The organism is Asticcacaulis sp. AC466, from assembly GCF_000495815.1.
Lineage (GTDB): Bacteria > Pseudomonadota > Alphaproteobacteria > Caulobacterales > Caulobacteraceae > Asticcacaulis.
Genome location: NZ_AWGE01000012.1, coordinates 115,344 through 220,794 on the forward strand (window position 1 = coordinate 115,344; position 105,451 = coordinate 220,794).

88 protein-coding genes, 1 other RNA gene and 1 pseudogene (1 of these 90 running past the window's edge) are annotated in these 105,451 nt (G+C 60.4%); 46 read left to right on the forward strand and 44 right to left on the reverse strand.

The window, feature by feature from the left end; all coding sequences use genetic code 11:
* The 8 genes from AEAC466_RS35085 to ligA all read left to right on the forward strand — a co-directional run.
* Nucleotides 1–482, forward strand: partial view of a cell division protein FtsQ/DivIB gene (locus AEAC466_RS35085; protein WP_023458540.1) — the 3' portion only. Its footprint begins 427 nt before the window's first position; the window shows 482 of its 909 coding nt (coding positions 428–909); the start codon falls outside the window, past its left edge; the stop codon is at nt 480–482.
* A gap of 63 nt (nt 483–545) precedes the next feature.
* Entirely contained in the window at nt 546–1,928 is a 1,383-nt protein-coding gene (gene ftsA, locus AEAC466_RS35090) for a cell division protein FtsA (protein WP_023458541.1), read from the forward strand.
* Between the two features lie 380 nt (nt 1,929–2,308).
* Entirely contained in the window at nt 2,309–3,976 is a 1,668-nt protein-coding gene (gene ftsZ / locus AEAC466_RS35095) for a cell division protein FtsZ (RefSeq protein WP_023458542.1), read from the forward strand.
* A 304-nt stretch (nt 3,977–4,280) separates the two neighbouring features.
* Nucleotides 4,281–5,174, forward strand: a complete 894-nt coding sequence (lpxC, locus tag AEAC466_RS35100) for a UDP-3-O-acyl-N-acetylglucosamine deacetylase (RefSeq protein WP_023458543.1) — start codon at nt 4,281–4,283, stop codon at nt 5,172–5,174.
* 98 nt (nt 5,175–5,272) lie between these two features.
* Entirely contained in the window at nt 5,273–6,154 is an 882-nt protein-coding gene (locus tag AEAC466_RS35105; protein WP_031238909.1) for an outer membrane protein assembly factor BamD, read from the forward strand.
* A 101-nt stretch (nt 6,155–6,255) separates the two neighbouring features.
* Nucleotides 6,256–7,986 (forward strand): DNA repair protein RecN, encoded by a 1,731-nt coding sequence (locus tag AEAC466_RS35110; RefSeq protein WP_023458545.1) that lies wholly within the window; start codon nt 6,256–6,258, stop codon nt 7,984–7,986.
* A 30-nt stretch (nt 7,987–8,016) separates the two neighbouring features.
* Nucleotides 8,017–8,286, forward strand: a complete 270-nt coding sequence (locus AEAC466_RS35115; protein WP_023458546.1) for a hypothetical protein — start codon at nt 8,017–8,019, stop codon at nt 8,284–8,286.
* Between the two features lie 37 nt (nt 8,287–8,323).
* Nucleotides 8,324–10,402, forward strand: a complete 2,079-nt coding sequence (ligA, locus tag AEAC466_RS35120) for an NAD-dependent DNA ligase LigA (protein ID WP_023458547.1) — start codon at nt 8,324–8,326, stop codon at nt 10,400–10,402.
* Between the two features lie 6 nt (nt 10,403–10,408).
* On the opposite strand, the gene AEAC466_RS35125 is transcribed toward ligA, so the two are convergent.
* The 3 genes from AEAC466_RS35125 to AEAC466_RS35135 all read right to left on the reverse strand — a co-directional run bounded on the left by AEAC466_RS35125 (nt 10,409) and on the right by AEAC466_RS35135 (nt 14,278).
* Nucleotides 10,409–11,203 carry a class I SAM-dependent methyltransferase gene (locus AEAC466_RS35125; RefSeq protein WP_162148954.1) on the reverse strand — a complete coding sequence of 265 codons (795 nt, stop codon included), beginning with the start codon at nt 11,201–11,203 and terminating at the stop codon, nt 10,409–10,411.
* Nucleotides 11,204–11,396: 193 nt separating this feature from the next.
* Entirely contained in the window at nt 11,397–13,226 is a 1,830-nt protein-coding gene (locus AEAC466_RS35130; RefSeq protein WP_023458549.1) for an aminopeptidase P family protein, read from the reverse strand.
* A gap of 185 nt (nt 13,227–13,411) precedes the next feature.
* Complete coding sequence (locus AEAC466_RS35135) at nt 13,412–14,278, reverse strand: 50S ribosomal protein L11 methyltransferase (RefSeq protein WP_023458550.1); 867 nt, start codon at nt 14,276–14,278, stop codon at nt 13,412–13,414.
* Nucleotides 14,279–14,485: 207 nt separating this feature from the next.
* Between AEAC466_RS35135 and AEAC466_RS43775 the strand changes: the two genes are divergently transcribed.
* The 3 genes from AEAC466_RS43775 (at nt 14,486) to fumC (ending at nt 18,801) form a co-directional block, all read left to right on the forward strand.
* Complete coding sequence (locus AEAC466_RS43775; protein WP_155913664.1) at nt 14,486–15,184, forward strand: histone; 699 nt, start codon at nt 14,486–14,488, stop codon at nt 15,182–15,184.
* Between the two features lie 87 nt (nt 15,185–15,271).
* Nucleotides 15,272–17,146, forward strand: a complete 1,875-nt coding sequence (locus AEAC466_RS35145) for an ABC transporter ATP-binding protein (protein ID WP_031238912.1) — start codon at nt 15,272–15,274, stop codon at nt 17,144–17,146.
* Between the two features lie 257 nt (nt 17,147–17,403).
* Nucleotides 17,404–18,801: a class II fumarate hydratase gene (fumC, locus tag AEAC466_RS35150; RefSeq protein WP_031238914.1), complete on the forward strand. Its 1,398-nt coding sequence runs from the start codon at nt 17,404–17,406 to the stop codon at nt 18,799–18,801.
* Between the two features lie 808 nt (nt 18,802–19,609).
* Here fumC and AEAC466_RS35155 read toward each other — a convergent pair.
* From AEAC466_RS35155 to AEAC466_RS35165, 3 genes are all read right to left on the reverse strand, one after another.
* The gene (locus AEAC466_RS35155; protein ID WP_023458555.1) at nt 19,610–20,458 is read right to left on the reverse strand and encodes a slipin family protein; all 849 of its coding nucleotides are present in this window, start codon (nt 20,456–20,458) and stop codon (nt 19,610–19,612) included.
* Nucleotides 20,459–20,534: 76 nt separating this feature from the next.
* Entirely contained in the window at nt 20,535–21,605 is a 1,071-nt protein-coding gene (locus AEAC466_RS35160; RefSeq protein WP_023458556.1) for a GIN domain-containing protein, read from the reverse strand.
* Between the two features lie 234 nt (nt 21,606–21,839).
* The gene (locus AEAC466_RS35165) at nt 21,840–22,880 is read right to left on the reverse strand and encodes a sigma-54-dependent Fis family transcriptional regulator (RefSeq protein WP_023458557.1); all 1,041 of its coding nucleotides are present in this window, start codon (nt 22,878–22,880) and stop codon (nt 21,840–21,842) included.
* Between the two features lie 274 nt (nt 22,881–23,154).
* On the opposite strand from AEAC466_RS35165, the gene exaC reads away from it, so the two are divergent.
* On the forward strand, nt 23,155–24,672 hold the full coding sequence (gene exaC / locus AEAC466_RS35175) for an acetaldehyde dehydrogenase ExaC (protein WP_023458559.1): 1,518 nt from the start codon (nt 23,155–23,157) through the stop codon (nt 24,670–24,672).
* Nucleotides 24,673–24,847: 175 nt separating this feature from the next.
* Here exaC and AEAC466_RS0122470 read toward each other — a convergent pair whose 3' ends face one another.
* Nucleotides 24,848–25,447 (reverse strand): DUF4142 domain-containing protein, encoded by a 600-nt coding sequence (locus tag AEAC466_RS0122470; protein WP_023458560.1) that lies wholly within the window; start codon nt 25,445–25,447, stop codon nt 24,848–24,850.
* A gap of 110 nt (nt 25,448–25,557) precedes the next feature.
* Between AEAC466_RS0122470 and ssrA the strand changes: the two genes are divergently transcribed.
* The 4 genes and pseudogenes from ssrA (at nt 25,558) to AEAC466_RS45215 (ending at nt 30,108) form a co-directional block, all read left to right on the forward strand.
* Nucleotides 25,558–25,914, forward strand: a transfer-messenger RNA (tmRNA) gene (gene ssrA / locus AEAC466_RS44155).
* Nucleotides 25,915–26,161: 247 nt separating this feature from the next.
* Nucleotides 26,162–26,707 carry an SspB family protein gene (locus AEAC466_RS35180; protein WP_031238920.1) on the forward strand — a complete coding sequence of 182 codons (546 nt, stop codon included), beginning with the start codon at nt 26,162–26,164 and terminating at the stop codon, nt 26,705–26,707.
* 98 nt (nt 26,708–26,805) lie between these two features.
* Nucleotides 26,806–29,202, forward strand: a complete 2,397-nt coding sequence (locus tag AEAC466_RS35185) for a serine hydrolase domain-containing protein (protein ID WP_023458563.1) — start codon at nt 26,806–26,808, stop codon at nt 29,200–29,202.
* A 260-nt stretch (nt 29,203–29,462) separates the two neighbouring features.
* Nucleotides 29,463–30,108 (forward strand): annotated as a pseudogene (locus AEAC466_RS45215) (DUF72 domain-containing protein).
* Here the strand turns inward: AEAC466_RS45215 and AEAC466_RS35195 are convergent.
* From AEAC466_RS35195 to AEAC466_RS0122480, 6 genes are all read right to left on the reverse strand, one after another.
* Nucleotides 30,090–30,383 (reverse strand): RusA family crossover junction endodeoxyribonuclease, encoded by a 294-nt coding sequence (locus AEAC466_RS35195; RefSeq protein WP_235074297.1) that lies wholly within the window; start codon nt 30,381–30,383, stop codon nt 30,090–30,092. The pseudogene AEAC466_RS45215 and the gene AEAC466_RS35195 overlap by 19 nt on opposite strands.
* 71 nt (nt 30,384–30,454) lie before the next feature.
* The gene (locus AEAC466_RS35200; RefSeq protein WP_023458567.1) at nt 30,455–31,303 is read right to left on the reverse strand and encodes a peptidylprolyl isomerase; all 849 of its coding nucleotides are present in this window, start codon (nt 31,301–31,303) and stop codon (nt 30,455–30,457) included.
* Nucleotides 31,304–31,314: 11 nt separating this feature from the next.
* The gene (locus AEAC466_RS35205; protein WP_023458568.1) at nt 31,315–32,562 is read right to left on the reverse strand and encodes a cytochrome P450; all 1,248 of its coding nucleotides are present in this window, start codon (nt 32,560–32,562) and stop codon (nt 31,315–31,317) included.
* Between the two features lie 56 nt (nt 32,563–32,618).
* A complete protein-coding gene (locus tag AEAC466_RS35210) occupies nt 32,619–34,919 on the reverse strand; it encodes an ATP-dependent helicase (protein ID WP_235074287.1) in 2,301 nt (766 codons plus the stop codon).
* A gap of 246 nt (nt 34,920–35,165) precedes the next feature.
* Nucleotides 35,166–35,405: a ribbon-helix-helix domain-containing protein gene (locus AEAC466_RS35215; protein WP_023458570.1), complete on the reverse strand. Its 240-nt coding sequence runs from the start codon at nt 35,403–35,405 to the stop codon at nt 35,166–35,168.
* 159 nt (nt 35,406–35,564) lie between these two features.
* Nucleotides 35,565–35,843, reverse strand: coding sequence for a DUF4169 family protein (locus tag AEAC466_RS0122480; protein WP_023458571.1), 279 nt, complete (start codon nt 35,841–35,843; stop codon nt 35,565–35,567).
* A gap of 268 nt (nt 35,844–36,111) precedes the next feature.
* On the opposite strand from AEAC466_RS0122480, the gene AEAC466_RS35220 reads away from it, so the two are divergent.
* Nucleotides 36,112–36,510, forward strand: a complete 399-nt coding sequence (locus tag AEAC466_RS35220; protein WP_023458572.1) for a YccF domain-containing protein — start codon at nt 36,112–36,114, stop codon at nt 36,508–36,510.
* A 113-nt stretch (nt 36,511–36,623) separates the two neighbouring features.
* Here AEAC466_RS35220 and AEAC466_RS35225 read toward each other — a convergent pair whose 3' ends face one another.
* The 3 genes from AEAC466_RS35225 to AEAC466_RS35235 form a co-directional block, all read right to left on the reverse strand.
* Nucleotides 36,624–37,466 (reverse strand): MCP four helix bundle domain-containing protein, encoded by an 843-nt coding sequence (locus AEAC466_RS35225; RefSeq protein ID WP_023458573.1) that lies wholly within the window; start codon nt 37,464–37,466, stop codon nt 36,624–36,626.
* 116 nt (nt 37,467–37,582) lie between these two features.
* Nucleotides 37,583–38,938, reverse strand: coding sequence for an MFS transporter (locus AEAC466_RS35230; protein WP_023458574.1), 1,356 nt, complete (start codon nt 38,936–38,938; stop codon nt 37,583–37,585).
* A gap of 111 nt (nt 38,939–39,049) precedes the next feature.
* The gene (locus AEAC466_RS35235; RefSeq protein ID WP_235074289.1) at nt 39,050–39,952 is read right to left on the reverse strand and encodes a LysR family transcriptional regulator; all 903 of its coding nucleotides are present in this window, start codon (nt 39,950–39,952) and stop codon (nt 39,050–39,052) included.
* Between the two features lie 92 nt (nt 39,953–40,044).
* Between AEAC466_RS35235 and AEAC466_RS35240 the strand changes: the two genes are divergently transcribed.
* Nucleotides 40,045–41,208, forward strand: coding sequence for an MFS transporter (locus AEAC466_RS35240; protein ID WP_031238927.1), 1,164 nt, complete (start codon nt 40,045–40,047; stop codon nt 41,206–41,208).
* A 66-nt stretch (nt 41,209–41,274) separates the two neighbouring features.
* Here the strand turns inward: AEAC466_RS35240 and AEAC466_RS35245 are convergent, their stop codons facing one another.
* From AEAC466_RS35245 to AEAC466_RS35255, 3 genes are all read right to left on the reverse strand, one after another.
* On the reverse strand, nt 41,275–43,086 hold the full coding sequence (locus AEAC466_RS35245; protein WP_023458577.1) for an IlvD/Edd family dehydratase: 1,812 nt from the start codon (nt 43,084–43,086) through the stop codon (nt 41,275–41,277).
* An 8-nt stretch (nt 43,087–43,094) separates the two neighbouring features.
* The gene (locus AEAC466_RS35250; protein WP_023458578.1) at nt 43,095–44,282 is read right to left on the reverse strand and encodes an aldose epimerase family protein; all 1,188 of its coding nucleotides are present in this window, start codon (nt 44,280–44,282) and stop codon (nt 43,095–43,097) included.
* Nucleotides 44,283–44,540: 258 nt separating this feature from the next.
* Complete coding sequence (locus AEAC466_RS35255; RefSeq protein ID WP_031238931.1) at nt 44,541–45,362, reverse strand: FadR/GntR family transcriptional regulator; 822 nt, start codon at nt 45,360–45,362, stop codon at nt 44,541–44,543.
* Nucleotides 45,363–45,486: 124 nt separating this feature from the next.
* Here AEAC466_RS35255 and araD1 point away from each other — a divergent pair, with 124 nt between their 5' ends.
* Nucleotides 45,487–46,482, forward strand: a complete 996-nt coding sequence (gene araD1, locus AEAC466_RS35260; protein ID WP_023458580.1) for an AraD1 family protein — start codon at nt 45,487–45,489, stop codon at nt 46,480–46,482.
* 176 nt (nt 46,483–46,658) lie between these two features.
* Here araD1 and AEAC466_RS35265 read toward each other — a convergent pair whose 3' ends face one another.
* The 4 genes from AEAC466_RS35265 to miaA all read right to left on the reverse strand — a co-directional run bounded on the left by AEAC466_RS35265 (nt 46,659) and on the right by miaA (nt 53,733).
* Complete coding sequence (locus tag AEAC466_RS35265) at nt 46,659–48,638, reverse strand: alpha/beta hydrolase family protein (RefSeq protein ID WP_023458581.1); 1,980 nt, start codon at nt 48,636–48,638, stop codon at nt 46,659–46,661.
* Between the two features lie 101 nt (nt 48,639–48,739).
* Entirely contained in the window at nt 48,740–50,755 is a 2,016-nt protein-coding gene (locus tag AEAC466_RS35270; RefSeq protein WP_023458582.1) for an alpha/beta hydrolase family protein, read from the reverse strand.
* A gap of 53 nt (nt 50,756–50,808) precedes the next feature.
* On the reverse strand, nt 50,809–52,779 hold the full coding sequence (locus AEAC466_RS35275) for an alpha/beta hydrolase family protein (protein WP_023458583.1): 1,971 nt from the start codon (nt 52,777–52,779) through the stop codon (nt 50,809–50,811).
* Nucleotides 52,780–52,875: 96 nt separating this feature from the next.
* Complete coding sequence (miaA, locus tag AEAC466_RS35280; RefSeq protein ID WP_023458584.1) at nt 52,876–53,733, reverse strand: tRNA (adenosine(37)-N6)-dimethylallyltransferase MiaA; 858 nt, start codon at nt 53,731–53,733, stop codon at nt 52,876–52,878.
* A 64-nt stretch (nt 53,734–53,797) separates the two neighbouring features.
* Between miaA and AEAC466_RS35285 the strand changes: the two genes are divergently transcribed.
* Nucleotides 53,798–54,901 carry an Mrp/NBP35 family ATP-binding protein gene (locus AEAC466_RS35285; protein WP_023458585.1) on the forward strand — a complete coding sequence of 368 codons (1,104 nt, stop codon included), beginning with the start codon at nt 53,798–53,800 and terminating at the stop codon, nt 54,899–54,901.
* A gap of 91 nt (nt 54,902–54,992) precedes the next feature.
* Nucleotides 54,993–56,087, forward strand: a complete 1,095-nt coding sequence (locus AEAC466_RS35290) for an NADH:flavin oxidoreductase (protein ID WP_023458586.1) — start codon at nt 54,993–54,995, stop codon at nt 56,085–56,087.
* Nucleotides 56,088–56,177: 90 nt separating this feature from the next.
* Here AEAC466_RS35290 and AEAC466_RS35295 read toward each other — a convergent pair whose 3' ends face one another.
* Both AEAC466_RS35295 and AEAC466_RS35300 read right to left on the reverse strand, forming a co-directional pair.
* Nucleotides 56,178–56,696 carry a dihydrofolate reductase gene (locus tag AEAC466_RS35295; RefSeq protein WP_031238933.1) on the reverse strand — a complete coding sequence of 173 codons (519 nt, stop codon included), beginning with the start codon at nt 56,694–56,696 and terminating at the stop codon, nt 56,178–56,180.
* The gene (locus tag AEAC466_RS35300; RefSeq protein WP_023458588.1) at nt 56,696–57,517 is read right to left on the reverse strand and encodes a thymidylate synthase; all 822 of its coding nucleotides are present in this window, start codon (nt 57,515–57,517) and stop codon (nt 56,696–56,698) included. The genes AEAC466_RS35295 and AEAC466_RS35300 overlap by 1 nt, the downstream gene beginning before the upstream one ends.
* 52 nt (nt 57,518–57,569) lie before the next feature.
* Here AEAC466_RS35300 and ilvC point away from each other — a divergent pair, with 52 nt between their 5' ends.
* Both ilvC and AEAC466_RS35310 read left to right on the forward strand, forming a co-directional pair.
* Entirely contained in the window at nt 57,570–58,571 is a 1,002-nt protein-coding gene (gene ilvC, locus AEAC466_RS35305; RefSeq protein ID WP_023458589.1) for a ketol-acid reductoisomerase, read from the forward strand.
* 101 nt (nt 58,572–58,672) lie between these two features.
* Nucleotides 58,673–60,535, forward strand: a complete 1,863-nt coding sequence (locus AEAC466_RS35310; protein WP_023458590.1) for an acyltransferase family protein — start codon at nt 58,673–58,675, stop codon at nt 60,533–60,535.
* On the opposite strand, the gene AEAC466_RS35315 is transcribed toward AEAC466_RS35310, so the two are convergent.
* Nucleotides 60,501–61,262 (reverse strand): tRNA1(Val) (adenine(37)-N6)-methyltransferase, encoded by a 762-nt coding sequence (locus AEAC466_RS35315; RefSeq protein ID WP_052025139.1) that lies wholly within the window; start codon nt 61,260–61,262, stop codon nt 60,501–60,503. The two genes, AEAC466_RS35310 and AEAC466_RS35315, sit on opposite strands and share 35 nt — an antisense overlap.
* Nucleotides 61,263–61,471: 209 nt before the next feature.
* Here AEAC466_RS35315 and AEAC466_RS35320 point away from each other — a divergent pair, with 209 nt between their 5' ends.
* The 3 genes from AEAC466_RS35320 to AEAC466_RS35330 are packed head-to-tail and all read left to right on the forward strand — an operon-like array spanning nt 61,472 to nt 65,273.
* A complete protein-coding gene (locus tag AEAC466_RS35320) occupies nt 61,472–62,509 on the forward strand; it encodes a polyprenyl synthetase family protein (protein WP_023458592.1) in 1,038 nt (345 codons plus the stop codon).
* Between the two features lie 15 nt (nt 62,510–62,524).
* Entirely contained in the window at nt 62,525–63,715 is a 1,191-nt protein-coding gene (locus tag AEAC466_RS35325) for an acyltransferase family protein (RefSeq protein ID WP_052025132.1), read from the forward strand.
* A 34-nt stretch (nt 63,716–63,749) separates the two neighbouring features.
* Nucleotides 63,750–65,273, forward strand: a complete 1,524-nt coding sequence (locus tag AEAC466_RS35330; RefSeq protein WP_023458594.1) for a helicase HerA-like domain-containing protein — start codon at nt 63,750–63,752, stop codon at nt 65,271–65,273.
* Between the two features lie 7 nt (nt 65,274–65,280).
* Here AEAC466_RS35330 and AEAC466_RS35335 read toward each other — a convergent pair whose 3' ends face one another.
* Nucleotides 65,281–66,033 carry an SDR family oxidoreductase gene (locus AEAC466_RS35335; protein ID WP_023458595.1) on the reverse strand — a complete coding sequence of 251 codons (753 nt, stop codon included), beginning with the start codon at nt 66,031–66,033 and terminating at the stop codon, nt 65,281–65,283.
* Nucleotides 66,034–66,243: 210 nt separating this feature from the next.
* Here AEAC466_RS35335 and AEAC466_RS35340 point away from each other — a divergent pair, with 210 nt between their 5' ends.
* Nucleotides 66,244–66,717, forward strand: coding sequence for an NUDIX domain-containing protein (locus AEAC466_RS35340; RefSeq protein WP_023458597.1), 474 nt, complete (start codon nt 66,244–66,246; stop codon nt 66,715–66,717).
* A 22-nt stretch (nt 66,718–66,739) separates the two neighbouring features.
* On the opposite strand, the gene AEAC466_RS35345 is transcribed toward AEAC466_RS35340, so the two are convergent.
* Complete coding sequence (locus AEAC466_RS35345; RefSeq protein ID WP_023458598.1) at nt 66,740–67,927, reverse strand: acyltransferase family protein; 1,188 nt, start codon at nt 67,925–67,927, stop codon at nt 66,740–66,742.
* A 249-nt stretch (nt 67,928–68,176) separates the two neighbouring features.
* On the opposite strand from AEAC466_RS35345, the gene uvrC reads away from it, so the two are divergent.
* The 6 genes from uvrC to AEAC466_RS35375 all read left to right on the forward strand — a co-directional run bounded on the left by uvrC (nt 68,177) and on the right by AEAC466_RS35375 (nt 75,065).
* Nucleotides 68,177–70,099 (forward strand): excinuclease ABC subunit UvrC, encoded by a 1,923-nt coding sequence (uvrC, locus tag AEAC466_RS35350; RefSeq protein WP_023458599.1) that lies wholly within the window; start codon nt 68,177–68,179, stop codon nt 70,097–70,099.
* A 115-nt stretch (nt 70,100–70,214) separates the two neighbouring features.
* The gene (gene pgsA / locus AEAC466_RS35355; RefSeq protein ID WP_023458600.1) at nt 70,215–70,835 is read left to right on the forward strand and encodes a CDP-diacylglycerol--glycerol-3-phosphate 3-phosphatidyltransferase; all 621 of its coding nucleotides are present in this window, start codon (nt 70,215–70,217) and stop codon (nt 70,833–70,835) included.
* 183 nt (nt 70,836–71,018) lie between these two features.
* Nucleotides 71,019–72,155 carry an ABC transporter permease gene (locus tag AEAC466_RS35360; protein ID WP_023458601.1) on the forward strand — a complete coding sequence of 379 codons (1,137 nt, stop codon included), beginning with the start codon at nt 71,019–71,021 and terminating at the stop codon, nt 72,153–72,155.
* Nucleotides 72,152–72,868, forward strand: a complete 717-nt coding sequence (locus AEAC466_RS35365; RefSeq protein WP_023458602.1) for an ABC transporter ATP-binding protein — start codon at nt 72,152–72,154, stop codon at nt 72,866–72,868. The genes AEAC466_RS35360 and AEAC466_RS35365 overlap by 4 nt, the downstream gene beginning before the upstream one ends.
* 22 nt (nt 72,869–72,890) lie before the next feature.
* Complete coding sequence (locus AEAC466_RS35370) at nt 72,891–73,877, forward strand: HlyD family secretion protein (protein ID WP_023458603.1); 987 nt, start codon at nt 72,891–72,893, stop codon at nt 73,875–73,877.
* 63 nt (nt 73,878–73,940) lie between these two features.
* Nucleotides 73,941–75,065, forward strand: coding sequence for an acyltransferase family protein (locus AEAC466_RS35375; protein ID WP_023458604.1), 1,125 nt, complete (start codon nt 73,941–73,943; stop codon nt 75,063–75,065).
* Between the two features lie 6 nt (nt 75,066–75,071).
* On the opposite strand, the gene nadC is transcribed toward AEAC466_RS35375, so the two are convergent.
* The 3 genes from nadC to nadA are packed head-to-tail and all read right to left on the reverse strand — an operon-like array spanning nt 75,072 to nt 78,611.
* A complete protein-coding gene (nadC, locus tag AEAC466_RS35380; RefSeq protein WP_023458605.1) occupies nt 75,072–75,935 on the reverse strand; it encodes a carboxylating nicotinate-nucleotide diphosphorylase in 864 nt (287 codons plus the stop codon).
* Nucleotides 75,905–77,473: an L-aspartate oxidase gene (locus AEAC466_RS35385; protein WP_023458606.1), complete on the reverse strand. Its 1,569-nt coding sequence runs from the start codon at nt 77,471–77,473 to the stop codon at nt 75,905–75,907. Before AEAC466_RS35385 ends, nadC begins: the two co-directional genes overlap by 31 nt.
* Before the next feature lie 34 nt (nt 77,474–77,507).
* The gene (gene nadA, locus AEAC466_RS35390; protein WP_369794517.1) at nt 77,508–78,611 is read right to left on the reverse strand and encodes a quinolinate synthase NadA; all 1,104 of its coding nucleotides are present in this window, start codon (nt 78,609–78,611) and stop codon (nt 77,508–77,510) included.
* Between the two features lie 282 nt (nt 78,612–78,893).
* On the opposite strand from nadA, the gene AEAC466_RS35395 reads away from it, so the two are divergent.
* The 4 genes from AEAC466_RS35395 to AEAC466_RS35410 all read left to right on the forward strand — a co-directional run bounded on the left by AEAC466_RS35395 (nt 78,894) and on the right by AEAC466_RS35410 (nt 81,147).
* Nucleotides 78,894–79,355 carry a Dps family protein gene (locus AEAC466_RS35395; protein WP_023458608.1) on the forward strand — a complete coding sequence of 154 codons (462 nt, stop codon included), beginning with the start codon at nt 78,894–78,896 and terminating at the stop codon, nt 79,353–79,355.
* Between the two features lie 84 nt (nt 79,356–79,439).
* On the forward strand, nt 79,440–80,144 hold the full coding sequence (locus AEAC466_RS35400; protein ID WP_023458609.1) for a DUF2459 domain-containing protein: 705 nt from the start codon (nt 79,440–79,442) through the stop codon (nt 80,142–80,144).
* A gap of 63 nt (nt 80,145–80,207) precedes the next feature.
* Nucleotides 80,208–80,639 (forward strand): alternative ribosome rescue aminoacyl-tRNA hydrolase ArfB, encoded by a 432-nt coding sequence (arfB, locus tag AEAC466_RS35405; protein ID WP_023458610.1) that lies wholly within the window; start codon nt 80,208–80,210, stop codon nt 80,637–80,639.
* Nucleotides 80,629–81,147, forward strand: coding sequence for a GNAT family N-acetyltransferase (locus tag AEAC466_RS35410; RefSeq protein ID WP_031238938.1), 519 nt, complete (start codon nt 80,629–80,631; stop codon nt 81,145–81,147). The genes arfB and AEAC466_RS35410 overlap by 11 nt, the downstream gene beginning before the upstream one ends.
* Here the strand turns inward: AEAC466_RS35410 and AEAC466_RS35415 are convergent.
* Together AEAC466_RS35415 and AEAC466_RS35420 are read right to left on the reverse strand one after the other, a co-directional pair.
* Nucleotides 81,126–82,265, reverse strand: coding sequence for a glycosyltransferase family 4 protein (locus tag AEAC466_RS35415; protein ID WP_023458612.1), 1,140 nt, complete (start codon nt 82,263–82,265; stop codon nt 81,126–81,128). The two genes, AEAC466_RS35410 and AEAC466_RS35415, sit on opposite strands and share 22 nt — an antisense overlap.
* A 160-nt stretch (nt 82,266–82,425) precedes the next feature.
* Nucleotides 82,426–83,634, reverse strand: a complete 1,209-nt coding sequence (locus tag AEAC466_RS35420) for a pyridoxal phosphate-dependent aminotransferase (protein WP_023458613.1) — start codon at nt 83,632–83,634, stop codon at nt 82,426–82,428.
* A 294-nt stretch (nt 83,635–83,928) separates the two neighbouring features.
* On the opposite strand from AEAC466_RS35420, the gene AEAC466_RS35425 reads away from it, so the two are divergent.
* From AEAC466_RS35425 to AEAC466_RS35460, 8 genes are all read left to right on the forward strand, one after another.
* A complete protein-coding gene (locus AEAC466_RS35425) occupies nt 83,929–84,618 on the forward strand; it encodes a TVP38/TMEM64 family protein (protein WP_023458614.1) in 690 nt (229 codons plus the stop codon).
* A 308-nt stretch (nt 84,619–84,926) separates the two neighbouring features.
* Nucleotides 84,927–85,970 (forward strand): rod shape-determining protein, encoded by a 1,044-nt coding sequence (locus AEAC466_RS35430; protein ID WP_023458615.1) that lies wholly within the window; start codon nt 84,927–84,929, stop codon nt 85,968–85,970.
* Between the two features lie 77 nt (nt 85,971–86,047).
* Nucleotides 86,048–87,235, forward strand: coding sequence for a rod shape-determining protein MreC (mreC, locus tag AEAC466_RS35435; protein WP_023458616.1), 1,188 nt, complete (start codon nt 86,048–86,050; stop codon nt 87,233–87,235).
* Entirely contained in the window at nt 87,235–87,819 is a 585-nt protein-coding gene (locus AEAC466_RS35440; RefSeq protein WP_023458617.1) for a hypothetical protein, read from the forward strand. Before mreC ends, AEAC466_RS35440 begins: the two co-directional genes overlap by 1 nt.
* Nucleotides 87,820–87,827: 8 nt before the next feature.
* Nucleotides 87,828–89,819 (forward strand): penicillin-binding protein 2, encoded by a 1,992-nt coding sequence (gene mrdA, locus AEAC466_RS35445; protein ID WP_023458618.1) that lies wholly within the window; start codon nt 87,828–87,830, stop codon nt 89,817–89,819.
* 1 nt (nt 89,820) lies between these two features.
* Nucleotides 89,821–91,824 (forward strand): penicillin-binding protein 2, encoded by a 2,004-nt coding sequence (gene mrdA, locus AEAC466_RS35450; RefSeq protein ID WP_023458619.1) that lies wholly within the window; start codon nt 89,821–89,823, stop codon nt 91,822–91,824.
* 8 nt (nt 91,825–91,832) lie between these two features.
* On the forward strand, nt 91,833–92,996 hold the full coding sequence (gene rodA / locus AEAC466_RS35455) for a rod shape-determining protein RodA (protein ID WP_023458620.1): 1,164 nt from the start codon (nt 91,833–91,835) through the stop codon (nt 92,994–92,996).
* A 66-nt stretch (nt 92,997–93,062) separates the two neighbouring features.
* A complete protein-coding gene (locus AEAC466_RS35460) occupies nt 93,063–93,281 on the forward strand; it encodes a hypothetical protein (protein WP_023458621.1) in 219 nt (72 codons plus the stop codon).
* 12 nt (nt 93,282–93,293) lie between these two features.
* Here AEAC466_RS35460 and pip read toward each other — a convergent pair whose 3' ends face one another.
* Nucleotides 93,294–94,298 carry a prolyl aminopeptidase gene (gene pip, locus AEAC466_RS35465; protein WP_031238942.1) on the reverse strand — a complete coding sequence of 335 codons (1,005 nt, stop codon included), beginning with the start codon at nt 94,296–94,298 and terminating at the stop codon, nt 93,294–93,296.
* Nucleotides 94,299–94,348: 50 nt separating this feature from the next.
* Between pip and AEAC466_RS35470 the strand changes: the two genes are divergently transcribed.
* Complete coding sequence (locus tag AEAC466_RS35470; protein ID WP_023458623.1) at nt 94,349–95,593, forward strand: MFS transporter; 1,245 nt, start codon at nt 94,349–94,351, stop codon at nt 95,591–95,593.
* On the opposite strand, the gene dgcA is transcribed toward AEAC466_RS35470, so the two are convergent.
* From dgcA to hisB, 10 genes are all read right to left on the reverse strand, one after another.
* Complete coding sequence (dgcA, locus tag AEAC466_RS35475) at nt 95,556–96,533, reverse strand: N-acetyl-D-Glu racemase DgcA (protein ID WP_023458624.1); 978 nt, start codon at nt 96,531–96,533, stop codon at nt 95,556–95,558. The genes AEAC466_RS35470 and dgcA overlap by 38 nt on opposite strands.
* A gap of 118 nt (nt 96,534–96,651) precedes the next feature.
* Nucleotides 96,652–99,417, reverse strand: coding sequence for a hypothetical protein (locus tag AEAC466_RS35480; protein ID WP_023458625.1), 2,766 nt, complete (start codon nt 99,415–99,417; stop codon nt 96,652–96,654).
* A gap of 137 nt (nt 99,418–99,554) precedes the next feature.
* Entirely contained in the window at nt 99,555–99,818 is a 264-nt protein-coding gene (locus tag AEAC466_RS35485; protein WP_023458626.1) for a hypothetical protein, read from the reverse strand.
* A gap of 29 nt (nt 99,819–99,847) precedes the next feature.
* On the reverse strand, nt 99,848–100,312 hold the full coding sequence (locus tag AEAC466_RS35490; RefSeq protein ID WP_023458627.1) for a DUF805 domain-containing protein: 465 nt from the start codon (nt 100,310–100,312) through the stop codon (nt 99,848–99,850).
* 94 nt (nt 100,313–100,406) lie between these two features.
* On the reverse strand, nt 100,407–100,925 hold the full coding sequence (locus AEAC466_RS35495; RefSeq protein WP_023458628.1) for a DUF805 domain-containing protein: 519 nt from the start codon (nt 100,923–100,925) through the stop codon (nt 100,407–100,409).
* Nucleotides 100,926–100,984: 59 nt separating this feature from the next.
* The gene (gene hisIE, locus AEAC466_RS35500; RefSeq protein WP_023458629.1) at nt 100,985–101,629 is read right to left on the reverse strand and encodes a bifunctional phosphoribosyl-AMP cyclohydrolase/phosphoribosyl-ATP diphosphatase HisIE; all 645 of its coding nucleotides are present in this window, start codon (nt 101,627–101,629) and stop codon (nt 100,985–100,987) included.
* Between the two features lie 87 nt (nt 101,630–101,716).
* Nucleotides 101,717–102,484, reverse strand: a complete 768-nt coding sequence (gene hisF / locus AEAC466_RS35505) for an imidazole glycerol phosphate synthase subunit HisF (protein WP_023458630.1) — start codon at nt 102,482–102,484, stop codon at nt 101,717–101,719.
* 26 nt (nt 102,485–102,510) lie between these two features.
* Nucleotides 102,511–103,242, reverse strand: a complete 732-nt coding sequence (gene hisA, locus AEAC466_RS35510) for a 1-(5-phosphoribosyl)-5-[(5-phosphoribosylamino)methylideneamino]imidazole-4-carboxamide isomerase (protein WP_023458631.1) — start codon at nt 103,240–103,242, stop codon at nt 102,511–102,513.
* Between the two features lie 40 nt (nt 103,243–103,282).
* Nucleotides 103,283–103,870 (reverse strand): imidazole glycerol phosphate synthase subunit HisH, encoded by a 588-nt coding sequence (gene hisH, locus AEAC466_RS35515; RefSeq protein WP_023458632.1) that lies wholly within the window; start codon nt 103,868–103,870, stop codon nt 103,283–103,285.
* Nucleotides 103,867–105,351 carry an imidazoleglycerol-phosphate dehydratase HisB gene (gene hisB, locus AEAC466_RS35520; RefSeq protein ID WP_023458633.1) on the reverse strand — a complete coding sequence of 495 codons (1,485 nt, stop codon included), beginning with the start codon at nt 105,349–105,351 and terminating at the stop codon, nt 103,867–103,869. Before hisB ends, hisH begins: the two co-directional genes overlap by 4 nt.
* Between the last annotated feature and the right edge of the window lie 100 nt (nt 105,352–105,451).

Below are 105,451 nucleotides of genomic sequence, written 5' to 3' on the forward strand. Positions count from 1 at the left end.
TGGGCTGGGTGAAGTCGGCAACCGTTCGCCGCCAGTTTCCCGGTGTGCTCATCATCGATGTCGTTGAGCGTCCGCGCCTGGCCGTCTGGCAGTATCAGGGCAAGAACACCGTCATCGACGATCAGGGCAATATCATCCCCGAAGCCATATCGACGCGCTTCCCCAATCTGCCGTATGTGGTGGGAGAGGGGGCCAACGAAGCCGCGCCCGACATCATCGAGCTGATGCGCCAGCGTCCGGCCCTGATGCAGAAGACCTATGCCTTGCAACGGGTCGACACGCGCCGCTGGAATATCCTGCTCAAGAATACGGCGGTTATCAAGCTGCCGGCCCTGAACCAGGAACAGGCTCTGGGGAAACTCGACGCTCTTATGGCCCAGCAACGCGTGCTGGACCAGGGTTTCGCCTCCATCGACCTGCTCGACCCCGACGCGTTGGTGGTGGTCCCGATCGAAGCCCACCCCAAGCCGCCCGCCGCCTGATCCGAAAACCGTCCCGCAGTTAAAACAACTGGCAACAAGCAGAATCTCTCAGACCTACAGCCCATGTCCCGATTTGAAGACCGCCAAGCTGCCAAACACTTTTCCGCCACCCATGTGCAGACAAAGGGTGCGCGTCCTGCTGCCGGTGAAACCCCGGCCCGCCCGCCCGCAGCGTCTGGGCTGATTGCCTCGCTCGACCTCGGTGCGTCAAAAATCGGCTGCTTCATCATGCGTCCGGATGGCGCGCGTCAGGCGGACCAGTCGATCCGCGTGGCCGGTGTCGGCTATGTCCAGTCAAAAGGTATCCGCGCCGGTTCGGTGATCGACATGGAGGCCGCATCTCAGGCCATCGCCCAGGCGGTCGAACGCGCCGAAGCCATGGCCAATGTCTCGATCCAGGGCGTGCGTGTCACCATTCCCGGCGCGCAGACCGCATCGCACAAGGTATCGGCCCAGGTCTCGCTCGGCCTGAAACCTATTTCCGATCTCGATCTCAACCGTGCGATTGCGTCCGCCCTGGCTCAGGTCCGTTTTCCCAACCGCCGCGCCATCCACCTGCTGCCGGTGTCGTGGAGCGTGGACGATCAGCCGGGCGTGCGCGATCCGCGCAACCTGACCGGTCGCGCCCTCGGTCTTGAACTGCTTGTCGTCACCATCGACGAAAACGTCTTCAACAATATTATCCAGTGCGTTTCGCTGGCGCACCTCGAAGTCCAGGCCATCGTCTGCGCGCCGCTGGCCGCTGCCGTCGCGGCTCTGGAAGAGGACGAAAAGGAACTGGGCTGCATCTGCATCGACATGGGGGCGTCATCGACGACCGCCGCCATTTTCGCCAACGGCACATTGGTGCACGTCGATTGCCTGAATGTTGGTGGCGCCCACGTGACCGCCGATATCGCGCGCGGCCTGTCGACCACCCTGGCCGGTGCCGAGCGTATCAAGACGCTGCATGGGTCGGCCATCGCTTCCGCCAATGAAGACCGCGAAACCGTTGAAGCCCCGCCGCGCGGTGATGATCGCGGTGGCGCGCCGATCACCGTGCCGCGCTCCATTCTAAAGGGCATCATTGCCCCGCGCGTCGAGGAAACCTTTGAGCTTCTGCGTGAAAAGATCAAGGCGTCCGGCGTCCAGATCGAACCGGGAGCGGGCATCGTTCTGACCGGCGGCGCATCGCAGCTGGCGGGCGTGCGTGAGCTGGCCATCCGCGTCTTTGACCGCCCGTGCCGTCTGGGTAAGCCGATGCGCGTGCCGCATCTGGGCGACGCCGCCGCCGGCCCGTCCTTCGCCGCCACCGCCGGCGTTATCTTGCGCACCCTCTATGGGCCGCGCGATGTCGTGCCGGTCAAGAAGATCATGGCGGCCAAGATTGGGCCAAAAGACGCTCCTTCTGGGGGCACCGGAAACATCATTGCCCGCGTCGTCGATTGGTTAAAGACCAACCTCTGATCGCCACCGCTGAACTGAATCAACCGAGCCCGGCATCCCTCAGGTGTGCCGGGCTCGGTTGCGTTTGAATACCCATAAGCGTTAACAGTGTACCGGGCGCAACAGGTCAAATTAACCTTCCCGAAACCTTTGCTCACTCGATAAGGGAAAAAGACAACCTCAGTGACTCCTTCCTGACTCAATGTCCTGGTAAAAAGTCACACTTTGGTAATCTCTGTTAAAAAATCTTACTAAAACAGCTTCATTTTTATCCGACTCAAGTTAACGGGTAACCAATCGTTAAGTATATTGGTTGTCTCATGGTCTCCCGAGCATCTGGGGTCCGATAGCGTTAATCGCATCCCCTGAAGGGAGAGATTGTGAAAGGTTGGCAAGATAACATGGCAATTCATCTTTCTGCGCCTCGCGCGACTGAACTGAAGCCGCGTATCGTTGTATTTGGTGTCGGTGGTGCCGGGGGCAACGCCGTAAATAACATGATCGAAGCCGGCCTTGAGGGCGTGGAATTCGTCGTTGCAAATACCGATGCGCAGCAACTCCAGTTTTCACGCACGGACGCCCGCATCCAGCTGGGTGTCGGCATTACGCAAGGCCTGGGCGCTGGCGCCCATCCTGAAGTCGGCATGACTGCGGCCGAAGAATCGAATGATGTGATCTCCGAGCACCTCGAAGGCGCTCACATGGTGTTCATCACCGCTGGCATGGGCGGCGGCACCGGCACCGGCGCGGCCCCGATCATCGCCAAATGCGCGCGTGAGCGTGGCATTCTGACGGTTGGTGTTGTCACCAAGCCCTTCACCTTCGAAGGCCGCCACCGCATGCGCTTGGCCGACGCGGGCATCTCCGAACTGCAACGCTATGTCGATACCCTGATCGTCATTCCGAACCAGAATCTATTCCGCATCGCCAACGAACGCACAACCTTTGCCGAAGCCTTCGGCATGGCCGACCAGGTCCTTCACGCCGGTGTGCGTTCCATCACCGACCTGATGGTTCTGCCTGGCCTGATCAACCTCGATTTCGCCGACGTCCGTTCGGTCATGTCCGACATGGGCAAGGCGATGATGGGCACGGGCGAAGCTTCGGGCGAAGACCGCGCGCTGCTGGCGGCTCAAAACGCCATCCAGAACCCGCTGCTCGACGAAACCTCGCTCAAGGGCGCCAAGGCTGTTCTGGTCAATGTGACCGGCGGTCTTGATATGACCCTCCACGAAGTCGACGAAGCGGCCAATGCCATTTCGTCGGAAGTCGATCCGGAAGCCAATATCATCTTCGGCGCCGCCTTCGATCCGAACCTGGAAGGCAAGCTGCGCGTTTCAGTGGTCGCCACCGGTATGGACGGCGTGGCCCTCCAAACGCCGCTGGCTACACCGGCCCGCACAGCGGCACCAGCGCCGACCTTTGGCCTGGGGTATGGCTCGCGCAATGATGCGCCTGCTGCACCCGCTCCGGCCCCGGTACACACACCTGTCGCTGCCGCACCTGTCACCCATCATGCAACGCCCGCGCCGCAACCGGCACCCGCACCCGCGCGGTCCAGCCTGTTCAACGACGCACCGGCTGCTCCGTCTCCGGTGGCTCAGGCGCCTGCTCCGGCGGCGGAAGAACCGCGCATCGTTGCCCGGATCGTTGATCCGTCGGTCGCGGACGAAGATTTCGCCTTGCCCAGCCCGGCGACCGTTGCGCCACAACCGGCTCCGGCCCGCCCGGCCGTGACCCCGCAAATCCAGCGTCCGTCGCCCTACGCCCATACGGCGGCCCCGCGCCCCAGCCAACCGGCACCGGCTCCGCGCCTGAACACCGAAGATGAGGGACGCGAATCCTTCTGGCGTGGCCTGTTCCCGCAGCGTAGCGCTGCGCCGGCGCCTGCCGCTCCGGTGGCTCCGGCCCAGCCCCAAGTCGACGAAGCCGACCGCTATACGCCGGGCGCGGCCTCATCGGCCGGCAAATCGAGCCTCAACCCGGCCGCCCGTGCCGAAGTTCAGCCATCGATGGAAGCCGAGGACGACCTTGAGATCCCGTCTTTCTTAAGGCGCCTCGCTAACTGATCCGGGGCCTGAGGGTTTCGGCTCCGTTGAGATCAGACCGGTCTTAGGGCGCTCAACTAAATTCTAAGCAAATGGAAATCCAGGTCCGCCCCGCGGGCCTGGATTTTTCATATGATATTCCTATATCCTGGCCCAAACCCACCGGGTGATTTTTACAGCAAAATGATGTTAAATCCCTGTTAAGCAAGGCGTTACAAACGGAAATACAAGTTCGTTTGTTATCCTGGCCCCGAAATGAGATGTTTAATGCGGGCCAGAAGCCCGCTTTTTTATTGCACGCTGGGGCGGCAAGTAGGTGAGCGTTATGTTACCTGATCAGAACGAACAGACCTTGGCCCACGCGGCCATCATTGCCGGCCTTGGCCTGCATACCGGCGTGCCCGTGCGCATGCTTGTCCGTCCGGCGCCTGCGGGTACCGGCGTAGTCTTCGTTCGCGGCGACATCAAGGATCGCGACAACAAGGTCGCCGCCATCGCCACCAATGTCACCCAAACGCGCCTGGGCACCGTCATCACCAACGCCGCCGGCGTCTCGGTCTCCACGATCGAACACGTCATGGCCGCCTTTGCTGCGCTCAGCATTGACAATGTCTATGTCGAACTGGACGGTCCCGAAGTGCCGATCATGGACGGTTCGGCCCTTCCGTTCGTCCAACTGCTCGATCAGGCCGGTTTCCGTTGCCAGGCGACGCCGCAGTGCGCCATTGAAATCCTTAAGCCGATCGAAGTCGTCGAAGACGACAAGCGCGCCTCGCTTGTGCCCGCCGATCAGTTCGAAGTCCGTTTCGAAATCGATTTCCCCGGCACGCCGATTGGTCATCAGGTCTGCGATCTGGCCATTACCGAGCAGTCGTTCCGTGAAGAACTGGCGGCGGCCCGGACTTTTGGTTTCCTGGATGGCGTCGAAGCCCTGCGCAAGGCCGGTCTGGCGCGCGGCGGTTCGCTCGACAACGCCATCGTCATCGACGGCGATGTGATCCTCAACGAAGGTGGCTTGCGCTTCACCGACGAATTCGTCCGTCACAAGGCGCTGGACGCTATCGGCGATCTGTACGTTCTGGGCATGCCGATTGTTGGCAGGTTTGAAGGAATCCGTGCCGGTCACGGCCTTAATAATGCCCTTGTTCGTGAATTACTGTCCCGCCCGGATGCCTACCGCATCGTCACGCGTGGCGCTGCCCTGGCCGATGTTGGCTAAGGGTTAATTCTCCGGTTGGCGCGCGCCGTGCGCTCGTGTAGATGTATCCCCAAGAGAGATTCAAGAGGCGGCGTGGCCGCTGAGAAGAGGGTTTTTACGTGAGCGTTGTGGGGCTTCTGAAGAAATCGGCCATCGTTCTTTTGCTGGCCAGCGCATCCGTCGCGGGACTTTCCGGGTGTGCGAACAAGAACAAGCAGCAGCACCTCGTTTACGAAGAACGGCCGGTGGAGCTTCTGTACCAGACCGGTATGGAAAGCCTGGACCAGAAATCCTGGACCGACGCCGTGACCTACTTCGAAGAAGTTCAGCGTCAGCACCCCTATTCGGAATGGTCGCGCCGCGCCATCGTCATGATCATCTACGCCCAGTATCAGGCCGATCATTATGTTGAAGCGACGGCCGCCGCTGATCAGTTCATCAAGCTGTATCCGGGCTCCGACCTGACGCCCTACGCCTATTACATGAAGGCGATCTGCTCGTTCGAGCAAATCGTCGATGTCGGCCGCGATCAGGCCTACACGGACAGTGCCCGCGGTCTGCTGACCGACGTCGTCCGCCGTTATCCGAACAGCGAATACGCCAAGGATGCGCGCGTCAAGCTCGACATGGTTCAGGACCAGTTGGCAGGTAAGGAAATGGATGTCGGTCGCTGGTATCTTAACGACAACCAGCCCCTGGCCGCCATCGGCCGTTTCAAGACGGTCGCCAGCGATTACCAGACGACCAGCCACACCCCGGAAGCGCTCTATCGTCTGGTCGAAGCCAATGAGATGATGGGCCTGCACGAAGAAGCGACGCGGGATGCCGCCGTGCTTGGCTACAACTATCCGGGTGACCGCTGGTATGCGCGCGCCTACAAGCTGATGAAGGAAAAGGGCGAAAAGCCGGCGATTGCGCCTGATCCGAACGGCAAGAAGGGCCCCGAAGCGCCCGATACGAAAAAGAAGAAGAGCTGGCTTAGCTTCATGAAATTCAGCTAAAGCGAGCTTGTTCGCGAAACGTTCTTGGCGAAGTGCCGAAAATGAGGTTTAATGGGGGCGGCTGCCGATGAATCGGCGGTCGCCCTTTGGTTTGGTGCGATATGCTGACACGCCTGACGATTTGCGATGTGGTTCTGGTCGATCGCCTGGAGCTGGATATCCAGCCGGGCCTAAGCGTCCTGACGGGTGAAACCGGCGCCGGTAAATCCATCCTGCTCGATAGCCTAGGCCTCGCGACTGGCGCGCGTGCCGATACCGGTCTGATTCGCGCTGGTGCACCACAGGCCTCAGTGACGGCGGAATTCGAGATCGCCGTCGAGCATCCGCTTTATGACTTTCTGGAAGACAAGGGCCTGGCTCTGGAACCGGGCGAAGCGCTTATGCTGCGCCGCGTCGTCAGCCGTGACGGGCGTTCGAAAGCTTTCGTCAATGATCAGCCCGTCAGCGTCGCCGTGCTCAAAGCCATGGGCGATACCCTGCTGGAAGTGCATGGCCAGCATGAAACGGTCGGCCTTCTCGATGCGCGCTCACATCTGGGCATGCTGGACGCCTATGGCCGCAATGCTGACGATCTGGCGCGCGTGTCGGATAGCTGGAAGGCGCTCAAGGCCATACGCGACGAGCATCGCGACCTAATCAAGCGGGCCAGCGCCGACAAGGCGGAACTCGAGACCCTGACCCTGCGCCTCCAGGAACTGGATCGCCTCAATCCGCAGCATGACGAAGAAGCCGCGCTGGCGTCGGAACGGGCGCTTCTGGGGGCCGGTGAGCGGGCGCTGGAAGACATTACCGAGGCGCGTAACGCGGTTGGCGGGGACCAGTTGTCGCAACGGCTGGTCAAGGCCTTCCGCTCGCTCGATCACGCCCGCACGCGTGCCATGCAGGCGGGTGCGACGGGCGATGATGAGGTTCTCAAACGCTTAAGCGCCGCCGCCGATGCCCTCGACCGCACCCTGATCGCTGCCGACGAAGCCCTGGCGCTTATGGACCAGGCCGCCGACAGCCTGGATGTCGAACCCGGCCAGCTGGATCGCGTCGAAGAACGCCTGTTCGCCATCCGCGCCATGGCGCGCAAGCTGGGCGTACTGGTCGAAGACCTGCCTAAGGAACGCATTCGCATTGCCGCGTCCTTGAACCAGATCGAAGATCTGGACGCGCATCTCGGCCGTCTGACCATCGCCATGCACGCCGCCCAGAAAACCTTCTATGCCGCCGTCGAAGCCCTGCGGGCGCGGCGTATCCAGGCGGGCGAGGCGCTCGCCACCGCCGTCATGAACGAACTGGCGCCGCTGAAGCTCGACAAGGCGCGTTTCCGTGTCGCCGTAACGGCGCTGGAACCGGAACGCTATGGCGCGACCGGCGGCGATACGGTGGAATTCGAGGTCAAGACCAATCCCGGCGCCGATTGGGGCGGCCTTGGTGTCATCGCCTCTGGCGGCGAACTGGCGCGCTTTGCCCTGGCGCTGAAAGCCGCACTGGCGTCGCGTGGCGAAGACGCCGACACGCCAGACGTGTCACGGCCGGTCATGATTTTTGATGAAGTCGATCAAGGCGTTGGCGGCGCGGTCGCCGATGCGGTCGGCCTGCGTCTCAAACGTCTGGCGACTCATTCCCAGGTCATCGTGGTGACGCACTCGCCCCAGGTCGCGGCGCGCGGCGATCAGCACCTCAAGGTGTCGAAGGCGGAGCATAATGATACGGTGCGGTCTACCGTGACGCGCCTTGATCCCGACGCGGCGCTGGAAGAACTGGCGCGCATGTTGTCGGGCGCTGAAATCACTCCCGAAGCCCGCGCGGCGGCGATTAGACTTAAGGCGGCGGAAGTTGTATAATGGCGTCAGGGCCAAGGAGGTCCTGACGCGATGTCGATTGTTCGCCGCATTGTCTTTTTCATACTTCAGTTCGCAATCGTTACGGCGCTAATTACAGGTCTTTGCGCTGGCGTGACCCTGCATACCTTTGGCTGGCAGTATCACCAGACGGCGGAATTTGCCGAAAAGCTCCACACCTATTTCAAGTTCGGCCTGGCGGTGGCCGTGCTCTATTGCCTGGTTCTGGTCTGCTATGGCCTGACGCGCAAAAGCCTTGAAGGGCCGGATGACGCGACATGGATTAATCCTGACAATATCTGAGATTTGTGGCAGGTAGGATCGGCAAAAAGAGGCCCCTATGACGATCGATGATGCCCGCGCCGCCCACACCGAACTGGCAGCGCAGATCCAGTACCACCGCGAACTCTATTATAATCAGGAAACCCCGGAGCTGACCGACGCGGAATACGACGCGCTGGAAGCCCAGTTGCGGGCGCTTGAGGCTGAATTTCCGGAGCTAAAGACGCCGGACAGCCCGACTCAGACGGTCGGCGGCCTGGTGTCCGCCAAGTTTTCGCCGGTCGAACACGGCGTTCCCATGCTGTCGCTCGACAACGCCTTCGCCGCCGAAGACGTGACGGACTTCGAAGACCGTATCCGCCGATTTTTGCGTTTGCCGGAGACGGAGGTCGTGGCTTTCGCCGCCGAACCCAAGATCGACGGCGTCTCGTGCAGCCTCTTGTACGTCAAGGGTGAACTGGTCCGCGCCGCGACGCGGGGCGATGGCCGTACGGGTGAGGACATCACTGAAAATGCCCGCACCATAGCCGACATCCCGCATCGTCTGAGCGGCACCGGTTTCCCGGATCGCATAGAGGTGCGCGGTGAGGTTTACATGCCGCTCAAGGCATTCGCCGACATGAACGCCAAGGCGCTGGCCGAGGGCAGCAAGGTCTTTGCCAATCCGCGCAATTCGGCTTCCGGGGCGCTTCGGCAACTGGATGCCGCTGTTACGGCGTCACGGCCTCTGCATTTTTTCGCCTATGCCTGGGGCGAGGTCAGCAACGATCAGTTCGTCGCGACCCAATCGGAGGCCCTGGCGAAGTTCCGCGATTGGGGGTTCCAGGTCAATCCGAATTCGCAGCGGGTCGAAGGCGCCAAAGGCCTGCTCGATGTCTACGACCATATCGGCCGTGAACGCTCCAGCCTGGGCTACGATATCGACGGCGTGGTCTACAAGGTTGACCGCCTCGACTGGCAACGCCGCCTGGGGTTCGTATCGCGCTCGCCGCGCTGGGCCATCGCGCATAAATTTCCGGCGCAGCAGGCGCTGACGCGTCTGACCGCCGTCGATATCCAGGTGGGCCGCATGGGGACACTGACGCCCGTGGCGCGGCTGGAACCGATCAATGTCGGTGGTGTGGTGGTGACAAATGTCACCTTGCATAATGCCGACGAAATCGCGCGCAAGGATATCCATATCGGTGATATGGTCCGCATTCAGCGCGCCGGCGACGTCATCCCGCAAATCGTCGCGGTCGAACTGACGGAGCGCCCCGCCGATGCCGTGCCGTACCGCTTCCCGACGGTGTGCCCATGCCCGTTGAAAACCGAAGTGGTGCGCGAAAGCAATGCCAAGGGCGAGGAGGGGGTCGCCCGCAAATGCTCCGGCGATCAGGCCTGTCCCCATCAGCGCGTCGAATATCTTAAATATGTCGTGTCGCGCCGGGTGCTTGATATCGAAGGCCTGGGCGAGAAGCAACTGACGCGCTTCTACGAAGAAGGCCTGATCAAGGAGCCGGCCGATATCTTTACCCTGGAAGCGCGCGATACGGCCTCGCTGACCAAGCTCAAGAACCGGGAGGGCATGGGCGATCTCAGCGTGAAGAACCTGTTTGCCGCCATCGAAAGCCGCCGCGACCTGCCGCTGGACCGCTTTATCGCGGCGTTGGGCATCAAGCATGTCGGCGAAACCACGGCCCGCCTGCTGGCGCGCGCCTATGGCACGGAGCGGCATTTTCATGAGGTGATGGTGGCGGCGGCCAAAGGCGACGAAGCGGCGCGCGACGGCATTTCGCATCAAGACCAGATCGGCCCGGTCGTCGCCAACGCTTTGATCAGCTATTTCGCCCACCCCTATCAGCGCGGGATCTATGAACGCCTGCTGGAACAGGTGCGCGTGCGCGATGCCGAAGCGGTGGCGGGCGACCATGCCGTAAGCGGCAAGACGGTCGTCTTCACCGGCTCGCTGGAAAAATTTACGCGCGACGAAGCCAAGGCCCAGGCCGAACGGCTGGGGGCCAAGGTGGCCGGATCGGTGTCGGCCAAGACGGACTATGTCGTGGCCGGGCCTGGCGCGGGCTCGAAGCTTAAAAAAGCCGCGGAACTGGGCGTCGCGGTTTTGACCGAGGACGAATGGCTGGCGATGATCGGCTGATCTCGCCTATGCAGCGGATCGGGTTGCGACGATCAGCAGGCTTTGGCCGAACAGGCCTGTCTTTTCGACGAACAGATTCGGCAGCGGGTAAACCAGGTATCGTTTGGCCCATGTCAGTGCCTGTATCAATACGCGGGACAGGGCGTTGCGCCCCAGTCGCGCCCCCACGCTGCGCCGCCAGCCGAAGCTGATTGCCACGCCGTAGGGCGGTGGAGAACCAATATAGAGGACGTCGAAGCCGGCGTCTTCGAAAGTGCGCCTGAGGGTCTGGGTGGTGAATTGATTGACGTGTTCGGGGAAGATCAACGCCTTGGACCGAGGCCCCAGCCACATCCGCTCCAGGCTGTTGTAGTTCGGAACCCCGACGACGCAGGCTGCATTGTCTTTCAGCCGTGTCCGGGCCAGTTCGAGGAAGGCCTTGGGCTCGGTCAGATGCTCCAGAACATCGAACAGACTGAGAAAACTCAGGCTGTTTTCGGCCATGGCGTTGAGGTCGCCATCCTGCATGGTCACGCCGAACACGCTCTGGGCGGCGGTGCGGGCCCGTGCGCTGATCTCGATGCCAAGGGCGTCGAAGCCGAGCCGTTCCAATGCCTTGACCGTCGTCCCGTTGCCCGCGCCGAAATCCACCGCCTGGCCGTCTGTCAAAAGACGGGGAAACCGCGCCATGAACCGGCCAATGAGGGAGGTTTTGTCGGATACGACGCCTTCGTAATCTGACGGAGTATCCGAGGTGAGATCATATACCGGCGCGCTATTGTAGTAAGCGTTGAGATAGTCGGCGGTGGGGCGCGGCCACAAAAAAACGAATGCGCAGGTGTCGCACCGCCGCGTTTCATGGCCTTCCGGCAATGTGTACAGTTTGGTTGCCCTTTGCGAAGCGCATAACGGACAGACCATGATCACCTCAAAACCTTTGGACAGACGACGGCGTCCACTACCCTAGAGGGAAGTCGCGGCAAAGGGAAACGTGATTTCGCGTGATGGCGGCTGGCTATAGCGGCGCACATACCTGGGCCAGCCAGTCGCGCACAGTGTCCGGGACGCGGGGACCGACGAGTTCAAGCACCCGGGCGTGATACCCGTCCATGTAGGCGCGCTCCGCAGGCGTCAGCAGCGCAACATCGATGAGGCGGCGGTCGATCGGCGCCCAGGTCAGGTTTTCGAACCGGTACATAGGTCGCTCACCGCCCGCCGGCACCTTGGCCCTGGTGACGAATTGCAGGTTTTCGATGCGGATGCCGAAGTCGTTTTCCTTGTAATAGCCGGGCTCATTGGACACGATCATGCCGGCCTGCAAAGCGTACTTATTGAGCGCCTTGGAGATACGCTGCGGCCCTTCGTGCACCCCAAGATAGACGCCGACGCCGTGGCCCGTGCCATGGTCGTAATCGAAGCCTTCGGCCCACAGGAACTGGCGCGCCAGGACATCGAGATGGGTTCCGGTGGTCCCGGCGGGAAATTTCACCGTGGCCAGCGCGATATGCCCCTTGAGCACAAGGGTGAACATGCGCCGGTGTTCGGCGGACGGTTCGCCAATGGCCATGGTACGGGTCACATCGGTGGTCCCGTCCATATATTGCGCGCCGGAATCGACGAGCAGCAGATTGCCCGGCGCGGTCCTGAGGTCGCTCTGCACGGTCACCTTATAATGGGGCAGGGCGCCGTGTGGCCCAAAGCCGGAAATGGTGTCGAAGCTGAGATCCTTGACGTCCCCAGCCGTTCGGCGAATCTCTTCCAGCTTTTGCGCCACCTCGATTTCCGTCGGCAGGGTCTCCTGGGCTTCGGTCGCCACCCAATGCAGGAAGGTGGACAGCAGCGCGCCGTCGCGAATGTGCGCGGCCTGGGTGCCGGCGATCTCGACGTCGTTCTTGCAGGCGCGCGGCAGCAGGCAGGGATCGTCAGCGGCGATCGGTGTCGCGCCGGCGGCCTTGATGGCTTCCAGCCAGTAGGCCGACGACAGGTTGGCGTCGATCAGCACGGCCTGGCCAGCAAAGGCCGTCAGGCGTTCGGTCACATCCTGCGGCCCGGCGACGCTGACTTCGTTACCCAGCCATTCCAGCAGGCCGTCGCTGATCTTGGCAGGCTCTATGAACAGCTCGGCGGTGCCGTCGGCCTTGAGTATGGCCTGGCCGAGCGGCAGCGGCGAGCGGATGACATCGCCGCCCCGGATATTGAACAGCCAGGCCAGCGACGACGGCGCGGTGATCAGGGCGGCGGCGGCGTTGCTGCTTTTCAAGCCGTTGGCCAGATGCCGGCGCTTATCCGCCGAAGCGACGCCGGAAAATTCAAGGGGCTGCGGCACGATCAAGGCCATGGGCTGGGCGGGACGCTCAGGCCCCCAGGCCAGGTCGATCGGGTTGGGCGACACGGACTTCAGGATGACGCCCGCGCCAACGGCAGCGCTTTCCAGCGTGGCCAGGCTTGACGGGCTGATCAGGGCGGCATCGTAACCGATGACGGTCCCCTTGGCGGCGCCGGCCACGGTATCGGCCAGGGACGTGGCGTGGAAGTCCTGGACCTCGAAGACCGAGCGGTCGGTCTGCTCGCGCGATTGCAAGGTGTAGCGGCCGTCGGCGAACAGAATGGCGCGGTCGAGAAAGATGATCGCCGCCCCGGCCGAGCCGGTGAAGCCGGATACCCACGCCAGGCGCTCATTGGCGTCAGGCAGGTATTCGTTCTGATGCTCGTCCTCGTGCGGCACGATAAAGCCGTCCAGGCCGAGCTTACGCATTTCCGCCCGCAACGCCGCGACATGTGTCACGCCCTGCGATGGCTGGGTGGTGACATCGAAATGCTGGAAGTGCGCGGTATCGGCGGTCATGGTCGAACTCGGAAATAGGGAATGTTTCGGACGCTACTATAGGCGCAGGACATGGGGTTTCAATGGCCATCCGAGACAGCCACTGAAATCCAAAGGTCGGAGGGCCTTTGGCAAGGCCGACTGGCCGCCGCGCACGTTTGCGCGTAAGCCATGCGGCGTCTGAGCTCTATAAATGCAAAAAATCCTTAGACTTTTTGCATAACGAGGGTGCACCAGGCATCGCGGTGGATGCGGCGAACGGTGCGGAAGCCCTTGCTGAGATAGGCCGCCTTGACGAAGCGCTCTTGGGTGCGCAGCAGGCCGGACAGGATGACCAGGCCCTGGGGCTTCAGAGCGCCGCGAATGGCCATGGACAAACCGACGAGCGGGCGGGCCAGGATGTTGGCGAACACGAGGTCATAGGGCGCGTCTTGGCGCACCAGACGATGGTCCAGCCCGTTGGCGTAGACGAAGCGGGCATTGGCCTTGTTCAGGGTCGCGTTTTCGTTCGAAATACGGACGCTGACCGGATCGATGTCCGTGCCGACCGCGATGCGGGTGCCGGTCTTGGCGGCGGCGATGGCCAGCACGCCCGTGCCGGCGCCGACATCGAGAACGCGGTTGAAGCGCTTGGATTTCAGCAGGTCGCTATAGGCGATCAGGCAGCCGACCGTGGTGCCGTGATGGCCGGTGCCGAAGGCCGCGCCGGCTTCGATGCGCAGGTTCACGGTATTGTCGGGCGCCTTGCCGCGATCGTGGATGCCATAGACGAAGAAGCGCCCGGCGCGCACGGGCGGCAGGCCGGACAGGGCCATGGCCAGCCAGTCGGCGTCGGCCAGTTGATCAACCGTGACGGTGAGCTCCGGATAGCCGTTCAGGACCTCTTGCAGGCGCAGGTCTTCTTCCTCGGTTGTGGGGAAGGCATCGATGCGCCAGACGTCGTGGTCTTCGTCTTCTTCGAGGATGGAATAGGTCGTTCCTTCCAGCACGTCATCCGCGTCAATGGCCTCTGCGGCGGTTTCGGAAATCTTGCGCGGGCCACGGGCGATAATCTGTTGCGGATTGTAGGTCATGATCTCTATACTGGATAAGGGATACGTAATTGATATTGGCTACCGATTCGGGTAGTTTCATATTTTTCAGGGCAAATCCGCGGTCATTCCACGATATTTGGCGCGCTGATAATGGGCACTTAAGGACAGACGATGGCGAGAGCTACCACAAAATCAAATTCAGGCGATAAAAAAACCGCAGCTTCGGAAATTCCGGCGGATGCGGGCGTGAAGAAGACTTTGTCACGTAAGGCTCCGGCGGCCGCGCCCGAGAAGGCTGCGACCGCAGTCAAGGCAGCCCCGGCCAAGGCAGCCGCCGCAACGAAAACAGCCGCCAAATCGACCGCTGCCGCCGCTAAGGCTGCGCCGAAGAAGGCCACCACGGCGTCCAAGGCGCTTGTGAACGATGTCAAGCCGGCTGTGCTGGAAGCCACCACCAAGGTCAAAAAGGCGCCCGCCAAGGCCGCCGCTGCTGTCAAGACTGCCGCGAAGCCGGCGGCCACAGCGGCAAAATCCACGGCGAAAACAGTCGGCAAGCTGCCCGCCAAGGCCGTGACCGCCGCCAAGGTTTCGGCCAAGCCGGCCGCCAGGAAGACAGCGGACAAGGTCGCCGAGGCGCTCGACACCGCCAAAGAAAAGATTGAGGAGGCCAAGGACCTGGCCGCCGACAAGATCGCCGATCTGAAGGCCGCCGCCGAACCGGCGCTCAAGGAGGCCGGCATCAAGGCTGAGGCCGCCATCGACGCCGCTAAGGACAAGATCGACGACGCCGTTAAGGCCGCCCAGCCCGTGATGGAAGATGTCGGCAAAAAGGTCGATGATTTTTCGAGCAGCATCGTTGACAGGGCGCACGAAGTCACCGGCAAGGCCGCCGAAGCGACCAAAAAGAAGCCCGGTTTCTGGGCTCGCCTGTTCGGCGCCAAGTAAGACCTTTAAGTTCATACAGTATAAGGAAACCCCGTTGGTACGCGCCGACGGGGTTTCTTTTTGTTCGCGCGGGGCTATAAGCGGCCCATGGCCCTGCTCGACAGACTTTATGCACGCTTCGAACGGATTATAGATCCGTTCGGGACCAATGGCGACATCGTACCGCCCGATCGCCTGCTGCCGTTCTACTGGAATTTCCTGCGCCAGGTCTGGCCGCTGTTTGTCGCTCTGCTGGTGGCGGGGTTTCTGTTCACCATCACCGAAGTCGCTGTATTTCGTTATCTGTCGGAAATCATCGACTACCTGACCCATACGCGCCCGGCTGACCTGTGGCACGCACACGGTTCCGATTTCATCCGCATGGCGCTGGTGCTTGGCATTGCCTGGCCTTTGCTTGGTTTCATCCATTCCCTGCTGCTGCGTCAGGCGGTAACGAGCAACTTCCCCAACCTCATCCGCTGGCAATCGCACCGCCACGTCGTTCGCCAGTCGATAGCCTATTTCACCAACGATTTCGCCGGGCGGGTCGCGTCGAAAGTGGTCGATACGGCATCGGCCCTGCGCAATACCCTGACCACCCTGTGCGACACACTTTTGTACGTCGTCATCTATTTCGGTAGCGCCATCGTCCTATTCTTCCAGGCCGATTACCGCCTTATCCTGCCCCTTCTGGTGTGGAGCGCGGCCTATGTCGCCATCTGCCTATGGTTCGTGCCGCGGCTGGCCAAGGCGGCGGACGAGGGCGCGGAGGCGCGGTCGGCCCTGGTTGGTCGTATCGTCGACACCTATACCAATATCCAGACCGTCAAGCTGTTCGCCAGCACCCAACACGAAGACAAATATGTCCGTGAGGGGCTGGCAACCAACAGCCGCAAATGGCAGGTCCAGGAACGCCTGGTCACCGGACTTGATACCACGACCAGCTTCCTCAACTCTGCCCTGCTGCTCAGCATGGGGGCTTTGGCCATCTGGTTGTGGACGCGGGGCGACATTACGGTCGGCGCCATTGCCCTGGTCGGGGCCCTGACCCAACGGCTACTCAATATGTCGAGCTGGGTGATGTTCCAGGTGACCAGCCTGTTCGAAAACATTGGCTCGGTGCAGAACGGCATGGAAACCATCGCCCGGCCGCATACGGTCGTCGATAGCGACGATGCGCCCGCCTTGACCGTCCGTGCGGGGGAAATCCGCTTCGACCATGTCAGCTTCGACTACGGCATCACGAAGAGCGACAGCGACACCCATAAACCGGCCATCCAGAATTTCGACCTGACCATCCGTCCGGGTGAAAAGATCGGTCTGGTTGGCCCCTCCGGCGCCGGAAAATCGACCCTCGTCAATCTGTTCCTGCGCCTGTACGATCTGACGTCCGGACGTATTCTGATCGACGGTCAGGATATCGCCGCCGTCAACCAGGAATCCTTGCGTGCCCACATCGCCATGGTGACGCAGGATACGTCTCTGCTGCACCGGTCGATCCGCGATAATATCGCCTATGGCTCATCTTGGGCCACGGAGGCGGACATCGCCCAAGCGGCCGAACGCGCCCATGCGGCGGGCTTCATTCCCGGCCTGACCGACAGCCAGGGGCGGACCGGCTATGACGCCCACGTCGGCGAACGCGGCGTCAAGCTGTCGGGCGGTCAACGCCAACGCATTGCCATCGCCCGCGTGCTGCTCAAGAACGCGCCCATCCTGGTTCTGGATGAGGCGACCTCGGCGCTCGATTCCGAAGTCGAGGCTGCCATTCAGGATAGCCTGCTCGATCTCATGCGCGGCAAGACGGTGATCGCCATCGCGCACCGGCTATCGACCATCGCCCGCATGGACCGGCTGGTGGTGGTTGAGGGCGGGCGGATTATCGAGGTCGGCAGCCATGAGGATCTGATCGCCCGGGGCGGGCTCTACGCCCGGCTGTGGGCCCGCCAGACGGGCGGATTCCTGGCTGAGACGGTGGCGTGACGCTGCGTCACGGGCAAAAATACGCTCTGGGCGGATAAAGTCATTGCGCTTTCAGGCCTGTGGACATAACGAAGACGCGCAAGTTTTATGGTGAGGAGGGCGTTATGGGCCTGTTGGACTGGCTGTCGGGATCGAAAAAGAAACGTCGCATCACGGCCACCGATTTCACCGTCCAGACAGAACCGCCCGTAACGACCGAGCTGACCCCGCCGCGGTCCGGCCCTTCCGATCCCATTCTTCCCCCGGAGACCCCAAAGATGACCACCAAGACCACACGCACCGAAACCGATACCTTTGGCCCGATCGAGGTCGATAACTCGAAATACTGGGGCGCCCAGGCGCAGCGCTCGCTCGGCAATTTCAAGATCGGCTGGGAAAAGCAGCCCCTGCCCATCGTGCGGGCTTTGGGCATTGTCAAGCGCGCCGCCGCCGAAACCAATATGGCGCTGGGCAAGCTCGACCCCACCATCGGCAACGCCATCATACAGGCCGCCAACGAAGTGATTGAAGGCAAGCTCGACGATCATTTCCCGTTGGTCGTGTGGCAAACCGGCTCAGGCACGCAATCGAACATGAACGCCAACGAGGTCATTTCCAACCGCGCCATCGAAATTCTGGGCGGCGAAAAGGGCACGAAAAAGCCGGTTCACCCGAACGATCACGTCAACATGTCGCAATCGTCGAACGACACCTATCCGACGGCCATGCATGTCGCCTGCGCCGAAGAAATCGTTCACCGCCTGCTGCCCGCCCTGCAAACCCTGCGCAATGCCCTCAACGACAAGGCCGAAGCGTGGAAGGCCATCATCAAGATCGGCCGCACCCATACCCAGGACGCCACGCCGCTGACCCTGGGCCAGGAGTTTTCGGGCTATACCCAGCAATTGACCAACGGCATCGAGCGTATTCAGCAGACCCTGCCTAAGCTGATGCAACTGGCTCAGGGCGGCACCGCCGTCGGCACCGGCCTCAATGCCCCGATCGGTTTTGCCGAAGGCGTGGCGGAAAAGATCGCCGCGATCACCGGCATGGGCTTCACCACGGCGCCGAACAAGTTCGAAGCCCTGGCCGCCCACGATGCCATGGTATTCAGCCACGGCGCCATCAACACGGTGGCCGCATCGTTGTTCAAGATCGCCAACGACATCCGCTTCCTCGGTTCAGGTCCGCGCTCCGGCCTGGGTGAACTGGCCCTGCCGGAAAACGAGCCGGGCTCGTCCATCATGCCGGGCAAGGTCAATCCGACCCAGTGCGAAGCCATGACGCAGGTCTGCGTGCAAGTCTTCGGCAACCACGCCGCCTTGACCTTCGCCGGCAGCCAGGGCCATTTCGAATTGAACGTCTTCAATCCGGTCATGGCCTATAACTTCCTGCAAAGCGTGCGCCTGATGGCGGACGCGGCTGTGTCCTTCACCGACAACTGCGTGACGGGCATCGAGCCGCGCCTCGACAATATCAAGCGTGGCCTGGAAAATTCGCTGATGCTGGTCACCGCGCTCAATGGCCGCCTCGGCTACGACGCCTGCGCCAAGATCGCCAAGACCGCTCACAAGAACGGCACGACCCTGCGTGAGGAAGCCGTCGGTGGCGGCTATCTGACCAATGAGGAGTTCGACCAGTTCGTACGTCCGGAAAACATGGTCCATCCGGGCTAGAGCCTCATGCCGAAAAGTGGCCCCCACTTTTCGGAAAAACATGAGGCGTTACACAAAATGAGAGCCATTAGGCGACGCAACTGAGCCGACAAATGCTTTAATTGGCACGCCGGCAACAAGACAAAGAAATAGGCGCGGGAGCCAAGCTCTCCGCGCCTTATTTTTTACGCGTGTACGAGACAGGTGTCAGAGCGTGACGAGGGCCACGACCATGAAGAGCGTGAAGGCGGCAAGCGCGGTGGCGGTTTGAATCTGGAGGGTCATTGTGTGAAGCCTTTTTAAGAGGTGCGGATTACATGCCGACGGTGACGAGAGAGACCAGCATGAAAATGGTCAGGCCGAATAGGGCGGCAACGGTGGCGATCGGAGCGATGGATTGAGTCATTTCAGATGTCCTTTTCTTGGGTTGATGCGGTATTAAATTACATGCCGACAGTGGCCAGGGCGATGACCATGAACAGGGTGATGGCGGCCAGGGCGGAAGCGGAATAAAGCGAAGCAGTCATTGTTTAATCTCCATTGGGTTGGTGTCGATGGAGACGATATGCGCCTTCGCCGTGCATAGTTCAAATTAATACGATGTCATGAATCAGATGTAATAATTGAATAGATTCAACGTGTTATTCTTACGGTTTTGTAATGTTGACGGTTTTTTGTGCGCTGCAACTAAAGTGTGGCGTGTGCCTTAAAATCTTTGGAAAATTTCCGAAAATCGCGGTCTGTTTTCGGATGAAATGCGCGCGACAGGGTGTCGCAGGCCGTCGGAAGCGGCCCGCTTACGGCGGTAAATCTCGAATATGACGAGCGTTTATTTTTCGGTGGGGGCGGCCAAGGCGGCGGGCACCAGTTGTGGATTGGTGATTTCGACCAGCTTGGCGGCCGCCCGTGTCATTTCCATCGGCAGGGCCAGCACAATGGTGCTGTTGTGCTCCGTGCCGATTTCGCTCAGGGTTTGCAGGCGCCGCAGCTCCAGGGCCGCCGGAACGCTTTCAATCATGCGCGCCGCTTCCACAAGGGTGGCGGAAGCGGCAGCTTCGCCTTGCGCCTTGATAAGGCGGGCCTTGGCTTCTCGGGTGGCTTCGGCCTCGCGGGCGAGGGCGCGTTGCATCTGCTCGGGAATATCCAGGTCGCGCATTTCCACGGCGTCGATGTGTACGCCCCATTTCGCGGCGGACCGTTCCAGCAGGTCCATCAGCTTGGCATTGACCATGTCGCGATGCTTGAGCAGCTCATCGAGCCCGTGCTGGCCTATGGTGTCGCGCAATGCCGTCTCTGAGGCCTGCAGGACCGCCAGATAGGGGTCGGTGACGGCATTGAGCGCCTTGGCCGGATCGATCACCTTGTACCACACCACGGCATTGACCCGTACGGCCACGCCGTCGCGGCTAAGCGTTTCCTGTGTTTCCAGCTTGACGGTAAGGATGCGCACATCGACGCGCTTGACGTATTCGATACCGGCCATGATCCAATATAGGCCGGGGCCGCGTGTCGAGGCATAGCGACCGAGAAAATAGACGACGCCGCGCTCCCATTCCTGATTGATGCGCAATCCGGAAAATATAAAGGCGCCGATCCCGAACAGTAGGGGTATGGCCAGTGCGCCGAGGCTGAAAACAAAGGCCTGCACCGCGTGCACTATCGGCGTGATCTGGTCCATGAAAAAGCCCCCTCGCTATTCCCTAAAAAAGGTTAACGCAGAGAGGGCCTGTTTGTAAAGGTGCGCAGATGCCGGTTCAGTGGCCGATATGCATTTCGCCCGAGCCTACCACCTTGGTGACGACCGCCCCGGTGGCCTTCATGATGCTGACGTCGCCGGACCCATTTGTATCGACATTAACGGTGTGGGTGACGCCACCGTAGTAGACATCGCCCGAGCCGGAGCCCTTGAGCATGAAGGCGGGCGTCTGGCCTTCTGAAATGGACACGTCGCCCGACCCGGACAGGTCCAGCGTGACCGGTCCCATGACCCGGCCGACATTGATGTCGCTGGAGCCATTATTGACGACGGTCAGGGGGCCCATGACCGCGCCGAGGGACAGGTCGCCCGAGCCGTTGAGCTGTACCTTAAGCCCGGCGGTACGCGTCAGGGTCACGTCCCCTGAGCCCTGGTTTTGCAGGACGGTTTCGGCGGCCTGATTGACGGCGAAATTGCCGGAGCCGGTCAGCACCGCCTTCAGATTGCGGACGGTGCCAATATTGATGTCACCTGCACCCATATTGTCGACGATGCTGTCGCCGGCGCTGGTGACATTGATCGTCCCCGACCCGCTATTGATGATGTTAAGCTGGCCACTGACCGCATCGATGGCCCATTCGCCGCCGCCATTCATGATGAGATCGAGGTTTTTTGCCGCTCCGACGCGGCCGAACGTATAGGCCGAATCCTTGACGATGGCGTTGGCCGGGACGCGCACGAAGACCAGAGGCAGGTCGGAAACATTGACCATGCCGATACCGCTGATATTGACCCGTCCGCCATTCACCGACACCTGGTCGTCATCATGGATATTGATGCGGAAATTGAAACCGGATGCCCGATCGGGATTACTCAGGTGACCATTGAGGACGGTGACATTGCCGCGTTGCGACACCATCAGGGTCGGCACCTTGACCTTGCCGTAACGAACCCGGATATCGACATCGCTGCGGTCTTCGGGCGTGACGACGACACGGGCGACCATGTCGCGAAATTCGACCTGAGGACCATCGGACAGATACCGCAACTGGGCGAGGGCGGGGGACGCCGCGACGAACGCGGCGGCGCTTATAGTGCTCAGTATAGGCAGAATGACAGAATAACGCATACTAAACCTCCAAAATCGACGGCCGGAACGTTCCTGCGTCAGGCTTTGAGTCACGTCGCGTTTTGGGGAGAATGCGCCAGACTAAGCCCGGTGCGTCACCGGAAGCCGAATTCTCGATCTGTATAGATCGAACTTGACGTTAAAGTGAAGCAAGGCGGCGGCGAAATCAAATTAAAAGGGGTTCATAATGTAACAGCGGTTTCGCCGGTTACAGCATAAGGGATTCCCTCGCCTTCACGCGTTGGGAATGCGGCGATAAATAGTGCTGCGGTGGATGCCGAGATGACGGGCGGCGGCGCTGACATTGCCGCTATGCGCGGCCAGGGCCTGACGGATCGTCGACAGTTCGATGTCTTCCAGGCTCTGTTGTGGGCCGACCGGCAGGGCCTGACCTGTCTCTTCGCCATCGACCTGGGCAAAGAAGTCACGGCCATCCAGGGCCTTGAGGCGGCCCGAAGCCAGGTGTCCAGGATGGATATCGAACACCTCTTCGACGTGGAGCTCATCCAGCCGGTCCCAGGTCCGCCCGATCAAGGACAGCCCCCGGCGATTGGCGGCGACGATAATGCCGTTCCTGACCACCAATATGCCTTCGCGGGCGACGCCGAGCAGATTGGGGTCGGTTTGGAAGCGCAAGGTCTGGCAGCCGTCGAAACCGCCGCGAAACAGCCGGTGTTCAATCTGTTCCACCGCCATGCGGACAAGGCCGATGGTGTGACCGTTTTCACGGCTGGCCGGCGCGGAAATATCCAGAACACCTATAATGGCGCCGCGCGGATCGATGATCGGCGTGGCGGCGCAAGTCAGGACCTGGTGGCTCTGGAAATAGTGTTCGGCGCCGTTGACCACGACGGCGCGGCGTTCAGCCAGGGCAGTGCCAATGGCGTTGGTGCCCGTGCCGTCTTCGCTCCACAGGGCGCCCGGTCGCAGGGCGACCTGTGCGGCCTTGTCGGCAAAGGTGGGGTCACCGACGGCATCGAGAATTTCTCCCTTGGCATTGGTCAGGATGACTATGCCCGAAATTTCGCGCGCTTCGGTGTAGAGGGCATCCAGTTCCGGACGCGATATGCGCCGCAGGGCTTCGTGTTTTTCATGCAGAAGGCGGATTTCAGAGGCCGTCGGTGCGCTGACCGGCGGCACGGTTTGCGCATCCAGGCCCATATCCGCGCAGCGTATCCAAGAACGCAGTATGGAATGGCCGATCTGATCGACCGGCAAACCCTTGTGTGCAAAAAAAACGTCGCGAGCTTTTTGTATTTGCGATGGATCGGTCATCGGCAAGGCATTTCCTCAACTTTCGCATATTGGACGGCATGTTGCGCTGCGTGCGCAACAACAAACGACATTTTCACGATAGTTTTGATAAAAAATGCATTCCAAGTGTCGCAATCTGCGACAGCGGCGACAGGGGCGTCGTAAGTCGCGACAAACACTGTTTTTACTGACAGATTCGGCATCAAAACCGGTGCGGTTTTCCTCAGCAAGGCTTGTCGGTCCGATATGGCGGGCGCACGTTCACGCCAAGCAAAAAACCTTGCAGGAGGACACCATGACTAAATTCGAACGAAACATCGATGCTGCCACGCCGTTCAAGACACGATACGGCAATTTCATAGGCGGCCAGTGGATCGAACCGGTCCACGGCAAGTATATGGACAATACCTCACCCGTAAATGGCCGCAAGCTGTGCGAAGTGCCGCGCTCTACCGCCGAAGACGTCGAACTGGCGCTTGATGCCGCGCACGCCGCCAAGACCAAGTGGGGCCGGACGTCGGTTACCGAACGCTCCAACATCCTGCTGGCCATCGCCCAGCGTATTCAGGACAATCTGGCCGTCATCGCCGAGGCGGAAACCTGGGACAATGGCAAACCGCTGCGTGAAACCACCAATGCCGATATTCCCCTGGCCGTCGACCATTTCCGTTATTTCGCCGGCTGCATTCGCGCCCAGGAAGGCTCCATCGGCGAGCTGGATCACGACACGGTCGCCTATCATTTCCATGAACCGCTGGGCGTTGTCGGCCAGATTATTCCGTGGAACTTTCCGATCCTGATGGCCGCCTGGAAGCTGGCGCCCGCCTTGGCCGCCGGCAACTGTATCGTCCTGAAACCCGCTGAACAGACGCCGGCCTCCATATTGGTCGTTGCCGAACTGATCCAGGATCTCCTGCCGCCGGGTGTCCTCAATATCGTCTCGGGCACGGGTATCGAAGCCGGCAAACCGCTGGCGCAAAGCCCGCGTATCGCCAAGATCGCCTTCACCGGATCGACCGCTGTCGGCAAGGCGATTATGGGATATGCCTCGAACAATGTGACCAACATCACTCTGGAGCTGGGCGGCAAGTCGCCGAACGTCTTCTTTGCCGACGTTATGGCCGAAGACGATGCCTTCCTCGACAAGGCCCTGGAAGGGTTCGCCTTCTTCGCCCTCAATCAGGGTGAGGTCTGTACCTGTCCGTCGCGGGCCCTGGTTCAGGAATCGATCTATGACCGGTTCATGGAGCGCGCCATCAAGCGCGTCGAGGCCATCACTCAGGGCGATCCGCTCGACAGCAGCACAATGATCGGGGCCCAGGCGTCGCAGGAACAGCTCGATAAGATCCTGAAATATCTCGAAATCGGCAAGAACGAAGGCGCGAAGGTTCTGACCGGCGGTGACCGTAATATTTTGTCAGGCGATCTGAAGGACGGCTTTTACATCAAGCCGACCATCTTCGAAGGCCATAACAAGATGCGCGTGTTCCAGGAGGAAATCTTTGGACCGGTCGTGTCGGTGACCCGTTTCAAGACCGTGGAAGAGGCCATCGAAATCGCCAATGACACGGTGTACGGGCTGGGCGCCGGTGTCTGGTCGCGTGACATGAACGTCGCCTACCGCGCCGGTCGCGGCATCGAAGCGGGCCGTGTCTGGACCAACTGCTACCATCAATATCCGGCCCACGCGGCATTTGGCGGTTACAAGCAGTCCGGCATCGGCCGTGAGAACCACAAGATGATGTTGGACCACTATCAGCAGACCAAGAACCTGCTGGTGTCCTACGCGCCAGCAAAGGTTGGTTTCTTCTAAAGCGCTTTCCGAAAAGTGTGACGCACTTTTCGGAAAGCGCGTAAAAGCAAGAAATGAGAGCGCCGATCTGATGCCGTCAGATCGGCGCTCTAAACCGCCAATAAAGCGGACAGAACAAAAAACGCCCGCCTCCGAAAGGGGGCGGGCGAAGTTCGTCCAGGGGAGACGGTAAAGCTTACGGATTGAGGGTCTTCACCTTTTCCTGATGCGCCTTCAGCGTCGGCAGGGTGTCGGTGGCGAAGGTTTGCAAGGCGGTGTCCTTGCCGTTCTTGGAATAGTCTTCGAACAGGCTGACGGCATCGTCATGCGCGCTCTTTTGCAGATCGGCATATTTTTTATCGAAGTCGCTACCGGTAAGTTTGGCCAGATCGTCGTACTTCTTTTGATGATCGTCATCCAGGGCAGCAGGGGCAGTTACGCCCGAACCAACGACAGCGGTTTCGAACTTTTTACCGGCGGCCGTATGATCCTTGACCATCATCTTGGCAAAGGTCAGGACCTCAGCATTCTTGGATGTCTTGACGGCCAGTTCGCTGGTCTTGACTTCGAACAAATTGGCGACGGCGGCCTTCTTTACGAAGTCTTCCGTCTTGTTGGCTTCCATGTCGGCACCGATGCTGCTGACGGCGGATGACGCGTCGGATACGACGTTCGCGGTTGCATCTTCAACCTTGTCCGTGGTGGTTTTGGAGCAGGCGGCGATACCGCCGAGACCGGCGACCATGACCAAACCAGAGAAGATGGCGGCGGTGCGGTGTTGTTTGTAAGTCGGCATATGGAGGTTTCCTCAGAGATCTGTTGATGCCAGTACGCTAAGCCGCGATGCATAAGTTTGCCCCGTGTGTCGGTGTCTCTCCCGCAAAAAAACGATAAAGACACTGTCGCGGCCTTTCCCTTTGCCGCAGACCCGCCTATATTGGTGAGGTCGGGTTTCGGCCTGACTATGGGGATAAACGCCCACGTAATAAGCGAACTGGACCCGGGTGCGATTCCCGGCGGCTCCACCATTCCCTTCGCAAGAGGGCTTTTTATGGGGCCGATCAGCATCGACAGGCGTGTAAAGGTGAAGCTTTCCCTCAGTGTGAGCCTCTGTGATCGGCTCATTTTATAACTGCGAACGATAACTTCGCTTCGGATCAAGCTCTTGCTGCGTAATGCGGCGGAGTTAATCCACCTAAACTCCTAGGAATTAAGCCTCCTAGGCGGGGCCCGGAAGCCGCCTTGCAACAGAAGGCTTCCACTTCTTTTCTCATTTCTGATATGTGCCGGCAGTTGCTCCCAGAAGCGCAGCGCGCCGTGAGCGGATTACTGTTTACAGCGCCCGACCGGGCGTCGGCGGTTATCTGCCGCCCTCGCGGAGGCGCTACGCGCCGTGAGCGGATTAATGCAGATTCTTGCCGTCTCACGGCAATTTGCTGTTTCGTTTCACGGCGACCATGCTAAGTCTGCGCGAACGCACACCAGATTCACCGTAAAGGTTCGCCTGCCGATGTCCGAAGATCAAATGATCATCGACCAAATGGATTACGCCACCCTGACCCAGAACGCCCTGCGTGGCGTTATCCGCCAGGGGCTGACACGCGCGGCCTCACCGGAAGGGCTTCCGGGTGAACACCATTTTTATATAACTTTTCTGACGCGGGCGCCTGGCGTATCGATCCCGGCCGATTTGCTGGCGCGCTATCCTTACGAAATCACCATCGTGTTGCAGCATCAGTTTCGCGACCTGCGTGTCACGGATGACTTCTTTCGCGTCACCTTGACGTTTGGCGGGGCGCCCAAAATCCTCACTGTGCCCTATGCCGCGATTACGCGCTTCCACGATCCGCACGCCCAGTTCATGCTTGAATTTGAAGTCGACGATCCCGCCGCCCTGACTCAGGATCTGGATGAAGACGGCGAAGATGACGGCGATACAGTGACCGAACTGACCCCTGCGCCGCGTTCGGAAACCGCCCCCAAACCTAACGAAGACGGTGGCGACGGTGACGATGCGCCGAAGATCGTATCACTCGATCAATTCCGCAAAAAATAATCTGTAGAAAATAGGGCTGGTCGCTCACAATATCGATACGACCGGTGCGAGAATCGACTAGGTTCGCGGAGGCAATAAAACCCTTTCGGAATTGGTGGATGGATTTCAGTCGGCTCAGGTTCGCCCCTCGCATCAAGGCCCGTTTCGCGGGCTTGGGTGGCTGTGCGTTACTGCTGGCAGTCTTCGGTCTGGCGGCACCGGCTGTTCCGCAGGCAACCGATCCCGTCGCCGCGCCGATTCAGGCTGTTTCCGCAAATGCCCAGCCTTCGGATCCCAAGCCCTCCGATCTGAAGCCGTATGTGCCGACGGCAAGTTCTGCCGCAAGTCCCGTCACTGTCGCCAAAAAGCCGCGGCCCCATCCCAAACCTGCGACAGAAAGCGTTGTCCGCCCCCCCGTTGTCGCGCCCGGCGATCCGATTATTTACCAGATGCCGTCAAAGCCCGCCACGCCGATGGTGTCTCCGTCGTCCCCGCGCCCGCCGGTTATTGCGGCGCCTGGCGTAGGTGTGCCCAGAACCCTGCCGGCTTCGTCGTCTATTGTGCATGGCGTTGCGCCGGCGACCAGCACCCCCATCAGTCCTGAGGATATCGAAACCTTCACCGACTCAGTGGTGCGTACCCTGATGCAGCGCGATCATGTCTTGGGCGTCAGCGTCGCCGTCGTTCAGGGCAATACGCCCCTGCTGCTCAAGGGCTATGGCTATGACCGCCTGTCCCCCTTGCGCCGGGTTGACCCCAATACATCGATTTTCCGCATCGGATCCATTTCCAAGGCGTTCACCTGGATTGTGGCGCGTCAGGAAATTGAGGCCGGACGTATAAAGCTGGATGCGCCGATTGCCGGCTATCTGCCGACCGATGTCTTCACCGAGGACCGCCGGTACAAGCCGCTGACTTTGCGAAGCCTGATGGACCACACCTCGGGCTATGAAGATACCAGCCTGGGCCACCTGTTCCAGCTGAACGGCGCGCACCTGGCAGGGCCTGACAGCTATTTTCGGGTGCACAAGCCCAAGCGCGTGCGTGAACCGGACGAATTCGCCTCCTATTCCAACTTCGGCGCCGGTCTGGCGGCGCGCGCCCTGCAACAGACCGCCAAGGCGCGCGACGTTCCCACCCTTATGGAATCACGCATCTTCCAGCCATTGGCCATGAAGCACACGTCCTTGCGTGAACCCTACACGATCGGCGTCGGCAATCTCGAAAACCTGCCTGATCCGCTGTCGCCGGAGCTGACGCGCGACCTGTCCGATGGCTTCATATGGGACGGCGCCACCTACGAAGCGCAACCCTTCGATCATGCTATTCCTCTGGCGGGCGCCTTGGGCGCGTCCTCCACAGCCCAAGATATGGCGCAGGTTATGGCCGTGATGCTGGGCAACGGCCAGATCGACGGCATTCAATTGTTCAACGCCGATTCCGCCACCGCCTTCCGCACGCCGATGCTGAAAATGCCGGAAGGCTATAATGGCTGGCCCTCCGGTTTGATGATGCGGGAGACACCGTCCGGATATAAGGCCTATGGTCATTCCGGGGCGACCCTGTGGTTCAATTCGAACATGGTCCTTATTCCCGAACTGAACCTCGGCATCTTCATCAGCACCAATACCCAGACCGGCGGTGCCCTGGCGGCCAGCTTCCCGAATCTGCTGCTTGACCACCTGACCGGCGATCTGGTCCGGCCGCCGCTGATGCCGACCGCCAATAATGCCTATGCCCAGCATAAGGCCTATTATCAAGCGATCGAAGGCCAATATGTGTCGACACGCCGCGCCTATGGCGGCCTGGAAGGCGCGATTACCCGCCTGATCAATACAGTGACTGTCAGTGTCGATGCGGATGGCCGGTTGATCCTTACAACCCAGAACGGCCTGTCAGCGTTCGTCCCGGCTTCGGCGGCGGGCTTCTTTACCCAGCAGGATGCCGAAGACCCGGGGCCGGCGCAGCAGACCGGCGGCCTGCACTTCCTGTTCAATGCCGATGGCACTCAGGTGAATGCCTTTGAGACTGCCACCAATGTCGCGCGCTATGAACGCATTGGCTGGTGGCATAGTCCGATGACGCTGAATGTCATGACCCTGCTCATGATTGCCACCTGTATCTTTGTCTGGCTGTCGCTGGCCAAGGGACCGGCGCGGCACGAACACCCGACCGAATGGCAGAGCCGCGCCACCCTGATTTCGATCTGTCTGTCGGTGTTGTGGCTGGCCGCCATTTTCGTCTTCCATAGCTGGCGGGCGCAATTGGCGGAAGACCCCGGCAGCCTCTTCACGCGTTGGCCTAGCGGCCAGGTGCGACTGGCCTCTGGCCTGGCCCTCATCGCGTCACTGGGGACGATTTACCAGGTCGCCACCTATTACTTCGTCTATAGCACCCGTGGCCGCGATGGCTGGCCGATGTGGCAGAAACTGGCTCACGCTGTGTTGTTGGCCTATTGGCTGCTCTATGTGCTGCTTCTGACTGTATGGGGCGCATTGGAGTGGTGGAGCTGGTAAGGCTTCGGATCGAAATCTGATTTTTTCCCCGGCATCCTTCTGGGATGGACGGATCGCCCCCAGATAAAGCCAAACCGAAGCAAACGCCGACCGAGCGCCGGGCCAGGCAGCGCGCGGCCAATACGGGCCGGGCGGAAAAGATGCATATTGCGCGCATAGCCGACACGGCGGCATTGCCCTCAGCCGAACCGCCGCGCCTGAATATCGGCTGTTCCGGCTGGTTCTACTGGGACTGGAAAGGCGGCTTCTACCCGACCCAGATGCCGACGAACCAGTGGTTCGCGCACTACGCCGATCATTTCGACACGGTGGAAATTAATGCGTCCTTCTATAGCTGGCCGACAGTTGCGGCTGTCCGGAAGTGGGCGGAGCCGGTGCGCGACCGCGATTTTCGCTTTACGGTCAAAGTCAGCGAACTGATCACGCACGTCAGGCGGTTCGACGACGTGCGTGAGTTGATCCTGGATTTCGGTTACATCGCCGACCTACTGGGACCGCATATGGGCTGTTTCCTGTTCCAGCTTCCGGCCAGTTTCACCTACAGCCCGCAACGTCTCGACGCCATCGTCCGTCGATGCCCGGCGACGTAATGTCGTGGAATTTCGCCATGCCTCATGGTGGAACGACACGGTCCGTGCCACCTTTCGCGACGCCGGGATTATCTTTTGCACCGTATCCGCACCCAACCTGCCCGACGAGCTGATGGTCACGGGCGATGAGGTTTACCTGCGTTTCCACGGGGCGGAAAACTGGTACAGGGACGACTATGGCGACGCTGTCCTCGCCGATTGGGCGGATCGGATCGGCCAGTCCGGGGCAAAGCGTGTCTGGGCCTATTTCAACAACACCATGCGCGGCCACGCCATCCATAATGCCCAGGATTTGCGTCAGCGCTTAAGCGCGTAGACTCGGATATGAATCTGCTCGCGGTCGCCCGGATGCCGTTCGACTAAAAGGCGGGCGACCTGGCTGTCGTCATGGAACACAAAGCCCTTGATGGCGTCCAGCAATGCCTTGGCCAGGTTATCGAGATCCATCCACGGCGGATCGCCGATATGTTCCATGCGAATTTCCACGGCATAGTCACCCCAGGCGGCCCGGCTGCCGCGCCATTCCTTGCGGAAAAACTCATAGACCAAGGGTTTGTAATATTTGGCCTGGGTGGTCAGGCCATCGATCATGATTTCGATGCCATCGGCGGTTTCGCGCGCCCGGACCTTGCCCGCCAGGGTCCATTCGCCCAGTCCGTCCGTCACGGGATCACACGGGCCGGAACGGTGATGTCACAGATCGAAAAGTCCGCGCCTTTTTCCGCCCGGACGCGGGTCACCTGCGCTGCGAAGGCGGCGCTTTGCGTGTCCATGATTTCAAGCTTGGGCGCCGCAGTCATATCGGCCAGAACCTGCACCCGGCGCATGGCGTCCGGGTGTGCGGGCGGCTCGCCTGCGTTCAGCGCCTGCAGAACTTCTCCGCCGGCGACGACCTGACCGAATAGGGTGTATTCATGGTCCAGCCGCTGGGTTGGGGCCAGCATGAAATAGATTTCCGAATTGGCGGAATCGACCGGCGTGTCATCCCGGCCCATGCCCATCGTGCCTGTGCAATGGCTGGCCCAGGCGTGAACGGCATGGTCTTGATTGACGGCCATGCGGCCTTCGTCGACCGAAACATAGGGCAGGGCGCCCATGAAGCCTTCGTTGAGCCCGGCCGGACGCGCCACGACGGTATGCGCCATGCCGGCGTTCAGCCGGAAGCGGAATTCCGGTGCGAGGTTCGCCAATTCCGTCTTGCCGCCATCGTGGTTGTTGGGATTGCCGGTCTGGGCGACGAAGCCCGGAATGACGCGATGAAACAGCAGGCCGTCATAGCTGCCGCGACGGGCCAGAAGCTTGACCCGCTCGACGGCGTGTGGCGCCATTTCGGCATGCAGCTCGACAAAGACGCGGCCTTTATCGGTATCGATCACTAGAACATTCTGCGGGTCGGCGACGCGCCAGTCGGACGCGGCTGCGGGCGCCGCACCGATAATGGTGGCCGTTGCTGCCAAGGCGGCCGAAACGGCGGCAGGCAAAAGGAACCACCGGTGGAGGCTGTGTTGCATCGGACTGTGTCCTATACCGTCACGTCCAGCCGCACCAGCCCGCGCACGCCGGGGACGGCGCGCCATTCGGACGATGTGCCGTCCGCGCGGCGCAGGTTCGGGAATCGTTCGAACAGTTTGAGGAGCGCAATTTGCCCTTCCTGGCGCGCCAGAGGGGCGCCGACGCAAATATGCGCCCCCGCGCCGAACGCCATGTGCGGGTTGGGGCGTCGGTTTATGTCAAACGCATGGGGCGCGTCGAAACGGTCCGGGTCACGATTGGTGGCGATCAGGCTGACCACCAGGGCATCGCCGGCATGGTACGGGCAGCGCGACACTTTCCCGTCCTCTTTGGGAAAGCGCGCAGTGAACGAAATCGGCGGTTCATAACGCAGGATTTCCTCGACGGCTGGCTGGATGAGGGCGGGCGTAGCGAGGATGGCATCGCGCGCGTCAGGGTGATCGAGCAGCAAGGAGACGCCGTTGGCGATCAGGTCGGACGTGGTCAGATGACCCGCCACCAATACGGCAAACAGGTTATGCAGGATTTCATTGTCATCGATGGGGGCGCCGGCAGCCTGGGCGGCCAGCAGGTCGCTGACCAGGTCGTCTTGCGGGTCTGCGCGGCGCGCCGCCATCAGGGTCTGAAAGTGGCCGAGAATGCCACGCCGGCCGTCCAGCGCCATTTCTTCCTGCTCTGCCGATTTTGTCGGGTCGAAGGCGACTTGCCCCGCTTCCGTCCAGCGTTTCAGGTCTTCGAGGCTGTCGTCCGGGCAGCCCATGAGAGCGCCCAGGACACGCAGGGGAATCTGGGCGGCATAATCGGCCACCACGTCAAAGCTGTCGCGACCTGATAAGGCGTCGAGGCGGGCGTCGATGATCTGCGACACCCGGGCCTGCATGGCGGCGGCGCGTTTGAGGAAGGCTTCGGCGATGATGTTGCGGACACGGGTATGATCTTCGCCGTCCAGGATGACAATCGAGTCATGTCGGCCAAATTCGGCCTCTACGGCGGCATTCAGCCGTCGCACATTGGCGATGACCGGATTGTTCGGCGCGGCATTATTGAAATTACGCGACAGGCCCGGGTCGCGAAGGGTTTCACGTCCGTCGGCGTAGGATGTAATGAGCATGGCAGGCAACATGCCATCATGTTCGACCGGACGGTCTGCCCGCTGAGGGTCAAGCAAGGCGTGCGGATTGTCGCGGAAATTCGGGTTTAGTTCGGAATATTCAAAGAGCAGAAAACGTGGTGGGCTAGGGCTCGACGCGTCAGGCATGCAGACTTCTCCAGAGCGGCGCGCCTCGTGTGCGCCGCTGTTCGCAGGTGCAAACCTTAGGCCCGATCCACAAAGCTGTCGATAACCTTCTTATCGCCGGAGGTCTCGAAATTGACGACAAGCTTGTTGCCTTCAATTTCGACGATTTCGCCATAGCCGAATTTCATATGGAAGACACGTTCCCCAAGCTTGAAATTCTTGGCGGACGGCTTGGGCGGTGGGGACGGGCGATGCGGCGTTGACTTCGGCGCCAGACGCGACATGTCTATGCCGCTCAGATTGCCGCCGAAATCGCTGGATGCCGCCTTTTTGGTATAGTTGGGTTCATAACCCGCGCGGTCCCACCGGCTCTGCTGCGATTGCCAGCCCTGACCGGCATAGCCGGTCTGCGATGTCGCCTCGACATTTTCGATCGGCAACTCATCGACGAAACGTGACGGAATCTGGTTGGTCCAGCGGCCATAGACCTGACGATTGGCGACGAAGGAAATCTTGGCTTCCTGACGTGCGCGGGTAATGCCGACATAGGCCAGACGGCGTTCTTCTTCCAGGGCGCGCAGCCCATTTTCATCCATTGATCGTTGCGACGGGAAGATACCTTCTTCCCAGCCCGGCAGATAGACCACTGGAAATTCCAGCCCCTTGGCGGCGTGCAGCGTCATCAGACGGACGCTGTCGCCGCCATTGTCACGTTCCAGGTCCATGACGAGCGAGACGTGTTCCAGAAAGGCTTCGAGATTATCGAAGGCCTGCATGGAATCGCCGAGTTCCTTCAGGTTGTCCAAGCGCGTCGCGCCGGAGGTTTTGTCGGCGCGTTGCATGTCGTAATAGCCGGTGTCGGTCAGGACCGTATCGAGCAGGACATCGGCCTGGGTGTCTTTGCTCAGGTCCAGCCAGCGCTGGAAGTCGCGCAGGAAGCCGATCAGCGGCGTCTTGGTGCGGGATGGCAGTTCGTCCGTCTGCACCAGGTCGCGCACGGCGGTCATGACACTCACCCCGGCCAGACGGGCCTGCTGCAACAGTTTCTGCACGGTCGCATCGCCTATGCCGCGCTTCGGGACATTGATGATGCGTTCAAAGGCCAGATCGTCATCAGGCGATTGGATCAAGCGCAGATAGGCGATGGCGTCACGAATTTCGGCCCGTTCGAAGAAGCGCGGCCCGCCTACCACGACATACGGTATCTGCAACATGACGAAACGTTCTTCGAACGCCCGCATCTGGAAGGAGGCCCGCACCAATATGGCCATGTCCGACCATTTGCGCGGCGATGTATCGCGCGTGCCCTTGTGCAGCCGTTCCATGTCCTCGGCCACGAACTGCGCCTCGGCGGCGCCGTCCCATAGCCCCTGGACCTGGACCTTGTCGCCGCCGACCTGATCGGTGAACAGAGTCTTGCCAAGGCGGGCCGTATTGGCCTTGATCAGGCCGGCGGCGGCGCCCAGAATATGCTGGGTGGAGCGGTAGTTGCGTTCCAGCCGGATAATCTTTGCGCCGGGATAGTCCCGCTCGAATTTGAGGATATTGTCGACTTCGGCGCCGCGCCAGCCATAGATCGATTGGTCGTCGTCGCCGACGCAGCACAGGTTGCGATCGGCATTGGTCAGGATGCGCAGCCACAGATATTGCGCGATGTTGGTGTCCTGATATTCGTCGACCAGCACATATTTGAAGCGTTTATGATAGTGCTCCAGAATGTCGGCGTGCTTGGTCAGGATCTCCAGATTGTGCAGCAGCAGATCGCCGAAATCGCAGGCATTGAGGATGCGCAGGCGGTCTTGGTACATCTGGTACAGTTTGATGCCCTTATTGCCGCCGAATTCGGCGCCATCGCCCCCCTTGACCTTGTCCGGCGTGAGCCCTTTGTTTTTCCACTGGTCGATCTGCCACGCGAAGGATTTCGGCGTGTACCGCTTTTGGTCGATATTCTCCTGCTCGAAAATGGCTTTCAGCAGGCGTACCTGATCGTCATCGTCAAGAATGGTGAAGCTGGACTTCAGTCCGACGAGTTCGGCATGCCGTCGCAGAATCTGGGCGGCAATGGAATGGAAGGTGCCGAGATGGCTGAGGCCCTCGGCCGACGCCCCGACCAGCTTTTGCGTCCGCTCGCGCATTTCACGCGCGGCCTTGTTGGTAAAGGTGACGCACAGGATTTCCCAGGGCCGCGCCAGCCCTTGCGCCAGGATATGGGCGATGCGGGTAGTGAGCACGCGGGTTTTACCCGTACCTGCCCCGGCAAGCACGAGGACGGGGCCTTGCGTAGTACGCACGGCGGCTTCCTGCTCGGCATTCAAGCCGGCAAAAAAATCGGATTTAACGGCAGCCATCTGGCTGATTGACGGGGAGCTGGATTCCATACGCCTCAGTTAATCCCTGTTCGCCCGCCCGCCAAGAGGCAAATGCCGGCGAAAGCGCAAATCAGCACAAAAAGTGAACAGCGCCTCGTATCGTCGCAATTCGGTTATTACCCGGCTAGATCGGCATCTGGCCGGGCATAACAATCTGACGCCGTGGAATAACATTGTTATTCTGTGGGCTTTAAAAAATCCCGCTGCAACTTTCACGCGCCAGTTTAGCGCATGACAAAGGCGTGCGGGATCCGGTCAGGCTTTCTTACGTTTGGCGCCAGGACTTTTGCTTTGTGTATAAGCTAGTGCCGACAGGCGGCAGAAGGACGCCAACAGGCTTTCGCCGCGGTTGGAATCAAGTTCTGCAATCAAGGCGGCGAGGCTGATTCGACGATCTTTGGACATGGTTTCAAGAACCGCCCAAAATTCGGGTTCTAATGCGACTGATGTGGCGTGACCTGCCAGGTTGACGGAACGTTTTTTTAGACCAGGCATTACTTTTCTCCCATTTCATGAAGCCTTGCCCTTATGCAACCCGGTACAGACGAGGGTCCGTCGCGCGCGATCGGGAGAAGATTATTCATGGTGACCTCTGGTATTATTTAACCTTGTGTTGTTATTGAAAGATAATCTGTGGTCTTTTATTGTAAGTCGTCAACCGTTTTTATTGTCGGGCCCAGATTTCAGACGGTGGGCGTCGACTTTTTCGGCGTCCCTCTTTTGCTTTGTCTTTTCGATTTTTCTAACATGGGTTGAAATGCCGTACAGGATGCGGTTTTCCGCCGCCTGCGCGGATTTCTCGCTTTTTGCCTTGGCTTTCCGGGCTTTATTGAGATTGATTAGCTCAGCCATCCGTGTCTTATCCTCTATTTCGCCTTTTAGTGCGTCGTCATAGTATACGGTAACCTCTTCCGTTCGCTTCATAACATCCATGATCGTTCGCTTGCGCTTTCAAGTAAATGGTTCGTCACATTCGGGCTGTGGACTGGCCAAATTGGGTTGATTTCAAGCAAAAATAAAGCTGTTTTAAGCATGGTGAAGACGGTTTTAAGTATACTCTTTCGCTTCGGATGAGTCCACAGGTCAGGCGGTTCCCCCCGTGTATCAGCCTACCGCATGTCAATCTCGTCCCATATAACCGAAATTTAACATGATCGCGGTGCCGAAACGACTATAGTGATAACGGATGAAAGGACTCCGCATGACACTTGTGCTCAATATTCTTTGGTTCATTTTGGGTGGTTTTGTCACTGGCTGCCTGTGGCTGCTGGGCGGTGCCGTCCTGGCCTGTACCATTGTCGGCCTGCCTTGGGCGTTCTCGGCGTGGCGCATTGCCGGCTTTGTGTTCTGGCCGTTCGGTAAGCAGATCGTTGATCGCGAAGGCTATACGGGCGAAGCGGATATCGGCACCGGATGTCTCGGAGTTGTGCTGAATGTCATCTGGTTCGTATTTGCCGGCTGGTACATCGCCTTGGCGCACGTCCTGGCCGCCATAGCCGAAGCGGTGACGATCGTAGGTATTCCCTTTGCATTCAAAGACATCCAACTGGCGCAACTCGCCTTGGCGCCCGTGGGCAAGATGGTCGTCGATAAACCGTAGCAGATGTCGGTAGACAGCGTGGTATTTCGCTCTGACTCAATCGAATCGGCGCTCTATTTCCTTTGTTTTAAGGGCTTTTGTCCGAAAAGTGCGTCAACCTTTGTGGAAAAGCTTTAATCGAGCAATATTTCCCGCAACTTCATCTCTTCGCGTTGTTCAGCCTCGCGTTGCGCGGCGGCCAGACGTTCTGCCTCAATGGCGCGCGTCTTCAGCACGGCTAGGGCACGCCACACGGACGCCACCTCATCTTCCGAATCAGGCACTACGAAAGCGTGCTCATACTCGCCTTTCGATGTTTTGATTATGGCCGATGCCAGGTCGCGCAGGGGTGTTGTAATGAAGTGCGATACCATCCACACCGACAGGCCCATTATTATAGCTATGGCGAACAGAGCCGTGATCAGGAATTCACCGGAGCGGCGTTTGCTGTAGGCCTCTGCGGTTCCCTTGACCGTAGTCAACTCCTGTCGCGTGGATTGCTCAAGGCTTTCGACCTGAGCTTGAAAGGCGATGCGGTGGGAACGGTTGCCGATGCTGAGCTTTTGCGCTGCGGCCAAGTCACCGGCGGCGGCCAATTGAGCCACGCGGCGGCGCAGAGCCACAAATGTGTCTGCCTGAGCCGCCAGAGCTTTGAGCCGCGGTTGCTCGGCGGGCAGGGCGACGGCTTGCCAGTCCGTGAGCAAAATTTGCATCTCGTCGAGACTGCGGTTCAGACCGGCCACAAAGCCGGCGTTTTGGTCGGGGTCTTCGGCATTGTACAGGCCGCGCGTTTCCATGACCACATTGCTTATAAGGTGATTGAAGCGCTCGCCTCGCCAGGCCGCATCATAGGCATGATCATAGGTTTTTATCATGCGGTTATAGTCGGCTATGGTCATCAGACCCAGACCCGTGAGACCGATTGCCATGAGAGCAAAACAGCCCACCAGAATCAAAATACGTGCGCGGATCGACATTGCGACCTCCCCAGTTGGAAGACAGCATAAAGCGAAAGGTTAAGAAATCCGTGAAAGAAAAAACCCGGATCGAGAGATCCGGGTTGAAATAGAGAGACAAGGCGGGCGCGCAGAGGTTATGCGACGCCGTCCAGCTTCGTGGTGCGTTCCAGCTTCGGGCTGATCAGGTGAATAACGATCAGGGCAATCAGGTAGGCTGAGCCGGCCATCCAGAAGATGGTTTTGTAAGAGCCGGTCGTTTCCAGGATGAACCCGACATTCTTCGACATCAACATGCCGCCAATGGCGCCGCACATGCCGCCAAAGCCAATGACGGAGGCGACGGCCTTTCGCGGCACGGTGTCGGTCGGCAAGGTATAGACGTTGGCCGAAAAGGCCTGGTGTGCGGCGGTGGCGATACCGATAATGAGCACGGCCGTCCAAAGGTCCTTTACGCCATTGAGGAAGAAGACCGGCATCACGAGAAGGGCAAAGACGAGCAGGGTGATCTTGCGTGACCAGTTGACGCTGACGCCCGATTTGATCAGCTTACCCGACAGCCAGCCGCCGGCCACCGAGCCCACGTCCGACATCAGATAGATGGCGATAATCGGCAGACCGAAGCTTGACAGGTCGAGGCCGTAATTTTTCTTCAGCATACCCGGCAGCCAGAACAGCCAGACCCACCAGATCGGATCGATCAGGAATTTGGCGATGGCGAACAGCCAGGTTTCCTTGACGGCGATGATTTTCAGCCAGGGAATCTTGGCGCCGGTATCGGCCGGATCGCTTTCGATGATGGCCAGCTCCGCGGCGTTGACCTTCGGATGTTCACGCGGACTACGGTACATGATCCACCAGGCGACGACCCAGACCATGCTGAGCAATCCGGTGACGAAGAAGCAGGCGCGCCAGCCCCAGCCAAGGCCAGTCATGCTCAGGTGATACTCGCCGAAGGCCATGTTGACGAAAGGCAGGGTGATCAGGGGGATGGCGAACGGGGCGATGATGGCGCCCAGGTTCGAACCGGCATTGAAGATGCCAACGGCCAGTGCCCGTTCCTTTTGCGGGAACCACTCGGCAATAGCCTTCAGGCTGGCTGGGAAGGCGCCGGACTCGCCGATCCCGAGGGCAAAGCGAGCCATCATGAACTGGGTGGCGTTGCCGACGAAGCCGGTCAGGGTATGGGAAATGGTCCAGATAACGAAGGCGATGGTGTAGCCGGTGCGGGCGCCGAAGCGGTCAATAATACCGCCGAACGTGATGTAGCCGATGGCGTAGGCGCATTGGAACCAGAAAACGATGTCGGCATAGGTCTGTTCGGTCCAGCCCTGTTCAGCGCCGACCGTATCCTTCAACAACGCGAAGGTCTGGCGGTGAGTGTAGTTGATGACCATGGCCACCAGCAGCATGATGCAGATGACCCACCGGTATTTACTGGCCTTGCCGGCCGCCGTGTTTATGACGGCATCAGGGCTTTGATCCTGTGACATTACGTTTCCCTAGGCATTTATTCTTATAGAGTCGTTGACATTTAGCTCAGAACAGGCGGCGATACTAGGCAAGAAATGACACCGGTGACAAGGTTGAATTTCGCTCTAAATCTAGCCCATGCGGACATGTTCACCAAGAAAGTCGAGAAATGCACGAATCCGGCCGGGCATGTGACCACCCTGACCCAGATAAACGGCGTGCAATTCCTCAATGTCTCCTGGATTGTACGCCTCCAGGACGGGCACGAGCCGTCCCTGCGCGACATCTTCGGCCGTCATGTAACGTGCCAGACGCGCCAGGCCAAGGCCGTCGAGGCACAGGCGGTGGACGCTGTCGCCGTCGCCAACCTTGACAGGTCCGGGGACAGTGAAAATGTCCGTTCGTCCGTCGATCACCAAAGGCCATCCATCCATCATCCGGCTGTAGCCGAAGCCAACGGAGCGATGGTGGACCAGATCGCCGGGGGTACGCGGCGTACTGTATCTGGCCAAGTAGGCGGGGCTGGCGACGATATCCAGCCGTGTTTCGCCCAGTTTACGCGCCATCAGGCCTGAACTCTTCATCGGTCCCGATCGCAGGGCAACATCGGTGCGCTGTTCGTAAAGATCGACAACCAGGTCGGTCATGGAAATGTCGAGCTCGACTTCCGGGTACAGGGCCAGGAAGTGTGGCACCAAAGGCAGCAGAATGCGACGCCCGACGGGAACATTGACGCTGACCCTAAGGCGGCCGCGTGGTGTGCGATGGGCCCCGATGCTGCGCTCCGTGTCATCAAGGTCGGCCAGGAGGCGTACGCTGCGCTCGAAAAACAGTTCGCCTTCGGGCGTCAGCAGCAGCTTGCGGGTTGAGCGGTTGATCAGGCGTGAGCCGAGTCGCGCCTCAAGCCGGCTGATCAACTTGCTGACCGCCGACGGCGTTAGCCCCAGATCGCGCGCCGCCGGCGAAAATCCGCCCAGATCGACGACCCGGACAAAGGCTTCCATATCTCCGAACCGATTGCTGTCTTGGCGCATAATGAAATCAACTCACAAATGATATTCTACCACGCACTCTAATTCATCCGGGGCGAAGCGTCTATCTGATGCGCTCGAAATGGAGTTTTCTCATGCCCCTCGCACTCTACGCCTTAACGATCGGCGCCTTTGGCATAGGCGTCACCGAATTTGTCATCATGGGCCTGTTGCTCGATGTCGGTCACGATTTCCATGTCACGGTCTCCAGGGCGGGCCTGTTGATCAGCGGCTATGCGCTTGGCGTGGTGGCCGGCGCCCCCTTGCTGACCGGATGGATGTCGCGCTGGCCGCAAAAGACGGCATTGATCGTCCTGATGCTCATCTTCACCATCGGCAATATCGCCTGCGCCCTGGCGCCGAACTATGGAATGCTCATGACCGCCCGGGTGATTACGGCATTGGCGCACGGCACCTTCTTCGGCATCGGTTCGGTACTGGCGACCTCCCTTGTGCCGACGGAGCGCCGGGCGTCGGCCGTGGCGCTTATGTTCACTGGCCTGACGGTCGCAAATGTGCTGGGCGTGCCGTTCGGCACCTGGTTGGGCCAGCATTATGGCTGGCGCGCTACCTTCTGGGCCGTCGGCCTGATCGGCGTGGCCGCAATGGTGGTGCTGGCGGCCTTCGTCCCGCATACCGAAGCGCCGAAAGAGGTCGAAAGCTGGAAAAGCGATTTCCGCATCTTCACGCGCCGCCCGGTGCTTCTGGGATTGCTGACGACGGTGCTGGGCTTTGCCGGGGTTTTCGCGGTCTTTACCTATATCGCCCCGTTACTGACCACCCTCACCAGGTTCAGTGAAGGCGCGGTTGCGCCGATCCTGCTGGTTTTCGGCGGCGGGCTGGTCATCGGCAATCTGCTGGGCGGGCGTCTGGCCGACAGAAACCTGGTCGGTGCCTTGCTGGGCGCGATTATCGCCCTGTTTGCGGTCCTGGTGTTCGGCGCCTTCGCCTTGCACGATAAGGTCGGGGCCGTCCTGTTCGTCTTCGGTTTGGGCGTCACGGGCTTTGCCACGGTGCCGCCGTTGCAGATCTGGGTGCTCGGCAAGGCGGAAGGGTCCGGTCAGAGCCTGGCTTCCAGCTTTAACATCGCGGCCTTCAATCTTGGCAACGCCATCGGCGCGTGGATCGGGGGCGCGGTCATTGCCGGCTATGCTCACGGGCTCAACCTCCTGCCCTGGGTGGCGGCGATCCTGCCGGTGTCCGCCTTCGCGGTAGCGTGGCTGGCCATTCGCCTGGAGCGCAAACCGCAACTGGCCTAAGGCATATAATAAAAAAGCCGCCCGGTTTGATCCGGGCGGCTTTTCTTAGTGAGTACGGCAGATGACCTAGTGGTTGTCGCGTGGCAGGCCGCGCATCTGGGCGATGTGCTGGAACTCGATGGCGTCTTCCAGGCAGGCGCCGGTGCCCATCTGACCCACCGTGCGGCGTTGCATGGCTTGCCATGGCGTCTGGCTGGCGGGGTACTTGTAGCCGCCTTCGGCTTCCAGCTTTTCGCGGCGGGTTTTCAGTTCCTCGTCAGAGATCAGTACGTTGACCGTACCGGCCTTGAGGTCGACGCGAACCTGGTCGCCCGTCTTGAGCAGGGCCAGATTGCCGCCGGCTGCAGCTTCGGGCGAGGCGTTGAGAATGGACGGTGAGCCCGAAGTGCCGGACTGGCGGCCGTCACCGATACAGGCCAGCGAATGGATGCCGCGCTTGATCAGATAGGTCGGCGCACGCATGTTGACCACTTCGGCCGCGCCGGGATAGCCGATCGGACCCGCGCCGCGCATGAACAGGATGCAGTGCTCGTCGATGCCAAGCGACTCGTCGTCGATGCGGTGGTGATAGTCTTCCGGGCCGTCGAACACGATGGCGCGACCGACGAAGGCTTCCGGATCGGCGGGGTTCGACAGATACCGTTCGCGGAATTCCGGCGAAATGACGGAAACCTTCATCACGGCCGAATCGAACAAATTGCCGGTCAGTACACGGAAACCGGCCCGCGTTTTCAGCGGCTTGTCATAGGTCTTGATGACGTTTTCGTCTTCGATCGCCGCATTGCCGCAGTTTTCGCCGATCGTCTTGCCGTTGACGGTCAGGGCGTCCTCGTGGATCAGACCTTGGGTCATCAACTGCTTGACGACGGCGGGCACGCCGCCGGCATGGTGGTAGTCTTCACCCAGATATTCACCGGCCGGCATCAGGTTGACGAGCAGGGACACGTCTTCGCCGTAAGTCTGCCATTCTTCCACCGACAGATCGACACCGATATGACGGGCCAGAGCATTCAGGTGGATGGGGGCATTGGTCGAGCCGCCGATGGCGGAGTTGACGCGGATAGCGTTGACGAAGGCCTCCTTGGTCAGGATGTCCGATGGCTTGAGGTCTTCATGCACCATGTCGACGATGCGTTTGCCGGTCAGGTAGGCCGTTTCCTGGCGGTCGCGGTGCGGTGCGGGGATGGCGGCGGAATAGGGCAATTGCATGCCGAGTGCTTCGGCCAGCGAGTTCATTGTCGTCGCGGTGCCCATGGTGTTGCAATAGCCAGTGGACGGCGCGGAGGACGCGACGAGCTTGATGAAGCCTTGATAGTCGATTTCGCCGGCGGCCAGCAGTTCACGTGCCTTCCAGACGATGGTGCCGGAACCGGTGCGCTGACCCTTGTACCAGCCATTGAGCATCGGGCCGACCGATAGGGCGATGGCAGGGATATTGACCGTCGCCGCCGCCATCAGACAAGCCGGCGTCGTCTTATCACACCCGATCGTCAGAACGACGCCGTCGAGCGGATAGCCGTACAGCACCTCGACCAGGCCGATATAGGCCAGGTTGCGGTCCAGACCCGCCGTCGGGCGCTTGCCCGTTTCCTGGATGGGGTGAACCGGAAATTCCAGCGCAATGCCGCCGGCTTCCCGGATGCCTTCACGGATCCGGTCGGCCAGGACAAGGTGGTGGCGGTTGCAGGGAGAGAGGTCCGACCCCGTCTGGGCGATGCCAATGATGGGCTTGCCGGATTGCAGTTCTTCGAGCGAAAGCCCGAAGTTCATGTAGCGCTCGAGGTAAAGCGCCGTCATGTCCGGGTTCGACGGATTGTCGAACCAGGCACGGGAACGCAGCTTGGTCGCCTTGACGGAAGGATCAGTGGAGTCGGACATCTGTACTCTTATTTCACAACATAGAAGTGATGGACGGTCGTCTGGGTGTAGGTTTGACCCGGATCGAGGCGTGTGGTGGGGAAGTCGGGGTGGTTCGGGCTATCCGGATAGCGCTGAGCTTCGAAGGCGATGGCCTGATACTTGACCAGCTTCTGGCCGCCCTTGCCCGCAACGGTGCCGTCGAGGAAGTTGCCGGTATACATCTGGATACCCGGTTCGGTGGTCGAGATGGTCATGCCGCGGCCGGACGTCTTGTCTTCCAGAGTTACCGCCAGTTTCGGCGTCGGTGTCACACCGCCACGGATGACGTAATTGTGGTCGATGCCGCCGTTGCCGATGACAATCTGCGGGTCCTTAGAGGTCACGCGCTCGCTGACCAGGGCCGGGGTAGTGAAGTCGAAGGGCGTACCTTTGACCGGCATTTCCTTGCCCGTCGGGATCAGAGTCTTATCGACCGGCAGAATGGCGTCGGACTGGATGGTCAGCATGGCGTCGGTGGCGGGGCGCGTCGCCGGAATGCCGCCGAGATTGAACAGGCCGTGATTGGTCATGTTGATCACGGTCGGCTTGTCGGTGGTCGCCTTGTAGCTGACGGTCAGGTCATTGTTTTCATTAAGCGAATAGGTCACCTCGGCCACGACCTTGCCGGGATAGCCCTGATCGCCGTCCGGCGAGGTCAGGGTGAAGGTCACCGACGAGGTGTCGCCACCGGACTTCACGTCCTTGATGGTCCAGTTGTTCTTGTCCCAGCCCTTGGTGCCGCCATGCAGCGAATTCGGCGCATTATTGATCGGCAGGGTGTAGGTCTTGCCATCCAGGGTGAACTTGCCCTTGGCGATGCGATTGGCGTAACGGCCGACCGTGACATTGGTATAGTTCGGGGTCTTTTCGTAGCCTTCGATGTTGTCGTAGCCGATGACAATATCGGCCGCCTTGCCGTCGCGGTCGGGGACCATCAAGCTCTGGATCGCAGCGCCGTAGGTGATGAGGCGGGCGGTGACGCCTTTTGAATTCTTGAGTTCAACCATCTCGACCTGGGTGCCGTCGGACAAGGCGCCGAAGGGCAGGCGGGTCGCCGTGGTGGCGCCGGCTGTTGCGGAAGCGGTTTCCGCCTTTTCCGCGGGCTTACTGCAGGCCCCAAGGGCCATCAGCACGCTTAGCCCCGCGACAAGCGCAATTCTCTTCGAATTCAGCATATTACATCCTCTCTGAGATCAACCGTACCGTCATTGGGCGGCCGGCCTCCAACCTGTGTTGCACCCCTGATGAGACTCCGGGCGCGTAATTATGAGTCACCATCTCCGTCATACCGCGCGGGCATTAGTCAGACAATAAAAAAAGTATATATCGTACAAAATAAAACAGAAAACGGATCAAATAATCGCGTTCAGATGCATGGCAGACCGTGGCCCATCCCAGGCCTGTTTCCCGTCACTATACAGAGGCACTGATTCTTAGGGATGGAAGGTCTTCTGCGTGTCTTCGTGGGCCATGCGGATCAGCGATTCCATGCACCACCGCGCCCCGCCAGCATCGCGGCGTTCGATCGCTTCGAAGACACGCTCATGGTCCGGCACCGGATCGCGGGTCAGGGCGTTGTGACGAGCCTTGTAACGCGTGGTCCATGACACGGCGGCTTCAATGGAACTGGACAGCGAGGCCAAGGCCTCGTTGCCAGTCGCCTGGATCAGCGCATGGTGGAAGTCGAGATCGGCGCGGCGGCCGGTTTCCGTCTGTAAGGTGTCGCGCTTCATGATGTCCAGGGCGGCGCGCATCTGTTCCACCTGATCGTCACTGCGGCGCGTAGCCGCCAGCTCGGCAGCGGCGGGCTCGGTGATCAGCCGCAGCTCGAAGAGAGACTTGATGAAGTCCTGACTTGGCTCCGTTTCGAACATCCAGCCCAGAACTTCCGGGTCGAGCAGGTTCCAGCGTTCGCGTTCGGTGACGCGCGTGCCGGTTTTCGGCCGGCTTTCGACCATGCCCTTGGCGGCCAGGATGCGGATCGCTTCGCGATAGGCGGAGCGCGAGATGTCGAGCTTCGAACTTGATTCAATTTCATTGGGCAGGATCTCGCCCGATTTGAACGTGCCTTTGAGAATGTCTACGCCCAGACGATGGGCGAGGGCGCCGTGCAAACGGCCCTGATACATGCTGTGGCCGTGTATGGCGGCATTGTGCTGGCCGTCCGTTCGCAACGGGCGTCCACCATTCATTTTCAGACGGGTGCCGGTCGGACGTAATTCGGTAGTGGGGGGCGGGGCGACGGGTTTTCTCATGCCTTAACACATGACATTGAATTGTCTGTTTGACAAAGTGAATTTACAAGCTAAAGAGCTTGGGTTAAATCCATTTGTCTGAGTAAATAGCGCGGCGGACTGCCGAAAAAAGTGAGGAAATACCATGTCCCTACGTCTCATCCAGATTGTTACGCCGGAAGGTGAGCGCCGTGTCCTGGCGGCTCAGGCGGACGGATCTGCGCATGTTATTTCCGGCGTGAATTCGACCTATGAATTGGCTCGCAAGGCGATTGCCGCCGGCAAATCCCTCTCGGATCAAGTGGCCGCGCTCGGGACCGGCGAGGCGGTCGATGTCGCCGTTGCCCTGGCCGAAGGCCGTGTCCTGGCGCCGATCGATCACCCCGATGCTGCCCACCTGCATGTGACGGGCACCGGATTGACCCATCTCGGCTCCGCCGAGGGCCGCGACAAGATGCACAAGGCCGCTGCCGCTGCGGAAACCCAGACCGATTCGATGCGCATGTTCCTGATGGGCGTGAAGGGCGGCAAGCCTGAGGCAGGCACTGTCGGCGCCCAGCCGGAGTGGTTTTACAAGGGCAATGGCTCGACCCTGGTCGGTCCCGGCGCCGAGTTGCAATCGCCCGCCTTCGCCGAAGATGGCGGCGAAGAGCCGGAAATGGCCGGTATCTATGTTATCGGCGATGACGGCGCGCCCTACCGGATCGGTTACGCCCTGGCCAACGAATTTTCCGATCATGTCACCGAGAAGCAAAACTACCTGTGGCTGGCCCATTCCAAGCTGCGCCCCGCATCGCTCGGTGTCGAAATCCTGACCGGTGACCTGCCCCGCGACGTGCGCGGCACCTCGCGCATCTGGCGCGGCAATGAAATCATCTGGGAAAAGCCATTTATTTCGGGTGAGGACAACATGTCCCATTCGCTGGACAACCTGGAACATCACCATTTCAAATATGACCTGTTCCGCCAGCCCGGCGACGTCCATGTCCATTGTTTCGGCACGGCCACGGCATCCTTTGCCGACGGCATCCAGACCAAGGATGGCGATGTTTTCGAAATCATCGCCGAGCCCTATGTCTACGGCCTGCGCAACCCGCTCAAGACCAATGCCGAGCAGACGGTGGCCGTAAAGGCGCTCTGATAGGCCAGTCTCTCACTGAAAAAGCTCTCACTGAAAAAGCTCTGGGCGCCTGTCCGGAGCTTTTGTGTTCGGGAAGCGTTTAGAGCGCCGATCTGACTGAATCAGATCGGCGCTCTAATTTTTGTTTTTACGCGCTTTTTGATCCGAAAAGTGCGTCACACTTTTCGGAAAGCGCTTTATCGCGGTGGATTGTGCTTTTCGATAAAGGCGACGATAGCATCGTACATGTCCGCACGCGCCGCTTCGTTGGTTTCCCAATGGTCGGTATGGTCGTATTGAATGAAGGTGACATCCTTCTTGGCTGTCTTCAGGGCATTGACCATAGCCAGGCTCTGACTGAAGGGGACGACGGTGTCGTCCTTGCCGTGAACGATGAGTATGGGGATGTTCATCTTGGCGGCGTGGAACACCGGCGACACCTCGGCATAGGTCGTCGGATCACCGAGGAGGCGCTTTTCCCCCCGATAGGTGGTCGATTCAGTGGTGGCGTCATAGCCGCGAATGCTTTCCAGGAAATCGCTCAGGTCGGTCACGCCGGCGACATCAACGGCGCAGCGATACATACCCGGATCGAAGGCCGCACCGGCCAGGGCGGCGTATCCGCCATAGGAGGTGCCGACGATACAGACGCGCTTGGGATCGACCGTTCCGGCCTTGACCAGATGACGCACGCCGTCCGACAGATCGGTTTGCATCTTGCGGCCCCATTGACCGTAACCGGCTTCAACGAAATCCTCGCCGTAACCGCTTGATCCGCGGAAATTGGGTTGTAACACGGCATATCCGCGCGAGGCGTATGCCTGAGACTCGGAGTCGAATTCCTGCCCGTCCCGCGCCACCGGACCGCCGTGCGGGAGCACCACCAGCGGCAGGTTTTTGGCGTCCCGATTGGGTGGCAGGCTGAGATAGGCTTCGATCTCAAGTCCATCGGCCGCCGTATAGGTGATCACGGTTTTTGTGGTGATCCACTCGGGTGGGATATGCGGATATTCGGCGCCGATGGTCAGGCTGGTTCCGGCCTTCAAATCCAGGAAGTAGTAGGTGCCGGCATCGTCTTCGCCTTCGGAAGAGATAATCATCTGGCGCGGATCATCGGCGAGGTCGATGATGCTCATGCGGTAGCCTTCGACCGATGCCCTGGCTTTCTCCACCAGGGCATTCATGGCCGGATCGAAATAGTGTTCCTGGGTCCAGCCGTCATAGGTCGTATATCCGCTGAGCCGGAAGGTCTTTGGATCGAAAATCGGTTCCGCCGTCAGGCCCTTGATCGGCAGCGGCGATGAAAACACCCCATCGGCAGACACTTCGTAATAGTGCCCCTTCGTTTCGCCAGAATTCATGAAGACCACGACCGATTGGCCGTCACGGCCCAGCCCGACCAGGTTCGGATAATCCAGTTCCGCATGCTGGCTGAAAATAGTCTTCCAGAGGCCCCGGTCATAATGTTGCAACTCCCAGATCTTTGTCTTCGGGGAGTAGGTGGCGCGCGCCAGCATTTCGCCTTCCGGCGTCAGTATCCAGTTCTCGGTGTGCCATGGCGCGCGGTCCATGACCGTGGCGTTGGCCGACCGGTCGAGATCGAAGCGGTAAAGATAGCGCGCCTCGTCGTAATTGATGGGAAAGGACGAAGCCGTGAGCTGGCGCTTGCCATTTTGACGGATGATCCGAACGCCGCCGCTAACGAAGCTTTTGAACCCTTCGATCTGGCTGAACAGGGTGTTGATGGTCCGCGCCTGCAGGTTATAGACGCTGACGATGTAGTAGGTATCGCGTCCGCCGGAAAAGGCTTCGAACTTGTCCGTCGCCATCGATGTGACCGCCAGATGGCCGTCGTCGATCCACCAGATCGAGGCGATCTTGGCTGTCCCCAGATCGTAGATCTGGAAGGCCTTGGTGGCGATGACGTATTCATAAAGGTATTTGCGGCCGTTCTCTTCGCGCATATAGGCGATGTGGGTACCGCCCGGAGACAGGCAGACGAAGCGAAGGGCAGGCGATTTCGCCCAGTCGCGCGGTGTCGGTTGCGGCGGCAAGTCCGCGGCCATGGCTGCCTTACCCAGTCCGATAGTCCCCAGTCCGATAGTCAAAGCGCTGGTGCCGGAAAGTCGCAACAGGGCGCGGCGATTTAGGGTGCGGCGATTTTGGGCATGGGGCATCAGCGGTCTCAAATGGCGGTTCCCCACGCTATGTTGCGCCGCGCGGCAATTCAAGCGCGCGGTTACCAAACGTAAGGACGCGTTACGGGCGGTCCGGCGTGTTAGGCGGGCGGGTTGTGTTTTTCGAGGAACGCGACAGCGGCCTTCATCATCTCTATACTGGCAGATCCAATGGTTTCCCAGTGATCCTGCCCCTTATAGGTAATAAATTCGACGGGTTTCCCGGCGGCTTTGAGGGCGCTTTCCATGCGACGGCTTTGGTCGATGGGAACGACGGTGTCGTCGGTGCCGTGAATGAGTAAAATTGGACAGGAGGCCTTTGCCGCCTGTCTAGCGGGCGATATGTCGCCGTAGTGCGCCGGATCGCCCATGAAGCGCTTCCAATAGCGCACCCTCGTCGAGTCGATGACACCATTATTGGCGGTTTCCCAGTCGAGCATGGCCTGAAGGTCGGACACGCCCGCTATGGCGACAGCGCAGGTGTAGACGCCCGGATCGAGCGTCGGACCGGCCATGGCGGCATAACCGCCGTAGGATGCCCCCATGATGGCCACGCGCTTGGGATCGACCACGCCTTTCGCGACCAGATGGCGAACGCCGTCTGACAGATCGGTCTGCATTTTGCGCCCCCACTCGCCGTAGCCGGCCTGCGTGAAGCTTTCGCCATAACCGCTCGACCCGCGGAAATTCGGTTGCAGAACCGCATAGCCGCGTGAGGCCAAGGCCTGGGCCTGCCAGTCGAAATTGATATAGTCGCGTAACTCTGGCCCGCCGTGTGGAAGGACGACGAGCGACAGGTTATTCGCCGCTTTGAACGGTGGCAAAGTCAGATAGGCATGAATATTCAGTCCGTCCGTCGCCTTGTAATCTATGGCTGTCTTGTTTGAAATCCATTCTTCCGGCAGGTCCGGATAGACGGCGGCGACGGGTTGCGCCTGTCCGGTTGTAAAGTCGATATGGTAATAGGTCCCGGCATCGTCCGGTCCTTCGGTCTTGACGACCATTTGGCGCGGATCTTCGGCATAATCCGCGATCTCATAGCGGTACCCATCGCCAACCATCTTGGGCAGGGCTTCGTACAGTTTTTTCAGCAGCGGATCGAAATAGTCAGGATGGAATGACTCGTCATAGCGACCAAAACCGACCAGCCTACGCGTTGTCGGATGGAAAAGAGGGAAGTATTCACCGGTCTTGCCTTCCGGATAAAGTGCGGGGCCCAGTACGCCGTCCGCCGACACTTCGTGGTATTCCGGCGTCTTGCCATCATCTGTATAAATATAGATGACAATTGAATTGCCATCGCGCCCCAGCCCGGCGGCGCCTGGTGTCGACAAGCCGTCGCCCTTTTGGCGGTAAATCGTCCTGAAGGTTTTGCCCCCGCTCGCCAGCTCCATATTATAGGCCAGGACGAACTCCTTGCGGAAATCATCATAGGTTGTAAAGGCAGCGATGCGCCCTTCCGGGGTGACGATAAAATTGTTAGTCGTATTGGTACCGGCCAGCAGGCGTTCCCCGCGTTCACTGTTCGGATCGAAGCTGAACAGGTCCAGGCTGTAATCGCCTTGCATATTGCGGTTCGAGGCTGTAACGCGATATTTTCCATCAACCTTGATACGCCTCAAACTGCCCATCACGATCGGATAATAACGGCTTTGCGACGTCATCAAAGTCCCGGTGGTCGAGGGCTTCTGCGGGTAGTCGAAGAAGGTGACAAACTTGGTATTGTCGACATCGATGCTGCGTGCCTGTGAAACTTCGGCGCGCGCCTTGACGAATTCCGGCACTGTGACGGTGGCGGAATCCACCATGATGACGTGAGAATTGTCGCCCCAGAAGAGGTTGCGCACCTTCTTGACGGGAATGGCGAAGGCCTTGGGCTTGGGTTCGCCTATGGTCAGGGCCACAAGGATATTGTCGTCACCGGTCTGGGTGATCCCGGCCACGCGTTTGCCATCGGGTGACAGGGCAACCGAGCGAATTTTCGGGGTCGCGTAGGTTTCGATCGATGGCTGAGGCGTGGTCGGAGCGGCGGCGCGCGCCCGCATTGGGTTTGCCAGTGAAAACGCCAGTGCGGAGCCGGTGGCCAAAAGAGCGCGGCGATCGAGTGTAAAAGTCATGATAATCCCCCAATTTTACCATAACTTATTCGTATCTTTCGAAACGTCAAGCGCTATGCGGGGTTGTGTTTTCCCAGGAAGGCCATAGCCACCTTCATCATTTCGATCCGCGACGACCCAACGGTCTCCCAGTGATCCTGGCCTTTGTAGGTAACGAATTCGACGGGCTTCCCAGCGCGTTTGAGGGCGCTTTCCATGCGACGGCTTTGGTCGATGGGAACTACGGTGTCGTCCGTGCCATGTATCAGCAAAATCGGGCAACTGGCCTGAGCGGCCTGTTTGACCGGGGAAATCGCCTCCCAGCCCTTGGGGTCGCCCATGAAGCGCTTCCAGTACAGGACATTGGAACTGCTGCGGCTGTTGCTAAGTTCGGCAATGAACTCAACGAAGGTTTTTGGATCGCTGACGCCGGCGATGGCGACAGCGCAGCGGTAGATGCCTGGGTCGAGCGTCGCGCCCGCCAGGGCGGCATATCCGCCATAGGACGCGCCAAGGATTGCCACACGTTTTGGATCGACCACGCCTTGCTTGATCAGGTCGCGGACACCATCGCTGAGGTCCGTCTGCATCTTGCGACCGAATTCACCGTGACCGGCTTCGACGAAATTGCTGCCGTAGCCGGAAGAACCGCGGAAATTGGGTTGCAAAACCGCATAGCCGCGCGAGGCGAGGGTTTGGGTCTGCCAGTCGAAATCGATATAGTCGCGCGCTTGCGGGCCGCCGTGCGGCAGCACGATCAGCGGCAAGTTCTTGGCCTCACGCTTTGGCGGCAGGGTCAGATAGGCGTGTATCTGCAGGCCATCTGCGGCCTTATAGGTTATCGGCTTCTTTTGCGTGATCCATTCAACCGGCAGCTTCTCGTAGTTCTGACCGATGACCTCCAGATCGCCGGTGCTCAGATCGGCAAAATAAAAGCTTCCGGCGTCTTCGGGGCTTTCCACGTAGAGGATCATCTTGCGCGGATCTTCAGCAAAATCGGAGATCGCTACGCGGCAATCTTCGCCCATCAGTTCGGGCAGAGCCGCCACCAGTTTTTTCAACAGGGGATCGGTATAATCGTAACCAATCCAGTCGTCTTGATGCGAGAAACCGGCCAGCCGTTTTGTAGTGGGATGGAAAAGCGGTGTCGTGCTGATATAGTCGCTGGTATCGAGCGACGGCCCGATCGTGCCGTCGGCGGAAATCTCATGATATTCGCCCTTCGATTCTCCGTTCGCAAAATAAACCACGACGGACGTGCCGTCGCGACCCAGCCCTTCGAGGGACGGATAGTTCAGAGCTTCCTTGACCCTGTATATCGACCTGAAACGCTCCGATTTTCCGCGGGGCGCGGTATTGTAGAAGAGGATCCATTCTTTTTTGCTATCGTTGAAATCGGAATAGGCGACAACGTAGCCGTCCGGCGCAATGACGAATCCTTCGGTATCGTTCGATCCTTCGTAGACAGGCAAGCCGATTGTGCGATCTAGAGCGAAACGGTAGAGGCAACGATTAAAGGCGCCATCCATCCGGTAGTTTGACGCCATGAGATTGACGACGCCATCAATCTTCACGCGATAAACGGGCCCTATGACTATGCCGTAGAAGTTGTCCAGTTTGTCGAACAGGGTGGTGATCTTGTTCGTCTTCAGATTGATTAACCGCGCCAGGCTGACTTCCTGTTTGTCGCCGGTGAATTGCGGAAGGGACGCCGTTCGTGAATCGCAAACCACAACTTGGTCTTCGTCCGCCCAGAAGAGATTGCGGATTTTGGCAGCCCCCAAATGGAGCGCTTTCGGTTTGCCGCCGGGCACATCAAAATAGATCAGCAACTTGTCGTCACCGGTCTGGCTGATGACAGCGACGCGCTTGCCGGCGGGCGACAGGGCGATATGGTCGACCATCGGTGACCCGGCATACATCTCTATCGGCGGCGGGCCGGCGTTGACTGTGTCCTCTGCCCGGGCCAAGGGCGGCAGAAGGCTGAGCGCAGCGACGGAACCGGACAGGCGCAACAGGGCGCGGCGATCGAATAGTGGTGTCATGTAACCCCCCACAGGCATTTCTCCCATGGCTATAATGTTCGCGTCAGGCGCGCAAGGGGATAAACCTGCAAGATGTGGGCGAAACGGGAATAAGCGTCAAAACTGGTTGCGAAACCAGGTCGACTGCCGCTTGGCGTAGTTACGCGTTTTTTGCTGCGCCAGGGTGAGGGCGTCGTCCCTTGACATGTCGCCATTGAGGTAAGCGACGCATTCGGCCAGCCCCAGGACACGCATGATGGGCCATCCGGGTTCGAGTCCCTTGGTCAACAGGGCGCGAACCTCGTCGAGCGCGCCGTGATCGAGCATAAGCCGCAGGCGACGGTCGCACCTTTCATAAAGCCAGTCGCGATCGGGCTGTAATATGTCCAGCACATAGGAGTCTTGGGGGAGCTCCGGCGTCGTCCGAGCCTGCCAGTCGGACAGGGACCGGCCGGTTTGCAGCCAGACCTCATAGGCGCGCGCCAGTCTTTGCTGGTCGTTCGGCATAATGCGCGCCTCTGATTGTGGATCGTGGGTTTTCAGGATGGCCCGGAGCTCGGCTTCGCCCATCTCGGAATAGGCCGCGCGCGCCGTCGCGCGGATATCGTCGGTAATATCTGGAATCTCAGCCAGACCGAAGACCAATGAATTGAAATAAAGCCCCGTCCCGCCGACAATGCACAGCGGCGGGCCGCCATTCAGCGCATCGGTGATGTGGGGGCGCGCCGCCCTCAGCCAGTCCCCGGTCGACCACTGGGCCTGGGGCGCCAGGTGGCCATAGAGATAATGTGGTGCGCGCGCCATGTCGTTAGCGTCCGGCCGCGCCGTCAGGATCGGCACGTCGACGTATAGTTGCATGGAATCGGCATTGAGGATTGCCCCGCCTGTCCGTTCGGCCCAGTCCAAAGCCTTGGCCGACTTGCCCGATGCGGTCGGGCCGGCGAGGAGATATAGGGGGCGGTCGAATTCGGGCATTTAGGACTTTAACTGGCGGCGCTTAGCGCCTATGTGGAGCCCAGCTTTTCTAGGAGGTTCGTCCGTGCTTGACAAGGAAACCGTGCTCGCCGCGTTGAATACCATCATCGATCCGATGAGCGGGCAGGGGCTGTCTGACGCCGGCATGGTGCGCGCCCTGATCGTGTCGCCCGAACGGGTCGGCTTCATGCTGGAAGTGCCGCAGGACAGGGTCACGCAGTATGGCCCGGTTCGTCTGGCGTCCGAGAAGCTTTTGGCCCGGCTTGAGGGCGTCACCAAGGCCCAGGTCGTGCTGACCGCCGAAATGGCGCCCAATCCCCAACCGCAAAAGCAGGCTTCGGCCAAGCTGTCGGAACGGGCGGTCGAAGATAGCCGCCCCAAGGCGCCCGTTGCCGGTGTGCGTCCCAATCATGTGAAAAAAGTCATCGTTGTGGGCTCCGGAAAGGGCGGCGTCGGCAAATCGACCGTGTCGCTGGGGCTCGCGCTCGGCCTGCGCGCGCTGGGTCTGCGCGTCGGTTTCCTGGATGCCGACATCTATGGCCCCTCGGCGCCGGTCATGCTGGGGGTTCGCAAACCGCCGGAGTTCGGCGATGACAAGCTGATGGTGCCGCCGGAGGTCTTCGGCCTTAAGGTCAACTCGGTCGGTTTTCTCGTCGATCCGGATCAGGCCATGATATGGCGCGGCCCCATGGCCTCTCAGGCCCTGACGCAGTTGCTGACCCAGACGCGCTGGGGCACGGCCGAAGCCCCGCTCGATGTGCTGGTGGTTGACTTGCCGCCGGGCACGGGCGACGTGCAATTGACCCTGACCCAGAAAACGCTGATCGATGGCGCAGTGGTGGTGTCTACGCCGCAAGAGATGGCGCTAGCCGATGCGCGCCGTGCCGTGACTCTGTTCGGCAAGACAGCTATTCCGGTTTTGGGCGTCATTGAGAATATGGCCTATTTTGTCGGCCCGGACGGTGCGGAACTGGAAATATTCGGCCGCGGCGGCGCGCAAAAAATGGCCGGCGCGCTGAAGGTGCCGTTCCTCGGCGATGTGCCGCTCGATCCGGCGCTGCGCAAGGGTTGCGACGACGGGCGGCCCTTCACGGCCGCCGAGCCGGACAGCGAGATGGCGACGCGTTTCAAGATTATCGCCGAGCGGGTTCTGGCCGAATTAAAATAAACAGGACGCGGCGGGCCATATCCACAGGGCGACGCCTTGTCACTTCGGTTACCGTAACCATATCTGCGACAGATACACTCCGGAGCGCCCCATGTCGTTGGATACCCTGTTTTCCCCGTTTGCCTTAAAATCGCTGAGCCTGCCGAACCGCATCGTCATGGCACCCATGACGCGCAATTTTTCACCGGGCGGGGTGCCGAACCAGGCGGTTGCCGACTATTACGAGCGCCGCGCCGAACACAATGTCGGGCTGATCCTGACCGAAGGCACGGTTATTGAGCGGCCGGCCTCCAAGAACGAAGCCAATATTCCCAATTTCTACGGCGACGCGCTGGACGGCTGGGCCAAGGTCGTAGCGGCTGTTCACGCCAAGGGTGGCAAGATCGCGCCGCAAATCTGGCATACCGGGGCCGTTCTGGGGGGCGACGCGGGCTATCGTCCGACGCCGATGGATATGCCATCGGGGATCGCCCTCGACGGCAAAACGGTCGCTAAGCCGATGTCGGATGCCGATATTGCCGATACAATCGCGGCCTTCGCGGCCGCCGCCGGCAACGCCAAGCGGCTTGGTTTCGACGCCATCGAATTGCATGGCGCGCACGGCTATCTGATCGACGAATTCTTCTGGTCCCTGACCAACAAACGCGACGATGCCTGGGGCGGCGAAACGGTCGGTGAGCGCACGCGCTTCGCTGCTGCCATCCTGAAGGCGTGCCGTGCTGCCGTCGGTCCGGATTTCCCCATCATTATCCGCCTGTCGCAATGGAAGGGCGGCGTTTTCGACGCCAAGATCGCCTACACGCCCGCTGAAATGGAAGCCTGGCTGAAACCGTTGGTCGATGCCGGCGCGGACATCCTGCACTGCTCGCAGCGTCGTTTCTGGGAGCCGGAATTCGACGGGTCGGACCTGAACTTCGCCGGTTGGGCCAAGAAGTTGACGGGTGTGCCCACCATCACGGTCGGCAGTGTCGGCCTGTCGGGCGAATTCATTGCCGGTTTCGGCGGCGAAGCCTCCCATTCCGTTGCCATCGACGAGGTGCTGAGACGCCTCGATCGCGGGGATTTCGATCTGGTGGCCGTTGGCCGCGCCATCCTGTCCGATCCGGAATGGGTGGAAAAGATCCGCAGTGGTCGTGGCGAAGAGGCGCGGGGCTTTAACCGTGCGTTGCTGGGCGAACTGTTTTAATTTGGGTTAGCGGCTTCCCCCGTCACGCCGTGCGGGGGAAGCAATTTTATAATCCCCGGTTCGTAATCCTGCTCTGAAGCCTGCCTTGGTTTATTTCACGCGGTCGTAAATTGTCAGCGTGAAGTCGAAATCGTCGTTTTCCGTTTTTTGGAAAGCCTCTTGCGAGGTGACGCGCCAGACGGCCGGGTCAATGGCGGGGAAGTGGGCGTCGCCCTCCACGTCGGCGTGGACATGGCTGACATAGAGCCGGTCGGCCTTGGCCAGGGTCTGTTCATAGACATTGGCCCCGCCGATGACGCACACTTCGTCTGCCCCATCGTCCGCCGCGTGTTCGCGCGCGATGTCGAGCGCCTCAAATAAGGTTTCGCAGATAATCCCGCCGACCGCTTCCATCTTTGGGTCGCGGCTAAGCACAATGTTCAACCGGCCGGGCAGGGGCTTTTTCGGCAGGGAGTCCCAGGTGGTCGATCCCATGATGATCGGCTTGAACTGGGTGATTTCCTTGAAGCGCTTCAGATCCGAGCGCAGATGCCACGGCAGGCCGCCCGCCTTGCCAATCACGCCGTTGTTGCTCATGGCCACGACGATAGCCAGCCTGACCTTCGCCATCATACCGCGACCGGCGCTTTCAACGCACCGTGCGACTGATAGTTTTCGATGGCGAAATCGGCATAGTCAAAGCCGAACAGGTCGGTCTTTGGCGCCATAACCAGTTTCGGAAAAGCGAAAGGCGTGCGTTCCAGCTGCGTCCTGGCCTGTTCAACATGGTTGGCATACAGATGGACGTCGCCGAAGCTGTGGACGAAATCGCCGACTTCCAGTCCCGCCGCCTGGGCCACCATATGGGTCAGCAGCGCATAGGAGGCTATGTTAAACGGCACGCCCAGGAAGATATCGGCCGAGCGCTGGTAAAGCTGGCACGACAACCGGCCCTTTCCGTTGTCGCCGGGCGCAACGAAAAACTGGAACAGGCAGTGGCACGGCGGCAGTGCCATGTCGTCCACCTCGGCCGGGTTCCAGGCGGAAATGACGTGGCGGCGCGAATAGGGATTGGTTTTCAGATTTTCCAGCAGGGCTGTCATCTGGTCGATACTGCGGCCGTCCGGCGCGGCCCATGACCGCCATTGCTTGCCATAGACCGGGCCCAGGTCGCCGTTTTCATCGGCCCATTCGTCCCAGATGGTTACGCCGTGATCGTGCAGGTATTTGACATTGGTGTCGCCACGCAGGAACCACAGAAGCTCGACCGCGATCGATTTGAAATGCACCTTTTTTGTCGTGAGAAGCGGAAAGCCCTTGGACAGATCGAAGCGGATCTGACGCCCGAACAGCCCGGTCGTCCCCGTTCCCGTGCGGTCCGTCCGCGTCACGCCATGATCCATGATATCGCGGACAAGATTGAGATACTGGTATTCGGGGTGATCAAACATGGATTATACCGACCTTACGATTCTGTTCGAGTATAGCTAAGGTCAGTCGCCAATGCCATTGCCATTACCCGTTTATCACGACCGCGATTGCGATCTGTCTATTATCCGCACCGCCAGGGTTCTGGTCATCGGTTATGGCAGTCAAGGCCGCACCCAGGCGCTCAATGCCCGCGATTCGGGCGTAAGCCAGATCAAGGTGGCGTTGAAGCCCGAGTCGAAAACGCGGGTAAAGGCCGAAGCCGATGGTTTCGAGGTTGTAACGGTAGCCGATGGGGTGGCGTGGGCCGACGTGATGGTGGTCCTGACCTCGGACGAGGCGCACCAGAAACTGTTTGCCGAAGAGATGGCGCCGCATCTGCGCGCCGGTCAGGCCCTGGTCTTCGCCCACGGTTTGTCATGCAATTTTGGGCTCGTCGTGCCGCCCGCCGATGTCGATGTCCTGCTGGTCTCGCCCAAGGGCATCGGTCCGCGCATCCGCGACATCTATGTGGCGGGCGAAGGGGTATTTTGCCTGTTCGCCGTCCAGCAGGATGCCACGGGTAAGGCCAGGGCTCTGGGCCTCAGCTTTGCTGCGGCGCTGGGCTGTGGGCGCAAAGGCATATTCGAGACCACGATGAAGGCCGAATGCGAAAGCGACCTGTTCGGTGAGCAGGTGGTGCTGTGCGGGGGCACGCGCGAACTGGTCACAACGGGTTTTCAGACCCTGGTCGATGCTGGCTATCCGCCGGAGGTGGCCTGGTTCGAAACCTGCTACGAGCTCAAGCTGGTCGTCGATCTGCTTTGGGAACTGGGCATGTCGGGCGGTTTCGAAAAGATCAGCAATACGGCGGAATACGGCGCCTATCTGACCGGTCCCCGCGTGATCAACGCCGCCAGCCGTGAAGCGATGCAAGGCGTTTTGAAAGACGTCCAGTCGGGCGACTTCGTGCGGCAATTGATGCGCGATTACGACGCGGGCAGTCCTGATTTGCTTGGCCGGCGCGCGGCCCTGAAAGACAACCGGCTCGATGAGACCAAACGGTATCTCGATGGCGTGGCGAATGCGGCTAGGTAACCTGCCTTCAGCTAACCTGCTTTGTTACCTATACCGCCCCACAGGTGGGGCGGTATGAAGAGGAAGATGCCAGACTGTGCATATGTGCTGGTGAGGGGCTTATGACCGCGGATACACATCAAAAACGCGCCGATATTCAAGGGCTGCGCGGGATCGCCGTGTTGGCAGTGGTGCTGTTCCATCTCAGCCATTCGGCCCTGCCGGGTGGATTTGCCGGTGTCGATATCTTCTTCGTCATTTCCGGCTATCTGATTACCCAAATCCTGCTGAAAGACAACCTGCGCCTGCGTGACTTCTACGTCCGGCGCGTGAGGCGACTGTTCCCGGCGCTCTATGCCGTTCTGGCGTTTACCCTGGTTGCGGGGCTTTTGATCTTGCCGCCGGCCCTGCTCAGCGAACTCGTCTACACCCAGTTCTTTACGACCTTGTTCCTGTCCAATTTCGCCTTTGCCCGCCTGACCGATTATTTCGACAGCGGCGCGGGGCTCAAACCTCTGCTGCACACCTGGTCTCTGGCGGTCGAGGAACAGTTCTACCTCGTCTATCCGGTTGTCCTGCTGGCTGTCCGCCGTTTCGCCGGGCGGTTCTTGTGGCCGGTTATCGGACTATTGGCGCTGTTGTCCCTGGCGGCCGCCCAGTGGTCGTCCAGACCGGAAGCGGCGTTTTATCTCCCCACGACGCGGGCCTTCGAACTGCTGATCGGGGCGCTGTGTGTGGCCATTCGCCTCGACCTGAGCAACGCACTAAAACGGGTGCTGTCGCTGGCGGGTGTCGGCCTGATTGTCTTGAGCCTGATCTGCCTGAACGATCGCCTGCCGTTTCCGGGGCTGTGGGCCTTGCCGCCGTGTCTGGGCGCGGCCCTTTTACTCGTCACGTGCGACGGTTGGGGTAATCGGTTGATCAGTGCGCCGCCTCTCGTCTGGAGCGGCGACATTTCCTATTCCTTGTATCTATGGCACTGGCCCATGCTGGTCTTTGCTCGCCTGCTGTTCGGCGAGTCGCTCTGGCCAAGCCTTGCCGCCGTGGCCCTAGCCTTCGGGCTGGCGGTTCTGTCCTGGCGCTACATCGAACAGCCGTTTCTGGCCGGTCGCCCGCGTCGCCCATTTGCACTGGCCGGGGGTGCCATGGCGGTATCGATCCTGGCGGCCCTGCTGGTCTTTAATGCCAAGGGGCTGCCACAACGTTTCAACACCTCAGAGCGCGCGGCCTTCGCGGCGGCGGACGACTACAACCCCGATCGCAAGCGATGTCACCTGGCGCGTGAGGCGCGTGTGGCCTACGCCGATACCTGCGTCTACGGAACGCCCGTCGTCGCGCCGTCCGTCGCGGTCTGGGGCGATAGCCAGGGCGCGGAACTTTCGCTGGCGCTGGGGGAGCGGATGCCTGGTGCGGGTGTGCGTCAGATCACCGCGTCGGCCTGCCCGCCAAGCATCGGCTATACCATCGCCTATAATTCCGCCTGCCGCGCCCACAATGCCGACATGCTTTTGCACCTGACGCATGACCCGCGCATCGAAACGGTCGTGCTGACGGCCAACTATCACCGCTATGCCGATGAAAACCTACCGGCCATGCTGGGTGGGCTGGAACTGAGCGCGCTGGATTTGAGCCGCGCCGGCAAACATGTGGTGATCGTTTATCCCGTGCCCGTCTATGATTTCGATCCGCCGTCTCAGGTGGGATTGGCCATGCACCTGGGGCGCGATCCCCGCGCCGTGGGGATGAGCCGTGCGCAGTTCGATCGCGATACCGCTCAGGTCACGGCGCAACTGGACCGGTTCGTTTCGGCGCACCCTCTCGCCGCCATCAGGCCGTCGGATGTGCTGTGCGATGAGGCGCGATGCCGGGTCTATACGGCCGGTGACGGTGTCCTTTATTTCAATGGCCAGCATCTGAGCCTGACGGGCGCGAAACGGGTGGCGACGCTATTTACCAGCCAAGCCCCGTCTCTCCACGCAAAATAGCCTCGACCGCCGGGGTGTGTTTGCGTTCCCCATTGTCGTGCAGGATCAATGGCGGCAGGAGACGCAAGGGCGCCTTACCCAGGCGTTGCGCCTTGACCAGCACGCGCTTGGCGTCCTTGTCGGCAAAGGGCAGAACCGGGCGGACGACGAAGGCGCCGCATTTTTTACTCAGTCCGCTCAGAATGTCGGCCAGCCGGTCGGCGCGGTGAATGAAGACGATGTGGCCACCATCGTTTACGGCGGCCTGCGCAAAGTCGAGCCAGGCGTCGAGCCCGTCGTCGGCGATCCAGGCGGCGCGTTTGGTCTCATGCGGCGGGCGCAGCAGGTCAGGATCGTCGAAAAAGGGAGGATTACTGAACACCAGATCGACGCGAGGCAGATCGAAGCATTTGAAGCCCTTGCCGATATCACCAGATACGATGGCGACATCGCCGGCATTCAACAGCCTGTTTTGCTGGGCCAGCATGACATAGGCCGCCTCACGCTCAATACCCGTCAGGGTCAGCGCCGGACACCGCGCCTTCAGCGAGAACAGCGCACCGCCAACGCCGCAGCCCAGTTCCAGCGCCGTCCTGATTTTCGGGATGGTCGCGCAGCCTGCGGCCAAAAGCGCGCCGTCCATACCGATGCGATAGCCCTTGGCAGGCTGCATCACTTTGACGCGCCCGTTCAGCAGATGCGTCAGGACGCCATTCGTGTCAGAATGGGCGGGTGTTTCGCTAGTCATATCCAAATTGTTTTCTAACGCCATATTTCCGTAAGAAGTAAAAACCCTGAGTGCGGACCTGATACCGCCTGAGGGCGGCAGGCTTCGGACGGTCAAACCGTGACCCAGCGGAAACTGTAGCTCTTTTCGTTCCTAAATAATATCGGGGGGCATTGCCTGAGGCGTCAAGGCGGTTTATGGCCTAAAGGTTAAAGTCAGGAGTTAGTAACTTGGATTCGGCCAATATTGATACTGTGCGCCCCGCACCGGAGGCGGCAAAAACCGCTCCCAAGGCCGACGTCAAGGCGCTGGTCACTCTTTGCGATCCGGACATGGTCGCGGTCAACGCCCTGATCACCGAACGCATGCAATCCGAAGTCGCCGTCATTCCCGCCTTGGCCGCTCATCTGATCGCCGCTGGCGGTAAGCGTTTGCGGCCTTTGTTGTGCGTTGCCGCCGCCCGGCTGTGCGGCACGGACAATACGCACCACTACAATCTGTCCGCCGCCGTCGAATTTATTCACACCGCGACCCTGCTGCACGACGACGTGGTCGATTCCTCGCAACTGCGTCGCGGCAAGGTCGCCGCCCATCTCATCTGGGGCGCGCCGTCTTCGGTTCTCGTCGGTGATTTCCTGTTTGCCCGCGCCTTCGAACTGATGGTTGAGACGGGCAGCCTGCGTGCGCTCGACATCCTGTCAAAGGCGTCGGCCATCATCACCCAGGGTGAAGTCCTGCAACTGATGAAGGCGTTCGATCTGAACCTGACACAAGCCGACTACATCGAAATCATATCGTCCAAGACCGCCGCCCTGTTCTCTGCCGCGTCGGAAAGCGGCGCCGTAGCGGCAGGGGCATCGGAGGACAGGGTCCAGGCCCTGTACAGCTATGGCCTCAATCTCGGCCTGGCTTTCCAGATTCAGGACGACGTGCTTGATTACCAAGGCTCGGCCGCCGATCTGGGCAAGAATGCCGGTGACGATTTCGCCGAGGGCAAATCCACCCTGCCGCTGATCCTGGCAATGCGCGCCAGCCGTGACACCGATGCCGCCTTCTGGGACCGCACCATCGGCAAGCGTGAGCAGGTGCCGGGCGATTTCGAACGCGCACAGGCCTTGATGACATCGTCGGGGGCGCTCGACGAAGCGCGGGCCGTGGCCCGCGCCTATGCCGAGAAGGCACGCGCTGCCCTGTCGATTTTCGACGCCGGTCCGTGGCGCAACGCGCTGGAAAATCTCGCCGTCTATAGTGTCGATCGGCAAACCTAAGGTATTGGCGTCGTTTTGTCAGACTTGCCGCCTCTTCACCCGAGCAAGGCCCGTTTTTACGAGCTTGATATTCTGCGCGGTGTGGCAGCGGTTCTGGTCGTGTTTTATCATTACAAGCATTTTCTGCTTATTAGTGAAGCTGCCGGTTTCGATTACGCTGACCTGCCGTTCCAAGACCTCCTCATGCCGCTGTATCTTTACGGCCAGTTTTTCGTGGAACTGTTCTTTGCCATTTCGGGGTACGTCTTTTTCTGGCTTTACGCGGATGCCATCAAAACCCGACGCACCGGCCCGGTGCGCTTTTTTATTGCCCGCTTCGCCAGGCTTTATCCGCTCTATTTCGTGACGCTTGTGGCTGCGGCCGTGCTTCAGATTGCGTATACGCACGTCTCTGGCGCGAGTTTTATCTATTCCGACAACACATCCTTCAATTTCGTGCTCAGCCTCTTCATGGTGCAGCAGTGGTGGCCTGGAGCGGTACAGACCTTCAACGGTCCTGCCTGGTCGATTTCGGTCGAAGTTTTCCTCTACGCCTTGTTTTTCCTGATTTGCTATCTGAGGCGGACATCGTATTTTGTTCTATTGCTTCTGATTGTTATTGGCCTGACGATTAAGGACATGGACGCCCTGAGCGATTTCGCCCGCGGCATGCCGCATTTTTTCATTGGGGGATTGGTCTTCTATCTCGTGCAATGGCTACGCGCCGATGGACGGGAAAAAATACGCAAAGCGGTCACCATCGGCCTCGGGATAGTCCTGCCGGTGTTGGCTGTAATCAGTTTCGTGCGGGGACGGGTGCCTGGGCAACTGCATGGGAATGACCTTGTTTCCACCGTTTTTAGCGTTGACAGTTTCATCTACATTTTTCTGCCGCTTTTCCTTTTGCAGATCGGCTTGATGCAGGGGCATTGGAAGGTCTCGCTGATGAGTCGTGAGACCCTGCATCGGTGGTCATGGATCGGCGATATCAGCTATGCGGTTTATTTGATCCATTTCCCTCTTCAACTGGCGATGATGCTCATCTTGTCCGCCTGGCCGGCCGCCACACGATTGGCCATTTTCAGTTCGCCCATCACCCTCATCGGCTTTATGGGAACGGCTTGCGGACTGGCATGGCTGAGCCATCGCTATTTTGAAATGCCGATGCAGCGCTTTTTACGCGGCTGGATGGGGGAACGTCTGGATAAGCCAAAAGCGCTGGGCTAAAACGAATCTTCGAACTTAATATCGGGAGCAGATCATGGCGGACACCACAGGCGCCTTTGTTGGCCAGGCCACTCAACCGGAAGTCCTGCTCTATAGCCGCGCCAACCGGCATGGGCTTATTGCCGGCGCGACCGGCACCGGCAAGACCGTAACCTTGCAGATCCTCGCCCAGGCTTTTTCTGACGCTGGCGTGCCAGTGTTTGCCGCCGACATCAAGGGTGACCTGTCGGGCATATCGCAACTCGGCCAGCCCAATGACAAACTGTTGGCGCGCGCCCAGCAGATGAATCTCGAACTGACGCCCGCCGCCGCCCCGGTCATCTTTTGGGACCTCTATGGCCAGAAGGGCCACCCGATCCGCGCCACCATTTCCGAGATGGGGCCCTTGCTGCTGGCCCGGCTCCTGGAACTGAACGATGTGCAGGAAGGCGTGCTCAACATTGCCTTTGCGGTCGCGGACAAGGAAGGCCTGCTGCTGCTCGATCTCAACGACCTGCGCGCCATACTGAGCCACATCTCCGACAACGCCAAGGCCTTGAGCCAGGTCTACGGCCAGGTGTCACCCACGACGGTCGCCACCATCCTGCGGCAATTGCTGACCCTGGAAAATCAAGGGGCGGCGCAGTTCTTCGGTGAACCCGCTCTGCGCCTCGAAGACCTGATGCGCACCCATATTTCCGGAAAAGGCTATGTCAACATCCTGACGTCCGACCGTCTGATGCAGAATCCGAAGCTCTATTCGACCTTCCTGCTGTGGTTGATGTCGGAGCTCTTCGAGGAACTGCCAGAAGTGGGCGATCCGGAAAAACCGCGCCTTGTCTTCTTCTTCGACGAAGCCCACCTTTTGTTCAATGAGGCCTCCAAGGCATTGCTGCAAAAAATCGAGCAGGTCGTGCGCCTGATCCGTTCGAAAGGCGTGGGCATCTATTTCATCACCCAGAATCCGGCCGATATTCCCGATACCGTGCTGGGGCAGTTGGGTAACCGGGTTCAACATGCCCTGCGCGCCTATACCCCGTCGGAGCAGAAGGGCCTGAAGGCGGCGGCCGATTCGTTCCGCGCCAATCCCGCCTTCGATACGCTTGAGGTCCTTCAGGCGCTTGGGACGGGGGAGGCGCTCGTCTCACTGCTCGACGTAAAGGGTATTCCAGCCATTTGCGACAGGACGCTCATTCGCCCGCCGGCGTCGCGCATGGGACCGGCGACCGATCAGGAACGCGCCGACCTCATGGCCAAATCGCCGGTGAGTGGTGTCTATGATACGACTAAGGACCGCGAGTCAGCCTACGAAATCCTGACGGCGCGCATCGCCAAGGCCCAGGCCGAGGCGCCACCACCCCCGCCGTCCGCGGAGGAGAAGGCGGCAGCCAAGGCCGCGCTCCAGGCGGCGAAAGAAGAAGAACGCCAGAAGGCCGCCGAAGAAAAGGCACGCCAGAAGGCGGCGGCGCAGACCATGAAGTCGGTCACGTCGGTCGCCGTGCCGATCATCCGGTCGATGGGTATCGCCCTGGGCCGTGAACTGTTGCGCGGTCTTATGGGCAACAGCAAACGGCGCTGATGTAAAATCAGAGGTCCAGCATGTCCACGGTTTTCCAGACCAGGTGCTGGCCGGAGTCGACGCAGATCATCTGGCCCGTCACGCTGGGCGCGTTGAGCAGATACAGAACGGCGGCGGCGACTTCCTCGGGCGAGGTCGGTTTTTGCAGCAGGGTCGATCGCGCCTCGCGGTCGAAATCCTTCTCGCTCTGGTGAATCGATTTCAGGGTTGGACCGGGGCCGACGGCATTGACGCGAATATGCGGCGCCAAGGCCTGGGCCAGGGTACGTGTGGCGTGCCAAAGGCCGGCCTTCGACATGCTGTAGCTGAAAAAGGGCGGAGACGGTTTCAGGACCCGCTGGTCAATCATATTGATGATCGACGCGCCCGGCCGGATGTCGGGCTGCTCGGCAAAGGCCTGCGCCAACAGAACCGGCGCCAGCAGATTGGTGTCCATGTGGGTTTGCCAACTGTCGATGGTCAGCGTGCGGGCGCGGTCGTCGGCGAAGACCGAGGCATTATTGACAAGTACGTCTACGGGGCCAAGCGCATCGCGGGCCTTGCCGATCAGGCCTGAGACCGTGGCGACATCGGACAGATCGCCCTGGATAGGGTGGGCGCGCACGCCAAGGCCTTCCAGTTCGGCGACAAGCGCCACGGCGTCGTCCTGCGAACGGCCGTAATGAACGCCTATATCGTAACCGGCCTTGGCCAGGGCTATGGCGATGGCGCGGCCAATCCGCTTGGCGGCGCCAGTGACAAGTGCGGTCTTGTTAGTCAATGCGACCGAAGTCGATGACGTTCATCACGCACATGAAGATCAGGAAAGAAGCGAGAATAGCGATGGCAAGCATGGAAGGACTCCGCGACTATATGGCATTTCGGTTACACGCTCGCACGCGCCTAGACAAGAGCCTCATCACGGATATTTAATCCAGACGCCTGAGTTTGGCGTATTGCGCCTGTTACGTATTGGAGCCATGCTTAGCCTATGGAAGATTGGAAACGTGTCGTTGAGCCCTATTCGCGTCCGCTGTTTTTCGCCTATTCCCGGGCGACACGTGGCAAGACGCTGGGCGTGCGTGGATTGGTGGTCAACCCCAAGGGCGAGGTGCTGCTGATCGAGCATACTTATCTGCCTGGCTGGTGGCTGCCCGGCGGCGGGGTCGATGCTGGTGAAACCGCTCATGCGGCGGTGGCGCGCGAATTGCGCGAAGAAGCCGGCGTCAATCCGCTCGAACTCCCCCGCCTGCTGTCGGTGCATAGCAATGAGCAGTTCTTCCCCGGCGACCACGTTCTTCTGTTCCGTGTCGATGTCTTCGAAAACGTGCCGATGACGGCGCACGCCGAGATCAAGAATGTCGGCTTTTTTTCGCCGGACGCCTTGCCGGAAAATATCAATGGCGGCAGCTTGCGGCGCATACAGGAGGCCTTGCAGGGCTTTCCCCCGGATCCGCTCTGGTAGACTGGCCTCTCTGGTAGACTGGCTACTCTGCCGGTGGCGGGCTGGGGCGAACGGTCAGGTCGCGAACGAACCCGACGAGCTTGCCGTAGTTTTCCCGTGTGAAGACTGGTTTGCGGTTTTCCAGCCTCTTGATCAGGTTGCGCGCCCAGATGCGTGACGGCTTTTCATAATAGTAGTGGGTCACTGCGGCAATCCCGATAGACAGGGCGATCGAAATCAAAGCCCAGTTCAGTCGCGAAATATTGCCGGCCAGTCCCCAGGCGGGCAGGGACTTGAGAATAATCTTCTGGATCAGGTCGTGCACCAGGTAGAGGGCGAACGATATGACGCCCAGCCAGTAGGTGATCCGGCTTTGCAGCAGGCGCGCGACCAGGCCTTCGTCATGGCTCAGGCTCATGATGAGTCCGGCAAATGCCGCGATCAGCCATAGGTCGGTCGCCTTGTAGCAGAGCAGGACGAGGGCGATCAGCAGGAACAGACCCGATGCTCGCGCCGGGATCAGGTCTTTGAAGCGGAAAGCGACCAGACCGATGTAAAATGAGGCCAGGCAGCGCAGAAGCGTGCCGGGTGCATAGGAATGCACGACATCCAGTTGCCCGGCATGATGATGGGTATGGGTCATCCAGAACGGCCCAAAGGCGACTGAGGTCAGGACGGCGAAGGCAACCGCTGTGCCCATCAAGGCATAACGGCGCGGCATCCACATGGCCAGCATGATGCTGAACGGAAACAGCAGGTAGGCCGCCCATTCGGTGCTGATCGACCACGATGGCGGCACGATAGAATAGGCCAGGCCCCAGACGTGGGTCATGGTGATGTTGAAGGGCAGGGCGCGCAGGACATCGTCGTCAAACCGGTAGGTGTCGCTGAGCACCGTGGTGATGGCCACGGCGGTAATCAGCGTCATGAGAATGTACAGCGGATATATCCGCGCCAGTCGGACCAGCAGAAACTGCTTGAAATTTTTCAGGGAAAAACCATCGCGGAACCAGTCGGCATAGGTGATCGCCATGACGAAGCCGGACAGGATGAAGAACAGGTCCACCGCCATATAGCCGTGACGGATGAACGGCTTGATCAGCGACGGAAAGGCCACCAAACCGTTGGCGTGGAAAAAGACGACATAGAGCGCAGCCACGCCACGCAGGCCGGTCAGGGCTTTTATCTCGCGGGATTTTCGCGCGGTCGTCGGGATGGCGGCGGGCGTCATGAAAGCTCGATACTGTTCCGGAAGGTGCCCTATATAGGCTATTGTGGGTAGAATACCAATTCACAATCACGGCCGCGTGATTGAACTTTTGTTACACGCCGCTGACAAAACGGCGTGGGAATCGGCGCTAGACTCTCCCATATAGGTCCTGGCCCCACCCGCTATGGCCTGTTTCCTTGTTTTGTCGCGCGCGTTTTTATATCTCACGACCCCGGTCACGGGCGCGATTCATGTTAAGCCTGTTGTGTAATGCCCGAACCCGACGATACCGAAATCATTATCGCGACACCTACCGGCTTTCCGGACAGCCCGGAAGACGCGCCGCTTATCGGCGCGGAGCTGATCCGGCGCGAAGCGGCCCTGGCACCTGACAAGCCGGGTGTATACCGGATGCTGGGCGCCGATGGCGAAGTGCTCTACGTCGGTAAGGCGAAGTCGCTGAAAAAACGCGTTCTTCAATACGCGCAAGGCCGTTTCCATACCCAGCGCATCGCCCGTATGGTCGCCCTGACGCGCGAAATGGTCCTGCTGCGCACCGACACCGAAGGCGAAGCGCTTCTGCTCGAAGCCCGTCTGATCAAGGCGCTCAAGCCGCGGTACAATGTTCTGCTGCGCGACGACAAGATGTTCGCCGAAATCCTCGTGCGTAAGGATCACGAAGCGCCGCAAATTACCAAGCATCGCGGCGCCCATTCGATTCCGGGCGATTATTTCGGCCCGTTCGCCTCTACAAATGCCGTCAACCAGACGCTGGACACCTTGCAGAAGGCGTTTCTGCTGCGCACCTGCACCGACAGTGTCTACGCGGCGCGCACGCGTCCCTGCATGTTGCACCAGATCAAGCGCTGCTCGGCGCCGTGCACGGGCGTGATCAGCCTGCCCGACTATAACGATCTGGCGCGTCAGGCGCATGATTTCCTGCGTGGCAAAAGCCGGGCCGTCATCGAACGCCTGTCGAAAGAGATGATGCAGGCGTCCGACGACATGGATTTCGAACGGGCCGCCCACCTGCGCGATCGGGTGCGGGCCTTGAATCACGTCTCGCTGTCGTCCTCGGTCGATCTGGGCGATGAAGAAGCGGACGTCTTTGCCGTCTTCAACGAAGGGGGGGCGGCCTGCGTGCAGGCCGTCTTTTATCGTGCCGGCCAGAATTGGGGCGACCGCGCCTATTTCCCGCGCATCGACCAAGAAGACGATGCCGGGGGTATTCTCGACGCCTTTCTGGGGCAGTTTTACCAGGATCGCCAGGTGCCGCGCCTGGTTCTGGTATCGCACGACCTGCATGAGCCCGATCTGATGATGGAGGCCTTGTCGCTCAAGGCGGACCGCAAGGTGCAGGTACTGCGGCCAAGACGCGGCGGCAAGTGCGAAGTCGTCCAGAGCGCCCTGAATAATGCCCGCGCCGCGCTTGGACGCAAACTGGCCGAAACCAGCGCGCAATCGAAACTGCTTCAGGGTGTTTGCCAGGCGTTCGGTCTGGACGCACCGCCGACACGGATTGAGGTGTACGATAACTCCCACCTGGGCGGCACCCATGCGGTGGGCGGCATGATTGTCGCCGGACCAGAAGGGTTCCTGAAAAGTCAGTACCGCAAGTTTACCATCCGCGATCTCGATACCGTGCCGGGCGACGATTACGCCATGATGGCCGAAGTGTTTCGCCGCCGCTTCATGCGCCTGGTCAGGGCCAAGGATGATACCGCCGCCGCCGAAGGGTTTGGACGGCCCGATCTGGTGCTGGTCGACGGTGGTCAGGGGCAATTGGATGCGGTCATGACCGTGATGCAGGAACTCGGTATGACCGATATCCGGATTGTCGGCGTCGCCAAGGGGCCGGATCGCGACGCCGGGATGGAACGCTTCTTCATGCCGGGGCGTCTGCCCTTCATGATGGAGCCGAAGTCGCCGGTTTTGTATTACCTGCAACGCCTGCGCGACGAAGCGCACCGCTATGCCATCGGCGCCAATCGCCAGAAGCGCGACGCCGCCATTACCAAGAACCCGCTCGACGAAATCGACGGTATCGGCGCTAAGCGCAAGCGCGCGCTGCTGGCGGCCTTCGGGTCCGGGCGTGAGGTCGGTCGGGCCACGGTCGATGAATTGATGAAGATCGAAGGCGTGAGTGCAGCCCTAGCCCAGAAAATCTACGACTTCTTTCACGCCGGCACTTAAGCTGCGTGACCAAAAGCGACGCCAAACCGTGGCAAACCCGATAAATCGCTTGGTGCCTGATTTTTCTTGGTTAGAATGCCGCGAAACCTTTGCAACCCTGAGAAATGACGCATTCATGACCGGCGAAAAAGTCAATCCGATACCCAACTTGCTGACCGGAGTCCGGCTCGTTTTCGGCGTCGTCATCTTTGTTTTGCTGGCCGGCATGGCCGGTGGCATCCCCTTCATTCAGGCGCAGTCGGACGTTTTGTTCAGTATGCAGCGTTGGGGCGTCTATGTCTTTGTCATAGCCGCCCTGACCGACCTGTTCGACGGCGTTCTGGCGCGCAAGCTCAAGGCCGAAAGCCGATTGGGCGCTATCCTCGATCCGATTGCCGATAAGATCCTTGTCTGCGGCACCATTCTGGGCGTCTTCGCCATCCATTCGGGCGATCCGTTCTTTGCCCTGCCGGCCGCCTTCATCCTGTTCCGGGAATTCGCCGTCAGCGCGCTGCGCGAAGCCGCCGCGGCAAAGGGGGTCAGGGTGCCGGTCAGCTTCCTGGGCAAGATCAAGACGACCGTGCAGCTGGTGGCGCTTGGTTTGTTGCTGTTCGCCGACGCATGGTCGGCCTTCGGGCTGCAACCGGATGGGTCAACCGCCGTTCTGATGACCGCCTATGCGCTTGTTTGGATTGCGGCGATTATTTCACTGTGGACAGGCATAGCCTACTTCATCGCGGCCCAGAAGGACCTGTAAAGGGGCCGCCATAAGGAAGGTACACGGACGCAGCCGATAGGTTTGTGTTCGGAATCGGACAAATTCGTCGATGATTTGGGAGCATATTTCGACGGTGCAACCTATGTTACGCCGATTTAATTAGACCTTTATCGAAAACTTATAGATGTTGCCGCTTGGAAGATTTGTCTCAAAAGTGGTAATATGTCCCTCGCTCTCTCCACCATACTGTATGAGTGGCGCCGATATTTCGGCGCCGTCATCGCCCTTGCCGTCGCGGGACTCCTTGTCCTGGCGATGACCGGCATGTTTATGGGCATGGCTAAATCGTTTACCGCCACGATTGAACGCTCACCGGCTCAGATCCTGATCCTGCCGCCGCAAGCTGATGGTATATTCGGCGATACGGGTCAGGCCCGTCGTCTGATCCCCATGGTGTATCAGCACCCGGACGTTGTTGAAGTTCAGCCGATGGTTATGAACTGGGCGATGTGGTCCAATTTCCCGAAGAATGGTCAGCCGTCGAAAAGCGACGGCGTCAGGGTGGTCGTTGTAGACCCGGTTCGGGGCGCGGTAACCATGCCGAGCGATTTTTCCGACGCCACGATCGATGCCTTGAAGGAGCCTTTTGCGGTTATCCTCGACCGGTCGAGCTTGGGTAAGTTGGGCGTTAAGGTCGGTGACAAGGCCAAGATGAATGGACGCACCGTAACGGTGGCCGGCGTGGTCGATGGCTATCCCAACATGTTCAACACCCAGGTTTTCACCTCGTACCAGACGGCGAAGCTGCTCTATGTCGCCAGTGATGGGCCCCGCGTCGGCCCGCTGCTGGTCAAGTTGCGCGACCCAAGCCGGTCCATAGCTGTCGCTGCCGAACTGAACGCCATGGGTGCCGGCCAGTACAAGGCCTGGACGCGTGAGGAACTGGCCAAGACGTCCCAGGTCGGCATGCTCAAGGAAGGCGGCATTGCGGTCATCCTCGGCTTCATGGCCGTTGTCGGCGTCTTCATCGGCATTGTCATCACCTGGCAAACTCTGCAAGGCGCCATCATGGCCAATATCAAGGAATTCGCCTCCCTGCGGGCACTCGGCGTCTCCATGGGGAGCCTGCGCCTGATCATCATGGAACTCAGCTTCTGGGTCGGGGTGGCGGGGCTTTTCCTTACCGTGGCTCTGGTGGCCGGCGTGGCTGCCCTTGCCAAGATGGGCGGCGTGCCCATGGACTTCCCGTTGTTCATCGACATTCCTGTTGGGATCATGTTGATGATCATCGCCATCCTGTCGGGTCTCTTCTCGCTCGGCGTCCTCAAGAAAAGCCAGCCGGCGGATTTGTTACGATGACTATTGGTACACTTGCGCTGGACGCAAAAGGGCTGTCAAAAAGCTACAAGATCGGCAAGCTGAAGCAGGCCGTGCTGAAAAACGTCGATTTCAACGCCTATCACGGTCAGGTCACTATGGTAATGGGACCGTCGGGTTCGGGTAAATCTACCCTGATCGCGGCCCTGTCAGGCTTGATGAAGCCCGACGAGGGCGAGGTCATGGCCTTGGGCGAAAGCCTGTGGAAGAAGAAGCGGGGCAAGATCGACAAGTTCCGCCTCGATCACTGCGGCTTCATTTTCCAGGGGTTCAACCTGTTCCCGGCCCTAAGCGCGACCGAGCAGGTCGAACAGGTGCTTAAGTACTGCAAGGTGCCGCACGCGGAATCGCGCCGCCGCGCCAAGGCGGTGCTGGAGTCCGTCGGCCTCGGTCACCGGCTCAAGCAATATCCGTCGGAACTGTCCGGGGGCGAAAAACAGCGCGTCGCCATCGCCCGGGCCCTGGCCAAGGAACCGCAACTAATCTTCGCCGATGAACCGACATCGGCCCTCGATTCGGTCAGCGGCCAGGTGGTCATCAAACTCCTTCATCAGGCGGCCAGAGAACGGGGGGCGGCGGTTGTTGTCGTGACCCACGACCCGCGCCTGGAAGCCTATGCCGACCGCGTCATTCACATGGAAGACGGAAAAATTCTGAGCGATACCCTGATCGCCGAACCGACTGTCCACGCCTAATTTAAAGAGCCAGAGAAACCATATGTCTCGTAAATTCGCCACCTCCACCGCCCTCGTTTTCGGCCTGCTGGCCCTGAGCGCCGTTTCCATGACCGCTTGCCAGCAGCCGGGTGCGCCTGGCGGCAAGCCCGGCGACGCGGCCGTGAAGGCGCCGCCGTCGCCCTATGCCGCCATTGCCGCCGGTAAAGTCGATGTCGATGGCGGGGTCGTCGAGGTTGCCGCCCGCCGCGCCGGTATCGTCGAACAGGTCTACGTCCAGGAAGGCGACGTGGTCACCAAGGGCCAGGTTCTGGCGCGTCAGGAAGACGAGGACACGCTTCTGGCTGTCAACAACTCGCGCGCCGCCGTAAACCAGGCTCAGAGCCAACTTGCCCTGATCCAGGTGCAGATCCGTACGGCCGAGCGCGAGTATGAACGCCTGGCCAAACTGGCCCCGACCAATTTCGTCGCGCAGCAGAAGCTGGATCAGGCCCGTGACGCCATCGATACCGCCAAGGCGACCCTGGAAGCCCAGCAGGCCGCCGTAGCCACGGCCCGCGCGCAGTTGGCTCAGGCGGAATATCAGCAGGACCTTACCATCATCCGCGCGCCGATGGACGGAAAGATTATCCGCCGTTACGCAAATCCGGGCGCTGGGGCGTCTACCCTGAACGTTTCGACCATGTTCGACCTGGAACCCGCCATTCCCCACATTATCCGGTCTGAAATCGTCGAAAGTGCCATCCCGGCTGTGTCGGTCGGCCAGGAAGCGGAAATCGTTCCGGAAGCTGATCCGAGCAAGTTGTATGTCGGCAAGGTCATGCGCATCGCCGCCACGTTCGGCGCGCGCAAGCTGAAATCCGACGGCGGCAACGAAGCCTCCGACGAGCGCGTGGTCGAGGTCGTCGTATCGGCCGACAACACGCCGTTCCTGATCGGTCAGCGCGTGCTGGTCAAGTTCATGAAGCCCGGTGAACATGCCGGCGCCAAGCGCGAGGCGCCCAAGCCTGCCACGCCAGCGAAGACGTAGGCTAAAAGCGGCATCGGGACGCGGACGGTAAAAAAATTTACGCTTGAATGGTAGAGAGGCAGGGTGAAACCTGTCTCTTTTGCCGTTTTTCAGCCTGCCGATACTGTCGCTTCCGCGCCGCGCGCCGGCGGCGCCAGCCTCGATGTCCTGCGCTTCCTGGCCGCCGGCTTCATTCTGTTGTTTCACTATGGATCGAACGCGCCGATCAATCTGGGCACCCTGATGCCGGTATTCAGCGAGGGCTGGCTGGCCACCGATTTCTTCCTTCTGCTGTCCGGCTATATCCTGTGCCGCGCCTATGGGCAGCGTCTGGTGACGTCGCACATGCGGCGCACGCATTTCTTCCTGCGCCGCTTCGCGCGCCTGTGGCCGTCGCATATCCTGGTCCTACTGGTCTTCGGCCTGTTCATATGGGCGTCGTCGGCGGTGGGATTGGCGCCCAATCACCCGGATAAATACGGCCTTTGGGATTTTATCGCCCAGGCCTTTCTGGTGCATGGCTGGGGCATCACGCATAACGCGGCGTGGAACGTGCCGACCTGGACCATTTCGGCCCTGCTGGTCTGCTACGCGCTATTCAGCCTGTACGCACCGCTGCTCTACGGACGGTCCCGGCTGGTCCTGGCGATAGTGGCCTGCGCGGTCTTGTTGGCGGCCCAGGGTCTGGCGTCCGGCCTGGCGCATCACGCCTTTGTCGATTTACCCTTTGCCTGGGGGCTTCTGCGCGCCATCCCCTTGTTCTTATTGGGCAATCTGATTGAACGCCTGACGGCCGGCATGAAGATTTCCAAAGTGGGGTACTGGCTGGGCATCTTTTCGGCGGTAGCCGGTATTGCGGTCCTGTGTGCGCTGCCGCGCGGCGCCATCTGCGACAGCCTGGTGCTGGTGCTTTTGGCCTTAGTCCTTACGGTGTCGGGCGGTGTGGCGTTTCACGAGACGACCGCCACCCACCGAATGGGGCGCGCGTCGTTTGCGCTGTTTCTGACCCATTCGCTGGTCGGCGCGGTGTGGTTCGGCCTCAGTCCCCGGCTGATTGAACATTTCGGTCTGTCCCAGCCGGAGCAATGGCTGCTATGGGGCGCAGGCGTGGTCGTGGCAATAATCACAGCCTTCCTGTTCGACGCCTGGGTCGACAGGCCATTGAGCCAGCGCGTCTCAAAGCTGTCCTTCATCAAGGGCGGTATTTAGAGCCTTCTAAACCGCATCCAGACCGATGTCGAAGTTAGGTGCGGAATGGGTGAGGGCGCCGACCGAAATGACATCGACTCCCGTTTCGGCGATGGCGCGAACCGTGTCCAGATTGACGCCGCCTGAGGCCTCCAGAATCGTCTTGCCGCCCAAGGACGGATCATGCGCCAGCGCAACGGCTTCGGCATACATATCCAAGCTGAAGTTATCGAGCAGCAGCACGTCCGGCCCGTAGGGCAGGGCCTGCTTGAGCTGGGCAATGCTGTCCACTTCGATTTCAATCTTCATGGTGTGGCCGACATCGGCCTTGGCGCGTTCCATGGCCGGGCCAACGCCGCCACAGATGGCTATGTGGTTGTCCTTGATCAGGATGGCGTCGTCCAGCCCATAGCGGTGATTGTAGCCGCCGCCGCACTTGACGGCGTGCTTCTGGAGGCCGCGCAGCATGGGCAAGGTCTTGCGCGTGCAGGCGATGCGGGTCTTCAACCCCTCGACCGTCTGGACATATTGCGACGTCAGGGTCGCGACGCCGGACAGATGACACAACAGGTTGAGCGCGACACGCTCTCCCGCCAATATGGCGCGCGCCTTGCCTTCGACTCGGGCGATGACGTCGCCGGGATTGACGGCGCTGCTGTCCGGCAACAGGATTTCAAAACGGATTTGCGGGTCCATCAGGCTCATGGCCAGGCGCGCGCAGTCGATGCCGGCCGATATACCGGCCTTGCGCGCCTTGAATTCGGCCTTGAAGCGCGCATTCGGCGGGATGACTGCCTGGGCGGTCACATCGCCCGCCAGCCCCAGGTCTTCACGCAGGGCGTCGCGGATGATCGGTTCGATCAGGAGGTCAGGCAGGCCTGTGATGAACATTCGGTTGGTTCCCCAGCTCTGTTTTGGACTTCCGCCCATGTTATATAGGTGCGCCTGCCCTCGACATCGGTCTGAGGGTAGTCGCTGCGATAATGAGAACCGCGACTCTCGCGGCGATGCAAGGCACAAGTGGCGATCAGGCGCGCATTGACCAGGGCCAGCGCACCGGGATAGCGCAGATCGAGCCTATCGACGAGGCCGAGCAGGGCGGTCAGCCCCGCTTCGTCACGGACCACGCCAGCCTGATGGCTCATCTCGTTGCGCAGGGCCTGCAAGTCGGCGGGCGCCAGTACAGGAGGCAGAAGCGGGCGGATCGCCGTTTCGGTATCCGGCGCGAAGGCGGCGGGGTGCAGGTCGGTCGTGGCGGCTATGCCGATGCGTTCTCCGAAGGCGGCGGCTTCGAGCAGGCTGTTCGACGCCAGGCGATTGGCGCCATGCACGCCCGTGGAGGCGCATTCCCCGACCGCGAACAGGTTCTTCAAGGAGGTGCGGCCGTCTATGTCGGTGCGGATGCCGCCCATGTGGTAGTGGGCCGCAGGGGCGACCGGCATGGGCTGGACGCGGGGATCAAGACCTTGCGCCATGCAGGAGGCGAAGACGGTCGGAAATTCAGCCGGAAAATGCTCGCCGATGGCTTCGCGCGCATCCAGGAAGGCGCCGCCATTCAGGTCGGCCTTGTGAACGGCCCGCGCCACGATATCGCGCGGCGCCAATTCGCCATCGGGGTGGTCGTCGAAGACAAAGCGGTGGCCGGTCTTGTCGATCAGGGTGGCCCCCTCGCCGCGCAGGGCCTCGGTGGCCAGCGGCGCGGGGTCGAGCCCGAATTTCAGCGCGGTCGGGTGGAATTGGACGAATTCAGGATCGGCGATCACCGCACCGGCCAGGGCGGCCATCGCCATGCCTTCGCCGCGCAGATTGGCCGGATTTGTGGTCACGGCGAACAGGCCGCCGGAGCCACCGCTGGCCATGATAACGACCGGCGCGTAGACTTCGACACGGCGGCCGCCATAGTCAACGACCGCGCCGATGACCGTCTCGTCGTCGGACCTGATCAGGCCCAGGGCAAAGGCCGGCTCCCAGATTTCGATATGCGGCGCGGCAAGGGCGGTATTGACTACGGCTTCCAAAATGGCCTTGCCGGCCAGGTCGCCGCCGACCCGGGCGACGCGGGCCAGACCGTGAGCGGCTTCGCGGTTGAGTACAAAAGAGCCGTCCGCCTTGTGATCGAAGGGCGCGCCCATGGCGTTCAGTTTGTGCACCGTGCCAGGGCCCATTTCGGTCAGAGTCTTGGCGGCCAGTTCGTCGACAATACCGGCCCCGGCATTGATGGTGTCGGTTTCATGGTCCTTGGGCGTATCTTCCGGCGACAGGGCCGCGGCGATGCCGCCTTGCGCCCATGCCGACGAACAGGCGACGCCCAATGCGACGGGCGCCAGCACGAGGGTGGCATGCGGTGCGGTGTTCAACGCCACGCTCAGCCCGGCCAGACCGGCGCCGATGACCAGGGGGCCATGATGAATATGGATTTCAGTGGCCATGTCGGCCTCCTTTGCCTCTCGCCCTTGGACGCGGTTAGCTGATCATTTCGACATCGACGTGGTGACGCGCCTTGACCATGTCGTAGCGGGCCGGAACCGCCAGCGGCGGCATGTCGATCATGCGCTGTACGGCCAAGGCGGCGCGCGGGATCAGGTCCGGATCGACCGTGACTTCGTACTGATGAAAGCGCAGGCTGTCGTAGATGCCTTGCAAAGTAATGCGCTTCATGTGCGGGCATAGGTTGCACGGACGCAGGAATTCGACGCCCGGCGCATCGCTGGTCACATTGTCGGCCATCGAACATTCGGTGATCAGCACGACCTGCTTGGGCCGGTTCTTGGTCACGTAGTCGCTCATGGCGGTGGTCGAGCCGGTGAAATCGGACGCGGCGATCACGTCCGGCGGACATTCCGGGTGCGCCAGCACGGTCACGCCCGGATGGGCGGCGCGAACCTCGGCGATGTCGTCCGCGTTGAAGCGTTCGTGCACTTCGCAGGCGCCGGCCCAGGCGATGATCTTGATATCGGTCTGGCGGGCGACGTTGCGCGCCAGGAACTGGTCGGGGATGAGAATGACGCTGTCGACGCCCCATTCGCGGGCGATGTGTTCGACCACCTGAACGGCATTGGCCGAGGTGCAGCAGATGTCAGTTTCGGCCTTCACATCGGCGGTGGTGTTGACATAGGTGACGACGGGCAGGCCGGGATAACGCTGCTTGATCAGGCGCACCTGCTCGCCGGTCAGCGACGAGGCCAAGGAACAGCCGGCACGCAGATCGGGTATGAGGACAGTCTTTTGCGGCGCAAGGATCTTGGAGGTTTCGGCCATGAAGTGCACGCCGCCCTGGACAATGATATCGGCATCCGATTTGGCGGCTTCGCGCGCCAGCCCCAGGCTGTCGCCGACATAGTCCCCGACACCGTGGAAAATGTCGGGTGTCATGTAGTTGTGAGCCAGGATGACGGCGTTCATCTCTTTTTTCAGGCGATTGATCTGCGCGATCAATGGGGCCTGAATTTGCCACTCCAGCGGCGATATCTTGTCCTTGAGACGGGCATATATGCTAGCCGTCTCGGCTTCGATCGCAGGTGTGAATTCCATGGGTGCAGCCGTATCGGCCATCGTCTCTCTCCACATTCCCGTCAGGGGACCCTTATGCTCACTTTCAGCATAAGGTGGGCATAAGATAATCCTGTCGCGGATGAATGCAATATGGTTGATGGTAACAAACGATCACGATTTATGACGGCGCATGTGCATGAACCGGCCGGCCCGGTGAGGCGCTCCAATTGGGACATGGTGGCGGCATAAGGGAAAACGGCGGAAATATTCGACTGGACCTATTTCCCTCATTGTATCTTTATGGCGGTATTCTCATATGTGACCTATCGCGTTTGACACCTATCTGAGGAGACTATTATGAGCGAATCCGGCGTAGACACCAGCAAGAAGGTGGCCCACGAACTGTCCAAGGTTCTGGCCGACAGCTTCACCGTTTATCAAAAGACACACGGCTACCATTGGAATGTCCGTGGCCCGAATTTCCGGGGCCTGCACCTGCTGCTTGAAGAGCAGTACAACGAAATCTGGACGTCGATCGATGAAATCGCCGAACGCATCCGGGCCCTCGATCAATTTGCCCCGATGGGCAATGGCGCGCTTGGCAACCTGACCTCAATCAAGGATGGCGATCCGACCCTGTCCGCGCCCGATATGCTCAAGGATCTGGTCGACGGACATGAAACCGCCATCGCGACCCTGAAGGCCGCCGCCAAGGTGGCGGATGAGGCTGGCGACCTTTCGACGGCGGATCTGTGCACCGTGCGCATCACCGCCCACGAAAAGCACCGTTGGATGCTGAAGGCAAGCCTCTCGGCTTAAGGGTCACAAGATCACAGTTTCGTGATAATGTGATTGGACAATGTTCAAAAGCCATGATGTCATGCCCGAAACGGGGATGATCTCATGGCTTTTTTACGTATACCGGCATCTCGCTGGCGACAGGTCGCAACGGTGCTGGCTGGTCTCCTGGCTCTGTATGTCTTCCTGGCGATCATAACGGCGCGCCCGGCCGATCCCGCGCTTTACCCCGCGCGGTCCCAAAGCATTCCTATCTATGTCATCAACAATGGCTTCCATACGGACATCGCTGTTCCCATGGACGTGGTGATGAAACGCGGAGGCGTGCTGGCGCAAGCCGGCCGGACGGCGGGGCCTGGCAACTGGCTGGTCTATGGCTGGGGCGATGCCGGCTTTTACACGGCCAAAGGCGTATCCTTTACCCGTGCCGTTGACGGTCTGCGCGCCTTGTTCATGCCGGGCAATCCCTCGGTTATCCGAGTTTTCAGCCTGAACGCGTCTCCGGATAAGGCGTTCGCCGATCCGATAGCCGCTTCGACCCGAATATCGCCGGAAGGGTTCGAGGCCATGGCACGTCATATCGAAGCGTCCTTTGTTGTGAAAACCGGCGCGCCGGTACGTGTCGATGTGCCGACGGCGGAATCCTTTTTCGCCAGCCGCGAACATTTTTCGATTGTCCGTGTCTGTAACAACTGGACTTCCGATCAATTGGCCGCGGCCGGATTGCCGACAGCGCCGATGCTGGACGGTAGCGCGCTTCTGTTCGGGCTTGATCTGCGCTGGCGGGCAGGTTTGCACCGAGCCAGCTGATTTCTTATGGAAATGACGGTTGCGCGCGCTTGAAGCCGACGGTGTTTTGCCGCAAAAGACCGCATGGTTTTCATTACGCCCCGCATTTCCGTGCCCGATGAGGAACTGCACGAAAGTTTCGTGCGGGCGTCGGGGGCTGGCGGGCAGAATATCAACAAGGTCTCGACGGCGGTCGAACTGCGCTTTTCCATCTTTGAAAACCAGACCATTCCCTATGACGTAAAGATGCGCCTGATCCGGCTGGCTGGGCGTCGCGTCACGCAGGAAGGCGTGCTGATCCTGTTCGTTCAGACGCATCGCACCCAGGACATGAACCGTAAGGCGGCCGCAGACCGTTTCGTCGAGCTGGTCCAGAAAGCCGCCCTTCCGCCACCTCCGCCGCGTATCGCCACCAAACCGACGCGCGGCGCGGTCAAACGGCGGCTGGTCGGAAAGGCCATTCGCGCCACCGTCAAATCCAATCGAAAAAGGCCGGATGATCCTGATGAGCTATAATATCCGATCGTCAACCGTCGCCGACGAAGCCGGTATCCACGACGTCTATCGCGCCGCCGCAGCGCAGGGCGGAGGGCTGTTGCGTCGGGAAGATGAAATCACCCACGACTATGTGTGGAACAACCTCAAGCACAGCCTTGAGACGGGCATCACCCTGGTCGCGGAAGCGGACGGCGGTCGCATCCTTGGGGAAATCCATGGCTGGCCGTCGCCAACCCGGCAACTGGGGCACTGCCTGACCAACCTGACCCTTGCGGTCGATCCGTCGGCACAGGGTCGTGGCGTGGGCCAGGCCCTGTTCACACGCCTGATCGAGGTGGCGAACCTGGACCCGCGTTTGCGCATCATCGAACTCTATTGTCGTGAGGACAATAAACGCGCCATCGACCTGTATCAGAAGATGGGGTTTGTTTTCGAAGGACGCCTGAAGGGGCGGGTGTGGCAGGGCGAGGGCAAGCCCTATCTCGATGATCTGCTAATGGCGCTTTATCTGTCGACGGACGTTTGACGTAATAACGGACGCTTGAGCAGTCGTTTTCGCAGAACCACCCAGCCGATACTGTAGACCAGGATCAAAGCCGCCAGGACCAGGAAGCGGATATCGCTGTGGTATATCTGATCGAACAGCCGCGCACACACACCGACCAGGCTGGAGAACAGGCAAAGCAGCCAGACGCGGACGGCCAGACGCCAGTGCGATCCGTCGCGCCGCTGCAACCAGATCTGATACAGATGTTCCTTGTGCGGCTTGAAGACGTCCAGCTTCTTTCGTGTGCGCGTAATCAGGGTGAGGACGACGTCAACCAGCAGCGGCGCCAGGAGGAAGCCGCCGAACCATACCGAACCCACGCCATAGGCCTTGCAGACCAGAGTGGCGCCGCCGATCAGTGCGCCGGCGAACATGGAGCCGGCATCACCCTGGAACGCCCGGGCTTTTTGCGGATGACCCGGTGGCAGGTTGAACGGCGCGAACCCGAGATGGGCGCCGGCGACGCAGACGCACACCAGCAGGACGCCCCCCAGATAGGCGCCCATGTCGCTGAATGGCGCCATAGTCAGGATCAGCCCGGCGAACATGAGCAGTGAAATCGTCTGGGTGCCGATCGCCAGTCCATTCGATCCATCCATGAAATTAATGGCGTTGATGGCAAGGATCAGCCACGCCGCGCTGCCGAGCAGGCTGAGCGGCCACCAGAGGGTCACGGAAAGGCCGGGGCCGAAATCCAGGGAGGTTACGCGGTAAAACCATGCGAAGGCCAGGCACAGCAGCACCTGAAAACCGAGCCGCAACCGCGCGGGCAGGTCGATGACGTCGTCAACCGCGCCCGATATGCCCATGAGGCAGGCAAAGCCGAACAGGATCAGGCCGTCATGCCAACTGCCCGGAATGTCGCGGCCGAAAAAAGTAATGATGAGGCCGATGACCAGGGCCGATGCCGCCATGATGGCCAGGCCGCCGGAGGTCGGTGTGGGCTTGGTGTGGGCGCCGCGGTCGCGGGGAATATCGATTGGCCCGCCCTTCAGCACCAGCAAGCTGAGCAAGGCGGCGATAACTGCGGACAGGACAAGTCCACCGACCAGAAGGGCGGGCGGAATCAACCAGGTTATGTGCCAGGGCGTCACCATAAGGCTGTGACTGCTCTCTTTTTTTGCCGAGAGCAAGAGTCTTGCGACAAAGCGAAATCCCCCCAAACGCTTATCAACAAAAAATAGAAACTCTTACTGACGCAAACACAGGATGGACGGAACCCTTGTCCCCCGACAGGGTTCCGTCCTCACGGCGTATTTACTTCAGGCTGGCGCAGAAGCGCTGGATGCGCGAACAGGCCTCGGTCAGAACCGATTCCGACGTGGCGTAGGAAATGCGGAAAAAGGGCGACAGACCGAAGGCAGCGCCGTGTACGACCGCGACTTCTTCGGTTTGCAGCAGTTCGCCGGCGAAGTCTTCGTCATTGGTGATGATCTTGCCCGACGGGGCCTGCTTGCCGATGCAGCCGGCGATCGACGGATAGACGTAGAAGGCGCCTTCCGGGGTCGGGCAGGTGATGCCCTTGGCGTTATTGAGCATGGCGACGACCAGGTCGCGGCGCTTCTGGAAGACTTCAGCGCGCGGGGCGATGAAGTCCTGGGTGCCGTTGAGCGCTTCGACGGCCGCCCATTGGGCGATCGAGCAGGCATTGGAGGTCGATTGCGAAATTATCTTCGACATCGCCTTGATCAGCGGCTCCGGACCGGCGCAATAGCCGATGCGCCAGCCGGTCATTGAATAGGCCTTCGAGACGCCGTTCATGGTCAGGGTGCGGTCGTACAGTTCCGGCACGACCTGGGCGATGGTGGCGTATTTGAAACCGTCGAACAGCAGGTGCTCATACATGTCGTCCGTCAGGATCCAGACCTGGGGATGACGCTTCAGGACTTCGCCCAGCGCCTTCAGGTCCTCGGCCGTATAAACGGCGCCGGTCGGGTTCGAGGGCGAGTTGAGGATCAACCACTTCGTCTTGGGCGTGATGGCGGCTTCCAGGATCTGCGGCGTCAGCTTGAAGCCGGTTTCCATTCCGGCCACTGCGAAGACTGGCGTGCCGCCGGCCAACAGCACCATGTCCGGGTAGGACACCCAGTACGGCGCGGGCACGATGACCTCGTCACCGGCGTTCAAGGACGCCATCATGGCGTTATAGATGACCGGTTTGCCGCCGGGCGACACCGATACTTGCGTCGTCTTGTAATCCAGGCCGTTTTCACGCTTGAACTTGGCGACGATGGCGGCCTTCAGTTCGGGGATGCCATCGACGTCGGTATAGCGGGTTTCACCGCGCTTGATCGCCTTGATGGCGGCGTCGCAGATGTTTTCCGGCGTGTCGAAGTCGGGTTCGCCGGCGCCGAGCGAAATCACCTTGCGTCCGGCGCGCGCCAGTTCGCGCGCCTTTGCCGTGACAGCCAGGGTAGGGGAAGGCTTGACGCGCTTGAGCGTGTCCGATTCAGAGAAGGAGGCCATGAGAGTGCTCGCGGTTTGAGACAGGTCCACCATTGGCGGAGCGCCATCCGTGGAGAGGGAAAAATGCAGGCCTCTCTTTACTCGCACGCGCTCGTTTGTCCAACTGTCATCGTCCATCATGGCCCAAAATCTTTCTTAACTGCGGCGTTGCGGCACGGTTAGTTACAAAGGTTTCCAAATTGCCGCTTTTGCTGCAATTTTACTTGTGCAAACCATAGCTTTGACGACATACAGCGTGCAATGCACAATCGATTTCAACATTTATGGCGAACCGTAACAGGCTTTTTCCTTCATATGGATGGAAAGAACGTGCGCGCGCTTGGCATGAGCCTTGTGCTGCTGGCGCTTGTCGTCGTCGTGTTTCTGATCGGCAAGTCGCCGTGGGGCCAGGAAATGCTGCTCGATCTGGAACACTGGATGGCCCAGTACCGCCATTCCCCCCTGGCCATTGTCATCGTCACCCTGGTGTTTTGCGTGTCCGCGCTGTTCGGCGCGCCGCAATTCGTGCTGATCGCGGCCTGTGTCGTCGTCTTCGGGCCGGTATGGGGCGGCTTTTACAGCTGGGCCGCGACCGTCATTTCGGCGGTCATGACCTTTTACATGGGCCGGTATGCCGGCGCGGGCGTGCTGGCGCGGCTGGGCGGAAACCATGTCGGACGGCTGAGTGACTATATCGGCAAGAACGCCTTTTCTGCCTCCTTCATTGTGCGCAACATTCCGTCTGCGCCGTTCATTGTGGTCAACATGGCCTTCGGGGCCTCGCGCGCGTCTTTCCTCGGTTTCATCGCCGGGTGCGCGCTGGGCATCATCCCCAAAACCGCGTTGGTGGCCTTGTTTGGCCAGTCCTATGCCTCGGTCACCCAGGGCGGCAACTGGCGAATGGCGCTTTTAATGGCGGGCATCGCCATCGTCTGGCTGGGCCTGATGCTGGTGGCGCGCAAGGTCTATGAAGTGGCGCGAAACCGGCATCAGAATACAGAATGAAATCACGCGCCGTTATCAGATGACATTTTGTGTGATCGTCGAACCTTAAAAAAGCAGCATTCCCATTGAATACAAGGCGTTAACCAATTCGCTTGTAGGGTGAAACTATCTTTTTTCTGAACCCTCTTGAAATATGAATCAGATAAGGGCAAGTGAGGGCTTTCCGGGAGTTGGAACCTGTTGATTCAAGGGCATTTGGCCTTGATCCGGCGACGGGCTATCCGGATTGCCCCCAAAATGCCTTCCTTACACTCTAATGGGTTCGCCCCCTGTAAAAAGCCCTCTAAGCACCAAGGTAGTTTATCTCAATGTTCAAGTCCTTCTTCGGCGGATTTTCCAACGACATCGCCATCGACCTTGGTACGGCCAATACGCTGATCTACATGAAGGGCCGCGGCATTGTGCTCAACGAACCTTCGGTGGTGGCATTGCGTAATGTCGGCGGCCGCAAGCTCGTGCACGCTGTGGGTATCGAAGCCAAGCAGATGCTGGGCCGTACACCCGGCCACATGGAAGCCATCCGCCCGATGCGTGACGGCGTCATCGCCGACTTCGAAGTCGCCGAAGAAATGATCAAGTACTTCATCCGCAAGGTTCATAACCGCAAGGGCTTCGTTAATCCGAAGGTCATTGTGTGCGTGCCGTCAGGCGCCACCGCAGTTGAGCGTCGCGCTATCAACGATAGCTGCCTGAACGCCTCGGCCCGCCGCGTTGGCCTCTTGGATGAGCCTATGGCGGCCGCCGTCGGCGCCGGCCTGCCGATCCATGAACCGACCGGCTCTATGGTCGTCGATATCGGCGGCGGTACGACCGAAGTCGCCGTCCTCTCGCTGTCGGGTATCGTCTATTCCAAGTCGGTGCGCGTCGGAGGCGACAAGATGGACGAAGCCATCACCAACTTCATGCGCCGCAATCACAACCTGCTGATCGGTGAAACCACCGCCGAACGCATCAAGAAAGACATCGGCACGGCCCGCGTTCCGCACGACGGCGAAGGCCTGGCCATCGACGTCAAGGGCCGCGACCTGATGCAGGGCGTGCCCCGCGAAGTCCGAATCTCCGAACGCCAGGCGGCGGAAGCCCTGGCCGAACCGGTCGCCCAGATCATCGATGCGGTGAAAGTGGCACTGGAAGCCACGCCGCCGGAACTGGCTGCCGACATCGCCGACAAGGGCATCATGCTGACCGGCGGTGGCGCTCTTCTGCGTGGCCTCGACATTGAAATCCGCGACCAGACCGGCCTGCCGGTCTCCGTGGCCGAAGACCCCCTGTCCTGCGTCGCAATCGGTTGCGGTCGCGTGCTCGAGCATCCGCGCTGGATGAAGGGCATTCTTGACGCGACCATGTCGTAATCGAGTCGTAATAGGGTTCTAAAAGCGGACCGATCACCATCTTTACATAGGCTCGATGGCTCTGAGGAAATTGTAGCGTGCCCTACGGAGACAACAACAAGCACTTCGAACACCTGAAACTGCCCATGACCTGGGCCGTGATGGGCGTCGTCGCGGTTGTCTGCATCGTCGCCGCTCTTATGTTCCTGGGTGACCGCCGTGAAGATGTGGAGCCGGGCGCCTACAATAAACGCGCGGGCTTCGATACGGTCGCCAGTCTGCCGGACAAGGCATTGTCCTATCCGGTACACAAAATTGGTGACGGCACCAACTGGCTGGATGACTACTTCTTCGCCGTGCGCGAAAACCGCAGCCTGAAAAAGAAGGTGGCCCAGCTTCAGCAGGACCACGACCGCATGGTCGAACTGGCGGATATCAATGCCCGTTACGAAAAGCTGCTGAATCTGCGCACCGAGCCTCCTGTCGAAACCGTCGCGGCCCGTTCGGTCGCCGTTTCGCGTGGGCCGTTCGCCAATAATCGCCTCATCGACGCCGGCTCGAAAAAGAAGATCGGGTTTGGTAACCCGGTCATAACCGAACACGGTCTGGTCGGGCGCGTTGTCGGTGTCTCCGCCGATGTCAGCCGCGTATTGATGGTCACCGATGTGACCAGCCACGTACCCGTAATGATTTTGCGTTCCGATGCGCGCGCCATGATGAATGGCGATGGCGGCGGCTACCCCAAGCTCGATTTCGTGCGCGGTAAGGATTCGGTGAAAGTGGGCGATCAGATCCTGTCTTCCGGTGACGGCGGCATCTTCCCGCGCGGTCTGCCAGTGGGTGAGGCGGTCAAGGGAGTGGATGGCGTCTGGCGTGTTCGCCTCTATTCGAACCGCGCCCCGATCGATTTCGTCAAGGTCCTGTTGTTTAAGGACTTCTCGCAACTGCCTAACAGCGACACCCTGCTGCGCACCCCGGCGGTCAGCGATGTCCTGCCGCCGCCCGCCCAGCCGGTGGTCGCATCGGCCTCGGCGTCCTCTGCTTCGGGATCGTCCGCGCCGCGTCCCGCCCCGTCAACGGCCGCCGTGACGACTGCCGGCGCCGCCTCAACCAGCACGCCGTCGGCCAAGCCCAAACCGCCGGCGCCTAAACCGGCCACACCGAAGCCTGCCGCCTCCAAACCATCTGGGACAAGCGACGCCGCCTCGTCCACGCCTGAGCTCAGGCCGTTCGTTCCGCCGGCCACGACTCAGACCACGAGTCCGGCCCCCGAAGGACAACAATAATGAAGGTCCCCGGCATGCTGGGCCCTAAGAGACGCGGCATCAGCGGCGCGGCGATCAATCGCGGCCTGCGTAGTGGCATGGCGTCCAAGATTGTCGGCCCCTGGGATTGGATTCTGGCGCCCGCCCTGATGAGCATCGGCCTAACCCTGGCCCTGGCGGCGGCGTTTCAGCCCTTCGGCTTCTATCTGCCGGAGCCGGTATCGCCGCTTATCCTGGCCTTCACGTGGCCTCTGATCCGCCCGTCCTACTTCGCGCCCTTGGTGCTCGGGGTGCTTGGCCTGTTTCTGGATATGTTCTGGGGCGCGTCTCTGGGCTTCTGGACGATCAGCCTGATGCTGGTCTATGGCGCGCTGGTGACGGCGCGAACCTATATTGTCGGCCAGGAATGGATCGTCGTCTTCGGCATCTTCCTGTTGACCGAGTGCCTCTTTTTCAGCCTGTGCGTCCTGCTGACCCTGATCGATACCGGCGTTTGGCCGCGTCTATGGGGCGTGGTCGAACAGGCCTTCGCGACCACGCTGCTTTTCCCCTTCGTTCTGTATCTGCTGGAAAAATACGTCCATGCCGATGTCAGGTTCCAGTGAGGTGAAAGATGGCCGACCCGTCTATCGTCTTTACGGATGTCAATGAACGCCAAGGGGCGTTCCACCGCCGCATCTTCCTGATGGGCGGGGTGACGGCCTTCGGGCTATTCGCACTGACGGGGCGTCTGGTTCACCTTCAAGGGGTGCAGGGCGAAAAGTACAAGATGCTGGCCGCCGCCAACCAGTACAATTACCGCATCGAACCGCCGCCGCGTGGCGAAATCCTCGATCGCAACGGTAAGGTCATTGCCGGCAACCGCCCGTCGTTCCGCGTCATGCTCGAAGCCAACCTGATCAAGAATATCGACGATACGCTCGATCAGATCGCTTACGTCCTGCCCCAGACCCTGTCGCAGCGCCGCCGTATCCTGCGTGACATTAACCAGTCGCAGCGGTTTGTTCCCACCATCGTCGCCGCCGACCTGGCATGGGAAGATTTCGCGAAGATCAGCCTCTATGCCAATGATATCCCCGGCGTGGTGGCGGATATGGATGAAATGCGCACCTATTATTACGGCGGCGCCTTTTCCCATGTCGTAGGCTACGTCAACAAGATCAACGCCAAGGAATTGGCGCGCGAGGTCGAACAGACAGGCGGCAAACCGGATAAGCTGCTTCTGCATCCTGGGTTTCGCATCGGTAAGAGCGGCATCGAAAAGACCTACGATGTGCAATTGCGCGGCCAGGCGGGCGGTAAGAAGATCGAAGTCGATGCGCGCGGCAAGGTCGTCGCCGAAGACGATGAAGGCTCGCGCCCGGCCGTAGGAGGCAAGGACATAGTCCTGACGCTCGATGCCGATATTCAGAGCCGGGCGGTCGAGGTGTTTGGCGAAGACTCCGGCTCGGCGATCATGATGAACTGCCAAACGGGCGAAGTTCTGTGCATGACGTCTTCGCCCGGTTTTGATCCTAACCTGTTCGTTTCCGGTATTTCCGGTCCGGCTTATCGACTGCTGGCCGAATATGAGCGTCTGCCCCTGCTGGATAAGGCGGTTGGTTCAACCTACGCGCCGGGCTCGACGTTTAAGATGAATACGGCCATTGCCTTGTTGGCCGCCGGCGTCGATCCGTCCGAGCGGGTGACCTGCACCGGCGTGTACCGTATGGGTAACAGCAGTTTCCGTTGCTGGAAGCCGGGCGGGCACGGCTCCGTCGATATGCGGGGAGCGCTGAAACATTCCTGCGATGTCTATTTCTATACCCTGTGCAATCGTGCCGGCGTCAACGGTATTGCGCGGACGGCCCGTATGCTCGGTTTCGAACAGACCTTTCCCGATCTCGGCATCGAAGGGCAGAAGAAGGGCCTTATCCCCGATACGGCTTACAAGGCCCGGGCCTTCAAGAAAGACCCGACCTGGCACCCAGGCGAAACCGTGTCGGTGTCAATCGGTCAGGGCTATGTCAATGTCTCGGCCATTCAACTGGCGACCTATATCGCGCGCATCGCTAACGGCAAGAAGGCGGTGGAGCCCTATCTGGTGCGTAAAGTCGGCAGTGAACTGGAAGACCATATGAGTCGCTTCCGCGATTTGGGTATTCCGGAATCGCATATCCAGATCGCGCGCGACGGCATGTACATGGTGTCCAATGACAGTGACGGCACCGCGTTCCGGCAATCGCAGCTCGATCTCGGCCCCAATATCAAGATGTCGGGCAAGACTGGCACCGCCCAGGTGCGATCCTACGGATCGGGTACGCGCAAGGCGGCGGAATGGAAGTACAAGGATCATGGGCTATTTGTTTGTTTCGCGCCGTCCGACGCGCCGAAATACGCCTTAGCCGTGGTAGTTGAACATGGTGTTGCCGGTGGTAAATTTGCCGCGCCCAAGGCGCGTGAGATCATGCGACTGGCGTTGATGAAGGACCCGGACATCCAGAAACGCATCATTGGCCCGGTCAGCACAGCGGTCGATACAGCGGCGCTCAAGGCTGGTGCGGCAGATCCCGAGGTCGATACCCTTGCGCCGGAGCCCCTGACCGACAATATAAGGTCAGACTGACATGGCCGAACCCTCCCTAGTCTTTACCGATGTGAACGAACGCCAAGGTATGTTTACCCGGCGGGTCTTCCTCATGGGTGGATTTGTCGCTTTCGGTATGTTCGCCTTGACCGGTCGTCTGGCGCATCTTCAGATTCTGCAGGGCAGCAAATATTCCAAGCTGGCAGCCGCCAACCAGTTCAATTTTCGCCTGATTCCGCCGCCGCGCGGCAATATCTACGACCGTAACGGCAAGCTGATCGCGGGCAACCGTCCGTCGTTTCGCGTGATGATCGAGACCAACGAGGTCAAGAACATCGATGATACGCTGGACGAAGTGTCCTATGTCCTGCCGCAGACCTTGTCATCCCGCCGCCGTATCCTGCGCGATATCAACCAGAACCAGCGGTCGGTGCCGACAGTCATAGCCTCCGATCTGAGTTGGGAGGATTTTTCCCACGTGAGCCTGTACGCCAATGACATCCCGGGTGTCGTGGCCGATATGGACGAGGTGCGCGCCTACTATTACGGCGGCGCGTTTTCGCATGTCGTCGGCTACGTGTCGAAGATTTCGCAGAAGGATCTGACAGACGAGACCGGCGTCAGCCAGACTGATTTCAACCTGCTGCATCACCCCAGCTTCCGCATCGGCAAGCAGGGGATCGAAAAGGCGTTCGACAGGGACCTACGCGGCACGCCCGGCGGACGCAAGGTCGAGGTCGATTCCCGTGGCAAGGTGGTGGCCGACGACGAAGAAGGCAATATAGCACCGGTCCCGGGTAAGGATGTCGTCCTGACCCTGGACGCCGATATTCAGTCGCGAGCGGTTGAGGTGTTCGGCCAGGAATCCGGCTCTGCCGTGATGATGGATGTGCGTACCGGCGAAGTCCTGTGCATGACCTCGTCCCCTGGTTTCGATCCCAACCTGTTCGTTTCGGGCATTTCGTCCAAGGCCTATAAGCTGCTGGCCGATTACGACCATATCCCGCTGCTCGATAAAGCGCTTTCCTCGACCTTTCCGCCGGGCTCGACCTTCAAGACCATGGTCGCCCTGGCGGCGCTCGAAAACGGCTACGACCCCAACACCATCCATGTCTGTAACCGGCACTGGCCGTGGGGCGGGCGCGTCTGGGGCTGTGACGATGCCCATGGAGCGCTCAACCTGCATCAGGCCATCGTCACCTCGTGTGACATCTATTTCTATCAATGTGCACTCAGCGTCGGGCCGGACAAGATCGCCGCCATGGCGCGCAAGTTCGGCTTAGGCGACATCTTCGATATCGGCATTGCCGGTCAGAAGGCGGGTATCGTGCCCGACTCGGCGTGGAAGAAGAAGTATTTCGCCAAGCGCAATCCGGCCAACACCAAATGGTTCCCCGGTGAAACGCCGTCGATGGGCATCGGGCAGGGCTATACCAACCTCAATCCCTTGCAACTGTGCGTGATGGTGGCGCGTCTGGCCAACGGCCGCAAGGCCTTGACGCCGCAATTGGTCAAGTCGGTGGGCGGCGTCGATCGCGTGGTCAAGGAATTTCCCGACCTGCCGGCCGATCCTGCGCATATCGATTTCGTTCGCGCCGCCATGGCCGATGTGGTTACCAGCGGCACCGCCGCCCGCACGGGCAAGCTTGACCTGGGCCCGATCATGATGGCCGGCAAGACCGGGACCGCCCAGGCCTATGATTACAAGGGCGGTCGCGGGGCGCACGGTGCCGTGGGCGACTGGAAGCTGCGCGATCACGCCTGGTTCGTCGCCTTTGCCCCGGCCGACGCGCCGCGTTTCGCCATGAGCGTCCTGGTGCAGCATGGCGGCTTCGGTGCCGCGTCCGCTGCACCCAAGGCGCGTGAAATCATGCGGCTGGCCCTGCTTAAGGACCCCGAAACCCAGAAGCGTATCGTCAGCATAAATCCCGCCGACCTGGTCGATAAACCGCTGCCGGCGGATACATCGACTGACGGCATTCCCCCCAATGGTAATCCGGATGTGGTGCCGTCGCCGGCCGCTACCGGCCACAAAAGCGTTTAGGTGTAGGCATGGTCGATTCCGCCCTCTCACGTCCCGGACAACGCGAACGCTACGACAGCAAGCTGGCGCAGATCGACTGGGTCTTTGTCGGCCTGCTGGCCACCCTAACCGGTATCGGCATTCTGCTGCTCTATAGTGTCGGCGGTATGAAATGGGAGCCGTGGGCGTTCAAACAGCTTGTCACCTTCTGTGCCTGCATGGCCTTTATGCTGCTGCTGGCCCTGGTTGACCTGCGCGTCTGGCTTATGGGAGCCTACTGGTTTTATGGCGCCTCCCTGCTTTTGCTGGTGGCGGTCGAAGCGGTCGGGGATGTCCGCATGGGCGCTCAGCGTTGGCTGTCCGTTGGCGGATTTGGCTTCCAGCCGTCTGAGTTCATGAAGCTGGCCATCGTTCTGGCATTGGCGCGTTTCTACCATGAATGCTCTGCGAAGGACGCCAATTGGTCGTGGAAGCTGTTGTTCCCCGCCGCCATGATCGGCGTGCCGGCGGTATTGGTCATGCACCAGCCGGACCTCGGCACGGCGGTTCTGATTTCGCTGACTGGCTTGGCGGTCATGATTCTGGCGGGCCTGAATTGGAAAGTCATCGCCGCGGGTGCGGCAGCAGCGGCGGTCGCTATTCCCCTGGCGTTCGAATTCGTGCTGCATGAATATCAACGCCAGCGCATCCTGACCTTCCTTAATCCCGAAGAAGATCCGTCCGGTTCCGGCTATCACATCCTGCAATCGAAGATCGCCATGGGGTCCGGCGGACTGTTGGGCAAGGGGTTGGGGCTGGGCTCGCAATCCCAGCTTAACTTCCTGCCGGAAAAGCATACCGACTTCATCATGGCGGCCGTTTGCGAAGAACTCGGATTCGCGGGCGGTTTCATGATCTTCCTGCTCTATGGTGCGATTATCCTCATGGCGCTGCGCATGGCCTCCTTGTCGCACTCGCATTTCGGCCGGCTGGCGGCGGCGGGGGCCACGGCCACTTTCGCGCTATACGTCCTGATCAATGGCGCAATGGTCATGGGGCTGTTTCCGGTCGTCGGTGTGCCGATGCCTCTGGTGTCCTATGGGGGGTCGGCTATGCTGATGGTTATGACGGGCTTCGGTCTGGTGCTTGGCGTCAAGGTGCACCGCTATCAGGAACTACCGCGTCAGGCGTCCATCTTCCAGCGCTTCGAATAGGGGCGCGCAGGCGATCCAGCTCATTCCCATGCCGATTTCTTATTTCCGGCTTGGTACATTCGGTGCATGACGACGCGTGAACCCCCAGTCAACAAGACGGAAAGCCGACGGTCCCTGTGGGCCGCCATCGTGTTGCTCGGCCTGCTTGTCGTAGCATGTGCCGTTTTTTTTCTGAGCCCGCAAGGACCGCATGATCGCCCGGGCGCGGATGGCGATAAGCCGGTAGCGGCCGATCGCGTGGCCAATGGTGCATTCAACGGACGTACTGCGCCCGTTACGCCCTAATCCTTCGCGATATCAGCGTCCTAATAGGGCCAGCGCATCATCGGCGGCGGCCACCAGACCTTCCAGAATGCCGGGGTCGCTGGACGAATGTCCGGCTTTCTTGACCAGATTGAAGCGGGCTTCCGGCCAGGCGCGATGCAACTCCCAGGCCGTGGTCATGGGGGTGACCACGTCGAAGCGGCCCTGGACGATCCAGCCGGGGATGTCACGGATACGATCTATATTGTCGATCACCCAGTTTTCATGTTCGAAAAAGCCGCCATTCTTGAAGTACCAGCTTTCGATGCGGGCAAAGGCCAGCGCGAATTCGGGGTCCGAAAACTTGGTGGCGCTGTCGCTCGGGCCTTCGATGGACAGGGTATCGCCCTCCCAACCGCTCCACGCCAGGGCGCAGCGCACCTGGGTCGCGCGATCCGCGCCATTGAGCCGCCTGATGTAGGCGTTCAGCAGATTGCCGCGTTCCTCAGGCGGAATCGGCGCGACAAAGCGTTCCCAGATATCGGGATAGATGTGGCTGGCGCCGTCCTGGTAGAACCAGTCAAGCTCCGTCTGGCGGACCAGAAAGATACCGCGCAGGATAAGCCCCATGACCAGTTGCGGGTGTGTGAGCGCGTAGGCGAGGGACAGGGTGGAGCCCCATGACCCGCCGAAGACAACCCATTTTTCGACACCGAGCTTTTGCCTCAGGGCCTCGATATCGTCGACCAGATGCCAGGTGGTGTTGTCTTCCAGCGAGATATCCTGCGATGCGTGCGGTGTCGATTTTCCGCAGCCACGCTGATCGAACAGGATAATGCGGTAACCGTCGGGATTGAAATAGCACCGCAGGTTCGCAGAGCTGCCGCCTCCGGGGCCGCCATGCAGAACGACGACGGGAATGCCCGCCGGATTGCCCGATTGTTCATAATATATGCGATGTTTGCCCCCGGTCGGCATATGACCGCTATCGTAGGGCTCGATATCCGGGTATAGGCCGCGTGCCGGTGCGAGTTTCGCTGAAAGTACAGAATCGGTCATCATAAGTGAGTTCGAATGGCAAAAAATGTCGTTTATTACTAAGACTTAAAATGCCCCCGCTCACAACCCCCTTAACGCTGAGCACGCCGCGCCGTCAGGCGGTGTTCTACGCCCTGCTGTATGCCGGAACGGGCGCGTCCCTGCCGTTCATGCCCTTATGGTTGAAAACCCATGGCATGTCGGCCGGCCAGATCGGCATCATACTGGCCGTCCCGCTGTTGCTGCGTGCTCTGTCCGGGCCGATCAGCGGTTTGTGGGCCGACAGCTTTCGTCTGTATCGGACGCCCCTGGTCGTCCTGGCCTTGAGCGGGGCCTGTTTCTATGCCCTGATGAGCCTCGGTGCGCTGGTGCCGCCCGTGCGGTTTGCCGCCTATCTCGTTCTGTTCACACTGGGCTATACCTGCATGGCCAGTGTGTCGCCGCTTATCGATGCCATGACCCTGCAATTGTCGCGGCGGGAACACTTCACCTACGCCATCCCGCGCGCCGTAGGATCCTCTGCCTTTATCTTTGCTAACATCGTCCTGGGCTATCTTTTGCTGGTCTTGCCGTCGGACAGCATCCTCGTGTGGATCGTGGTCGCGGCCACCCTGACGGCCATTGGCGGCCGTTATCTTCTGGGCGATCAGGTGCGGCCAGATATCCATCACGTCGATACACCACGCCAGACCGGCTGGCAGAGGTTGCGCGTCCTCATGCGCGACGAAGGGTTTCTCTGGCTGATGATCGCCGTTGGCTGCCTTCAGGCGTCACATAGCTTCTATTACGCCTTTTCGACCATCATCTGGAAGGAGCGGGGGCTGTCTTCCGGCACCTGTGGCTATCTCTGGGCTGTCGGCGTGGTGGCCGAAGTCGCCTTCATGTGGCTGGGCGAAGGCATCCGCCGCCGCATGGGGCCGTGGCGGATGCTGGTGCTGGCGGGCGTATTCGCCGTCGTCCGTTGGGGCGTCATGGCGATGTCGCCGCCTTTATGGGTGTTATATCCACTCCAGGCTCTGCACGCCTTGTCGTTCGCCGCGACATACCTGGCCGGGCTGGAGCTGATTCACCGCCTGACGCCGAAAGGCTATGAAGGCCTGGCCCAGACGATGAATGCCGCCTATGCCAGCGGGGTCATGATGGGGATCGGCACCTTGGCGTCCGGCGCAATCTATCAGGTGTTCGCCGCGCGCGGATACGGCGTCATGGCCACGGTCGCCGGTATTGGATTGCTCAGCGCCCTATGGATGTACAGCCAGCGCGACCGGCTAATGGCGATCACCCCCACAGTTCCGGCGCCGGGGGATGCAGGATAGAGCCGGTGATCTCCAGGCCATGCTCGCGGTCCTTGGCCAGGAGCAAAGGTCCGTCCAGATCGACGAAATCTGCGCCCTGCGCCACCAGCATGGCCGGTGCCATGGACAGCGACGTGGCCACCATGCAGCCGACCATTATACCAAGCCCCGCCGCCTGGGCCTCCGCCTTGAGCGCCAAAGCTTCGGTCAGCCCGCCGGTCTTGTCCAGCTTGATATTAACGTAGGTGTAAAGCCGAGAGCAGAGATCCAGGTCCATGCGCGTATGCAGGCTTTCGTCGGCGCACAAGGCGACCGGTGATGTGTAGCCAAGCAGTTGTTCGTCTTCCGATACCTTCAGCGGCTGTTCGATCAACCGGACCCCAAGCGCCTTCAACTCGGGCGCCAGCCGCGTGAGATCGTCGAACGACAGGCCTTCATTGCCATCGACGATCAGGCGTGCCTTCGGGGCGTGCCGGCGCACGGCCTCTACGCGGTCGATGTCGTCGGGACCGCCGATCTTCAACTTGAGCAAGGGGCGGCGCGCATTGGCGGCGGCCTGCGCCCCCATGGCGTCGGGCGTGTCCAGGCTAAGCGTATAGGCGGTTTTCAGCGGATCCAGCCGCCGCAGACCGGCCGTCTCCCACGCCGGAATGCCGGTCAGCTTGGCATTGAGGTCCCATAGCGCGCAGTCGATGGCGTTGCGGGCCGCGCCCGCCGGCAGGAGGTCGTGGAGGTCGCTGAAACTCAAGCCGCCCTCAATGCGCGGGCGCACCCGTTCTATATCGGCCAGCGACTGTTCTATGCTTTCGCCATAACGGGCGTAGGGTACGCTTTCCCCGTGGCCTGTCCTGTCCTGGTCCCGCAGTTCGGCATAGATAACATGCGCTTCGGTCTTGGAACCGCGCGCGATGGTAAAGCGACCGGCGATCGGAAAGACGTCTTCGCGTACCGACAGATGCATGGGGGCGAGCGCTTTCTAAAACGTGCGTTAAAACGAAAAATTATACCAACGGTCATTTCTGTTGATAGCGGGCGACCGCCCGGCGCGCACGTTTGCGCGCGCCATGCGGCACCTGAGTTTAGATCAAGTCGCTGATCGCGGCGTCGATCAACAGGTAGGCGCGACCGGAATCGGTGGACAACACCTCGTTCAAAGCCTTGGTTGCATCCTTGGACATCAGGGCCATGTTGATCTGCTGGTCATAGAAGGTCGCAAAGTCATTGGCCTGCTGACGCAACTGGGCGTCGGACAACAGGCGGCGGCTAAGGCGGCGGATGGCAGCGGGTGCGACGCGGCGCACGACCATGCGCGCCCCTTCGTTGTCCTCGGCCATGATGGCGCCGATGGTCTCTTCGATCCGCGTGCGGCTGAGCAGGGAGGTTGCGTCAACCCCCATGGCGTTCACTTCGGCCACCATGAGGTCATCCAGGCTGTCGAACTCGGGATCGGACGGCGGCTGGATGGTCGCGGCGCTGGCGGCCACCGGCGCGGGGACTTCGCGGCCTTCCATGCCGTTGAGCAGATCGCGCCAGGACCAGCCTTCATTTGCTGGCGCGCGGGCGGGCTTCGCCGGGGGCGGTGCAGGCGGCGTAATCGGCCCGGGGGAGGGCCGTGTCTCGCTGGTCTGGGCGTTGAGCGGTGTCAGGCGCAAGCGCGGTGTAGGCGCGGGCTGAGAGACGGTTTGGGGTGCCGGAGCAGGCGTCGGGGACGGGGTTTCACGCGCATAGGCGCTGCGGTCGCGCTCACCATAGCGCGGCGCAGGCGGTGTGGTGGGTTGGGCGTGCGGCGGCAGGGGCTGGTCGCCGGAAATGACGCCCATCAGCCGCACGGCTTCGGTCAGCATATCGTAGTTGCGCTTTACCCGCTCCTGGAAGGCCGTATCGACGGCTTCGGTTTCCTGGGCGGCGCGACGGGCGGCGTCCATCATGGCATTGATGCCGTCTTCGACGCTCTTGCGTATTTCCACCAGGCGCGCCTGGGCTATGGCGGGAAGCTGCTCGGCCCCGCTGGTAAGCTCGTTGAGGGCGTTGTTCACCTCGGCGATGGTGGCGCGGGTATGCTCGAAACTCGCGTCCAGTTTTTGCGCCGTCTTGTCGCCGGCTTCGCCGATGAGGTCGGACGATTCTTCGATCAGGCGGCGGGCGGCCGCGAAGCGGGCATCGAACACCTCATCGGCCTTCTTGCTCGCCTCGAAAATCGATTCGTTGAGACGATCGACGCGCATTTGCGAGGTCTGGGCGGCCTGGTCGGCGGCGCGTTTGGCTTCCATGGCGGCGGTGTTGAGTTGTTCCAGTGACCGCTTGGTTTCTTCGACCAGATCGTCACGGGCGTCCGCCGCCATCATCGATATGTTCGACAAGGTGGCATGGATGCGCGTTTCAAAAACGGTGCGTTCATTTTCCGCAGCACCATTGATGGCGCGGAAATGTTCCTGGGCCGACACGACGATGTCGCGCAGCACGTCGATACCGCGCGCCGAGGTTTCGCCCAGATCGACGGTGGCAACGCGAGTGATTGACAAGGCTTCGGTCAACTGCGCGCGCTGGTTTTCGATGTGGACAGCGAAATCTTCCTGATCGGCGCGCAGGGACAGGGCAGCGGAAACAAGGCCGGCGCGTTGTTGCGACAGACTTTCTTCGACCGTGCGAATTTGGTCGGAAACGCCGGAACCGGCGGTCTCCAGACGGATGGTCTGACGGTCCAGATCTTCACTGGCGGTCTTGGCCGCGTCGGAAATGTCGGCCGCGGCATTGACCATGGCGCCGGTACTGGCGGCCAGACTGGCTTCGGCCTCGCGCAACTGCGCCTGCGCCAGATCGGAAGCGTCGGCCACCATGCGGGCCTGACGATCGACGGCTTCGATGATGCCGGTCGCCTGCTGTCCCAGGCTATCGCTGAGTGATACCAGGGCCTCGCGTTCACCCTGCAAAGACTGCGTAACGCTTTGAGTCGCAGCGCGGGCCAAACCGGCGGCGTCATGCAGGCGGTCGGTTTCCGCCTTCAGACGGGCCGAGAGCTCGGTGATGTCGGCATGGGCCAGACGCACGGCCCGGACGGCGTGATCGACCTGGGCGCGCAGCGAATCGACCAGTTCGCCGGTTTGGGACGCCGCGGCCGACGCAGGTGCCAGCATGGCGTCAGCCAGTTCGGCGGTGCGTTGGGCCTGACGCGACAGGGCGGCGGCATTGCGCAGCGCATAGGCGGAGGCGAAGACGAGGCCCGCCGGAAACAGGCCGAGACACACAAGCACCACGAACTTGAACGGCTCATAGATCATTGCGGTCAAACCGCTTTGCGCCCCCAGCGAGAAGGCGATGAGACCGCAGGCCCACAGAAGCGAGATGAACGCCGTCAGACCCCAGAACAGAACAGGCGACATGCCCCGGCGCGTCTGAATTTTTTCGGCCTTGACCTCGGTCTTTTTAACCTGTTTGCCCGCCTTGTGATCCTTTTTTTCCGCGCCTTCGACGGCGTCGCGCGCCTTCGGATTATAGGCGCCGAACTTGACGGGTGGGGTGGGCTCGGGCGGCAGGGTCAATTCGGCCACGACGTCTTCGCCCGTAGCCTGTGCTGTATCCACGACGGTATCGGCCACAGGCGCTGCCTTCGGGCTCGCTTCTGGCATCGGTTCTGGCGTCATTTCGGGTTGCGGTTCTGGTTCGCGCTCGGGCGTGGCGACGTCCGTGACGGGGGCGGCCGTGGTCAGGGGGGCTTCCAGAATATCGTCAACCGGGGCGGCGGATGTGTCGATCGCGTCTTCCTTATCCGACGACTCCTCGATCTTGCGGCTCAGGGCTTTAAGACGCGGCTCGGACAGATTCAGCGGGGGGCGGCGTGGTTTCATTCGACAGGTATCCTGAAGCCGGTTTTCTACGGCCAGACGGCATGAGTTGTGAGAGAGGTCTAGGCTTTCTCCCAGCAGGAGAAAGTTATCGCCAACTTACGCTTATAGCAAAGCTTTTTGTCGGACGACGGAGAATTTCACTCCGTCTCGCGGGTCGCTTTCGACGGCTGAGCGGTGCTGTCCGGCTTGGCCTGAGTCTGATCGGACGCGTCTTGGGTGAATTTCGTCTGGTCACGCGGGGTCGCTTCCTGCGCCCCTCCGAAATGCAGAAAGGCCGCCGAAATCAGGGCGGCGATCAAGGTTGTGAGCATGTCGAGCAACACGGACACGAAGCTGGCTTTCGGACAGATGACGGAACGGACGGCACTCGCCAAAAACGCGGCAAAGTAACCATGATGCATTCGCGTCTCTGTTGCAAATGAAACGCGGCTCAGCGGGCGAATTCATCGGCCTTTGCGGCAAAATCGCCACGTTTCCCATGCGGGTCGGGACCAAAGCGATTGTCGCCCGCCTGACCGGTTTTCAGAGCCAGAAAAAAGATCAGGGCCCAGCACAACAGGTTGGCCGCTATACCGAGTGCATTCATGATCAGAAGAATAACGCCCGGCATGTAACCGCCCATGGCCAGCGAGGTGACCGCCATGGCGGCCTGAGGGACCAGCAGCCACAGCCATGCCGCCGAACATCCCGTATCGTGCAGACGCCGGATGAACAGGCAGGCAAGCGGCCAGGCTTGGAGCGCCCATATGATGCTAAGGACGAGTGGCGCGTCGAGCGACGGTACCGTTCCCAGGCCAAAACCGATCACCAGCATGGCGAGCATGTCGACGGCGATATAGCCAAGGAACTGCGTACCACTGATGCGCCCGCGGGGTGAAAACAGAGAAGCGATCATTGAAACGTCCCTGGAGCAGGTTAAAACGCATAAAGGCAACAAATTTAGAGCGCCGATCAGATCCAACCAAAGTGAGACAGGAGTTACACGTGTCTTATGTATCGGATTGGGGAGTATCGGCTTGCGGCTGGGTATTGGGCGAAGGCCCGTATTTATTGTCTCCCGTCTTCCCTGGCCATACACTCAGGCCGATTCCCATAAACAGGGTCAACATGTTCCCCAGGCCGGCGACCAGGCTCAGCGTGTCTGCGAGGAAGGGGTCATAGTCGATCGTGTCACGGCCGACAAAAGCAATCAGATTGGGAACGATACCGGCAAAAAGCACCAGGGCCAGCCACGCCGTCAGGCCGGTGTCATGCAGGCGTTGCGCCATCAGGCAAAAACAGGCGTAATAGATGAGCACGATCAGCACCATGCTCAACCAGGTGACGGGACCGTCGATATGGGCCATGAGATCGTCACTTAAGACATCGGCCAGCATGACGACGCCAAGCAGCAGCAAAAAGGTCAGGACCTGGCAGACCCAGAAATTGAGGGAAAATTGAAGACGGTTGATCCGGCCGTGAGGTGAAAACAGGGCATTGGCGCCGACAAGGAATTTGTTTTTAGCCACGGCCTAAACATCCCGAAATATATGCGGTTCAGCTGATCACAAAATGCGTGATCTGTAAATCAGCCTTTATGCCGTTCGCGCAGGATGTCCAGCACGTTTTCGAGCCGGGTCTCGCGCGCCATCAGCAGGACTTCCAGGTGGTATAACAGGTCGGCGGCTTCGTTATGCAGTTCATCGAGATCGCCGGCCCGACCAGCCAAAGCGGTTTCCAGCCCTTCTTCGCCGACCTTCTGCGCGATCTTGGCTATGCCCTTGTGCATCAGGCGGGCTGTATAGCTGTCTGCCGGCGACTCCTTGGCGCGGTCACGCACCACGCCGGCCAGCTGGCCCAGGAAACCGATGCCCGGCGCCGTTTCCATGCCAAAGCACGACGTCGTCTTGGTGTGGCAGGTCGGTCCGTTCGGGCGCGCCATGACAAGCAGCGCGTCTTCGTCACAGTCGGTGGTTACGCTGACCAGTTCGAGCGTATCGCCGGAGGTCTCGCCCTTTCGCCAAAGGCGGTTCTTCGACCGCGACCAGAAGGTCACCAATCCGCCCTGCAAGGTGGCCTTCAGGGCGTCGGCGTTCATGTAGCCCAGCATCAGCACCTGCAGGGTATCGGCATGTTGGACGATCGCCGGGACCAGGCCATTTTCCTTCGCGAAATCGATCTGGTCGATGTCCTTGACGGTCAGGGCGTTGGGCAGTTTGTGGTCTTCGGGCATTTATATCTCATCATGGATTGGGGGCTGCGCAGACGTCCGACGGGACAAAGCGGGCGGCGGACTATTGGGCCGAAAATTCCGACAGCCTTAAAGTCTAACAGGGATGCCCGCCCGCTGAAGATCACGCTTCAGGTCAGGGATAGCAATGATTTTCTTATGAAAGACGCTGGCGGCCAGTGCGCCGGACACATCCGCTTTCGTAAACACCTCCGTGAAATGCTCGGGCGCGCCGGCGCCACCGGAGGCGACCAGCGGAATATCGAGCAGATCGCGCACCAGGCGAAGCTGGCGAAGGTTGTAACCTTTGCGGACTCCGTCCTGGTTCATGCAGTTCAGGACGATCTCACCCGCCCCACGATCGCGCGCTTCGACCACCCAGTCCAGCGTCCGGCGTCCGGCCTGACGGATCTTGTCCGGATCGCCGGAATATTGGTGAACATAGTAGTCGCCATCCATTTCACGACTGTCGATGCCGACCACCACGCATTGCGACCCCGCCATTTCGGCCAGTTCGTTAATCAGGTCGGGCCGTTCCAGCGCCGGTGAATTGATCGATACCTTGTCAGCGCCGCTGTTCAGGCATTTCACCGCCTGTTCGGCCGACCGGATACCGCCGGCGACGCAGAACGGAATATCGAGCGCGCGGGCGATTTCGCTGACCCAGTTGTAATCGACGGTGCGGCCTTCCGAAGAGGCAGTGATGTCGTAGAGCACCAGTTCATCGGCGCCCTCGTCGCGATAGCGCAGCGCCATATCGACGGCGTCGCCGAGGATTTCGTGACCGACGAATTGCACGCCCTTGACGACCTTGCCGTCCTTGACGTCGAGACAGGGGATGATGCGTCTAGCCAGCATGACAGGGGCTTTCCAGGAGGCTGTTATTATCCGACATTGAGTGCGGCCTTCAGGTCAATCAAGCCCTCATAGATGGCCTTGCCGACAATAGCGCCATGCACACCCAGGGCCTTCAGGTCATAGAGATCTTCCACCGAGCGCACACCGCCCGACGCCTGAATTTCGAGGTCCGGACGTTTCTGCCGCAGGGCGCGCATCAGGTCCATGTTCGGCCCCATCAACATGCCGTCGCGCGATACATCGGTCACAAGTATACGCTGCGCTGTGCCGAACGGGTAATAGTCGAGCACATCCCATAGAGAAATACCCGATCCTTCGACCCAGCCATGCAGGGCGGCGTCGAAATCGCCGTCCGCCGTCGGCAAAACATCGATGGCCAGGGTAATGCGGTCCTTGCCGAAATCGCGCAGCCACCCGCGCACCTCTTCCGGGCTCTTGACCGCCGCAGAGCCGACGACCACCGCCGATACGCCTTCGTCGAGCAGGGTTTGAACGTGGGCGCGCGTGCGCACGCCGCCGCCCGTCTGGATCTTGGCGCGCGAGGCCTGAGCCAGCCGCCCGATCAGTTCATGCTGCTGAGGCGATCCCGCCTTGGCGCCGTCCAGATCGACAATGTGCACCCACTGGGCAAATTCTTCATTGAACAGGGCCAGGCGCTTGAACGGATCGGAGTCGTATTTGGTCACGGCGTCAAAACGCCCCTGGGCGAGGCGGACGCATTCACCGTTGATCAGGTCGATGGCAGGGTACAAAATCATAGCAGTCTCAAATTCACCTCCCGGATCGGGAAGCCTAAAATTACAGGGCGACGAAATTCTTCAGTATGTCGGCACCGACGACGGACGACCGTTCCGGGTGGAACTGGCAGCCCCAGACATTACCTTTACGCACCATTGCAGCGAACGGCTGGCCATAGGTGGTGGTCGCCACGGTGAAGGCGTTGACAGGGCAGGCGAAGCTATGGACGAAATAGGCGAAATCCCCGGCGCTCACGCCCTTTGTCAAGACATCGTCCTGGATCGCCTCAAGCTGGTTCCACCCCATGTGCGGCACGACCAGATCATGACTGGCCTCCATGCGCGTCACCTGTCCAGGGATCAGGCCCAGGCATTCGACATCGCCTTCCTGCGACCCCTCAAAGAGAAGTTGCTGGCCCAGGCAGACGCCCAGAAGCGGCACAGTGAGGCCACGAATGGCGTCGTACAGCCCAAGTTCCCGTATGCGCGACATCGCGAAGCCCGCCGCGCCGACGCCGGGCAGCACCACCTTCGATGCCGCCGCGATTTCGGCCGGATCGGATGACAGGCGCGCATCCGCACCCAGACGTTCCAGGGCGAAAAGGACAGACGCTGTATTGGCGCAGCCGATTTCAATGACGGTGATCATGCCAGCATACCCTTGGTCGACGGCAAGGCGTCGCCTTCGATGCGTGTCGCCTGACGCAGGGCGCGGCCCAGCGCCTTGAAACAGGCCTCCGTCTTATGGTGATCATTGCCGCCCGTCACCTCGACATGGATCGACGCGCCCAAGGTTTCCGACAGCGACCGGAAGGCGTGCGCTGTCATCTCGGTCTGGTAGTCGCCGATATGCGTGGACTGGAAGTCGCCCTTGAAGACGCAGAAGGGCCGTCCGCCGAGATCGACGCTGACCTTGGCCTCGGTTTCATCCATGGGCAGGACGAAGCCAAAACGCGCCATGCCGACGCGGTCGCCCAATGCGATTTTCAATGCCTGACCGAAGGCCAGCATGCAGTCCTCGACCGTGTGGTGGCCATCGATTTCGAGATCGCCTTCGCACGCCAGTTGCAGCGAGAAGCCGCCGTGCGTCGCAACCTGATCCAGCATATGATCGAAGAAACCGATGCCGGTATTGACCTTGACCGGCTTGGGCTGGTCGAGATTGACCAGGGCCGATATCCGCGTTTCCTTGGTGTCGCGCAGGATTTCTCCGATGCGCGGCGCCTTGTCGGCGGGCGCGACATCGAGCGCGCGCAGGATGCGGTTGTTGGTGGCGATGTCGCCAAGGGCGATCAATAGCCCGGTTGGCGTGACCTGCGGGGACAGCCCAAGCCGTTTCAACGCTGTCTGGGTCGGCAGCATGGCCTTCGGCCGCAACAGCATAAACGGCCCGTCATTGAGGTCGAAGCTGTCGAGATGTTTCGACCGGCTGAGCGCCTCACGCAGACGTGCCTGCTCGGTGCGGATGAGGTCAACCCGCGACTGAACGCTGAGGGCGCGTGACGGCGACAGGGCGGCCTCGGCGGCGCGGACGCTGGGGGTCGGCAGCGGATGCGGCTCGCAAAATTTCAGCAGTCCTTGCAAGGTCTTGGTATTGGAAATCAGCGCTCCGACGCGCGCGCCGGCCATCCCGAACAGATAGGACAGGCTTTTCAGCACAACGACATTGGGTTCATTGACCGCCAGTTCGACCAGGCTTTGCGCCGTGCAGGCGTCGAAATAGCTTTCGTCTATGACCAGCAGGGTCGGAAACAGATCGACCGCCAGGGTGCGGGCTGCCTGGATATCCCACGCCTTGCCGTCCGTCTGGCGCGGGTTGTGCACCAGATAGAAGCCGCCGCCCTTGGTCAGGGCCCCGGTCTCGGGGGGCTTGCGGATGGCCAGATTATAGACCGAACACAGGTCTTCCAGATAGTGGTCGCCATTGGCCCACAAAAATTCGTGGCCGTGCACGCGCAGGCGACGCATGAGGATTTCCATGGCGTGCGATGCGCCGCGGGTCACCATCAACTGATGGGGCTCTACGCCGTAGAAATCCGCCATGCGTTCCCGCAGCGGTTCCAGAGACGGCGGCAGGGATTCCAGTCCCGCGCCCGAGGCATTCAGCGACGAAAAGGGTGAGTTGAACATCTTAAACTTCCAATCGGAAATCGGCCGCCAGGGCGTGGGCTTCGAGGCCTTCGAGCCGCGCCAGCCGGGCGGCGGCCGGGGCGATGGCGGCGGCGCCTTC

What these genes read in the sequence shown, in the direction of transcription:
- AEAC466_RS35210 (WP_235074287.1), bottom strand. Translation starts at nt 34,919, where the DNA reads ATGGAATCCAGCTCCCCGTCAATCAGCCAGATGGCTGCCGTTAAATCC.
- ligA (WP_023458547.1), top strand. Translation starts at nt 8,324, where the DNA reads ATGACGATCGATGATGCCCGCGCCGCCCACACCGAACTGGCAGCGCAG.
- AEAC466_RS0122470 (WP_023458560.1), bottom strand. Translation starts at nt 25,447, where the DNA reads ATGCCGACTTACAAACAACACCGCACCGCCGCCATCTTCTCTGGTTTG.
- AEAC466_RS35185 (WP_023458563.1), top strand. Translation starts at nt 26,806, where the DNA reads ATGGATTTCAGTCGGCTCAGGTTCGCCCCTCGCATCAAGGCCCGTTTC.
- ftsA (WP_023458541.1), top strand. Translation starts at nt 546, where the DNA reads ATGTCCCGATTTGAAGACCGCCAAGCTGCCAAACACTTTTCCGCCACC.
- AEAC466_RS35300 (WP_023458588.1), bottom strand. Translation starts at nt 57,517, where the DNA reads ATGTTTGATCACCCCGAATACCAGTATCTCAATCTTGTCCGCGATATC.
- AEAC466_RS35240 (WP_031238927.1), top strand. Translation starts at nt 40,045, where the DNA reads ATGCCCCTCGCACTCTACGCCTTAACGATCGGCGCCTTTGGCATAGGC.
- AEAC466_RS35310 (WP_023458590.1), top strand. Translation starts at nt 58,673, where the DNA reads ATGACCGCGGATACACATCAAAAACGCGCCGATATTCAAGGGCTGCGC.
- AEAC466_RS35255 (WP_031238931.1), bottom strand. Translation starts at nt 45,362, where the DNA reads ATGAGAAAACCCGTCGCCCCGCCCCCCACTACCGAATTACGTCCGACC.
- AEAC466_RS35415 (WP_023458612.1), bottom strand. Translation starts at nt 82,265, where the DNA reads ATGGTGACGCCCTGGCACATAACCTGGTTGATTCCGCCCGCCCTTCTG.
- AEAC466_RS35330 (WP_023458594.1), top strand. Translation starts at nt 63,750, where the DNA reads ATGGCGGACACCACAGGCGCCTTTGTTGGCCAGGCCACTCAACCGGAA.
- nadA (WP_369794517.1), bottom strand. Translation starts at nt 78,611, where the DNA reads ATGTGGAGAGAGACGATGGCCGATACGGCTGCACCCATGGAATTCACA.
- AEAC466_RS35130 (WP_023458549.1), bottom strand. Translation starts at nt 13,226, where the DNA reads ATGACCGCCGATACCGCGCACTTCCAGCATTTCGATGTCACCACCCAG.
- AEAC466_RS35485 (WP_023458626.1), bottom strand. Translation starts at nt 99,818, where the DNA reads ATGCATCATGGTTACTTTGCCGCGTTTTTGGCGAGTGCCGTCCGTTCC.
- AEAC466_RS35135 (WP_023458550.1), bottom strand. Translation starts at nt 14,278, where the DNA reads ATGACCTACAATCCGCAACAGATTATCGCCCGTGGCCCGCGCAAGATT.
- AEAC466_RS35110 (WP_023458545.1), top strand. Translation starts at nt 6,256, where the DNA reads ATGCTGACACGCCTGACGATTTGCGATGTGGTTCTGGTCGATCGCCTG.
- AEAC466_RS35115 (WP_023458546.1), top strand. Translation starts at nt 8,017, where the DNA reads ATGTCGATTGTTCGCCGCATTGTCTTTTTCATACTTCAGTTCGCAATC.
- ilvC (WP_023458589.1), top strand. Translation starts at nt 57,570, where the DNA reads ATGCCATTGCCATTACCCGTTTATCACGACCGCGATTGCGATCTGTCT.
- AEAC466_RS35250 (WP_023458578.1), bottom strand. Translation starts at nt 44,282, where the DNA reads ATGCTGAATTCGAAGAGAATTGCGCTTGTCGCGGGGCTAAGCGTGCTG.
- araD1 (WP_023458580.1), top strand. Translation starts at nt 45,487, where the DNA reads ATGTCCCTACGTCTCATCCAGATTGTTACGCCGGAAGGTGAGCGCCGT.
- AEAC466_RS35265 (WP_023458581.1), bottom strand. Translation starts at nt 48,638, where the DNA reads ATGCCCCATGCCCAAAATCGCCGCACCCTAAATCGCCGCGCCCTGTTG.
- mrdA (WP_023458618.1), top strand. Translation starts at nt 87,828, where the DNA reads ATGGCCGACCCGTCTATCGTCTTTACGGATGTCAATGAACGCCAAGGG.
- AEAC466_RS35395 (WP_023458608.1), top strand. Translation starts at nt 78,894, where the DNA reads ATGAGCGAATCCGGCGTAGACACCAGCAAGAAGGTGGCCCACGAACTG.
- AEAC466_RS35160 (WP_023458556.1), bottom strand. Translation starts at nt 21,605, where the DNA reads ATGCGTTATTCTGTCATTCTGCCTATACTGAGCACTATAAGCGCCGCC.
- ftsZ (WP_023458542.1), top strand. Translation starts at nt 2,309, where the DNA reads ATGGCAATTCATCTTTCTGCGCCTCGCGCGACTGAACTGAAGCCGCGT.
- AEAC466_RS35165 (WP_023458557.1), bottom strand. Translation starts at nt 22,880, where the DNA reads ATGACCGATCCATCGCAAATACAAAAAGCTCGCGACGTTTTTTTTGCA.
- AEAC466_RS35195 (WP_235074297.1), bottom strand. Translation starts at nt 30,383, where the DNA reads ATGATCGATGGCCTGACCACCCAGGCCAAATATTACAAACCCTTGGTC.
- nadC (WP_023458605.1), bottom strand. Translation starts at nt 75,935, where the DNA reads ATGTTCATCACAGGCCTGCCTGACCTCCTGATCGAACCGATCATCCGC.
- miaA (WP_023458584.1), bottom strand. Translation starts at nt 53,733, where the DNA reads ATGCCCGAATTCGACCGCCCCCTATATCTCCTCGCCGGCCCGACCGCA.
- lpxC (WP_023458543.1), top strand. Translation starts at nt 4,281, where the DNA reads ATGTTACCTGATCAGAACGAACAGACCTTGGCCCACGCGGCCATCATT.
- AEAC466_RS35155 (WP_023458555.1), bottom strand. Translation starts at nt 20,458, where the DNA reads ATGGACCAGATCACGCCGATAGTGCACGCGGTGCAGGCCTTTGTTTTC.
- AEAC466_RS35365 (WP_023458602.1), top strand. Translation starts at nt 72,152, where the DNA reads ATGACTATTGGTACACTTGCGCTGGACGCAAAAGGGCTGTCAAAAAGC.
- AEAC466_RS35215 (WP_023458570.1), bottom strand. Translation starts at nt 35,405, where the DNA reads ATGCCTGGTCTAAAAAAACGTTCCGTCAACCTGGCAGGTCACGCCACA.
- hisH (WP_023458632.1), bottom strand. Translation starts at nt 103,870, where the DNA reads ATGATCACCGTCATTGAAATCGGCTGCGCCAATACAGCGTCTGTCCTT.
- AEAC466_RS35235 (WP_235074289.1), bottom strand. Translation starts at nt 39,952, where the DNA reads ATGCGCCAAGACAGCAATCGGTTCGGAGATATGGAAGCCTTTGTCCGG.
- AEAC466_RS35440 (WP_023458617.1), top strand. Translation starts at nt 87,235, where the DNA reads ATGAAGGTCCCCGGCATGCTGGGCCCTAAGAGACGCGGCATCAGCGGC.
- AEAC466_RS35220 (WP_023458572.1), top strand. Translation starts at nt 36,112, where the DNA reads ATGACACTTGTGCTCAATATTCTTTGGTTCATTTTGGGTGGTTTTGTC.
- pip (WP_031238942.1), bottom strand. Translation starts at nt 94,298, where the DNA reads ATGACCGATTCTGTACTTTCAGCGAAACTCGCACCGGCACGCGGCCTA.
- AEAC466_RS35230 (WP_023458574.1), bottom strand. Translation starts at nt 38,938, where the DNA reads ATGTCACAGGATCAAAGCCCTGATGCCGTCATAAACACGGCGGCCGGC.
- hisA (WP_023458631.1), bottom strand. Translation starts at nt 103,242, where the DNA reads ATGATTTTGTACCCTGCCATCGACCTGATCAACGGTGAATGCGTCCGC.
- AEAC466_RS35370 (WP_023458603.1), top strand. Translation starts at nt 72,891, where the DNA reads ATGTCTCGTAAATTCGCCACCTCCACCGCCCTCGTTTTCGGCCTGCTG.
- AEAC466_RS35315 (WP_052025139.1), bottom strand. Translation starts at nt 61,262, where the DNA reads ATGACTAGCGAAACACCCGCCCATTCTGACACGAATGGCGTCCTGACG.
- AEAC466_RS35360 (WP_023458601.1), top strand. Translation starts at nt 71,019, where the DNA reads ATGTCCCTCGCTCTCTCCACCATACTGTATGAGTGGCGCCGATATTTC.
- AEAC466_RS35180 (WP_031238920.1), top strand. Translation starts at nt 26,162, where the DNA reads ATGTCCGAAGATCAAATGATCATCGACCAAATGGATTACGCCACCCTG.
- hisIE (WP_023458629.1), bottom strand. Translation starts at nt 101,629, where the DNA reads ATGCCCGAAGACCACAAACTGCCCAACGCCCTGACCGTCAAGGACATC.
- AEAC466_RS35400 (WP_023458609.1), top strand. Translation starts at nt 79,440, where the DNA reads ATGGCTTTTTTACGTATACCGGCATCTCGCTGGCGACAGGTCGCAACG.
- AEAC466_RS35385 (WP_023458606.1), bottom strand. Translation starts at nt 77,473, where the DNA reads ATGGCCACTGAAATCCATATTCATCATGGCCCCCTGGTCATCGGCGCC.
- AEAC466_RS35205 (WP_023458568.1), bottom strand. Translation starts at nt 32,562, where the DNA reads ATGCCTGACGCGTCGAGCCCTAGCCCACCACGTTTTCTGCTCTTTGAA.
- AEAC466_RS35430 (WP_023458615.1), top strand. Translation starts at nt 84,927, where the DNA reads ATGTTCAAGTCCTTCTTCGGCGGATTTTCCAACGACATCGCCATCGAC.
- AEAC466_RS35340 (WP_023458597.1), top strand. Translation starts at nt 66,244, where the DNA reads ATGGAAGATTGGAAACGTGTCGTTGAGCCCTATTCGCGTCCGCTGTTT.
- AEAC466_RS35200 (WP_023458567.1), bottom strand. Translation starts at nt 31,303, where the DNA reads ATGCAACACAGCCTCCACCGGTGGTTCCTTTTGCCTGCCGCCGTTTCG.
- AEAC466_RS0122480 (WP_023458571.1), bottom strand. Translation starts at nt 35,843, where the DNA reads ATGGATGTTATGAAGCGAACGGAAGAGGTTACCGTATACTATGACGAC.
- exaC (WP_023458559.1), top strand. Translation starts at nt 23,155, where the DNA reads ATGACTAAATTCGAACGAAACATCGATGCTGCCACGCCGTTCAAGACA.
- AEAC466_RS35460 (WP_023458621.1), top strand. Translation starts at nt 93,063, where the DNA reads ATGACGACGCGTGAACCCCCAGTCAACAAGACGGAAAGCCGACGGTCC.
- hisB (WP_023458633.1), bottom strand. Translation starts at nt 105,351, where the DNA reads ATGTTCAACTCACCCTTTTCGTCGCTGAATGCCTCGGGCGCGGGACTG.
- arfB (WP_023458610.1), top strand. Translation starts at nt 80,208, where the DNA reads ATGGTTTTCATTACGCCCCGCATTTCCGTGCCCGATGAGGAACTGCAC.
- pgsA (WP_023458600.1), top strand. Translation starts at nt 70,215, where the DNA reads ATGACCGGCGAAAAAGTCAATCCGATACCCAACTTGCTGACCGGAGTC.
- uvrC (WP_023458599.1), top strand. Translation starts at nt 68,177, where the DNA reads ATGCCCGAACCCGACGATACCGAAATCATTATCGCGACACCTACCGGC.
- AEAC466_RS35490 (WP_023458627.1), bottom strand. Translation starts at nt 100,312, where the DNA reads ATGATCGCTTCTCTGTTTTCACCCCGCGGGCGCATCAGTGGTACGCAG.
- AEAC466_RS35420 (WP_023458613.1), bottom strand. Translation starts at nt 83,634, where the DNA reads ATGGCCTCCTTCTCTGAATCGGACACGCTCAAGCGCGTCAAGCCTTCC.
- AEAC466_RS35225 (WP_023458573.1), bottom strand. Translation starts at nt 37,466, where the DNA reads ATGTCGATCCGCGCACGTATTTTGATTCTGGTGGGCTGTTTTGCTCTC.
- AEAC466_RS35480 (WP_023458625.1), bottom strand. Translation starts at nt 99,417, where the DNA reads ATGAAACCACGCCGCCCCCCGCTGAATCTGTCCGAGCCGCGTCTTAAA.
- hisF (WP_023458630.1), bottom strand. Translation starts at nt 102,484, where the DNA reads ATGCTGGCTAGACGCATCATCCCCTGTCTCGACGTCAAGGACGGCAAG.
- AEAC466_RS35270 (WP_023458582.1), bottom strand. Translation starts at nt 50,755, where the DNA reads ATGACTTTTACACTCGATCGCCGCGCTCTTTTGGCCACCGGCTCCGCA.
- AEAC466_RS35345 (WP_023458598.1), bottom strand. Translation starts at nt 67,927, where the DNA reads ATGACGCCCGCCGCCATCCCGACGACCGCGCGAAAATCCCGCGAGATA.
- AEAC466_RS35290 (WP_023458586.1), top strand. Translation starts at nt 54,993, where the DNA reads ATGTCGTTGGATACCCTGTTTTCCCCGTTTGCCTTAAAATCGCTGAGC.
- AEAC466_RS35295 (WP_031238933.1), bottom strand. Translation starts at nt 56,696, where the DNA reads ATGGCGAAGGTCAGGCTGGCTATCGTCGTGGCCATGAGCAACAACGGC.
- dgcA (WP_023458624.1), bottom strand. Translation starts at nt 96,533, where the DNA reads ATGCATCTGTCGGTACGCGAAGACGTCTTTCCGATCGCCGGTCGCTTT.
- AEAC466_RS35425 (WP_023458614.1), top strand. Translation starts at nt 83,929, where the DNA reads ATGGATGGAAAGAACGTGCGCGCGCTTGGCATGAGCCTTGTGCTGCTG.
- fumC (WP_031238914.1), top strand. Translation starts at nt 17,404, where the DNA reads ATGACCACCAAGACCACACGCACCGAAACCGATACCTTTGGCCCGATC.
- AEAC466_RS35410 (WP_031238938.1), top strand. Translation starts at nt 80,629, where the DNA reads ATGAGCTATAATATCCGATCGTCAACCGTCGCCGACGAAGCCGGTATC.
- rodA (WP_023458620.1), top strand. Translation starts at nt 91,833, where the DNA reads ATGGTCGATTCCGCCCTCTCACGTCCCGGACAACGCGAACGCTACGAC.
- mrdA (WP_023458619.1), top strand. Translation starts at nt 89,821, where the DNA reads ATGGCCGAACCCTCCCTAGTCTTTACCGATGTGAACGAACGCCAAGGT.
- AEAC466_RS35470 (WP_023458623.1), top strand. Translation starts at nt 94,349, where the DNA reads ATGCCCCCGCTCACAACCCCCTTAACGCTGAGCACGCCGCGCCGTCAG.
- AEAC466_RS35275 (WP_023458583.1), bottom strand. Translation starts at nt 52,779, where the DNA reads ATGACACCACTATTCGATCGCCGCGCCCTGTTGCGCCTGTCCGGTTCC.
- AEAC466_RS35145 (WP_031238912.1), top strand. Translation starts at nt 15,272, where the DNA reads ATGGCCCTGCTCGACAGACTTTATGCACGCTTCGAACGGATTATAGAT.
- AEAC466_RS35245 (WP_023458577.1), bottom strand. Translation starts at nt 43,086, where the DNA reads ATGTCCGACTCCACTGATCCTTCCGTCAAGGCGACCAAGCTGCGTTCC.